General features: G+C 71.8%; 96 protein-coding genes, 2 tRNA genes and 2 pseudogenes (2 of these 100 only partly in view). 51 read left to right on the top strand and 49 right to left on the bottom strand.

All coding sequences use genetic code 11. The annotated features are described in order from the left end of the window. The 4 genes from HAV40_RS18640 to HAV40_RS18625 form a co-directional block, all read right to left on the bottom strand. Positions 1-1,230 carry the 5' portion of a glycoside hydrolase family 2 protein gene (locus HAV40_RS18640; protein ID WP_239085987.1) on the bottom strand. The gene continues 1,200 nt to the left of window position 1, outside the view, so the window shows 1,230 of its 2,430 coding nt (coding positions 1-1,230); its start codon is at positions 1,228-1,230; its stop codon lies off the left edge, out of view. 23 nt (positions 1,231-1,253) lie between these two features. Beyond that, on the bottom strand, positions 1,254-2,111 hold the full coding sequence (locus tag HAV40_RS18635; protein ID WP_166383186.1) for a carbohydrate ABC transporter permease: 858 nt from the start codon (positions 2,109-2,111) through the stop codon (positions 1,254-1,256). A 71-nt stretch (positions 2,112-2,182) separates the two neighbouring features. Further along, positions 2,183-3,061: a carbohydrate ABC transporter permease gene (locus HAV40_RS18630; protein WP_166383184.1), complete on the bottom strand. Its 879-nt coding sequence runs from the start codon at positions 3,059-3,061 to the stop codon at positions 2,183-2,185. A 189-nt stretch (positions 3,062-3,250) separates the two neighbouring features. Then, complete coding sequence (locus HAV40_RS18625) at positions 3,251-4,531, bottom strand: ABC transporter substrate-binding protein (RefSeq protein WP_166382937.1); 1,281 nt, start codon at positions 4,529-4,531, stop codon at positions 3,251-3,253. A gap of 274 nt (positions 4,532-4,805) precedes the next feature. Here HAV40_RS18625 and arfB point away from each other — a divergent pair, with 274 nt between their 5' ends. Beyond that, a complete protein-coding gene (arfB, locus tag HAV40_RS18620; RefSeq protein WP_166382935.1) occupies positions 4,806-5,231 on the top strand; it encodes an alternative ribosome rescue aminoacyl-tRNA hydrolase ArfB in 426 nt (141 codons plus the stop codon). Between the two features lie 5 nt (positions 5,232-5,236). Here the strand turns inward: arfB and HAV40_RS18615 are convergent, their stop codons facing one another. The 5 genes and pseudogenes from HAV40_RS18615 to HAV40_RS38495 all read right to left on the bottom strand — a co-directional run. Further along, complete coding sequence (locus tag HAV40_RS18615; RefSeq protein WP_203671129.1) at positions 5,237-5,584, bottom strand: hypothetical protein; 348 nt, start codon at positions 5,582-5,584, stop codon at positions 5,237-5,239. A 107-nt stretch (positions 5,585-5,691) separates the two neighbouring features. Then, a complete protein-coding gene (locus tag HAV40_RS18610; protein ID WP_166382931.1) occupies positions 5,692-6,657 on the bottom strand; it encodes an isopenicillin N synthase family dioxygenase in 966 nt (321 codons plus the stop codon). Positions 6,658-7,885: 1,228 nt separating this feature from the next. Continuing rightward, positions 7,886-8,344 (bottom strand): annotated as a pseudogene (locus tag HAV40_RS38500) (SigE family RNA polymerase sigma factor); the annotation flags it as partial. A 109-nt stretch (positions 8,345-8,453) separates the two neighbouring features. Beyond that, positions 8,454-10,016, bottom strand: a complete 1,563-nt coding sequence (locus HAV40_RS18600) for a SigE family RNA polymerase sigma factor (RefSeq protein WP_166382927.1) — start codon at positions 10,014-10,016, stop codon at positions 8,454-8,456. Between the two features lie 1,238 nt (positions 10,017-11,254). Further along, positions 11,255-11,713 (bottom strand): annotated as a pseudogene (locus HAV40_RS38495) (SigE family RNA polymerase sigma factor); the annotation flags it as partial. Positions 11,714-11,865: 152 nt separating this feature from the next. Here HAV40_RS38495 and HAV40_RS18590 point away from each other — a divergent pair. Both HAV40_RS18590 and HAV40_RS18585 read left to right on the top strand, forming a co-directional pair. Beyond that, positions 11,866-13,512 (top strand): FAD-binding dehydrogenase, encoded by a 1,647-nt coding sequence (locus tag HAV40_RS18590; protein WP_203671127.1) that lies wholly within the window; start codon positions 11,866-11,868, stop codon positions 13,510-13,512. A 90-nt stretch (positions 13,513-13,602) separates the two neighbouring features. Further along, entirely contained in the window at positions 13,603-15,042 is a 1,440-nt protein-coding gene (locus HAV40_RS18585) for a carboxylesterase/lipase family protein (RefSeq protein WP_166382921.1), read from the top strand. 24 nt (positions 15,043-15,066) lie between these two features. On the opposite strand, the gene HAV40_RS18580 is transcribed toward HAV40_RS18585, so the two are convergent. Together HAV40_RS18580 and HAV40_RS18575 are read right to left on the bottom strand one after the other, a co-directional pair. Continuing rightward, positions 15,067-15,786 (bottom strand): helical backbone metal receptor, encoded by a 720-nt coding sequence (locus tag HAV40_RS18580; protein WP_166382919.1) that lies wholly within the window; start codon positions 15,784-15,786, stop codon positions 15,067-15,069. Between the two features lie 105 nt (positions 15,787-15,891). Next, positions 15,892-18,894, bottom strand: a complete 3,003-nt coding sequence (locus HAV40_RS18575; protein ID WP_166382917.1) for a putative bifunctional diguanylate cyclase/phosphodiesterase — start codon at positions 18,892-18,894, stop codon at positions 15,892-15,894. Between the two features lie 327 nt (positions 18,895-19,221). On the opposite strand from HAV40_RS18575, the gene HAV40_RS18570 reads away from it, so the two are divergent. Then, positions 19,222-20,265 carry a coiled-coil domain-containing protein gene (locus HAV40_RS18570; RefSeq protein WP_239085986.1) on the top strand — a complete coding sequence of 348 codons (1,044 nt, stop codon included), beginning with the start codon at positions 19,222-19,224 and terminating at the stop codon, positions 20,263-20,265. 108 nt (positions 20,266-20,373) lie between these two features. Continuing rightward, positions 20,374-20,577, top strand: coding sequence for a hypothetical protein (locus tag HAV40_RS18565; RefSeq protein WP_166382915.1), 204 nt, complete (start codon positions 20,374-20,376; stop codon positions 20,575-20,577). An 8-nt stretch (positions 20,578-20,585) separates the two neighbouring features. Here HAV40_RS18565 and HAV40_RS18560 read toward each other — a convergent pair whose 3' ends face one another. Next, positions 20,586-21,068 carry a MaoC family dehydratase gene (locus HAV40_RS18560; RefSeq protein WP_239085985.1) on the bottom strand — a complete coding sequence of 161 codons (483 nt, stop codon included), beginning with the start codon at positions 21,066-21,068 and terminating at the stop codon, positions 20,586-20,588. Between the two features lie 186 nt (positions 21,069-21,254). Here HAV40_RS18560 and HAV40_RS18555 point away from each other — a divergent pair, with 186 nt between their 5' ends. Further along, positions 21,255-22,013, top strand: coding sequence for a helix-hairpin-helix domain-containing protein (locus HAV40_RS18555; protein WP_166382913.1), 759 nt, complete (start codon positions 21,255-21,257; stop codon positions 22,011-22,013). Between the two features lie 2 nt (positions 22,014-22,015). Continuing rightward, positions 22,016-23,053 (top strand): OmpA family protein, encoded by a 1,038-nt coding sequence (locus HAV40_RS18550; RefSeq protein ID WP_166382911.1) that lies wholly within the window; start codon positions 22,016-22,018, stop codon positions 23,051-23,053. A 66-nt stretch (positions 23,054-23,119) separates the two neighbouring features. Here HAV40_RS18550 and HAV40_RS18545 read toward each other — a convergent pair whose 3' ends face one another. Both HAV40_RS18545 and HAV40_RS18540 read right to left on the bottom strand, forming a co-directional pair. After that, complete coding sequence (locus tag HAV40_RS18545) at positions 23,120-24,790, bottom strand: PQQ-dependent sugar dehydrogenase (protein WP_166382909.1); 1,671 nt, start codon at positions 24,788-24,790, stop codon at positions 23,120-23,122. Positions 24,791-24,915: 125 nt separating this feature from the next. After that, on the bottom strand, positions 24,916-25,404 hold the full coding sequence (locus tag HAV40_RS18540; RefSeq protein WP_166382907.1) for a COG4315 family predicted lipoprotein: 489 nt from the start codon (positions 25,402-25,404) through the stop codon (positions 24,916-24,918). Between the two features lie 350 nt (positions 25,405-25,754). On the opposite strand from HAV40_RS18540, the gene HAV40_RS18535 reads away from it, so the two are divergent. The 4 genes from HAV40_RS18535 to HAV40_RS18520 all read left to right on the top strand — a co-directional run bounded on the left by HAV40_RS18535 (position 25,755) and on the right by HAV40_RS18520 (position 30,186). Beyond that, positions 25,755-28,181 carry a sensor histidine kinase gene (locus HAV40_RS18535; RefSeq protein WP_166382905.1) on the top strand — a complete coding sequence of 809 codons (2,427 nt, stop codon included), beginning with the start codon at positions 25,755-25,757 and terminating at the stop codon, positions 28,179-28,181. Then, positions 28,178-28,606, top strand: coding sequence for a roadblock/LC7 domain-containing protein (locus HAV40_RS18530; RefSeq protein WP_166382903.1), 429 nt, complete (start codon positions 28,178-28,180; stop codon positions 28,604-28,606). The genes HAV40_RS18535 and HAV40_RS18530 overlap by 4 nt, the downstream gene beginning before the upstream one ends. Next, positions 28,600-29,574, top strand: a complete 975-nt coding sequence (locus tag HAV40_RS18525; protein ID WP_166382901.1) for a TAXI family TRAP transporter solute-binding subunit — start codon at positions 28,600-28,602, stop codon at positions 29,572-29,574. The genes HAV40_RS18530 and HAV40_RS18525 overlap by 7 nt, the downstream gene beginning before the upstream one ends. Before the next feature lie 78 nt (positions 29,575-29,652). After that, positions 29,653-30,186: a DUF6790 family protein gene (locus HAV40_RS18520; RefSeq protein ID WP_166382899.1), complete on the top strand. Its 534-nt coding sequence runs from the start codon at positions 29,653-29,655 to the stop codon at positions 30,184-30,186. 45 nt (positions 30,187-30,231) lie between these two features. On the opposite strand, the gene HAV40_RS18515 is transcribed toward HAV40_RS18520, so the two are convergent. Then, positions 30,232-31,620, bottom strand: a complete 1,389-nt coding sequence (locus tag HAV40_RS18515) for a cobyrinic acid a,c-diamide synthase CobB (RefSeq protein ID WP_166382897.1) — start codon at positions 31,618-31,620, stop codon at positions 30,232-30,234. Positions 31,621-31,901: 281 nt separating this feature from the next. Here HAV40_RS18515 and HAV40_RS18510 point away from each other — a divergent pair, with 281 nt between their 5' ends. The 3 genes from HAV40_RS18510 to HAV40_RS18500 all read left to right on the top strand — a co-directional run bounded on the left by HAV40_RS18510 (position 31,902) and on the right by HAV40_RS18500 (position 36,385). Then, the gene (locus tag HAV40_RS18510) at positions 31,902-33,341 is read left to right on the top strand and encodes a trypsin-like serine protease (protein WP_308441005.1); all 1,440 of its coding nucleotides are present in this window, start codon (positions 31,902-31,904) and stop codon (positions 33,339-33,341) included. A 96-nt stretch (positions 33,342-33,437) separates the two neighbouring features. Further along, entirely contained in the window at positions 33,438-35,390 is a 1,953-nt protein-coding gene (locus HAV40_RS18505; RefSeq protein WP_409364938.1) for a M14 family metallopeptidase, read from the top strand. A gap of 74 nt (positions 35,391-35,464) precedes the next feature. Beyond that, positions 35,465-36,385, top strand: coding sequence for a GNAT family N-acetyltransferase (locus HAV40_RS18500; RefSeq protein WP_166382895.1), 921 nt, complete (start codon positions 35,465-35,467; stop codon positions 36,383-36,385). A 48-nt stretch (positions 36,386-36,433) separates the two neighbouring features. Here HAV40_RS18500 and HAV40_RS18495 read toward each other — a convergent pair whose 3' ends face one another. Both HAV40_RS18495 and HAV40_RS18490 read right to left on the bottom strand, forming a co-directional pair. Next, a complete protein-coding gene (locus HAV40_RS18495) occupies positions 36,434-37,264 on the bottom strand; it encodes a DUF6585 family protein (RefSeq protein WP_166382893.1) in 831 nt (276 codons plus the stop codon). A gap of 1 nt (position 37,265) precedes the next feature. Beyond that, positions 37,266-37,619, bottom strand: a complete 354-nt coding sequence (locus HAV40_RS18490; protein ID WP_166382891.1) for a hypothetical protein — start codon at positions 37,617-37,619, stop codon at positions 37,266-37,268. A 185-nt stretch (positions 37,620-37,804) separates the two neighbouring features. Here HAV40_RS18490 and HAV40_RS18485 point away from each other — a divergent pair, with 185 nt between their 5' ends. From HAV40_RS18485 to HAV40_RS18470, 4 genes are all read left to right on the top strand, one after another. Beyond that, a complete protein-coding gene (locus HAV40_RS18485) occupies positions 37,805-39,184 on the top strand; it encodes an HNH endonuclease signature motif containing protein (RefSeq protein WP_166382889.1) in 1,380 nt (459 codons plus the stop codon). A gap of 761 nt (positions 39,185-39,945) precedes the next feature. After that, positions 39,946-41,295 carry an efflux RND transporter periplasmic adaptor subunit gene (locus HAV40_RS18480; protein WP_166382887.1) on the top strand — a complete coding sequence of 450 codons (1,350 nt, stop codon included), beginning with the start codon at positions 39,946-39,948 and terminating at the stop codon, positions 41,293-41,295. Further along, complete coding sequence (locus HAV40_RS18475) at positions 41,292-42,047, top strand: ABC transporter ATP-binding protein (RefSeq protein ID WP_166382885.1); 756 nt, start codon at positions 41,292-41,294, stop codon at positions 42,045-42,047. The genes HAV40_RS18480 and HAV40_RS18475 overlap by 4 nt, the downstream gene beginning before the upstream one ends. Then, the gene (locus tag HAV40_RS18470) at positions 42,044-43,225 is read left to right on the top strand and encodes an ABC transporter permease (protein ID WP_166382883.1); all 1,182 of its coding nucleotides are present in this window, start codon (positions 42,044-42,046) and stop codon (positions 43,223-43,225) included. The genes HAV40_RS18475 and HAV40_RS18470 overlap by 4 nt, the downstream gene beginning before the upstream one ends. 78 nt (positions 43,226-43,303) lie before the next feature. Here HAV40_RS18470 and HAV40_RS18465 read toward each other — a convergent pair whose 3' ends face one another. From HAV40_RS18465 to HAV40_RS18445, 5 genes are all read right to left on the bottom strand, one after another. Continuing rightward, positions 43,304-43,696 carry a PPOX class F420-dependent oxidoreductase gene (locus HAV40_RS18465; protein WP_166382881.1) on the bottom strand — a complete coding sequence of 131 codons (393 nt, stop codon included), beginning with the start codon at positions 43,694-43,696 and terminating at the stop codon, positions 43,304-43,306. A gap of 37 nt (positions 43,697-43,733) precedes the next feature. After that, positions 43,734-44,012 carry a DUF6510 family protein gene (locus tag HAV40_RS18460; protein ID WP_166382879.1) on the bottom strand — a complete coding sequence of 93 codons (279 nt, stop codon included), beginning with the start codon at positions 44,010-44,012 and terminating at the stop codon, positions 43,734-43,736. A gap of 61 nt (positions 44,013-44,073) precedes the next feature. Next, positions 44,074-44,838 carry a ferredoxin reductase gene (locus HAV40_RS18455; RefSeq protein WP_166382877.1) on the bottom strand — a complete coding sequence of 255 codons (765 nt, stop codon included), beginning with the start codon at positions 44,836-44,838 and terminating at the stop codon, positions 44,074-44,076. Next, positions 44,808-45,416, bottom strand: a complete 609-nt coding sequence (locus HAV40_RS18450) for a sulfite oxidase-like oxidoreductase (RefSeq protein ID WP_166382876.1) — start codon at positions 45,414-45,416, stop codon at positions 44,808-44,810. Before HAV40_RS18450 ends, HAV40_RS18455 begins: the two co-directional genes overlap by 31 nt. Before the next feature lie 161 nt (positions 45,417-45,577). Then, positions 45,578-46,861, bottom strand: a complete 1,284-nt coding sequence (locus HAV40_RS18445) for a citrate synthase (protein WP_166382875.1) — start codon at positions 46,859-46,861, stop codon at positions 45,578-45,580. Positions 46,862-47,071: 210 nt separating this feature from the next. Between HAV40_RS18445 and HAV40_RS18440 the strand changes: the two genes are divergently transcribed. After that, a complete protein-coding gene (locus HAV40_RS18440) occupies positions 47,072-47,587 on the top strand; it encodes a nucleoside deaminase (protein ID WP_239085982.1) in 516 nt (171 codons plus the stop codon). Between the two features lie 3 nt (positions 47,588-47,590). On the opposite strand, the gene HAV40_RS18435 is transcribed toward HAV40_RS18440, so the two are convergent. The 3 genes from HAV40_RS18435 to HAV40_RS18425 form a co-directional block, all read right to left on the bottom strand. After that, positions 47,591-48,592 (bottom strand): NAD-dependent epimerase/dehydratase family protein, encoded by a 1,002-nt coding sequence (locus HAV40_RS18435; protein WP_166382874.1) that lies wholly within the window; start codon positions 48,590-48,592, stop codon positions 47,591-47,593. 65 nt (positions 48,593-48,657) lie between these two features. Beyond that, positions 48,658-50,919 carry an SF1B family DNA helicase RecD2 gene (recD2, locus tag HAV40_RS18430; protein ID WP_409364944.1) on the bottom strand — a complete coding sequence of 754 codons (2,262 nt, stop codon included), beginning with the start codon at positions 50,917-50,919 and terminating at the stop codon, positions 48,658-48,660. Positions 50,920-50,992: 73 nt separating this feature from the next. Next, positions 50,993-52,372 (bottom strand): FAD-binding oxidoreductase, encoded by a 1,380-nt coding sequence (locus HAV40_RS18425; protein WP_166382873.1) that lies wholly within the window; start codon positions 52,370-52,372, stop codon positions 50,993-50,995. Between the two features lie 158 nt (positions 52,373-52,530). Between HAV40_RS18425 and HAV40_RS18420 the strand changes: the two genes are divergently transcribed. Then, positions 52,531-53,229 (top strand): hypothetical protein, encoded by a 699-nt coding sequence (locus HAV40_RS18420; protein WP_166382872.1) that lies wholly within the window; start codon positions 52,531-52,533, stop codon positions 53,227-53,229. Between the two features lie 21 nt (positions 53,230-53,250). Here the strand turns inward: HAV40_RS18420 and HAV40_RS18415 are convergent, their stop codons facing one another. Together HAV40_RS18415 and HAV40_RS18410 are read right to left on the bottom strand one after the other, a co-directional pair. Further along, the gene (locus HAV40_RS18415) at positions 53,251-53,535 is read right to left on the bottom strand and encodes a hypothetical protein (protein ID WP_166382871.1); all 285 of its coding nucleotides are present in this window, start codon (positions 53,533-53,535) and stop codon (positions 53,251-53,253) included. Continuing rightward, entirely contained in the window at positions 53,529-53,837 is a 309-nt protein-coding gene (locus tag HAV40_RS18410) for a hypothetical protein (protein ID WP_239085980.1), read from the bottom strand. The genes HAV40_RS18415 and HAV40_RS18410 overlap by 7 nt, the downstream gene beginning before the upstream one ends. A 147-nt stretch (positions 53,838-53,984) precedes the next feature. On the opposite strand from HAV40_RS18410, the gene HAV40_RS18405 reads away from it, so the two are divergent. Continuing rightward, the gene (locus HAV40_RS18405; protein ID WP_166382870.1) at positions 53,985-56,810 is read left to right on the top strand and encodes an ATP-binding protein; all 2,826 of its coding nucleotides are present in this window, start codon (positions 53,985-53,987) and stop codon (positions 56,808-56,810) included. 3 nt (positions 56,811-56,813) lie between these two features. On the opposite strand, the gene HAV40_RS18400 is transcribed toward HAV40_RS18405, so the two are convergent. After that, the gene (locus tag HAV40_RS18400) at positions 56,814-58,010 is read right to left on the bottom strand and encodes an LCP family protein (protein ID WP_166382869.1); all 1,197 of its coding nucleotides are present in this window, start codon (positions 58,008-58,010) and stop codon (positions 56,814-56,816) included. A 156-nt stretch (positions 58,011-58,166) separates the two neighbouring features. Here HAV40_RS18400 and HAV40_RS18395 point away from each other — a divergent pair, with 156 nt between their 5' ends. Then, positions 58,167-58,373 (top strand): CsbD family protein, encoded by a 207-nt coding sequence (locus HAV40_RS18395; RefSeq protein ID WP_166382868.1) that lies wholly within the window; start codon positions 58,167-58,169, stop codon positions 58,371-58,373. Positions 58,374-58,479: 106 nt separating this feature from the next. Here the strand turns inward: HAV40_RS18395 and HAV40_RS18390 are convergent, their stop codons facing one another. After that, positions 58,480-58,662, bottom strand: coding sequence for a hypothetical protein (locus HAV40_RS18390; RefSeq protein ID WP_166382867.1), 183 nt, complete (start codon positions 58,660-58,662; stop codon positions 58,480-58,482). A 130-nt stretch (positions 58,663-58,792) separates the two neighbouring features. On the opposite strand from HAV40_RS18390, the gene HAV40_RS18385 reads away from it, so the two are divergent. Both HAV40_RS18385 and HAV40_RS18380 read left to right on the top strand, forming a co-directional pair. Next, a complete protein-coding gene (locus tag HAV40_RS18385) occupies positions 58,793-59,194 on the top strand; it encodes a hypothetical protein (protein WP_166382866.1) in 402 nt (133 codons plus the stop codon). 90 nt (positions 59,195-59,284) lie between these two features. Further along, entirely contained in the window at positions 59,285-59,440 is a 156-nt protein-coding gene (locus tag HAV40_RS18380) for a DUF6131 family protein (protein WP_166382865.1), read from the top strand. 61 nt (positions 59,441-59,501) lie between these two features. On the opposite strand, the gene HAV40_RS18375 is transcribed toward HAV40_RS18380, so the two are convergent. After that, positions 59,502-60,596 (bottom strand): hypothetical protein, encoded by a 1,095-nt coding sequence (locus HAV40_RS18375; RefSeq protein ID WP_166382864.1) that lies wholly within the window; start codon positions 60,594-60,596, stop codon positions 59,502-59,504. 116 nt (positions 60,597-60,712) lie between these two features. Further along, positions 60,713-61,171 (bottom strand): hypothetical protein, encoded by a 459-nt coding sequence (locus HAV40_RS18370; RefSeq protein WP_166382863.1) that lies wholly within the window; start codon positions 61,169-61,171, stop codon positions 60,713-60,715. A 141-nt stretch (positions 61,172-61,312) separates the two neighbouring features. On the opposite strand from HAV40_RS18370, the gene HAV40_RS18365 reads away from it, so the two are divergent. After that, the gene (locus HAV40_RS18365) at positions 61,313-61,891 is read left to right on the top strand and encodes a TetR/AcrR family transcriptional regulator (protein WP_166383167.1); all 579 of its coding nucleotides are present in this window, start codon (positions 61,313-61,315) and stop codon (positions 61,889-61,891) included. Positions 61,892-61,902: 11 nt separating this feature from the next. Here HAV40_RS18365 and HAV40_RS18360 read toward each other — a convergent pair whose 3' ends face one another. Both HAV40_RS18360 and HAV40_RS18355 read right to left on the bottom strand, forming a co-directional pair. Then, a complete protein-coding gene (locus HAV40_RS18360; protein WP_166382862.1) occupies positions 61,903-62,775 on the bottom strand; it encodes a diacylglycerol/lipid kinase family protein in 873 nt (290 codons plus the stop codon). Beyond that, complete coding sequence (locus tag HAV40_RS18355; protein WP_166383165.1) at positions 62,775-64,403, bottom strand: FAD-binding oxidoreductase; 1,629 nt, start codon at positions 64,401-64,403, stop codon at positions 62,775-62,777. The genes HAV40_RS18360 and HAV40_RS18355 overlap by 1 nt, the downstream gene beginning before the upstream one ends. 56 nt (positions 64,404-64,459) lie before the next feature. On the opposite strand from HAV40_RS18355, the gene HAV40_RS18350 reads away from it, so the two are divergent. The 5 genes from HAV40_RS18350 to glsA all read left to right on the top strand — a co-directional run bounded on the left by HAV40_RS18350 (position 64,460) and on the right by glsA (position 75,004). Further along, complete coding sequence (locus HAV40_RS18350; RefSeq protein ID WP_166382861.1) at positions 64,460-65,983, top strand: glycerol-3-phosphate dehydrogenase/oxidase; 1,524 nt, start codon at positions 64,460-64,462, stop codon at positions 65,981-65,983. Between the two features lie 96 nt (positions 65,984-66,079). Further along, positions 66,080-67,645: an FAD-binding oxidoreductase gene (locus HAV40_RS18345; RefSeq protein WP_166382860.1), complete on the top strand. Its 1,566-nt coding sequence runs from the start codon at positions 66,080-66,082 to the stop codon at positions 67,643-67,645. A gap of 156 nt (positions 67,646-67,801) precedes the next feature. Next, positions 67,802-68,695 carry a DUF4132 domain-containing protein gene (locus HAV40_RS18340; protein WP_239085978.1) on the top strand — a complete coding sequence of 298 codons (894 nt, stop codon included), beginning with the start codon at positions 67,802-67,804 and terminating at the stop codon, positions 68,693-68,695. Continuing rightward, on the top strand, positions 68,692-73,539 hold the full coding sequence (locus HAV40_RS18335; protein ID WP_166382858.1) for a hypothetical protein: 4,848 nt from the start codon (positions 68,692-68,694) through the stop codon (positions 73,537-73,539). Before HAV40_RS18340 ends, HAV40_RS18335 begins: the two co-directional genes overlap by 4 nt. Before the next feature lie 118 nt (positions 73,540-73,657). Next, positions 73,658-75,004 (top strand): glutaminase A, encoded by a 1,347-nt coding sequence (gene glsA, locus HAV40_RS18330; RefSeq protein WP_166382857.1) that lies wholly within the window; start codon positions 73,658-73,660, stop codon positions 75,002-75,004. Between the two features lie 90 nt (positions 75,005-75,094). On the opposite strand, the gene HAV40_RS18325 is transcribed toward glsA, so the two are convergent. Together HAV40_RS18325 and HAV40_RS18320 are read right to left on the bottom strand one after the other, a co-directional pair. Beyond that, positions 75,095-76,774 carry an AbgT family transporter gene (locus HAV40_RS18325; protein WP_166382856.1) on the bottom strand — a complete coding sequence of 560 codons (1,680 nt, stop codon included), beginning with the start codon at positions 76,772-76,774 and terminating at the stop codon, positions 75,095-75,097. Beyond that, a complete protein-coding gene (locus tag HAV40_RS18320) occupies positions 76,771-78,306 on the bottom strand; it encodes a leucyl aminopeptidase (protein ID WP_166382854.1) in 1,536 nt (511 codons plus the stop codon). Before HAV40_RS18320 ends, HAV40_RS18325 begins: the two co-directional genes overlap by 4 nt. Before the next feature lie 133 nt (positions 78,307-78,439). Here HAV40_RS18320 and speB point away from each other — a divergent pair, with 133 nt between their 5' ends. The 4 genes from speB (at position 78,440) to HAV40_RS18300 (ending at position 84,157) form a co-directional block, all read left to right on the top strand. After that, on the top strand, positions 78,440-79,474 hold the full coding sequence (speB, locus tag HAV40_RS18315; protein ID WP_166382852.1) for an agmatinase: 1,035 nt from the start codon (positions 78,440-78,442) through the stop codon (positions 79,472-79,474). Between the two features lie 63 nt (positions 79,475-79,537). Then, positions 79,538-80,155 (top strand): class I SAM-dependent methyltransferase, encoded by a 618-nt coding sequence (locus tag HAV40_RS18310; protein WP_166382850.1) that lies wholly within the window; start codon positions 79,538-79,540, stop codon positions 80,153-80,155. Positions 80,156-80,499: 344 nt separating this feature from the next. Beyond that, a complete protein-coding gene (locus tag HAV40_RS38905) occupies positions 80,500-82,872 on the top strand; it encodes a glycoside hydrolase family 6 protein (protein ID WP_275413454.1) in 2,373 nt (790 codons plus the stop codon). A gap of 376 nt (positions 82,873-83,248) precedes the next feature. Beyond that, positions 83,249-84,157 (top strand): MEDS domain-containing protein, encoded by a 909-nt coding sequence (locus HAV40_RS18300; RefSeq protein ID WP_166382849.1) that lies wholly within the window; start codon positions 83,249-83,251, stop codon positions 84,155-84,157. Between the two features lie 43 nt (positions 84,158-84,200). Here HAV40_RS18300 and HAV40_RS18295 read toward each other — a convergent pair whose 3' ends face one another. Continuing rightward, positions 84,201-85,232: a LacI family DNA-binding transcriptional regulator gene (locus HAV40_RS18295; protein ID WP_166382847.1), complete on the bottom strand. Its 1,032-nt coding sequence runs from the start codon at positions 85,230-85,232 to the stop codon at positions 84,201-84,203. 69 nt (positions 85,233-85,301) lie between these two features. Further along, the gene (locus tag HAV40_RS38025; protein ID WP_203671125.1) at positions 85,302-85,805 is read right to left on the bottom strand and encodes a hypothetical protein; all 504 of its coding nucleotides are present in this window, start codon (positions 85,803-85,805) and stop codon (positions 85,302-85,304) included. Between the two features lie 198 nt (positions 85,806-86,003). Here HAV40_RS38025 and HAV40_RS18285 point away from each other — a divergent pair, with 198 nt between their 5' ends. Both HAV40_RS18285 and HAV40_RS18280 read left to right on the top strand, forming a co-directional pair. Continuing rightward, positions 86,004-87,257, top strand: coding sequence for an MFS transporter (locus tag HAV40_RS18285; RefSeq protein WP_166382845.1), 1,254 nt, complete (start codon positions 86,004-86,006; stop codon positions 87,255-87,257). A gap of 109 nt (positions 87,258-87,366) precedes the next feature. Beyond that, complete coding sequence (locus HAV40_RS18280; RefSeq protein WP_166382843.1) at positions 87,367-87,666, top strand: DUF2795 domain-containing protein; 300 nt, start codon at positions 87,367-87,369, stop codon at positions 87,664-87,666. Between the two features lie 48 nt (positions 87,667-87,714). Here HAV40_RS18280 and HAV40_RS18275 read toward each other — a convergent pair whose 3' ends face one another. After that, positions 87,715-89,721, bottom strand: coding sequence for a carboxypeptidase-like regulatory domain-containing protein (locus HAV40_RS18275; protein WP_166382841.1), 2,007 nt, complete (start codon positions 89,719-89,721; stop codon positions 87,715-87,717). Positions 89,722-89,953: 232 nt separating this feature from the next. Here HAV40_RS18275 and thpR point away from each other — a divergent pair, with 232 nt between their 5' ends. From thpR to HAV40_RS18245, 6 genes are all read left to right on the top strand, one after another. Further along, positions 89,954-90,541 (top strand): RNA 2',3'-cyclic phosphodiesterase, encoded by a 588-nt coding sequence (gene thpR, locus HAV40_RS18270; RefSeq protein ID WP_166382839.1) that lies wholly within the window; start codon positions 89,954-89,956, stop codon positions 90,539-90,541. A 15-nt stretch (positions 90,542-90,556) separates the two neighbouring features. After that, positions 90,557-91,282 (top strand): class I SAM-dependent methyltransferase, encoded by a 726-nt coding sequence (locus HAV40_RS18265; protein ID WP_166382837.1) that lies wholly within the window; start codon positions 90,557-90,559, stop codon positions 91,280-91,282. A 51-nt stretch (positions 91,283-91,333) separates the two neighbouring features. Then, the gene (locus tag HAV40_RS18260) at positions 91,334-91,855 is read left to right on the top strand and encodes a pyridoxamine 5'-phosphate oxidase family protein (RefSeq protein WP_166382835.1); all 522 of its coding nucleotides are present in this window, start codon (positions 91,334-91,336) and stop codon (positions 91,853-91,855) included. Between the two features lie 91 nt (positions 91,856-91,946). Then, positions 91,947-92,108 (top strand): hypothetical protein, encoded by a 162-nt coding sequence (locus HAV40_RS18255; protein WP_166382833.1) that lies wholly within the window; start codon positions 91,947-91,949, stop codon positions 92,106-92,108. 152 nt (positions 92,109-92,260) lie between these two features. Beyond that, entirely contained in the window at positions 92,261-92,824 is a 564-nt protein-coding gene (locus tag HAV40_RS18250) for a hemerythrin domain-containing protein (protein WP_166382831.1), read from the top strand. Beyond that, a complete protein-coding gene (locus tag HAV40_RS18245; protein WP_203671123.1) occupies positions 92,821-95,256 on the top strand; it encodes a catalase in 2,436 nt (811 codons plus the stop codon). The genes HAV40_RS18250 and HAV40_RS18245 overlap by 4 nt, the downstream gene beginning before the upstream one ends. A gap of 94 nt (positions 95,257-95,350) precedes the next feature. Here the strand turns inward: HAV40_RS18245 and HAV40_RS18240 are convergent, their stop codons facing one another. Together HAV40_RS18240 and HAV40_RS18235 are read right to left on the bottom strand one after the other, a co-directional pair. Beyond that, the gene (locus tag HAV40_RS18240; protein ID WP_166382829.1) at positions 95,351-95,509 is read right to left on the bottom strand and encodes a hypothetical protein; all 159 of its coding nucleotides are present in this window, start codon (positions 95,507-95,509) and stop codon (positions 95,351-95,353) included. 153 nt (positions 95,510-95,662) lie between these two features. Continuing rightward, positions 95,663-96,844, bottom strand: coding sequence for a zinc-dependent alcohol dehydrogenase (locus HAV40_RS18235; protein ID WP_166382827.1), 1,182 nt, complete (start codon positions 96,842-96,844; stop codon positions 95,663-95,665). Positions 96,845-97,041: 197 nt separating this feature from the next. Between HAV40_RS18235 and HAV40_RS18230 the strand changes: the two genes are divergently transcribed. Both HAV40_RS18230 and HAV40_RS18225 read left to right on the top strand, forming a co-directional pair. Continuing rightward, positions 97,042-97,566, top strand: a complete 525-nt coding sequence (locus HAV40_RS18230) for a DUF4142 domain-containing protein (RefSeq protein ID WP_166382825.1) — start codon at positions 97,042-97,044, stop codon at positions 97,564-97,566. Positions 97,567-97,799: 233 nt separating this feature from the next. Then, entirely contained in the window at positions 97,800-98,213 is a 414-nt protein-coding gene (locus HAV40_RS18225; RefSeq protein ID WP_239086012.1) for an ATP-binding protein, read from the top strand. Between the two features lie 62 nt (positions 98,214-98,275). Here HAV40_RS18225 and HAV40_RS18220 read toward each other — a convergent pair whose 3' ends face one another. Then, positions 98,276-98,692, bottom strand: a complete 417-nt coding sequence (locus tag HAV40_RS18220; RefSeq protein WP_166382821.1) for an STAS domain-containing protein — start codon at positions 98,690-98,692, stop codon at positions 98,276-98,278. A 679-nt stretch (positions 98,693-99,371) separates the two neighbouring features. Between HAV40_RS18220 and HAV40_RS18215 the strand changes: the two genes are divergently transcribed. Next, the gene (locus HAV40_RS18215) at positions 99,372-99,821 is read left to right on the top strand and encodes an STAS domain-containing protein (RefSeq protein WP_166382819.1); all 450 of its coding nucleotides are present in this window, start codon (positions 99,372-99,374) and stop codon (positions 99,819-99,821) included. A gap of 307 nt (positions 99,822-100,128) precedes the next feature. Here HAV40_RS18215 and HAV40_RS18210 read toward each other — a convergent pair whose 3' ends face one another. Further along, a complete protein-coding gene (locus HAV40_RS18210; protein WP_166382817.1) occupies positions 100,129-100,419 on the bottom strand; it encodes a hypothetical protein in 291 nt (96 codons plus the stop codon). Positions 100,420-101,121: 702 nt separating this feature from the next. On the opposite strand from HAV40_RS18210, the gene HAV40_RS18205 reads away from it, so the two are divergent. The 3 genes from HAV40_RS18205 to tal all read left to right on the top strand — a co-directional run bounded on the left by HAV40_RS18205 (position 101,122) and on the right by tal (position 105,708). Continuing rightward, the gene (locus HAV40_RS18205; RefSeq protein WP_166382815.1) at positions 101,122-101,940 is read left to right on the top strand and encodes an alpha/beta fold hydrolase; all 819 of its coding nucleotides are present in this window, start codon (positions 101,122-101,124) and stop codon (positions 101,938-101,940) included. A gap of 375 nt (positions 101,941-102,315) precedes the next feature. Beyond that, a complete protein-coding gene (tkt, locus tag HAV40_RS18200; protein WP_166382813.1) occupies positions 102,316-104,541 on the top strand; it encodes a transketolase in 2,226 nt (741 codons plus the stop codon). 51 nt (positions 104,542-104,592) lie between these two features. After that, a complete protein-coding gene (tal, locus tag HAV40_RS18195) occupies positions 104,593-105,708 on the top strand; it encodes a transaldolase (RefSeq protein WP_166382811.1) in 1,116 nt (371 codons plus the stop codon). 75 nt (positions 105,709-105,783) lie between these two features. On the opposite strand, the gene HAV40_RS18190 is transcribed toward tal, so the two are convergent. Then, positions 105,784-105,856: transfer RNA gene (locus tag HAV40_RS18190), tRNA-Lys, on the bottom strand. Between the two features lie 315 nt (positions 105,857-106,171). Here HAV40_RS18190 and HAV40_RS18185 point away from each other — a divergent pair. After that, positions 106,172-107,440: a L,D-transpeptidase gene (locus HAV40_RS18185; protein WP_166382809.1), complete on the top strand. Its 1,269-nt coding sequence runs from the start codon at positions 106,172-106,174 to the stop codon at positions 107,438-107,440. Positions 107,441-107,596: 156 nt separating this feature from the next. Next, entirely contained in the window at positions 107,597-108,910 is a 1,314-nt protein-coding gene (locus HAV40_RS18180) for a L,D-transpeptidase (protein ID WP_409364943.1), read from the top strand. A 101-nt stretch (positions 108,911-109,011) separates the two neighbouring features. Here the strand turns inward: HAV40_RS18180 and HAV40_RS18175 are convergent. Then, a tRNA-His gene (locus HAV40_RS18175) sits at positions 109,012-109,087 on the bottom strand. A 97-nt stretch (positions 109,088-109,184) separates the two neighbouring features. Further along, positions 109,185-109,790, bottom strand: coding sequence for an oligoribonuclease (gene orn / locus HAV40_RS18170; RefSeq protein WP_166383157.1), 606 nt, complete (start codon positions 109,788-109,790; stop codon positions 109,185-109,187). Between the two features lie 105 nt (positions 109,791-109,895). Between orn and HAV40_RS18165 the strand changes: the two genes are divergently transcribed. Further along, a complete protein-coding gene (locus tag HAV40_RS18165) occupies positions 109,896-111,107 on the top strand; it encodes a glycosyltransferase family 87 protein (RefSeq protein WP_166382805.1) in 1,212 nt (403 codons plus the stop codon). 140 nt (positions 111,108-111,247) lie between these two features. Here HAV40_RS18165 and HAV40_RS18160 read toward each other — a convergent pair whose 3' ends face one another. The 4 genes from HAV40_RS18160 to HAV40_RS18145 form a co-directional block, all read right to left on the bottom strand. Continuing rightward, positions 111,248-112,468, bottom strand: coding sequence for a hypothetical protein (locus HAV40_RS18160; RefSeq protein WP_166382803.1), 1,221 nt, complete (start codon positions 112,466-112,468; stop codon positions 111,248-111,250). Between the two features lie 138 nt (positions 112,469-112,606). Continuing rightward, the gene (locus HAV40_RS18155; protein WP_166382801.1) at positions 112,607-113,308 is read right to left on the bottom strand and encodes a YcnI family copper-binding membrane protein; all 702 of its coding nucleotides are present in this window, start codon (positions 113,306-113,308) and stop codon (positions 112,607-112,609) included. Positions 113,309-113,342: 34 nt separating this feature from the next. Further along, a complete protein-coding gene (locus HAV40_RS18150; RefSeq protein WP_166382799.1) occupies positions 113,343-115,025 on the bottom strand; it encodes a copper resistance CopC/CopD family protein in 1,683 nt (560 codons plus the stop codon). Positions 115,026-115,117: 92 nt separating this feature from the next. Continuing rightward, positions 115,118-115,343 carry the 3' portion of a hypothetical protein gene (locus HAV40_RS18145; protein WP_166382797.1) on the bottom strand. Its footprint extends 425 nt past the window's final position, so the window shows 226 of its 651 coding nt (coding positions 426-651); its start codon lies beyond the right edge, outside the window; its stop codon occupies positions 115,118-115,120.

The raw sequence follows: 115,343 nt of genomic DNA, 5'->3' as shown, positions 1-115,343 counted from the left end.
CACCAGGCTCGGGTGGGACGCCAGGCGCACCACGTGCTCGCGGGCCTCGGCCGCCACCTCGGCCGCGAACGGCTCCTCCTCCGGGTACGCCGCGCAGGCGAACAGGAAGTCCTGCCCGACCATCAGGCCCAGCTCGTCGGCGAGCTCGTAGAAGTCCTCCGACTCGTAGCGGCCGCCGCCCCATACCCGCAGGTAGTTGATGTTGGCGGCGCAGGCCTGGCGGAAGCGCTCGGCCAGGCGCTCGCGGGTGATCCGGGTGACGAAGGCGTCGTCGGGGATCCAGTTGACCCCCTTCACGAACACCGGCTTGTCGTTGACGATCACCGTGTACGGCGTGCCGTGCTCGTCGGGGGTCGTGTCGACGCGCACCGTGCGGAAGCCGACGCGCCGTTCCCAGCGGTCCAGCTCGCGCCCGCCCTCGGTGGCCAGCACCACCCGCAGCCGGTAGAGCGGCTGCTCACCATGGCCGCGCGGCCACCAGCGCGCCACGTCCGGCACGCTCAGCCGCAGCGTCGCACCGATGCTGCCGGCGCCGATCGAGGCGACCCCGACCACGCCGCCGACCTCGACGGTGACGTGCAGCGATTCCGTGGACGCCCGCTCGACGTCGACGTGCACGTCGACCACCCCGGTCGTGCCGTCCACGGTGACCTGCGGGCGCACCTGGGCCAGCCGCGCCGTCGACCAGCTGTGCAGCGCGGTCGGCTGCCAGATGCCCGCGGTGACCACGGTCGGGCCCCAGTCCCAGCCGAAGTTGCAGGCCATCTTGCGGATCAGGTTGTACGGCTCGTCGTAGGCCCCCGGCCGCGAGCCGACCTGCCGCGCCATCGCCGCCGTGTACTCGTACGCCGAGTCGAAGTCGATGCGCAGGTCGTTGCGGCCCGGGGTGAGCGCCGAGCGCAGGTCGAAGCGGTAGCCGCGGTGCATGTTCGCGGTGCGCCCGACCTCGGTGCCGTTGAGCGAGATGGTGGCGACCGTGTCCAGGCCCGCGCACACGAGGTCGATCCGGTCGTCGACCGGGCCGGACCACTGAAAGCTGGTCTCGTACGTCCAGCGGGTGCGCCCGATCCAGCTCAGCTCGTTCTCGTTCGCGTCCAGGAACGGATCGGGAATGAGGCCGGCCGCCAGCAGATCGGTGTGCACACACCCGGGCACGGCCGCCGGCACCCGGCTGACCGGCACCGGCGTGTCACGCGCCGACACCTGCCAGCCGTGGTGGAGCTGGACCATGCTCCGGGACCGAGACGCCATCATCACGATTTGACCGCACCCTCCATGATGCCGCGGACGATCTGCCTGCCCCCGACGAACAACAAGATGATCAGTGGCACGGTGGCCACGAACGCGCCGGCTAGCACCCGCCGGTACAGCACATAATTACCGCTGGCCAGGTCGAACAGCGCGACCATCGAGGTCGGGTAGTCCGTGCCGCCCAGCGTGATCAGCGGCCACTGGAAGTCGTTCCAGCTGCCGACGAAGGTGAGCAGGCCGAGCACGGCCAGCGCGGGCCGGACCGCGGGCAGCACGATGCTCCAGTAGATGCGCATCGTGGTGGCCCCGTCGACGCGCCCCGACTCGATCAGCTCGTCGGGCACCGCGCCGAGGATGAACTGCCTCATGTAGAACACGCCGAACGCGCTGACCAGGCCGGGCACGATGACCGCGAGCAGGCTGCCGTTCCAGCCGCCCTCGCCGGGCATGTAGCCCATCAGGATGTACAGCGCCACGATGCCGAGCTGGTTGGGCACGGTGAGGGTGAGGATGACCATCACCATCAGGATCCTGCTGCCCCGGAAGCGCAGCTTGGCGAACGCGTACCCGGCAACCGAGCAGAAGAACAGCACCGAGACGGTGATCACCGTGGACACGATGACGCTGTTCACCAGGGACTCGGCGAAGTACACGTCCTGCAGCGAGAAGACCTCGTCGAGGTTCTTCATGAACTCGCCGCCGGGCAGGAACTTCGGCGGGATCTCGGCCAGCGCCGCGTCGGTGCTCGTCGCGATGACGAACATCCAGTAGATCGGGTAGATCGACAGTAGGAAGGTCAGCCCGAGCAGGAGGTAGGTCCACTTGCCGGCCGGGGTGTCCTGCGGGGCGCGGCCGCTCATCGACGGCTTGATCCGGTTGCGGCGGGCCGCCGGAGCGGGCTCGTGCGCGATGCGGTCCTCGGTGGTCGTGCTCACCGCTTTCCTCCTCCGAGCCGGTTGGTCACCAGGGTGTTGACGACGGCGACGATCACGATGATCAGGAACAGGGCCCAGGACATCGCGGCGGCGTAGCCGAGGTTGAGGTTCTTCCAGCCGACCTTGTAGATGAGCTGGGCGATGGTCTGCCATTCGCCGTTGGAGCCGCCGCTGGCCGAGGCCGGGTTCGAGTCCAGCAGCATCGGCTCGGTGAACAGCTGCAGGCCGCCGATGGTGGACAGCACCACGGTGAAGATCACGACGGGCAGGATCATCGGCACGGTGATCCGCCACAGCTGCTTCCACGAGCTCGCGCCGTCCAGCGCGGACGCCTCGTAGATGTCGCGCGGGATGGTCTGCATCGCCGACAGGTAGAGCAGCGCGTTGTAGCCGATCCACTTCCAGTTGACCATCGTGGCGATGGCGACCCAGGACTGGAGCTTGCCCGCGCGCCAGTCGATCGGGCTGTCCATGCCGAACAGGGACAGCACCCAGTTGGCCACGCCGGTGTCGCGCCCGAACACCACCAGGAAGACCAGCGTGGAGGCGGTCAGCGGGGTGATGTACGGCAGCAGCATGCTGACCCGGAACCAGGTCTGCCCGCGCAGCCTGCGGTTGAGCAGGAACGCCACGCACAGGGCGAGGAACAGCTGCGGCACCGTGGACAGTACGAAGATGCCGAAGGTGTTGTAGAGCGCGTTCCAGAAGTCCTCGTCGGTCAGCAGGCGCTCGAAGTTGGCCAGGCCCGCCCAGCCGTCCTGGGCCGGGTCGTCCAGCCGCCAGGTGCGCAGGGCCACCACGCCGTTGAAGATCAGCGGGAACAACCCGAAGATCGTGAAGAGGATGAAGAACGGTGCGATCAGGACGTAAGGCATCTGCTTCACGTCGAATCGGTGCAGCCGGTGCGACAGCCCGCGCACGATTACCTCCGTTTACCGAGGATGGTCGATATGATGCGGAACGTGGCGAGCGCCATGGCGGGCCACGCCCCGTCGCGGCGGGCGAAGGGGTGGACGCCGTAGGGAGACGCCCACCCCTTCTGATCCCCACGCATCGGGACTAGGTCAGGCCTTGGACGCCTTGTCGGCTTCCTTCAGCGCCTGGGCCCAGGCGTCGGCGGGCTTGGTGGTCCCGGCCTGGACGGAGTTGATGACGTTCTCGACCGCGACCCGGGTCGGGCCGTTCTTCTTGCCCAGGTACTGGGGGGTGAGGCCCTCGGCCGTCTTGCTGAAGATCTGGCCGACCGGCGCGTCGCTGAAGAACGGGTTCTTGAAGTCGAGGATGGCGGGATCCTTGTAGAGGGCGGGCTGCGAGGGCAGGTTGCCGACCTTCTTGAAGATCTCGATCTGCTGCTCGGGCTGGATCAGCCACTCCAGCAGCTTGTACGCCTCAGCAGTGTGCTTGCCCTGCTTGGGCACCGTCAGGAACGAGCCGCCCCAGTTGCCGCCGCCGCCCGGGATCGCCGCGACGTCCCACTTGCCGGCGGTGTCCGGCGCGGTGTTCTTGATGTGGCCCTGCATCCACGCCGGGCAGGCCAGCACGGCGAAGTCGCCCTTGACGAAGCCCGCGTTCCACTCCGGCGAGAAGGCCGGCAGGTTCGCCGACAGGCCCGCGCCGATCGCCTTGACCGTCAGGTCGAACGCGGCCTTCGGGCCGCCGTCCATCTTCAGCGTCTCGGACTCGTCGTAGAAGCCGACCGGCTGCTGGCCCAGGATCGGGTTGAACAGGTTGGTGCCGTTGTCGACGAACTTCTTCTTCGACTTGGCCGTGTAGTCCTGGCCGGTCTTGATGAAGTCGTCCCAGGTCGCCCACAGCTTGGAGACCTCGTCGCGCGCGGTGGGCAGGCCCGCCGCCTTGAACAGGTCCGTGCGGTAGCACATGGCCAGGCCGCCGACGTCGGTGCCGAGGCCGATCTGCGTCTTGCCGTCGGCCGACAGCGACTGCTTCCACTTCCAGCCCAGGTACTTGTCCTGGTACTTGCTCGCGCCCTGGTCCAGCAGGTTCACGAACTTGTCGGCCTGGCTGCGGAAGCTGACGATGAAGCCCTCGTCGATCGCGGCGATGTCAGGGGCGCCGGAGCCCGCGATGAGCTTCTTCTGCAGGTCCTCGTGCTGGGCGTTGTACTCGCCCGAGTTGAGGACGATCTTGACGTTCGGGTTGGCGGCCTCGTACTTGGCCTTGAGCTCGTCGAGGCCGAAGTCGCCCCAGAAGGCGATCTTCAGCTCGACCGGGCTGCCGGGCTTCGACGGCTCGTCGCTGCCGCCGCCCTTGCAACCGGCGAGCGTGAGCGCGCCGACCGCGATGAGTGCGGTCGCCACCACCCAGCCGGACCTGTGCAGTCGCATGTACGTCCTCCGAAACAACTTGGAGCGCTTCCAGCGATAGCGAAGCGTCTACTGAACCGGATAAGTGCCCACACGGTATGGGCGCGCTCCCAACGTGTCAATAGGGCGTCATCCTCGTGACGATCCTGTGACGTGGACCATGAAAACCGCTTAAGCAACTTCGTTCACGGTCGATGGATACACTGGTTCGTGAGGAAAAATACGCGGTGAACGCGCTCTCCGTACGGCATGATCAGCGGGCGCGAGACGACGCCGGAAGGGGGTGCGCAGCGGCATGGCCGAGGACCTGAAAATCAATGATCAGCTCGTGGTACCGGACAGTGAGCTGCGCGAACGCTTCTCCCGCAGCTCCGGTCCGGGTGGGCAGGGCGTGAACACGACCGACAGCCGGGTCGAGCTGTCCTTCGACGTGGAGCGCTCCCACAGCCTGTCCGACGAACACCGGCAGCGCCTCCTCGAACGGCTCGCCCACCGGCTCACCGGCGGCGTGCTGACGGTGGCCGCCAGCGAGCACCGCGCCCAACTGTCCAACCGCGAAGCAGCCCGCGACCGCCTCGCCGCCCTACTGCGCGAAGCCCTGGCCCCGCCGCCCCCGCCCCGCCGCCCCACCAAGATGAGCAAGGGCGCCAAACAGCGCCGCCTCCAGTCCAAGAAGCACCGCTCCGCCATCAAACAACTCCGCCGCGGCGCCCACGACTGAGACCGCTACGCGCGGGCCTGACGGACGTCGGTGTTGACAGGGGCTTCGACGGCCAGGCGGAGGAAGAGATCGCAGGCCGTCTGAGCCTGTACGCGACGCTGGTAGGCGCGGCTGGCGACGGCGACCGCCCCAGGCCCGGCCTCCAGCCGCCACGCCCAGGCCAGCCTGCTCACCCGGTGGATGACCGGTTCGGCCTCGCCCGCCGCGGCGCGGACCTCGTCCACCGCGCGCAGGCAGGCGTCGACGTCGGCGAAACCCACGCCCGACCGTCCGAGGTCACGGTTGTTACTGGACAGCAGCCGCCAGGTGACGCCGGCACACGCCCGCTCGTAGAACTCGAACCGAGCGGTCAACGTCATCTCCAGCGGTCGGTGAGCCGATCAGACGACCCTTTCCCGTGGAGATGGACAGCTGCTGTCCTGATGGTGAACAGAATGTCCACCGTTGGGCGAAGAGACGGTCACAGAACCTCGCCGCGCAGTTCGGGGAACACCTTGCCGACCTTGCCGAGCAGGTAGTCGCCGTACGTTCCGGTGAAGACCCGCAGGTCCTGGCCATCCCAGCGGGGGTGGCCGTCCGCACCCTCGCGGGCGCGGCCGGGCAGCGGCGGCACCTCGGCGGAGAAGTCCGGATCGAAGAAGAACGGGAAGGACAGCCGCTCGTTGCCGCTGACGTTGCGGACCCGGTGCGGCGTCGAGCGGTAGTACCCGCCGGTCAGCCGGTCCAGCATGTCGCCGATGTTGCAGACGAACGTGCCGGGCACCGGCGGCGCGTCGATCCAGCCGGTGGGCGTACGCACCTGCAGGCCGCCGTTGCCGTCCTGGGCCAGCAGGGTGAGCAGCCCGTAGTCGGTGTGCTCGCCGACGCCCCAGCCGTCGTCCCCGGCCGGCGACGGCGGGTAGTGGAAGACCCGGAACAGGATCGTCGGGTCGGCCGTGTACCCGGCGGCGAAGTAGTCCTCGGGCAGGTCGAGGCTCACCGCCACACCGCGCATCACCTCCTGTGCCACCCCGGTCAGTGCCGCCAGGTACGCGGGCACCACCGCGGCCAGCGCGGGCACCCGTGCCGGGTACAGGTTGGACCCGTGCAGCGGCAGCCCGGCCAGCACCCGGGGATCGTCGGCGGGCAGCTCGGCGCCGAAGTACAGGCCCTCCTTGAGGTCCGGCCGCCCGGAGGTCAGCTCACCGCCGACGGGGAAGAACCCGCGCCAGGCCCGGCCGCCGCGGGACATCGCGATCTCCAGCTTCTCCGCCTCGGGCAGCGCGAAGAACTCGCGCGACGCCGCGTCGAGCCGCCCCAGCAGCTCGTCCGGCACGCCGTGCCCGGTCAGGTAGAAGAACCCGCTGTCCCGGCAGGCCGCCCGGACCCCCGCCGCCACGGCGGCACGGTCGGCGGACAGGTCGATGATCGGCAGAGATCCACTCATGCCGTCATTCTGGCAGCCCACCGCGCTCCGTGCCGCCGCCGCTCAGCCCGGTCCCGCTCAGCCCGGTCCGCGCTCAGTCCTGCCGCTGTTCGGCGACCCGGAGGCAGCCGGGCGGCTTGACGCCGTACCCCGGATCGAGCGGCAGGCGGTAGTCGCCCCCGGAACCGATGACGGCCCTGCCGTCGGTCCACAGCAGTTGCGGGCCGTGGAAGCACAACGGCATCGAAAAGCCATCCCGAGACAGGTCGATCCGTTGCATCGCCCGGCCGTCGACGAGGCTGAACCTGACCACGGCGCTCACCGTGTCGGTGCTGCCCGGACCCGATCGCACTATCTCCACGCCCGCGGTGCCGTCGGCGACGGGCAGGACGAGGGCGATCCGGTCGCGCTTGCCGCTGTCCAGGTCGGTCACGGTGACGGCGACGGCGCTCTCGCCGGCTCGGAGCATCCCGCGCAGGTCCACGGTGATCCGCCGCGCGGCTCCGGTCAGCGGATCGATCCGGTCGAGCGTGACGGCGGTATCGGTGATCGGACTGCCGAGCCGCAGCAGCTCGCCACTGTCCAGCAGTGCCGCGACGGGCTGGACCGGATCGGCGACGTCGAGCTCGCGCACCGCCCAGTCGCCAACCCTGACCAGCGTCTCGCCGCCGTCGGTGTAGTGCCGCACATACAGCCAGACGGCCGACGGCGACCAGCGGGCCTCGCTGACCGGATAAGGCAGCAGGTGCACGGTCGCCGTGGTCAGCTCGCGTACCTCGGTCCCCTGGGGCGACGACCAGAGCAGCCAGCGGCCGTCCGGCGACAGGACCGGATCGACCGTGAAACCGCCGGTCGGCGCGGACGGCAGGCGGTGACGGCGGCCGTCTCCGGCCACGAGTTCGTAGTCGCGGCCGTCCCCGGCCTTCTTCGCCAGCAGCAGCGTGCCGCCCCGGACGCCGTGGTCCGCGGGCAGGTCCGGCAGGACGTCACCGGCGGGCACGTGAGCGGGCAGCGCGGGCGGCGTCATCGGTGACGGCGGCAGGGCCCTCGCGGACGGGCTCGGCGAATTGGTCACCGGGGCCGGGGCCGCGGCGGCTCCGGCCAGCGCATACCAGATCAGGCCCAGCAGCGGCAGCGCGGCGAGGGCCACCGCGGCACCGGCCAGCCGGGTCCGGCGGCGGTGCGCTGTCGCTAGGGCGGCCTGCGCGTCGGCGTACTGCCCGGCATGCTCGGCGACCAGCGGCAGCGAGCGCCGCAGGTTGGTCAGGGCGAGGTTGGTCTGGCTTTTCACCGTGCCCACCGAGCAGCCCATGGCGGCGGCGGTGTCCGCCTCGGACAGGTCCTCGTAGAAGCGGAGCACCAGCACGGCCCGCTGGCGCGGGGCGAGGGTGGCCAGCGCCCGGGTGAGGGCGACCCGCTCCACCACCCGGTGCGGCTCGTCCGGGCCGGGCAGGTCCGGCAGGTCGGCCGTCGGCCGCGCCGGGCGACGCCGCCACCAGGAGATCTGCTCGTTGACCATGATGCGCCGGACGTACGCCTCCGGCTGGCCGTACTCCCTGATCTGCCGCCACCGGACCGCCGCCTTGGCCAGCGCCGACTGCACCAGGTCCTCGGCCGCGTAATGCTCACCCGTCAGCAGGAACGCCGTGCGCGACAGCGCCCCGCCCCGCGCGACCACGAACTCGTGGAAGCCGTCGTATCGGCTCATCCGCCACCTCCACTCCCCCTACGCGGCAGAGTGCCCGGAAGTTGGGATCATCCGGCAACACGCGCCGGGCCGCCCGCCGCGACGGCGTGGCGGGCGACCCGTTCTGCCGTCAACCCGGGAAGGAGCCCAGGCCGGTGGAGCGCGTACAGCCCGCCGGCTGCACGACGTGCCACGGAGTGTCGAGCTCCATCAGCAGCCCGATGCCCTGCGGAGCGGGTGCCCGGCGAATGGTCGCGAGGTCCGTCCACAGCAGGTCGGCTCCCCGGAAGCAGAGCGGGAACGCCAGCCGGTCCGCCGGCAGCGAGATCCGCCGCAGCACCCGGCCGTCGGCCGTGGAGAACTGGATCACATCGATCACCTCGGTGGACCCTTTCTGGCCCGCGCCGAAGACGGCCAGCCCGGCGGAGTCGCCGGGGGCGGCGAGGATCGACCAGCTCCGCACCGACTCGCCCGGTGCGATGCGGTCGGCGACGTCGACGGTGACCGGCCGCACGGTCCCCGAGACCGGGTCGACCACCTCCAGCGGCACGGTGGTCCTGGTCGGGCTGCCCGCCGGGCGCAGCAGCTCACCGCTGTCCAGCACGACCGCGGTCGCCTGCGCGGGCAGCACCGGCGGAAGCTCACGGGCCGTCCAGTCGGGCAGGTGGTAGAGCGTCTCGCCGGTCCCCGCGCGGGCGGGCAGCAGGAACCAGTCACCGCCGGGCGACCAGAGCGGGCTGCCAAGCGTAGCGGGCAACTCGCGCACGTCGGTGCCGGTGAGGTCGCGGACCATGGTCGCCGTGGCCGTCGACCAGGTGACCCGGCGGCCGTCCGGCGACAGCGTGGACGGGCCCGTGAAGCCCGAGTAGTAGTGCCCGTCGGCCATGACCAGCACCGTCCGCGGACCGGGGAACACCCTGTCGTCGTGCACCTGCAGCACCGCCGGTCCGGGCGCCCGATCCCCGGGCAGCTCCTCGACCACGGCGTTCACGTCGAGCCGGGACGGCAGTGCCGGGACCGGCCTGACCGGCACCGGGATGGCGGAAGGCGTGGTGGCCACGGGCGGCGGGACCGTGTCGACGCCGCGCACCGTGAACCAGAGCAGCCCGGCCAGCAGGGGCCCGGCCACCAGGGCGGCGACGACCGTGCGGCCGGTCCGGCGGCGTCGCGCCAGGGCCAGGGCGGCAGTGCCGTCGGCGTACTCCCCCGCCTGCTCCGCGTAGCGCGGCAGCGCGCGCCGCAGGTGGCCCAGCGCCAGGTGGGTCTGGCTCTTGACGGTGCCGACCGAGCAGCCCATCAGCGCGGCGGTGTCCGCCTCGGACAGGTCCTCGTAGAAGCGCAGCACCACCACGGCGCGCTGGCGCGGGGTGAGCGTGTTCAGCGCGTGCCCGAGCGCGATCCGATCCACCACTTGGCCGGACTCGTCGGGGCCGGGCCGCTCGGGCACCTGTGCCACGGGCCGGGCCGGTCTTCTGCGCCACCACGAGATCTGCTCGTTGATCATGATGCGCCGAATGTAGGCCTCCGGCTGCGTGTGCTCCACCAGCCAGCGCCACCGCATCGCCGCCTTGGCCAGCGCCGACTGCACCAGATCCTCGGCCGCGTAGTGCTCGCCCGTCAGCAGGAACGCCGTACGCGACAGCGCCCCGCCCCGCGCCACCACGAACTCGTGGAACCCGTCATACCTGTCCATCCGCCACCTCCGCCCCCATGACGCGACGGAGCCCTCCGGGGTTGGAGGTCGTCTTCCAGCGACGCGGCGGACCTTCGACAATGTCATCATCGCCGCGTCAGGGCCGGAGGCGATGGCAGCCGCTAAACCTGGCTCGCGGTGCTGCGGCATCCGGACGGTTTGATGGCATCGGACCGATCCAGCGGCATCACCACACCGTCGGTGACCGCGCCCGCGCGCCTGATCCGCAGCTTCCTTCCATCACTCCACAACAGATCCTGACCCCGGTAGCAGAGCGTCCAGGCGACCAGGTCGTGTACCAGGTCCAGGCGGCGCAGCACATGCCCGTCCACAGTCGAGAACTCGATCATCGACACGTCGGCCGACGCCGTGGTGACCGGCTCCCGGGGTATGACCCTGAGCGCGGCCACTCCCGCCCCCATCAGGATGTCGATCCGCACTGCCGGACCGTCGCCGGTGCCGGGGTCTTTGATGGACTCACCCTCGCCGAGCAGCCCGGCCACCTCCACCATGATCTTGCGGTCCGTCTCGGTGAACGGGTCTACCAGCACCAGCTCGGCGGCGCTTGCGCTCACCGCCAGGGAGGAGCGCAGCAACTCACCGCTGTCCAGCACGGCCCAGGTCATCCGTTCCGGCGCGGCCTGGGCGAGGGGATGGGCCGTCCAGTCCGGCATCCGGTAGAGCAGATCTCCCCTGGTCGGAGTAGCCGGAATGAGAAACCAGCCGCCCGACGGCGACCAGAACGGTGCGCCGGACGAGGGCGGCAGTTCGCGCAGGGTGGTCGTGATCAGGTCGCGCACCATCGTCGCCCGCGCGGTCGTCCAGGTGAGCCACCGGCCGTCCGGCGACAGGGTCGGGGCGTTGAGGAGCTGGTCGGCGGGCACGAAGTGGTGATAGAGACCGCCGTCGCCGCCGACCAGCTGCACCAGACCCGGACTGGACCCCTCCAGCAGCAGCGACGCGCCGCCGATGCCGCGGTCCGCGGGCAGATTGCCGACACTGGTCGGGCGCTCCGGACGCGGGAGCAGCGGCGGCAGCGGGCCCACCGAGGGCGGCACCGTGACCGGCGGCGGCACGTCGGCGGGAGTGCGCACGCCGAACCAGATGGCGGTGAGCAGCAGGGGCAGGATCGCCAGTGCCGCCACGGCCGCCCGGCGGGCCCGCCGTCGCCGCGCGGCGACCAGGGCCGCGGGGCCGTCCGCGTACTGGCCGGCCTGCTCGGCGTACAGCGGAAGGGTTTGGCGCAGCCGGTTGAGCGCATGGTGGGTGTGGCTTTTCACGGTGCCGACGGAGCAGCCCATGACGGCGGCGGTGTCGGCCTCGGACAGGTCCTCGTAGTAGCGCAGCACCAGCACGGCCCGCTGCCGGGGCGAGAGCGTGTCCAGCGCCTCGCCGAGGGCGAGCCGGTCCACGATGCGGTGCGGCTCGTCGGGGCCGGGCCGGTCGGGCAGCTCGGCCATCGGCCGGGCCGGGCGTCGCCGCCACCACGAGATCTGCTCGTTGATCATGGTGCGCCGCACGTATGCCTCGGGTTGCCCGTACTCCACGATCTGCCGCCACCGGGCGGCCGCCTTGGCCAGTGCCGACTGCACCAGGTCCTCGGCCGCGTGGTGCTCCCCGGTCAGCAGGAACGCCGTACGCGACAGCGCCCCGCCTCGCGCGACCACGAACTCGTGGAAGCCGTCGTACCTGTTCATCCGCCACCTCCGTTCCTCAATACGCGGGGAGGCTCGCTCGGGTTGAGGGTCATCTTCCGGCAGTGCGGCGCGGGCGGGTGGCGAGCTAAACGAAAGAGTTTCGCGTTCGCTATGCTGCCGGTCACATCGCCGTGTATCCAGGGAGTGGCAGCGTGGACGCAGACGTCATCGTGATCGGAGCCGGGCTGGCCGGGCTCGTCGCCACCGCCGAGCTGGCCGACGCGGGCAAGCGCGTCATCCTGCTCGACCAGGAGCCCGAGGCCTCGCTCGGCGGCCAGGCCTTCTGGTCGTTCGGCGGCCTGTTCCTGGTCGACACCCCCGAGCAGCGGCGGATGGGCATCAAGGACTCTCCCGAGTTGGCGATGCAGGACTGGCTCGGCAGCGCCGGGTTCGACCGCGAGTGTGACGCGTGGCCGCGCCGCTGGGCGCAGGCGTACGTGGACTTCGCCGCCGGGGAGAAGCGCTCCTGGCTGCACGCGCAGGGGGTGCGGTTCTTCCCCGTGGTCGGCTGGGCCGAGCGCGGCGGTTACCTGGCCGACGGGCACGGCAACTCGGTGCCGCGCTTCCACATCACCTGGGGCACCGGGCCGGGCGTGCTGGCCCCGTTCATCCGCCGGGTCCGCGATGCGGTCGGCAAGGGCCTGGTCACGCTCGCGTTCCGGCACCGGGTCGACGAGCTGACGGTGACCGCCGGGGCCGTCGACGGCGTACGCGGAGCCGTGCTGGAGCCGAGCCCGGCGGCACGCGGGGAGGCCAGCTCGCGTACCGAGGTCGGTGACTTCTCCTACCGCGCGCAGGCGGTCATCGTGACCTCCGGCGGCATCGGCGGCAACCACGACCTGGTCCGGCGCAACTGGCCGGAGCGGCTGGGCACCCCGCCGCAGCGCCTGCTGTCGGGCGTGCCCGCGCACGTGGACGGGCGGATGCTGGGCATCACCGAGGACGCGGGCGGCAACCTGATCAACCGTGACCGGATGTGGCACTACACCGAGGGCATCGAGAACTGGGCCCCGATCTGGGACCGGCACGGCATCCGGATCCTGCCCGGCCCGTCGTCGATGTGGCTGGACGCGACCGGCAAGCGGCTGCCGGTGCCGCTGTTCCCGGGCTTCGACACGCTCGGCACGCTGGAGCACATCATGGGCACCGGGCACGAGTACACGTGGTTCGTGCTCACCCAGAAGATCATCGAGAAGGAGTTCGCGCTGTCGGGCTCCGAGCAGAACCCCGACCTGACCGGCAAGAGCGTGCGGCAGGTGCTCAAGCGGGCGCTGCCGGGCGCGCCGGGCCCGGTCGAGGCGTTCAAGCGCCACGGGGCCGACTTCGTCGTCGCGGACACCCTGGACGAGCTGGTCGCGGGCATGAACAAGCTGACCGGCGAGGGGCTGCTGGACCTGGCCGACGTGCGGCGGCAGATCGAGGCGCGCGACCGCGAGCTGACCAACACGTTCACCAAGGATCTCCAGGTCACGGCGATCCGGGGGGCGCGCAACTACCGCGGCGACAAGCTGATCCGGGTGGCGACGCCGCACCGGCTGCTGGACCCGAAGGCGGGGCCGCTGATCGCGGTCCGGCTCAACATCCTGACCCGCAAGACCCTGGGCGGGCTGGAGACGGACCTGGCGGGCCGGGTGCTGCGGGCCGACGGGACGCCACTGCCCGGGGTGTACGCGGCCGGCGAGGTCGCCGGGTTCGGCGGTGGCGGCGTGCACGGCTACCGGTCGCTGGAGGGCACGTTCCTCGGCGGCTGCATCTTCTCCGGACGCCAGGCGGGCCGCGCCGCCGCCGCGGCCGTCTGACCGGACCGGGCCGGACGGGAAGGGCACCTTCTTATACGCAAAGCGATGAGAAGGTGCCCTTCCTTCGGGTCGGGGCGGGAGAATGCGGGGATGACGGAGACGGCTGTTGAGGTCGTGATCGCGACGCGCGACGGGCGCGTCCGGGGCCGGATCGACGACGGGATCGCCGTGTTCCTCGGCATCCCCTACGCGGCGGCGCCCTTCGGCGAGCACCGGTTCGCCGCACCCGCGCCGGTGACAGCGTGGACGGGCGTACGCGACGCGCTGGCGTACGGGCCGACCGCGCCCAAGGCGCCGTTCCCGCCGCCGATGGACCGGCTGCTGGCCGACCCTTCGATCCCCGGGGACGAGTGCCTGAACCTGAACGTCTGGGCGCCCGCCGGGGCGGTGGACCGCCCGGTGATGGTGTGGATCCACGGCGGCTCGCTGCGCAACGGGTCGAACAGCCTGCCCGCGTATGCCGGGGACCGGTTCGCGCGCGACGGCGTGGTGCTGGTGTCGATCAACTACCGGCTGGGCATCGAGGGCTTCGGCGTGTTTCCCGACGCCCCGGCCAACCTCGGCCTGCGTGACCAGATCGCGGCGCTGACCTGGGTGCGCGACAACATCGCGGCGTTCGGCGGCGACCCGGGCAGGGTGACCGTGTTCGGCGAGTCCGCCGGGTCGATCTCCATCGGGGCGCTACTGACCAGCCCGTACGCCCAGGGGCTGTTTCAGCGTGCGGTGCTGCAGAGCGGGGCCCCGAGCGCGCAGACGCCCGAGGCCGCGGGCCGCTCCACGAAGCTCATCGCGAAGCGGCTGAAGATCCCGGCGACGGCCGGGGCGTTCGCGGCAGTGGACCGGGACCGGCTGCTGGCCGCGCAGGTGGCGATCACCCGTGGCGGGCCGCCGATGGGCAACGGCAATGGGTTCACCCTGGCCGTCGACGGTGACGTGCTGCCCCGCGACCCGATGGTGGCGCTGCACGACGGCGCGGCCGCCGACGTCGGGCTGCTACTGGGCTACAACGCCGAGGAGTACCGGCTGTGGTTCGTGCCGACCGGGCTGGTCGACAGGATCAACCGGATCACGCTGCGGCTGGCCCTGGCGAAGTTCCGGGTCCGGGCCCGCACCGCGCGCGCCTACCGGGCGGCCCGGCCGGAGGCCACCCCCGGCGAGCTGCTCGGCGTGATCGCCACCGACCGGCTGCTGCGGCGGCCGCTGAACATGCTGGCCGACGCCCGCGCCGGCGACACCTGGCTGTACGAGTTCGCCTGGCCGTCCCCGGTGGACCGGCTGGGCGCGTGCCACGCCCTGGAGATCGGCTTCGTCTTCGACACTCTGGGCACCCCCGACGGGCTGCCGCTGGCGGGCCCGAACCCGCCCCAGGAGCTGGCCGACGCCATGCACCGGGCCTGGGTCGACTTCGCCACCACCGGCGACCCCGGCTGGCCCCGCTGGAACGACACCCGCCCCGTCATGCGCTTCGACACCCCGGCTCCCCTCCTCACCCACGCCCCCAACGACCCTGAACTCCAATCCTGGACCTGACGTCAGCCGCACCCCGCCTGCGGGTCAGGGGTGGTGGGGTGGGGTGAGTCGGCTTGTCAGGAGGGTGGGGGCTTCGGCGAGGGAGGGGCCGTACCAGGTGAGGTGGCGGCCGGAGACCAGGGCGCAGGGCGTGCCGGGGAAGGCTTCGGGGCCGTCGGCGGCGGTGAAGGGGTAGGGCTCGTCGGGGAGGACGATCAGGTCGGCGGCACACGCCTGGAGGTCGTCCAGGGACGGGCGGGGGTAGCGCTCGTCCGCGGCCTCGTAGACGTTGGTGATGCCGAGGCGGCGCAGGACGTCTCCGGCGAAGGTGTCGCCGCCGAGCACGATCCAGGGGCGCCGCCAGACCGGGACGATCGCGCGCCGAGGGGACGGGGGCCGCAGGTCCGACCAGGCGGTCCGGGCTTCGGTGAGCCAGTCGGGTTCGGCGGGTGCGCCGAGGGCGGTCAGCATGCGGGCCAGCTCGTCGAGGGCCTGGTCGACGGTGCGCGGGTAGGTGACGTACAGCTCGATCCCGGCCGCCCGCAGCGCGTCGGCGTCCTGCTCGCGGTTCTCCTCGACGTTGACCAGCACGACGTCGGGCCGCAGGGCGAGCACCCGGTCGAGGTCGGGATACTTGCTGCCGCCGATCCGCTCCGCCGTCAGCCCGGCCGGGTGGGTGCACCAGTCGGTGATCCCGACCAGCGCTCCGGGCAGCGTCGCCGCGACGGCCTCGGTCAGCGACGGGACGAGGGAGACGATCCGCATCCGCCGACCATAGTGCGAAACCGGACCAGTGCGAGGCCGGACCAGTGCGAGGCCGGACCAGTGCGAGGCCGGACCAGTGCGAGGCCGGACCAGTGCGCGGCCGGATCAGTGCGCGGCCGGATCGTCGAGGTCGTCGACGAGCCAGGGGAACGTCTCCCCGCCCGGCAGGGGTTTGCTGAACAGGTAGCCCTGGCCGAACGGGCAGCCGATGTCGGCGAGGATGTCGCGCTGCTCCTGGGTCTCGATCCCTTCGGCGATGACCTCCAGCCCGAGCGTGTTGGCCAGCCGCACGATGCCCTCGACCAGGGCCCGCTGCTGGGCGGAGACCGCGATCTCGCCGACGAACGACTTGTCGAGTTTCACCACGTCCAGCGACATCTGACGCAGGTAGCTCAGCGACGAGTAACCGGTGCCGAAGTCGTCGATCGCGACGCGTACGCCCGCCTCGCGCAGTTCGGCCAGGTCGGCCCAGACCTCCTCGTCCTCGTGCAGCAGCAGCGTCTCGACGATCTCCAGCATCATCCGGTGCGCGGGCAGCCCGGCCTCGTCCAGCTCGCGCAGCAGGTCGGCGACCACGCCGGGGGTGCGGAACTGGCGCGCGGAGATGTTGATGCTGACGTACGGGCTCAGCCCCGCCCGCGTCGGCCAGCGCGCCGCGGTGGCCAGCGCCTGGCGGACCACCTGGGTGCCGATCGGCACGATCAGGCCGGACTCCTCGGCCAGGCCGATGAACTCACCGGGCGCGAGGGTGCCCCGGCTGGGGTGTTCCCAGCGCACCAGCGCCTCGAAGCCCACCGTGCCGGCGCCGGTCAGCCCGACCACCGGCTGGAAGCGCAGGCTGAACTCCTCCTCGGCGACGGCCCGGTCCAGGTCCGCCTTGAGCTGGAGCCGTTCGACCAGCGCCTCGTGCAGCGCGGGCTGGTAGCGCCGCCACTGGCCCTTGCCCTCGCCCTTGGCCGAGTACAGCGCGAGGTCGGCGTGGCGCAGCAGCTCGTCGCCGTCGTGGGCGTGCCGGGTGGTGGCCACGCCGACGCTGGCCCCGGCGGGCACCGGCTGGTCGCCGACCGGTACGGGCACCGACAGCACGCGGACCACCCGTTCGGCCACGGCCTCGATCGCGCCGGTGCCGGTGGAGTCCTCGATCAGCGCCGCGAACTCGTCGCCGCCGAGCCGGGCGGCGGTGTCGTGCGGGCGCAGCACGCCCTTGAGCCGTTCGGCGACGGCGGTCAGCAGCTCGTCGCCGACGGGGTGGCCCATGGTGTCGTTGACGTCCTTGAAGTCGTCGAGGTCGATGAACAGGACCCCGGCGATGGAGCCGTTGCGGCGGGCCCGGTCCACCGCGAGCGTCACCCGGTCGATGAACAGTGCGCGGTTGGCCAGCCCGGTCAGCGAGTCGTGGAACGCGCGGTGGGTCAGCTCCCGTTCCAGCCGCCGCCGCTGCGTCACGTCGCGCAGGGTGATGACCAGACCGGCGACGGCCGGGTCCTCGCGCAGGTCGCGGCTGGAGACCTCGACCTGCAGCCGCCGGTCGCCGAAGCCCCACACGGTCCAGTCGGTGGTCTCGCCGCGCCGCTCCTGGCGTGCCCGCAGCAGGTATCCGCCGCTGCGCTCGCGCTCCTCGGGCACGACGAGATCGAGCAGGTGGTTGCCCTCCAGGGCCTCCCGGCCGAACATCGCCGCCGCGGACGGGCTGCAGTAGCGGATCTCGTCGTCACCCCCGACGATCATGATCACGTCGGCGGTGTTGTGTACCAGCGCGCGGAAGTACGCCTCGCTGTCGCGCCGGTTGACCTCGTCGTTGAGCATGATCCGGGACAGCGCCAGGGCGGCCTGCAGGGCCAGCACCTCCAGCGCGCCCTGCAGCGTCTGCAGCACGTCCTCCTCGGCCGCGACCAGCAGCGTGCCGACGCTGTGCCCGCCCGAGGTCCCGTCCGCCGGGGCGAGCGGGCAGCTCAGCACGGTGTCGAACCCGGCCAGCTCCTGGGCGTGTTCGGGGGGCAGTTCACCGGTGCGGCACAGCACGGCCGGGCCGGGCTTGGCCTGCGGCTCGACCGCGGTCCGCTCGTTCTCCTCGATGGCCAGGATCACCCGGTGCTCGGCGTGGCTGGGCATCAGCCCGGTCGCGGTGTCGCGTACGACGTCGGAGATCTGGTCGATGTCGGTGGCCGCGACCATGCCGACGCCCGCCTCGCGCAGCATGCGCTCGCGGGTCAGCGCCTGGCGGTGGATGCGCATCGCGTCCAGCAGCCGGATCAGCACCAGCACGAACATGGCGATGCAGAGCAGGGCGATGCCCTCGGCGTTGCGCACCGGGCCCCGCAGCGCCTGGAACAGCAGCACCATCGGCGGGATGAACGACGACAGCCCCAGCACCACCACCCGGCGGCCGCTGAGCTCGGCGGTCGGGGCGGGGCGCGGCTCGGTCAGCCACACCATGGACGGCAGCAGCGCGGCCAGCCCCCAGCCCCAGTAGAGCAGCATCCAGCCGATGTCGAGGGAGCCGCCGATGTGCCAGAACCCGTCCAGCCGCGCGAACAGGTGCAGGTTGTCGCTGACGAACATGCCGATGCCGCCCGCGGCCAGCAGGGCCACCGGCGCGCTCCAGCGGGCGACCAGCACGATCCGCACCACCATCGCGAGCAGCAGCAGGTCGGCCAGCGGATAGGCGACGGCGGCTATCTGGTCGACGGCGGTCAGTCCGGGCGTACGAAAGCGCGGCTCGATGATGAACATCCAGGCGAGCAGGCCCAGGCCCAGGATCAGGGTGACCGCGTCGAGCACGCCGGCCCGGTCGCGCATCGCCCAGCCGGAGCGGGCCAGGCCCATCAGCCCCGCGCTCATGACGACGAACATGGCCAGGAAGACCATGTCGACCAGGAAGGGCACGTCGTAGGGCGCGAGGTAGTCGCTGTTGAGCACGGCGGAGAAGAAGTCCCCGACGGCGAACAGCACCAGCGCACCGGCGAGCAGGTGCCACGGTCGGGGTTTTCGCGGCCGGTTGCGGCGTACGCCGTAGACGACGGCGGCCGCGCCGCTCAGCCCGAGCGCGGCCCACAAACCCACCTGCCACGGCCTGATGACGTAGTACAGCACGCCAAGCAGCACCATCCAGGCCGTGAAGAGCACTGAAACGGCGCGAGACGACACAATCCCCTCCGGATAACACTATTACGGGGCCGGTTCCCTGACGGGGCAACGCGAAAACCAACGATTCGGGCAAAGCGGTGCACGTTCGTCGATCGTTTTGAGCACCCCCGACGGGACCGGGTACTCTGTCCGCCTGCCCCCACGGCACCGAGGCTGTCTCACATAAAGATCTGCCGAAGCCACCGTCGCGCAATCCCCGACGACGGCACGGAAGCCCGGCCGCTGCTCCCAGCAGCACCGCGGCACACCGGTCCGTCCGCGCGGCGAACGACGGAAGGAAGCACCTCCGTGACCCCCACCGTGCGCCGGACCCGACGACGCGCCGCCCACCTCGCGCTGCTGCTGGCTGCCGTGTTCACGGTGGTGAGCGGGCTGTCGCCGGCGGCCCCGGCGTTCGCCGAGCCCAACGAGGGCAGTTCCAAGACGCTCGCCCAGCTGCGCGAGAACCTGGAGGTGGCGGCCAAGGGCTACCTGGAGGCGCAGGCGGCGCTGGAGGCGTCCCAGGCTTCGCAGAAGGCGCTGAACGCCGAGCTGCTCGCGGCCGAGGCGGACACGGAGCGGCTGCGCTCGTTCGTGGCGCAGTACGCGGCCGAGGCCTACAAGACCGGCAAGATCGGCATGGTCAGCCTGATGATCAACGGCACCGAGCCGGGCTCGCTGCTGTCCAAGGCCAGCGCCATGGACCGGATGACCCAGCGCGACGAGGCCCGGATGAACGACTACCGCGCGCGCAAGCAGGAGGTCACCGCGAAGAAGGCGGCGATCGAGATCCAGCTGAAGCTGCAGCAGGACGCGTTCAAGGAGATCGAGAAGCGCAAGAAGGCCGCCGACCAGGCCCTGCGCGCGGTCGACGGGCGCAGTTCGAGCGGCTACATCAACCCGAACTCCCCGCTGGCCAAGCCCGCCCCGCGCAACGCCAACGGATCCTGGCCCAGCGAGGGCTGCTCGATCAAGGACCCGACCACCAGCGGCTGCATCACCCCGCGCACCCTGTGGGCGATGAACCAGGCCAAGGCCAACGGCTTCAAGCGCTACGTCTCGTGCCACCGCTCGGGCGGCGGCGGCGAGCACCCCAAGGGCCGGGCCTGCGACTTCGCCTCGGCCACCGGCGGCTTCACCAACTACTCCGCCAGCGGCGGCGACCGCACCTACGGCAACAACCTGGCCTCTTTCTTCATCAAGAACGCCAGCCGGCTCGGTGTCATGTACGTCATCTGGTACTGCAAGATCTGGATCAACGGGGCCTGGAAGACGTACGACTCGGCCGGTTCCAACTGCGGTGACAATCCCGCCGGGGACCATACGAACCACGTTCACCTGTCCATGCTCTGACCTGCTCGCACAGGGGCGCCTCCCACCGGGGAGGCGCCCCTGTCGCATGTCCGGCGGCTTGTCGCGGATCGGTGGCGTAGCGGGCCCGCGAACGGGCACAGTGATGGCATGACGAACGTCGGAGATCCGCCCCAGTACTTCTGGTGCATCAAGCACAACCGGGTCGAGCACGGCGACGACAGGTGCCCGTCGAAGTTCCTGCTGGGCCCGTACCCGTCCCCCGCCGACGCCGAGCAGGCGCTGAGCAAGGTCAAGGAGCGCAACGAGCAGTGGGAGGAGGCGGACGCCCGCTGGCAGGGCGACCCCTCGTGAACCACTGATCAGCGCGGGACGGTCGCCGCCTCGCGGAGCAGGATGGTCAGGTCGGCGGTGGCCGCGCGCTGCCGCCGCCCGCCGTGCTCCAGCTCGAAGGTCAGCCGCACCACGACCTCGGCGAAGCCCTTCGGGCGGGTGCGCGTGGACAGCAGGTCCGCGCCCATCCGCACCTGCGCGCCGACCGGCACCGGGGCGCGCAGCCGCAGGTTGTCCAGGCCCTGGTTGACGGTCATGTCCACGCCCTCGACCCGCCAGATCTCGGCCAGCAGGGTCGGCGTCAGCGACATGGTGAGGAAGCCGTGCGCGATGGTCTGGCCGTACGGCCCGGTCGCGGCGCGCTCGGGGTCGGTGTGGATCCACTGGTCGTCCCAGGTGGCCTCGGCGAACAGGTCCACCTGGCGCTGGGTGATCTCGTGCCAGGCGCTGTGGCCGAGGAAGCTGCCGACCACGTCGGCGAGGTCGCGCACATGCGTCACGGTCTGCGGCACAGCCGTGATCCTATGCGGACATCCCCGGTTTTGTGACCGGTGCAGGTGCCACAACCGGCCGATGCGCTGAGTCGGATCTTCCCGGTGTGTGCGAAGCTGCCTCGGGTTCGTCGGCTCGCATCAGAGAGACGAGCAGCAATCCTACCGACAGCGCGTTCGTATCGCGCGTTCACTTTGGAGGTCTTCGTGGCCTGGTTCATCGGCCAGTCGCTCCTCATGATCCTGACAGCGTTCCTGCTCGGCCTGCTCGTGGGCTGGCTGCTGTTCAGCAGGCGCGGCAAGTCCACTCCCGCGGAGCAGCCGGTCGCTGCCGCCGCCCCGTCCACCCCGGTCGTGGCGGAGGCCGCCGCGCCGGTCGCCGCGGTCGCCGTGGCCGACAAGCCCAAGGCGGCCAAGAAGCCGTCGAAGAAGACCGTGCCCGCCCCCGCCGCACCCGCCGACGACGAGATCGAGGTGCAGCAGCGGCCGGTGTCACTGGTCGCCCCGATCGCCAAGCCGGAACCGGCCACCGAGCCGGTGGCCGAGCCCGCGCCGGTCGCGGCCGAGCCGGTGGCCGTCCCGGTCGCCGTCGCGGCCGACGAGCCCGACGACGCGGTCGAGGCCGCTGCCGAGGCCGCGCAGGACAAGGCGTTCAAGGTCGAGGCGTCGACCCTCACCCCGATCGAGAACATGCTCGTCGCCGCCGGTGACGACCTGCAGCGCATCGAGGGCATCGGGCCCAAGATGGAGGCCGCGCTGACGGCCGCCGGCATGGGCACGTACGCCGCGGTCGCCGCCGCCGACAACGCCTCCCTGCGCAAGGCCATCGAGGACGGCGGGCTCAAGTTCGCCCCCGCGCTGCTGACCTGGGCGCAGCAGGCCCAGCTGCTCGCCGACGGTGACGAGGAGGCGCTGGCCGACCTGCAGCGCCGCCTGGTCGCCGGCCGCGACACGGGACGGGCATGAGCATGGCGGACAACGCTCGCAGGTTCCACCCGGTGGTCGGGGTGGCGGTCGCGGTGCTCGGCCTGGCCGGCATCGTCACCGCGCAGCACCTGCCCATCCGGCAGACCGTCCAGGACGATCTGACGACCCGCTCCGAGCAGGCCCTGCGGGCCGCGGGGCTGTCGTCGGTGCAGGTCGGCTTCATCGGGCGCGACGGCACCCTGAAGGCCGCCTCGGCCGCCGAGGCCGACCGGGCGCTGGCGATCGTGCGCGGGCTGGAGGGCGTACGCGTCGCCGTCGCCGACGTGCCCACGGTGGCCGCACCGGCACCGGCGGCGTCGCCGTCGCCCACCGCCACGGCCGTCCCGCCGACGGTCGGGCTCACCCTGTCCGGCGGGCGGGCCACGCTCACCGGCACGGTGCCGACCGAGGACGCGCGCAAGCGGCTCGCCGCGGCAGCCGCGTTCCTGGCCGGGACCGGGCCGGTCGACGACCAGCTGAAGGTCGACCCGAGCGTGACCGACGCGGGGCTGGACGCGCTGGCGAACGTGGTCTCCGCGTACGGCCAGGGCGCCAAGGACGTGTCGGTGGAGCTGCGCGACGGCAACCTGTCGCTGGCGGGCACCGTCGCCTCGCAGGCCGCCAAGGACGCCGTGGCGGCCGCCGCGGCGCAGACCGGCGCGACCGTGTCCGACCGCACCGAGGTGGCGAAGGTCCAGCAGGAGCTGGTCAAGCTGCCCGCGGTGACCTTCCTGGACAACAGCACCACGCTGACCGCGGCGGGCCGGGCCGCGCTGGCCCAGGCGGCCCGCATCCTCACCGCCAACCCGCAGGTCAAGGTGCGGATCGAGGGCCACACGGACAGCAACGGCTCGACGGCCGACAACCTGGCACTGAGCCGGGCCCGCGCCAAGACGGTGCTGGACTTCCTGGTGAAGCAGGGTGTCGCCGCCGACCGGCTGACCTCCCAGGGCTACGGCGAGAGCCGTCCCGCCCGCCCCAACACCACCGAGGCCAACCAGGCCGTCAACCGGCGCGTGGAGTTCATCGTCCTGCCCTGAGCAGCACATGAAGGAGGGGCACCTTCCACAACGCAGAGCGTTGGGAAGGTGCCCCTCCTTCGTTTCCTACTCGGCGCCGGTGTAGCGGACCCGGTAGATCTTGGCGGCGGGGGTGTCGGGAGCGGCGGTGTCGGCGTCGGGGTACAGGGCCGTGAAGTAGAGGCCGTCCGGGCCCGCGGCCAGGCCGACCACGGTGGCCTTGCCGGTGCCGTTGTATTCGAGCAGCGTCTTCGGCTTGCCGACCTTGCCTCCGTCGAAGGTGAACTCGACGATCCGCTTGCCGTTGTCCTGCGGGCCGGTGGCGAAGGTCGGGCCGCTCTCGGCCACGTACATGTGCCCGTGCTTGCTCTTCGGGAAGCCCGAGCCGTGGTGGGTGTCCGGGTCGACGAACGCGATCGCGGTCGGCGCGGTCGACGGGGACCAGATGTACAGCTTCGGCTTGAGCATGCTGTCGCGGGTGCCGTCCCAGCCGTAGTCGACGCCCTTGTCCACCCGGGACAGCCGGTCGATCGCGGTCCCGTTCTCGACCTGGTAGTAGCTGCCGTCGGCACGCCACGCCCCGCCGAACGGGTTGCGGAACCCCGAGGCGTACACGTAGTCGCGGGCGTTGATGCCGTCCTCGGCGTCGTAGAACGGGTTGTCGACCGGGGCGCTGCCGTCCAGGTTGACCCGCAGGATCTTGCCCCGGAACGAGTTCAGGTCCTTGGCCGTGTGCGCCAGCATGGCGTCGCCCATGTGCACGTAGAGCTTGCCGTCCGGGCCGATGGTCAGCTGCGAGATCTGGTGCGCGGCCGACTGCGCCTCGGCGGGCATGTCCAGCAGCGTCGTCTGCTTCGACGCGGTGAGCCCGCCGTCGGAGCTGGAGAAGCGCACCACCTTCGGGTAGTGCACGCCGCCGCGCTCGTAGAGCACCGAGGCGAGCACGTCGCCGTTGGCCGGGTCGACGACGATGCCGGTGACGCCCTTCTCGCCGGTGCCGGGGAAGGTGCCGCGCGGGTCGAAGTTCAGCAGGTTCTTGGCGTACACGGCGGTGCTCAGGTCGCCCTTGACGACCTTGATCTGGCCGTACAGCTCGGTCACGTAGAACATCGGCGTGGCCGGGTCGCCGGTGTGGCCCGGGGCCATGGCCAGGTGTACGGGCAGCTGGAAGCCGCCGGCCACCTCCTCGACCCGGTAGCCGTCCTGTCGTACGTGCCAGGTGCCGGCCCCGGCCAGCGGGGCGCGCTGCGGCAGGGTGCGAAACGCCCGGTAGCCCCAGGGGCTCCACCGCTTGGCCTTGTCCTTGGTGTCGTCGCGGTAGCGCACGCGCAGGTCGTACTCGCGGTCGGCGGTCAGGTCGCGGCGCGCGGCGAAGGAGTTCTCGAACACGCCGTCGCCCAGGTGGGCGTGGACCAGCTGCGGGCCGCCGACGCAGGGCGAGTGCCAGACCCGCTCGGCGGGCTCGACGGACCAGATCTCCCACTCGGTGCAGACGTGTTTGACCTTCTTGCCGCCCTTGACGGTCGGCATCGGAGCGCTCTCCATGTGTACGTCGGCCCCGCTGACCAGGTGACCGTCGGCGCGCGGCTCGGTGACGGCAGGCGAGCCGGGCAGTGCCGGGCCGAGGGTGCGCACCGGCCGGGCGGGCGGCTGCGGGGCTGCTCCGCTGCTGTACGCCTGCCGGAAGGAGAGGTAACCGATCCCGGCCAGTACGACGGCCACCAGGGTCGCCGTGATCAGAAAACGTCTGTTCTTCATATCTTCCCCACATCGCAGACATGTCGGCGAATTCGGGCAAGGTTACCGGCGCGACGGCGGGCGGCAGGTGTTACACGCCCGGCGTCGCGCCGGTTGGCAGGGATCTCACAGCGGCGGGCCGCCGATCACCACTGATACATCTCACCGTTCTCGTCGAGCATGAACCAGGCCCCGTCCATGCCCTGCCCGTGCGCGTCGCCCGGCCGGTCCGTGCCGAACCGGTAGAGCGGCAGGTTGCGGTAGGTGGTCTGCACGGTCCCGTCGGGCCGGGTGTACGTGGACAGCAGGAAGCCGTCCACGCCCTCCCCGTTGATCGCGTCGCCGACCATCGGCGGCCAGGTCACCGCGCACTTGTCCAGGCAGGCGCTCTTGCCCTTGGCGTCGCGCAGGAAGACGTAGAGCGTGCGGCCCTGCTGGTCGACCAGCGCCTTGCGACCGCCCACATTGGCGATGTGCACGGCGGCGCGGGCCGCCGACGGCGAGGCGGCGACCGCGACGGCGGACACGCCCGCGCCTCCCGCTCCGGCGGGCGGGGTGGTGGTGCTCTCGGCGCAGGCCCCGAGGGCTCCTGCGGTGGTCACGGCGGCGAGCAGAGCGAATCGGCGTACGAACATTGGTGCCACCCTGTCGGCGGATCAGACATGTTGGCACAAAGCGTAATGACCAGCAGACTTTCCACCGGTGAAACGCGCCAGAACACGCCCATCCGGAGGATATGAATCCAATTCGGATGTAACTAAGTTGAACCCGCAACCACGCCCGACAACGCTGTCGAGGGCTGAACGTGTCGTTATGTGACACCGATGTGTCCATCCGGTGGACGTTTCGGGGGTTGTGGTGAAGGTTGTTGCCCGTAACTCTCATGGGAGTCCCACCGAACAGTCGAGAGGCACAGGCGATGGCAGTCACCGGCGGCGGAGCACCGCCGTGGGCACCCCAATACGTCCAGGAAGCCGATGTTCCGATGGCCACGGCGCGTCGCCGCCCCCATCGCTCCATCGGCTTCCGCCTGCTGCTGCCCATCGCGGTGGCCACCATCGGCGTGGGTGTGCTGGGCGGCGTGCAGACGTCGTCGGCCATGGACGAGGCCCGCGAGGCCGCGTCGTCCGGCTCGGTCGCGCAGGCGCTGACCGCCACGGTCAAGCTGAACCACCAGCTCGAACAGGAGCTGTCGGAGACCGAGGCACTGCTGCAGCGCGGCGGCAAGGCGGGCGAGCTGCTGCTGACCGCGCAGCGGCGGCGCACCGACGAGGCGCTGGCCCGCTACCGGGCCACGGTGCCGGTCGCGGTGAAGGTCGCCCCGGAGGTGCGCGGGCTGGTCGACGACGCCGACGCGGCCCTGGCCGAACTGCCCCGGATGCGGGAGGCGGCCCAGTTCCCCCCGGCGGGCCAGCCCGCCACGAAGACCTCGCCGGAGACCGTCTACGACCCGCTGACGCATGCCATGTTCGCCGTCGGCGAGGCGCTGGCCGGGGTGCCCACCGACGCCCGGCTCAGCGCGCTGACCGAGACGGTGGCCGCGCTGAACGCGGTCGAGCACCATGCCGCCGAGCAGCGCGGGCTGCTGCGCACCGTGTTCGCCCGAGGCCGGTTCGAGCACGGTGAGCTGGCCGAACTCGGCGAGCTGTACGGCGCCGAGGCCGAACGTGTGGCGCAGTTCGAGCGGGTCGCCGGTCCCCAGGCCACCGCGCGCTACCGCGAGGTCGTCCGCGGCGCGGACGTCGACCGGGCCCGCACCCTGCTCGAAGGGGCGCTCACCGCCGACAGCGCCCCCGCCGGGCTGCGCGTCGACCCGGACGCCTGGTTCATCGCCAAGTCCAACGCGCTGCGCCGGCTCTACCTGTACGAGCTGGAGGTCATCGGCTCGCTGGAGGCCGAGGCGGCCCGGCAGCACGCCGCCGCCGAACGTGACGCGCTGACCAGCGGTGGCTCGTCCGCCCTGATCATCATCGTCTCGCTCGGCGTCGCGGTGCTGCTGGCCGTACGCACCAGCCGCGGGCTGCGGCGGCTGAGCCGGTCCGCGATGGACATCGCCAGCGGGGAACTGCCCGCCGCGATCGCCGAGGTCTCCTCCGCGCCCGGGGTCGACACCGTACGCAGGCTGGTCCGCGCCTCCAACGAGCAGGCCGAGAAGGCGCTGGCCGGACCCAACGACGAGATCGGCGAGGTCGGCGCGGCACTGGCCAACCTGCACCAGCAGGCGCTGCGTCTGGCCGCCGACCAGGCCATGCTGCGCCACGACGTCTCGCAGATGTTCGTGAACCTGTCCCGGCGCGGGCAGACCCTGGTCCAGCGCCAGCTGCACCTGATCGACGAGTTCGAGCGCGGCGAGACCGACCCGGCGTCGCTGGCCAAACTGTTCGCCCTGGACCACCTCGCCGCCCGCATGCGCCGTAACGAGGAGAACCTGCTGGTGCTCGCCGGTGGCGAGCCGGGCCGCCGGTTCGTCAACGCGGAGCTGCTGGTCGACGTGGTCCACGCGGCCGCCGCCGAGATCGACCAGTACCCGCGAGTGGAGACCAACTCCATCGCGGACCTGTGCGTCGTCGCGCACGCCGTGGGTGACGTCGTGCACCTGCTGGCCGAGCTGCTGGAGAACGCCACCGACTTCTCCCCGCCGAACAGCCGCGTGCTGGTCACCACCCGGCGCGGCGTGGACGGCCTCACCATCAACGTCTTCGACGCCGGTATCGGCATGCCGCCCGGGCAGCTCCAGGAGATCAACGAGCGCCTGATCCGCCCGGCGATGCTGACCAGCGAGCTGGCCCGGACCATGGGTCTGCTGGTGGTGGCCCGGATCGCCGCCCGCCGCGGGATCACGGTGCAGCTGCGCAGCAGCCCCGGTGGAGGTACCGTGGCGCTGGTGCTGCTGCCGACGGCACTACTTGCTCCGCCTCACAGCGCTGTGAGCAGACTGACCGTCACGTCGGGCAACGCGAACCTGCCCGACGGTGAGACACTGCGCACCCGGCGGACCGGCGCCCGCTCGCCCGCCACCCCCGCACCACCGTCCACTCCCTCCGTCCGTCCCGTGTCCACCCCACCGGTGTCCCTGCCCCAGCCCACCCCGTCCACGTCCGCCGCGGCCCCGGCCACCTTCGCGGCGGCCGGCGATGCTCCGACCCAGGTGATCCCTGCGGTTCGGCAGGCGGCCGCCGAACAACCCACCCTCCTGCCCTCCGGCCTGCCCCAGCGCCGACCTGGCGACCTCTCCCCGCCCGGTCGCGCAGCCACCACCTCCTCCCGGACCGACAGCTCCGGTCTGCTGGACCCTGAAGCGGTCCGGGCCCGGCTGTCCGGTCTGGCCGGCGGTATCGCGGCCGCTCACCGCGAACTGGCTCGTGAGCAGCGCTTGTCAGCCCCGCCAGCAACGAAGGAAAGCACCCGATGACTCAGAACCCCGCGCAGCTCGCCGGCGCCGACGAGGTCGGCGGCCTCGACTGGCTGCTGACCTCGTTCGCCCAACGGATCGCCGACGTCACCTACGTGCTGGCCGTCTCTGTGGACGGCCTGACGATCGCCCACTCCGACGGGCTGCGTCAGGATCTGTCCGACCAGCTCTCCGCCATCACGAGCGGGATGGCCAGCCTCACCATCGGCGCGGCGCGCTGCCTGAGCAGCGGCCAGGTGCGCCAGACCGTGGTGGACATGGACGAGGGCGTACTGCTGATCATGGCGGTTCGCGACCGCGCGTTCCTCGCCGTGGTGGCCGCGCCCGGCTGCGACCTCGGCCAGATCGGCTACGAGACGGCGCTGCTGGCGCACCGGGTGGCGTACGCGCTGGAACCGGAGGCGCGGGTGGACGGCCAGTGGTGAGGCGCCGCCGGCTGGCCCTGCTGCTCTGCGCGCTGCTCGCCCCGGCGCTCGGCGCCTGCACCGCGGAGGCCGAAGCAGCCCCACCGGCCTGGCACGGCGGCACCCTGACCATCGGCACCGGCCCCACCAACGGGGTGTTCAACCAGGTGGGTGGCGGCTACGCCGATCTGATCAACCGCCACCTGCCCGGCTACGAGGCACTCGCCCCGCCGACCAACGGCGCGGGTGAGAACCTGCAGCGGCTGGCCATCGACGACGTGCAGATCGCGTTCACCTTCGCCGACGTGGCCGCCGACGCCGCCGCGGGCAAGGGCCTGTTCGAGGGCAAGCCGGTGCTGTTCCGGGCGCTGGCCCGGGTCTTCAACGGCCAGACCCACCTGGTGGTGCGCCGCGACTCGGGCATCAAGTCGATCAAAGACCTGAAGGGTAAGAAGGTCGGCACCGGCCCGCAGAACTCCGGCAGCGAGGAGGTCGCCGTCCGGCTGCTGACCGTCGCGGGACTGAACCTCAAGCGCGACATCACCCAGATGTCGGCGTCGCTGTCGCAGACGACGTCGTCGATGCGCTCCGGCGCCCTCGACGCCATGTTCTACTCGGCCGGCCTGCCGACCACGGGCATCCAGGGACTGTTCGACCAGTCGCCGGGCGTGTTCACCCTGGTCCCGCTCGACGAGCTGGGCCAGGCCGTCAGCAAGGCGTACCCCGACATCTACGCCCCCGGCACCATCCCGAAGGGCATGTACGGCCTGACCGCCGACGTGGACACCATCGCTGTGCCCAACCTCGTGGTGGTGTCGGCGGACATGCCCGACGAGGTCGCGTACCGGCTCACCCAGTTGCTGTTCGACCACCAGTCGGAGCTGGCCGCGGTGCACCCCGAGGGCGGCAACTTCAGCCGGGACATCGCCCCGCTGGTGTCGCCGTTGGAGCTGCACCCCGGCGCGCGGCGATTCTACGGAGTGTCCTGACCCGGCAGGACGAAATACCAGGACACGGCCCCTCCCGGACGGCCCCGGCGTAGCGTCGGAGCCGTCCGGAGGTGTGTGATGCCGTTCTTCGCTGCCATCTGGTTCACCGTCGTCGTCGGCTGGCTGATCCACGTCGCCGTGGACAAGCACCCCGACCGGCGCAGCAAGCACCGCGTGGTCGAACTCGCCCTGCTCTGGATCATGGTGGTCGGCGCGGGGATCTGGGGCCTGCTCGGCGGATTCAGCCACATCGGCCCGACCTCCGGCGACACCGCCGAGCAGATCGGCTACGCCCCGTCGATGTTCCAGTGGGAGGTCGGCTGGGGCGACATCGCGGTGGCCGTGCTGGCGATCGGCTGCGCCTGGCGGCGGCTGCGCGGCACCTGGCTGACGGCCGCGGTCACCGCGCTGGCCATCTCGTTCTGGGGCGACGCCTGGGGCCACTTCAACCAGTGGGTGTTCCACGACAACACCGCCCCGGCCAACGTCTGGGCGCTCCCGTCGGACATCCTGATGCCCCTGCTCGCCATCATCCTGCTCGTCATGTACCGCCGCGGCGCTCCGGCGCAAGACTTCGAACGCGCGCCGTCCGCCACGCCGACCCGGCCCTGATTCCGGCCCGGCGGGCGCACCGCGATTCCGGGTCGCCGGCTCCGGTCAGGCGCGGGCGGCATGCACCAGGCGGCTCGCGAAGCCCGGCTGCCCGGCCCAGTGCAGCTGCAGGTGGGACGCGTGTACGCCGCCCTGGACGAAGCCTTCAGCCGACATGCCGCGCCACGCCCACGCGGGCGACGGCCCGGCGGCGGGGGCGACCGTGGCGCGGTGGAACTCGTGCCCGGTGACCCGGGTGCCCGCCTCGGCGAGCACGCTGCCGGACACCGCGACCGCGGCACGGTAGCCCGAGGTCAGCCGCTCGGTCGTCGCCGCGTGCGCGTCGAGCACCCCGCACATCTCGTGCCCGTCCACGGACCGGGCCAGCCACAGCAGCCCCGCACCCTCGGCGGCGACCGGCGCGCCCCCGGCGGCGAGTGCGCGTACCGCGTCGCGCAGTGGCCTGTTCGCGGCCAGTTCGTCGCCGTACGCCTCGGGCAGGCCGCCGACGACGACCAGCCCGGCGGTGCCGCGCGGCAGTGTCTCGTCGCGCAGCGGGTCCACGTGTACGACCTCGGCCCCCGCCGCCCGCAGCAGTTCGGCCTGCTCGGCGTAGCCGAACGCGAACGCGGGCCCGCCCGCGACCGCGATCACCGGCCGGTCCCCCGCTGCCTCTTCCGTACCGGCCCGCACCGCCTCGGCCGCCGACCACGGCGTCACCGTCAGCGGCGGCGCGCTGTGCGCCACGGCCAGCATCTCGCCGAGGTCGATGCCCTCCTCGACCAGCGCGCCCATGGCCCGCACCGCCTCCACGGTCGCGCCACCGCGCTCGGCGGCGGGCCCCGGCCCGACGTGCCGGGACGGCGCCGGGACCGCGTTCGCGCCGCGCAGCACGCCCAGCACCGGCGTGCCGACCTCCTCGCAGGCCTCGCGCAGGATCTGTTCGTGCCGGTCGGAGACGACCCGGTTGAGCACCACCCCGGCCAGCCGCGCCGCGGCGAACGAGCGGAATCCGTGCAGCAGCGCGGCGATCGACCGGCCCTGCCCGGTCGCGTCGGCCACGAACACCACGGGCGCGTCCAGCAGCCGTGCCACGTGCGCGGTGGAGCCGAAGTCGCCCTCGCCAGGCCGTCCGTCGTACAGGCCGGCCACGCCCTCCACGACCGCCACCTGCGCGCCGGTCGCCCCGTGCGCGAACAGTGGCGCGACCAGGTCCTCGCCGACCAGTGACGGGTCCAGGTTGCGGCCGGGCCGCCCGCAGGCCAGCGAGTGGTACGCCGGGTCGGTGTGGTCCGGCCCGACCTTGAACCCGGCGGCCGTCATGCCCCGCGCCGTCAGCGCCGCCAGCAGCCCCGTCGCCACGGTGGTCTTGCCGTGTCCCGAAGCCGCCGCGGCCACCACGATCCTCGGCACCCGCAGCCCGCCCGAGGACGAGCCGCCGTCGCGTGTAACCATTCGACCCCCGCCCGGCCCTGCTCTGCGGCGTCCAGCGCCCCGATGCGCACCGGTTTTGCCCCACTGGCCGCCCACCGGCCATCGTGACGGACACGGTGCGCCGCGTCAAAGCGGATCGCCCGTGCGGACGCGGGTGTCACCGCGCGTCGCGGAGGACATCAGCACGTAACAATAAACTTCGATATTGCTATGTATCGCTGTCGTCCGCTAGCTTCCAGGGAAACTCTCCGGCGATCCGGCGCCAGAAGCGCTCGGCGCCGGGTGGACCCTGGGAGGATCCTGTGCGGAATTCACTACGAACGGCACTGCGTGCGGGCGCGACAGCGCTGGCCGGTGCCATGCTCGCCCTGGGCGCGGCTGCCGTCCCGGCACACGCGGCCCCGACCGGCCCTGACCCGGTCGAGGGCCCGAACCCGGTGGTCGGCGGCACTCCGGCCGCGCAGGGCGAGTTCCCGTGGATCGTGCGCCTGTCCATGGGCTGCGGCGGCGCGATGTACACCCCGAGCCTGGTGCTGACCGCCGCGCACTGCGTCGGCGCGACCGGCAACAACACCTCGATCACCGCCACCTGGGGCGTCATCGACCTGCAGGACCCGGCCCGCACCACCCGCACCTCGAACTACGTCTACCGCGCGCCGGGCTACAACGGCACCGGTAAGGACTGGGCGCTGGTCCGCCTGTCCAGCCCGATCACCACCGCCCCGCTGCTGAAGATCGCCACGGACACGTCGCTGCACAGCGGCGACTTCGACGTGATGGGCTGGGGCGCGACCGCCTCGGGCGGCGGCCAGCAGCGCTACCTGCGCAAGGCCAAGGTGCCGTTCATCACCGACACCCAGTGCCAGAGCGCGGGCGGCGACTACTCGGGCCTGGTCTTCAACGAGGAGATCTGCGCGGGCAACTGGGCCTCCGGCGGCGTGGACACCTGCCAGGGCGACTCCGGCGGCCCGATGGTCAAGAAGAACGCGGCCAACGAGTGGATCCAGGTCGGCATCGTCAGCTGGGGCATCGGCTGCGCCCAGGCCCAGAAGCCGGGTGTGTACTCCGAGGTCCGCTACTTCTCGACCGACATCTACAACGCGGCGGTCTCCCTCGGCGGGGCCCCGGGCGGCGTGTCCGTCACCGGCCCCGGCAACCAGTCGACCGTCGTCGGCAACGCGGTCACCCTGAACAACTCCGCGTCGGGCGGCACGTCGCCGTACAGCTGGTCGGCCAGCGGCCTGCCGGCGGGCACGTCGATCAACTCCTCGACCGGCCAGATCACCGGCACGCCGAGCGCCGCGGGCACCTACACGGTGACCGTGACCGCGACCGACAGCGCCAGCAAGACCGGCACCGCCTCGTTCACCTGGACGGTCAACCCGGTCGGCAGCTGCGCGGCGGCCACCAACGGCACCGACGTCAGCATCCCCGACAACAACACCACCGGGGTGTACAGCAACATCACGATCTCCGGCTGCACCGGCAACGCGTCCTCGACGTCCAAGGTCGAGGTGCACATCGTGCACACGTACAAGGGTGACCTGATCGTGGACCTGGTCGCGCCGGACGGCTCGGTGTACAACCTGCACAACCGGTCCGGCGGCAGCACGGACAACATCGACACCATCTACACGGTGAACGTGTCCTCCGAGGTCAAGAACGGCACCTGGCGCCTGCGCGCCCGCGACGCCGCCTCGGTCGACACCGGCTACATCAACTCCTGGACGCTCACCCTCTGAGTCCGTCGCACCACTCCGGGCCCGGCTCCGCGACCAGCGGCGCCGGGCCCTCCCCCGCAAACGCCCGCCTCCACCTACCCCCTCGGAGGTAATCCCGTGCGCAGACTCGCGCTCATCCTCACCGCGCTGGCGACCGGTGCCGCCCTGGTGGTGCCCGGCCCGGCCGGCGGCGCGCCCGCCGACGACCTGACCCTCGCCGGGTCCCAGCAGTACAAGGTCACCGGCCCGAAGACGTTCGACGACCGCAACGCCGTCGCCCGCACCGGCGCGGCGATCGACCTCATCGAGCACGGCATCATCTACATCACCGCGAACTCCGCCGAGGCCGACCGCATCCGCCGCCTCGGCTTCGGCCTGGAGCAGCTTCCCCCGCCGTCCTCGCGGATCACCGGCCCGAACGCGGTGCCGCTGGACTTCCCGTCGGCCGACGCCGGCTACCACAACTACGCCGAGATGAACGCCGAGCTGAACCAGATCGTCGCCGACCACCCGACGCTGGTGCGCAAGTCGGTCATCGGCACCTCGTACGAGGGCCGCCAGATCGTCGCGCTGAAGATCTCCGACAACGTCGCCACCGACGAGAACGAGCCCGAGGTCCTGTTCAACGCGCACCTGCACGCCCGCGAGCACCTCACCGTCGAGATGGCGCTCTACCTGGCGAACCTGTTCACCGACGCGTACACCACCGACAGCCGGGTCAAGGCCGTGGTCGACTCGCGCGAGATCTGGATCGTGCCGGACCTCAACCCCGACGGCGGCGAGTACGACATCGCGACCGGCTCCTACCGCTCCTGGCGCAAGAACCGCCAGCCGAACTCGGGCAGCTCGTCGGTCGGCACCGACATCAACCGCAACTTCGGCTACAAGTGGGGCTGCTGCGGCGGCTCCTCGGGCAGCACGTCCTCGGAGACCTACCGCGGCCCGTCGGCGTTCTCCACCCCGGAGGCGTCGGTGCTGCGCGACTTCGTGCTGTCCCGGCGGGTCGGCGGGGTGCAGCAGATCAAGGCCAACATCGACTTCCACACGTACGGCGAACTGATCCTGTGGCCGTTCGGGTACACCACGGCCGACACCGTGAACCCCGGCATGACCACCGACGAGCGCAACACGTTCGCCACGATCGGCCAGCAGATGGCGGCGACCAACTCCTACACCCCCGAACAGGGCAGCGACCTGTACGTCACCGACGGCGACATCACCGACTGGCTGTGGGGCGACCAGCGGGTGTGGACGTACACCTTCGAGATGTATCCGAAGTCGTCCAGCCCCGGCTTCTACCCGCCGGACGAGGTCATCGCGGCGCAGACGTCACGCAACAAGAGCGCCGTGCTGCTGCTGTCCGAGTACGCCGACTGCCCGTACCGGGCCATCAGCAAGCAGGCGCAGTACTGCACCGCCGCGAACGACTTCTCGATCGCGGCCGCACCCGCGTCCGGCTCTGTCAACCCGGGCAGCTCGCTGACCTCGACCATCAGCACCGCCGTCACCGCGGGCAGCGCGCAGACGGTGAACCTGACCGCGAGCGGCCTGCCCACCGGCGCGACCGCGTCGTTCAGCCCGTCGTCGGTCACCGCGGGCGGGTCGTCGACGCTGACGATCTCCACCAGCGCGTCGACCCCGGCGGGCAGCTACCCGGTCACCGTGACCGGCACCGGCACCGGGGCGACCCGTACGGTCACCTACACGCTGACCGTGAACGGCGCACCGGGCTGCACCGGCACCAACCCGACCGACGTGACGATCGCCGACGTGGCCACGGTCTACAGCGACATCACCATCGCGGGCTGCAACCGCAACGCCTCGTCGACGTCGACGGCGGAGGTGCACATCGTGCACACGTACAAGGGCGACCTGGTGGTGTCCCTGCTGGCGCCGGACGGCTCCGCGTACACGCTGCACAACCGGTCCGGTGGCAGCACCGACAACATCGACACGACCTACACCGTGAACCTGTCCAGCGAGGCCGCCAACGGCACCTGGCGGCTGCGGGTGCAGGACGCCGCCTCGGGTGACGTCGGATACGTCAACAGCTGGACGCTGACCCTCTAATGGACCACCGGTGGCGTCCGCAACGGCGCGGGCGCCACCGGTAAATCGCTTGCCGTCGCTGTTAGACAGGCAGGATGAGCAGTGAACTCCTGATCCGCGAGATGACCATCGAAGACGTGCCGGAGCTGGCCCGCGTGCGCTACGCCTCGTTCGGCTGGTTCATCTCCAGCGTGGCGCAGCAACAGGTGTGGTGGCGCACCGCCCTGCCCGAGGGCCGCGTGCGGCGCCTGCTGGCCCTGCGTGACGGCCGGGTCGTCGGCGGCGCTGCCGGCGGGTTCAACGTCACGACCACGGAGCCGGGCGCGGGCTACGTACAGGTCGAGGTGCATCCCGACGAGCGCCGCCGGGGCGTCGGCTCGGCCCTGTACGAGCAGATCGAGGAGCACCTGCGCGCCATCGGGGTCCGCCGGGTGCGGACCTTCGCCACGGAGAACCCGGCCGACCAGCACTGGGCTGAGGCACGCGGCTACACGCAGGGCGCGCACGACCGGTACGCCCGGCTCGACACCGCCCAGCTGCCGCCCCCGCTGCCGCTGCCGCCCGGCGTCACCACGCTGAGCCTGCGCGAGGCCGGGCCGCAGACGGTGTACGACCTGGACCAGGCCGCCTCCGTCGACGAGCCGGGCGACATGTCCTTCGACGGCATCCCGTACGACACCTGGCTGGCCCGCTACTGGAACAGCCCCGACCAGCAGCTCGACGTCGGCACCGTGGTCCTCGTCGACGGGGTCGCCGCCAGCGCCACGTTCCTGGAGGCCAACCGCGAGCTGGGCAAGGGCATCTCCACCGGCACCTGCACGCTGCGCGAGTACCGCGGCCGCGGCCTGGCGAAGATCGCCAAGGTGGTCGCCCTGCACAAGGCCGCGCAGGCCGGTATCCACACGGCGATCACCTGCAACGACTACACCAACGCGCCGATGATCGCGGTCAACGACTGGCTCGGCTACCAGCCCTTCGCCAGCGAGTACGCCTATCTCAAGCAGCTCGCCGACTGAGCCGCGTCGTGGCTCCGCCCCGCGTGGGGGCGGAGCCCCGAGCAGCGGTCACGCGCTGCGCAGCTTGGTGAGGATCGTCTCGACCATCATCAGGAAGGCGTGCGCGTTCGGCATCCGGCCGAAGGCCACCCGCGGCGACGCCTTCTTGCCGTTGCGGTCGACCAGGTTCAGGAAGCCCTGGTTCACCTCGACGCCACCCAGCTCCGACCACGGCACCAGCTTGCCCCTGCGGGTGGTCACGCCGCCCTCGGTCACCGTCAGGTCGCCGAACGCGACCGGGTTGCCCTTGTCGAAGAACGACATCGCCTTGGGCAGCTGTGCCTGGGCGACCTCGGCCGACAGCAGCGGGCCGAAGCGCTTCATGTCGGTGTGGACCTCGCGGATACGCGTCTGGCGGCCGTCGGCGCAGGCGATCCGGTAGTCGTACGTGGTGGTGACGATGCCGTTGTTGTTGACCCTGGTGGTGGCCGCGAACAGCGTCTGCACCTCGTCCCAGCGGTACACCTGGGTGCCGCTGCGGCGCACCCACACGAAGCCGCGCTCGAACACGTGCACCTGGAACAGCCGCGCCTGCTTCGACACGGCGGGACTGCGTACCAGCGCGAACACGAATCCGGCGAGCAGCGGCACCGCGATCACCCACATGATGATCGCGGGGGTCGCGCCGACCTTGCCCTCCCCGGGCTCGGCACCGGCCGCCACCAGGGTCATGACGACGGCGAGCCCGCCGAAGATCACCGCGAGCGTGCCGAGCGCGAACAGGATCACCTTGACCGTCTTGGCCGGGTAGCTCTCCCGGTGCGCGCCCAGGTCGCGGGCGGCGGCCGCCGCGGCGACATCGGCGGGCACCGCGGCTGCGGTGTCGAGATTCAGTGTCATGTCAGTCTCCCCGAGTCCAGGCCTGCGCAGCCGCGATCTGCGCCTGCTCCTTCTTGTCTTGGCGGGTGCCCGCGATCAGCAGGACGACCGCACCCACCAGGAAGACCGCGCCGAGCCCGCCGCCGATGGCGCGGCGCTTGGGCAGCTGCCCCTTCTGCTCGGCCTGCAACTGCTCATAGGAGTGCCAACCGCTGCCCGTATCGGTCACCAGCAGGCACCGCTGTCCCGGCTGCATCGTCTTGTCACCGCAGAACACCTCGTCACCGGACAGGGTCACGGCGACCACGCTGAGGATGACGCCCAGCAAGGCCAGCACGACGACCCCGCCCACCACGGCGGCTTTGGGTCTCGCCATATTCGATCTCCCCGTCGCGCGGTATGTCGCCGCCACGGTAGTGACGCAGACGATCTTCGTGAATCATCCGATCACCCGACGGTGCGACACCGCCCGGTCAGCCCACCTGGCCACGCCAACCGCGCCATGGCTGACATAGATCACCTTCACGCAAGAGTGTCGTACGCACGTTCTAAAGTGGAGTAATGCAGCGAGCGTTGACGCAGGCCGAGCGGACAGTCGCCACCTGCGTCGACGCGCCCGTATGGTCGTTGACGGACGCGGACCTGATCACCGTGCTCGACACGGCGCACCGTCTGCGGGAACGCCTCGCCGCCGTGGAACTGTCCCTGGTCCGCGAACTCGACGCCCGTGCCGTCCCGGCCGCCCACGGCGCCGCCAGCACCGGGGCCTGGCTGCGCGAACACTGGCGCGTCGGCATACGTGGCGCCAAGCAGACCGTCGACCTCGCCCGCGCGCTGGACCGCCTGCCCAGCACCGCCGAGGCGCTGGCCGCCGGAGCCGTCAACACCGAGCAGGCCGCCGTCATCGCCCAGGCGCTCGCCGACCTGCCCACGACGGCCGGGCTGGCGACTGCGGCGAAGGCCGAGACCGCGCTGATCGGCTTCGCCGCCCAGTTCGAGCCGTCGGTCCTGCGCCGCTTCGGCGAGCGCATCCTCACCCACGTCGCCCCCGACGCCGCCGAGGAACACGAACGCGAGACGCTGGCCGCCCAGGAGGACCGCGCTCACACCACGCGCACCTTCACCCTGACTCCCGACCGGACCGGACGCGTACGCGTGACCGGCTGGCTCGACAACGAATCAGCCGCCGTCATCGCCGCAGCTCTCGATCCACTCACCCGTCCCGGTGCCTTCGCGCCCGCACGCCCTGCCCCGTCCGCCAGCGGCGACGACGCACATCCCCAGGTCCTGACCGGTGGCGGCGACGCGGGCGGCCTGAGCGCCGATGGCAGTGCCCACGCCGACACACGTGCCCCCGGATGCGTTCGCGACCTGCGCACGGCCGGGCAGCGCCGGGCCGACGCGCTGACCGAGATCTGCCGTCGCGTGCTCGCCTCCGCGGAACTGCCGGAGAACGGCGGCGACCGGCCCCAGCTCGTCGTCACCGTCGACTACGACGGCCTTGCCCGGCGCACCGGCGCGGGGCTGTTCGACAACGGCGCGACGCTCACGCCGGACACGGTCCGCCGGATCGCCTGCGATGCCCAGGTCATTCCCGCCGTGCTGGGCGGCGACGGGCAACTGCTCGACCTCGGCCGGACCCGCCGCCTCATCACCGGGGCGCTGCGCCGGGCGCTCGTCCTGCGCGACCGCGGCTGCGCCTTCCCCGGCTGCGAACGGCCGCCGCGCTGGTGCCAGGGGCACCACCTCCGCCACTGGGCCGACGGCGGCCCGACCAGCCTCGACAACGCCGTCCTGCTGTGCGGACACCACCACCGGGTCGTCCACCACGAGGACTGGCAGGTCCGGCTCGGCCACGACCGGCGGCCCGAGTTCATCCCGCCCGGCTACGTGGACGCCACCCGTCGCCCGTGCCGCAACACCTACCACCTGCGACCCTAGGCCGTATCCGAGCAGCGATCACCTCCCGCCGAGCCCACCGCGCGGCACACGGCTCGCACGGCGCTTCAACGTGCCGTCCAGCCGGGTCCTCGACCACCCTCTCGGCGCGCAAGCCGTCGGAGCGCGCCCACGCTCGACGAAGTGCCCCCGGCGATCAGACCACCAGGGTCGCAGCGCGGGCGGCCAGGCCGACACCGACGCGCCTTCGCTCGACCAGCATTCCCACCGGCGAGCGATCAGACGTCCAGGGTCGCGGCGCGGGTGTACAGGTCGATCACGTCGACGGCCAGGTGCTGCTGACCGGACGCCCGGTGCGCAGGCAAGCAGGCACGCGGTGTACAGGTCGATCACGTCGACGGCCGGGTCGTGCGCGATCAGGGGCGCCTCGCGGTGGCTGGACGCCCCGGCCATGCCGGGTCCGAGCGCGTACAGCCCGCCGGACACGGCCACGCAGGGCGCCAGCGCGACCGCGACGCCGGTGCGGCGGGCCCGCGTACGAAGGGTGAGTCTCATGGTCGGGTCCTCCCCGGTGATGGGTGACAGCCGCGCCGATCGCGCCTGTCACCCCGGCCTCGGACCCGGTACGGGCATAGATGTCCGCCTGTCCACTTGCCGTCATCGAGCCCTCTGCGGCGGCCTCGGCGCCGAAGCACCTTCTCGGCTCCCGACCCCGAAGACATGAAACAGATAACTTACACATATATGACAGACACAGCCTTAACGGGGCAGAATGTGGTATTGCTCGCCATAGGATGCTTGCCGTGAGCCGAACCTTCCCCGCCCGACGTGTCGTCCTCGGCCTGACCGTCGTCACGCTGCCGTTGACGCTGGCCGCCGCGGCAGTGGAGGAGCCCGATCCCGCGATCGTGGTCGACGACGTGCTGCGGGCCAGCCTGTCCGATGTGATCAACGTTCCCGCGCAGGTCAACGCGCGCAATTCGGCGACGCTGCGGGCCCCGGCGCGCGGCGTGCTGGCCCAGCTGAACGTCGAGCCGGGTCAGCTCGTCGAGGCCGGCGACATCATCGGCGTGATCGACTCGCCGGTGGCGCAGCAGCGGCTGGCCCGCGCGAGCCAGGCGGCCAAGCGGGTCAAGGACATCAAGAAGATCGACCCGGCCAGCCTCGACGACCTCATCTGCGACCGCCGCGACGCCGGCAACGAGCAGTACAACGCGGCCCGCGACCAGGCGAAACTGATCCCGTTCCCGCAACTGCGCCAGCAGACGATCGACCAGATCAACGATCAGCAGAGCACCTTCAACGACACGATCGACGACCTGGAGGACTTCGCCGACGACGTCGACGACAACCTGGAGAAGCTCGACGAGATCCTGGTGGGGCTCAACGGCGTGACCCGGCTGCTGACCCAGTCGGCGCTGGACGCCGCGCAGGCCACCGTCGAGGCGCTGACGCTGCGCGCGCCGATCCCGGGAACGATCCAGCTCGGCGGCCCGGAGAGCAACTCGATCATTTCCGGGCTGCTGGCCGACCGGCTGCCACAGGGCCCGCTGGCCACCCTGCTGCCCGGCCTGACCGGCCTGGACGTCGGCGCGGGCGGGGCGGGCGACCCCGGCGTGAACTCCGCGTCCGAGCCGGGCGACCCGGTGTCGCCGGGCAAGGCCATCGTGACCATCGTCGACCTGAGTGAGCTGTCCGTCATCGGGCAGGTCGACGAGACCGACGTGCTGTCCGTGCATACCGGCGACACCGCCGACGTGTCGCTGGAGGCGACGCCCGGCACCAGCTACAGCGCGACGGTGACCGCGATCGACATCCTGCCCACCCCGGCGGCGCGCGGCGGGGTCTCCTACCGCACCACGTTCCGGCTGGAGGGGCCGCTGGACCCCGCGCCGCTGCCCGGCATGACGGGCACCGCGCACCTGCCGCTCGACGATGTGAGCGCCGCGCTGTCGGTGCCGGCGGCCGCACTGTTCCAGGAGGCGGGCCAGGACTTCGTCTGGCTGGTCCGCGCGGGTAAGGCGATCAAGCAGATGGTCAAGGCGGGCTCGGCGGGCACGGACCGGCGCGAGATCCTGGAGGGCCTGGCCGACGGCGACCGCGTCGTCGTCAGCGGGCTCGCGCAGGTCCTCGAAGGAATGACCGTCGAGTGACACCCGCCATCGAGGTACGCCAGGCCACGCGGGAGCACCGGGTCGGCCAGACGGCGGTCGTGGCGCTGCGCGGGGTGAGCCTGACCCTGCACCGCGGCGAGCACGTCGCGGTGGTCGGGCCGTCCGGCTCCGGCAAGTCCACGCTGCTCCAGCTGCTCGGCGGGCTCGACCGGCCGACCGCGGGCAGCGTGCTCATCGACGGGCAGGACACGGCGGAGCTGCCGCAGGCCGAGCTGGCCCGCATCCGCAACCGGGTCGTCGGATTCGTGTTCCAGGGCTTCCACCTGCAGCCACGCGCGAGCGCGCTGGACAACGTGGCACTGCCACTGGTCTACCAGGGCGTACGCCGCGCCGAGCGCCGCCGCCGCGCGGCCGACCTGCTCGACCGCGTCGGTCTGGCCGACCGTGCCCGGCACCTGCCCGGCCAGCTCTCTGGCGGCGAGCAGCAGCGGGTGGCCGTCGCCCGCGCGCTGGTCACCGGACCTACGGTGCTGCTGGCCGACGAGCCGACCGGCAACCTCGACTCGGTCACCGGCGAGCGCCTGCTCGACCTGCTGGCTGGCCTCAACGCCGAGCACCGGGTCGCCCTGGCGATCGTGACCCACGACCACGAGGTCGCGGCCCGCGCCCGGCGGCAGATCGTGATGCGCGACGGCCGCATCGTCAGCGACAGCCACATCGTCAGCGACAGCCGCATCGCCGGCGACGGTCGCATCGCCGGCGACACCGCGCGGCGGACGGGACGGGCATGAGGATCGGCGAAGCGGTGCGGGTGGCGGTCGGTGCGCTGGTGGCGGCGCGGCTGCGGACGGCGCTGACCGTGCTCGGCGTGACGGTCGGGGTCAGCTCGGTGATGGTGCTGATCGCGATCGGTGACGGCACCCGCCGGGAGGTGGCGGGCCGGGTCGACGAGCTGGGCTCGAACCTGCTGCTGGTGGTGCCCGGCAAGATGGAGATCGGCATGCCGACGGTCTCCCGGATGCAGCTGTCCGACGTGGCGGCGGTGGGCCGGGTGGTCGGGGACCCCGACCGTGTCGCAGCGACGGTCGCCTCCGGCGAGATGGTGCAGGCGGGCACGGCGAAGACGTTCACCACGGTCGCCGGGGTGCTGGAGAACAACCGCACGGTGCTGGTACGCCAGCTGGCGCGCGGCGCCTACCTCAGCCGGGCCGATGTGGACAGCGCGCGGCGGGTGGCGGTGCTCGGGGCGACCGTGGCCCGGGTGCTCTACGGCGACACCGACCCGGTGGGCCGACAGGTCACCGTCGCCGGGGTGCGGTTCCGGGTGGCCGGGGTGTTCGCGCCGCTCGGGCAGAGCCTGGGCGTGGACCGCGACGACGAGGTGCACATCCCGCTCACCACGGCGCAGCGGCTGTTCGCCACGACCCGGGTGGACGGCCTCGCGGTGCGCGCCGCCGACCCGGCGGGCATGGCCGCCCTCGGTGACCGGATCGTGGCCGAGCTGGCCGAACGCCATCCCGACAGCGCCTTCAGCGTGGTCACCCAGGATCAGATCCTCAGCGTGCTCGGCGACATCCTGGACGTGCTGACCGGCGTACTCGGCGCGACGGCGGGCATCTCGCTGCTGGTCAGCGGGGTCGGGGTCGCCAACATCATGCTGGTCTCGGTGCGCGAGCGCACCCGCGAGATCGGCCTGCGCAAGGCCGTGGGGGCGCGCCCGGCCGACATCGGCGCCCAGTTCCTGGCCGAGGCGGTGCTGCTGACCAGCGTCGGCGGCGTACTCGGCATCGCCCTGGGCGCGGGCACCACGCTCGCCGTCGAACGTCTCACGCCGCTGCCGACCCTGCTCACGGCCTGGTCCGTCGCGCTGTCCTTCGGCGTCGCCGCGACCGTCGGCCTGCTGTTCGGCACCCTGCCCGCCCTGCGCGCCGCCCGCCTCGACCCCGTCCACGCCCTGCGCACCGAGTGAAAGGAAGGGCACCTTGCACACCGTAGCGATGTGAAGGTGCCCTTCCTTCGTCAACCCGGAAGGTGGCCAGGGCGTCGGTCAGCCCTGGGCGAGCTTCACGGTCGGGGTGACCTTGACGATCACGCGTACCTCGTCGGACTTGCGCCACGGGTAGCTGTCCTTGCCCAGGTACTTGAACGCCAGCTTGTCGATATGCGCGTCCGCGCCCTCCTCGACGAACTCGACGGTGCCCTTGACCCACAGCGTGCGGTAGTCGTCGGCCTTGTCCACGATGGAGATGCCGACCCGCGGGTCGCGGACCATGCTGTTGTACTTCACCCGGCCCTTGGCGGTGTTGAAGAGGATGTGCTCGCCGTCGGTGTCGACCCAGACCGGGGTCACGTGCGGCGAGCCGTCGAAGTCCACCACGCTGATGTGGGCCAGCTGCGGCTCGTTGAGCAGCGCGACGTCTTCAGCGGTCAAAATAGTCATAACGCGCAATCTACCCGGTACCTCCGGGCGCAAACGCTTACTCCGCTGGCATCGGGATGCGCAGCGACATGGTGCCGCGCAGGTCGAGCCAGGCGCTGCCCGGACCGCGGACCAACCGCATCAGCACCTGCTGGCAGGACGGGCAGCGGGCCACCAGGCCGGGCGCGTGGGCGTACACCTTCATGCCCGCCACCGGCCCCTCGTCGCCGCAGCTGACGCAGCGCCCGGTGGCCTCGGTCATGTCCACCGCGAAGATCTCCCGCAGCGGCCCGGCCAGCGCGTTGCCGTCGGTGAAGTCGTCGGAGAAGAATTCCATCGCGTATGCCCTCCGTCAGGTGCCCCGGCCCGTCGGCGACCGGCCGTCGAATCTTCGGAGCTCACGTGCCACTGGGCCCGAAACGCTCGGTCTTGACCCGGCGGGCGTCGTGGCCCAGGGCGATCAGGATGTCGGCGACCGCCTCGACGAAGCCGGTCGGCCCGCACACGAAGCAGGCGGGCTGGAAGTCCGGCGGCCAGCCGTTGTTGTTGACGTCGGCCACGCCCAGCCGTCGCGGCGGCAGCGGCCACCCCTCCGGGGCCTCGCGGGTGTACACGTATCCGACGTCCAGCCCGAAGTCGTCGCGCGCCCGGGCGCGCAGCTCGTCGGCGTAGTAGCGGTCCTCGGGTGTACGCACCGAGTAGAGCAGCCGGAACAGGGCCTTGCTGCCCGCCGCGCGCCGGGCGCGGATCATCGCCATCAGCGGCACGATGCCCGACCCGCCGCCGATCAGCAGCACCGGCGACTGGTCCGCGGAACGCCAGACGAACCACCCGCCCACCGGCCCGCGCAGCTCGATCACGTCACCGACCGACAGCGTCCCGGTGAGGTACGGCGACACCTCACCGTCGGCCACCAGCTGCACGGTCAGCTCCACGCGCGTGCCGTCCGCCGGTGCCGCGATGGAGTAGCTGCGTTCCGTGCTGTACCCGTCCTCGGCGGTCAGCCGCACGTCCACGTGCTGGCCCGGCAGGTGCCCCGGCCAGTCCGGCACGTCGAACACCAGGGTCCGCGCGCTGGGCGTCTCGTCCCGGAACGCGACCAGCCGGGCCGCCAGCCAGGCCAGCCGCGGGCTCAGTCCCCCTGATACCGCTGCTCGCGCCATGGGTCACCGTAGTCGTGGTAGCCGGCACTCTCCCAGAAACCCGGCTCGTCCTCATCCATCAGCGTGATGCCGCGCACCCACTTCGCCGACTTCCACAGGTACAGGTGCGGCACCAGCAGCCGAGCCGGACCCCCGTGTTCGGGCGTCAGGTCCTCCCCGTCGAACTGGTGCACGATCCACGCCTGCCCGTTGAGCAGATCCTCGTACGGCAGGTTCGTGGTGTAGCCGCCGTAGGAGTGGACCATCGCGTAGTCGGCGGCCGTGTCCACGCCCTCGAACAGCACGTCCAGGCTGACGCCCTGCCAGCGCGTCTGCAGCTTCGACCACTTGGTCACGCAGTGCAGGTCGACCGTGGGCCGCTCACTGGGCAGCGCCATCAGCTGCTTCCAGTCCCACCGGTGCCGCTGCCCCGCCTCGGTGACGATGACGAACTCCCAGGTGTCGGTCGGCACCCGCAGCGTCGGCCCCGCGGTCAGCACGGGGAAGTCCTCGGTCAGATACTGGCCCGGCGGCAGCCGAACAGCCTCACCCTCAGCTCCCCGCCGCCCCCGGAACCCCGGCGAAACGATCCCACCCATCCCCCACAAGTACCCTGCGCCGCGCGCCCCCGTGCCACTTTCCCGCGTTGATCATGAACTTATGGACGTGTTCGACGGCGTGTCGGCACCCCTGACTTCATGATCGACGCAACAGGAAAGGCGCGCCTGCCGGAGCGGGCGCGCCTTTCAGTGAGGTGCGGTCAGCGGTTGGCGAGCGGAGTGAAGTCGCGCTCGGGGGCGCCGGTGTAGACCTGGCGCGGGCGGCCGATCTTGGTGGCGGGGTCGCTCATCATCTCGCGCCACTGGGCGATCCAGCCGGGCAGGCGGCCCAGCGCGAACAGGACCGTGAACATCTTGGTGGGGAAACCCATGGCCTTGTAGATCAGGCCGGTGTAGAAGTCCACGTTCGGGTAGAGCTTGCGGGAGACGAAGAAGTCGTCGGCGAGAGCGATCTCCTCGAGCTGCATCGCGAGGTCCAGCAGCGGGTCCGGCTTGGCCATGCGGCCGAGCACGTCCTGCGCCATGTTCTTCACGATCGCGGCGCGGGGGTCGTAGTTCTTGTAGACCCGGTGGCCGAAGCCCATCAGGCGTACGCCGTCCTCGCGGTCCTTGACCTTCTTCACGAACGCCTGCACGTCGCCGCCCTCGGCGCGGATGCGCTCCAGCATCGCGAGCACGGCCTCGTTGGCGCCGCCGTGCAGCGGGCCGGACAGCGCGTTCACGCCGGACGACACCGAGGCGAACAGGCTGGCCTGGGCCGAGCCGACCAGGCGCACGGTCGACGTGGAGCAGTTCTGCTCGTGGTCGGCGTGCAGGATCAGCAGCAGGTCCAGCGCCTTGGCGAAGACCGGGTCGACCTCGTACCCGGTGGCCGGCACGCCGAAGGTCATCCGCAGGAAGTTGTCGACGTACCCGAGCGAGTTGTCCGGGTACAGCATCGGCTGGCCGATGGACTTCTTGTACGCGTACGACGCGATGGTCGGCAGCTTGGCGAGCATGCGCACGGTCGAGATCTCGACCTGCTCGTTGTCGAACGGGTCCTGGCTGTCCTGGTAGAAGGTGCCCAGGGCGCTGACCGCGGCGGACAGCACGGCCATCGGGTGGGCGTCGCGCGGGAAGCCCTCGAAGAACCGCTTCATGTCCTCGTGCAGCAGCGTGTGCATGCGCACGCGCTCGGTGAACTCCGACAGCTGGGTCGCCGTCGGCAGCTCGCCGTACATCAGCAGGTACGAGACCTCCAGGAAGGTGGAGTGCTCGGCCAGCTGCTCGATGGGGTAACCGCGGTAACGAAGGATTCCCTCGTCACCGTCGATGTAAGTGATCGCGGAGGTACACGCCGCGGTGTTGACGAAGCCCGGGTCGTACGTGACGTACCCGGTCTCCTTCAGCACCTTGCCGATGTCGAGCCCCGAGGAGCCCTCGACGGCCGGCTGTACTTCCAGGGAGAGGTGTCCACCCGGGGTTTCCAGGTTCACATCCGCCACGACTTCCCTCGCTTTATCCGGGAGCTTGTCTTACCAAAAGTTAAGTTTCAGGGTAAGCACTCGACGGCGGCATCCGCCCCATCCGGGGCTGAGGGGAGAATCACGGTCCCCGGCTCGCTTTAAGCGGACTTAGCCTCTTTGTCGCCGAATTATCAGGCGTTGTGGTCCAGAGCGGCTGATCCGCGCGGTCTCACGTTTTACTCTGGACCTGTGGCGGCGGAGCCCCTGGCCAGCGTGGACATGTCGGACGAGGAAGCCGAAAGGTGGCTGGCCCTCGCGGTGAAGTTCGCTGTCGCCAACGTGGAGTCGGGCGGCGGCGGACCCTTCGCCTCGATCATCGTGCGCGGCGGCGAGGTCATCGGCCGGGGCGTGAATCGGGTCATCCGGGACCTGGACCCCACCGCGCACTCCGAGATCGTGGCCATCCGCGCCGCCTGCCGCCAGGCCCTTCATTTCCGTTTGCCCGGGGCGGTGCTCGTCTCCACGTGTGAGCTGTGCCCCATGTGCCTGACCGCGGCGCTGTGGGCCGACGTAGGCCGCATCGTGTACGCCGTCGACCGCTACGAGGCCGCTGCGGCCGGATTCCCCCAGGTCGAACTGTACGACCTCTTCGAGGACCCGCAGCACCTGTGGAGCGTGCCCGTCCGCAAGATCAGCATCGCCCAGGCCCAGGACCCCTTCGAAGCCTGGCGACGAACCAAACCCCAACGCCAGGCCCGCCCGTGACCTCTAACCGCGGTGGGCGGCCTTCCAGGTGGCGAGGAGGGTGGCCTCGTCGTCGCGGGTGATGCCCGCCCAGCGTTTGCGGGTGGGGCCGGTGGCGAGCCAGGCGAGGGTGTCGCGGGCGGTGTCGGCAAGCGGGCGCGGCGTCAGTCCGGCGGCCAGCGCGTCGGCGACGTCACGGGACATGAAACCCGCGTACTCCGGCAGTGGCAACCACATCGGCAGCGAGCGCTCGCCCGCCCACGGCTCGACGCCCTGCGCGACGAGGAAGTCCTGGTCGACCCAGGTCAGGTCGGGCGAAGCGGACACACCGCGGGTGATCTCCGCCAGGAAGGAGGCCCGGTCGATCGGGGCGCCGATGCCGTCGTACGCCCCGGACAGGCGCTGCTCGGCGGCCTGCACCAGCCAGGCGGCCAGGTCGCGGACGTCGATCCACTGCATCGCGTCGCCGGGCCCGCCGGGGGCCAGCACCTCGCCACCCTCGGCCACGCGGGCCACCCAGTAGTCGAAGCGGCCCGTGGGGTCCTCTGGGCCGACGATGAGACCAGCCCGGCAGAGCATCGCCCGCTCCGGTCCGACGCCGTCGAGCAGCGCGTTCTCGCAGGAGACCTTGGCGGGGCCGTAGTTCTCGCCGGTCGCGTCGTCGATCTCCAGGGGCAGCGGGGCCAGCCGTGGGGCGTCGGCCGCGCGCTGGCCGGGGGTGCCGTTGTCGGCGTAGACGGAGCAGCTGGAGACGTAGACCCAGTGCGGGATGCGGGCGCCGAGCGCGGCGACGGCGTGCCGGACGTGGCTGGGCCGCCGGGCCACGTCGACCACGGCGTCGAACTCGCCGTCGAGGGCGGCCAGGCTGCCGGGGTCGTCCCGGTCCGCGGTCACCAGTGCGGCGCCCGCGGGGACGTCGCCGGACGTGCCGCGTACCACGCAGGTCACGTCATGGCCCGCGGCCAGCGCGTGGGCGGCCACCGCGCGCCCGAGGAAGACATTGCCGCCGAATACGAGCAGTCGCATGGCCGCAAGCATCGCCGAGCGCTCCCCGGATCGCACACCCGTTCGCCGTCGGCGTACCCGCCCGGTCAGTCGGGTGGCGCGAGGCGGTGGTCGAGGGCGGTGTGGCGGCGGCCCGCGCCGAGGGTGCGCACGGCGACCGCGAGCGCGCGGGTCGACCCGGCGAGCACGACCAGCTTCTTGGCCCGGGTGATCGCCGTGTAGAGCAGGTTGCGCTGGAGCATCATCCAGGCGCTGGTCGTCAGCGGCACGACCACGGCCGGATACTCGGAGCCCTGCGAGCGGTGGATGCTGATGGCGTACGCGTGGACCAGCTCGTCGAGCTCGTCGAAGCCGTACTCCACCTCCTCGTCCTCGTCGGTGCGCACGATCAGCTTGTGGTCGTCGGGGGCCATGCCGGTGACCACGCCGACGGTGCCGTTGAACACCCCGGCCGCGCCCTTGTCGTAGTTGTTGCGGATCTGGGTGACCTTGTCGCCGACCCGGTACACCCGGCCCCCGTAGCGCCGTTCGGGGCGGCCCTCGGCCGACGGGGTCAGCGCCTCCTGGAGCAGCTGGTTGAGGTTGCCCGCCCCGGCGGGGCCGCGGTGCATCGGGGTGAGGACCTGGATGTCGCGGCGCGCGTCGAAGCCGAACTTGCGCGGGATGCGCTTGGCGACCAGGTCGACGACCAGCGGCGCGGTCGCCTCGGTGTCGTCGCACTCGAAGAAGAAGAAGTCGGGGAAGCCTTTGAGCTGCGGGAACTCGCCCGCGTTGATCCGGTGCGCGTTGACCACGACGCCGGACTGCTGCGCCTGCCGGAAGATCTGGGTCAGGCGTACGCGGGGCACGACCTCGGCGTTGAGCAGGTCCCGCAGCACCTCCCCCGCGCCGACCGAGGGCAGCTGGTCGACGTCGCCGACCAGCAACAGGTGCGCGCCGGGCGCGACGGCCTTGACCAGCTTGTTCGCCAGGATCAGGTCGAGCATCGAGGCCTCGTCGACGACGACCAGGTCGGCGTCGAGCGGGTTGTCCCGGTCGAAGGTCGGGTCCCCGCCGGGCTGGAGTTTCAGCAGCCGGTGCACGGTGGTGGCCTCGTGGCCGGTCAGCTCGGCGAGCCGTTTCGCGGCCCGGCCGGTCGGCGCGGCCAGCACGATCTTCGCGCGCTTGGCCCGGGCGAGTTCGACGATCGAGCGTACGGTGAAGCTCTTGCCGCAGCCCGGACCGCCGGTGAGCACCGCGACCTTCTCGGTCAGCGCGAGCCGTACCGCCTGCTCCTGCTCCGGGGCCAGCTCGTGGCCGGTGCGGGCCTTCAGCCAGACCAGCGCCCTGGCCCAGTCGACGCCGTCGAACGCGGACAGCCGGTCCCGGCCGGTGTTGAGCAGGGTGAGCAGGCTCCCGGCGAGGCCGCGCTCGGCCCGGTGGAACGGCACCAGGTAGATCGCGGGGACCAGCCCGTCCGCGCCCGGCACGTCCTCGCGGACCACGCCCTCCTCCTCGATCAGCTCGCGCAGGCAGTTCGTGATCAGGTCGGCGGGCACGCCCAGGTCGGCCCCGTCCTTGTCGGTCACGGCGAGGATCTTCGCGGCGGCGGTGGTGAGGTTCGGGGCGGGCAGGAAGCAGTGGCCGTTGTCGGCGGCCTCGCTGAGCGTGTGCTGCAGGCCCGCTTTGACGCGCTGCGGGCTGTCGTACGCGATGCCGACCGCGCGGGCGATGGTGTCGGCGGTGCGGAACCCGATCCCCCACACGTCGGCGGCCAGCCGGTACGGCTCCTCGCGTACGACGGTGATGGAGTCGTCGCCGTACTGCTTGTAGATGCGCACGGCCAGCGAGGTGGTCACGCCCACGCCCTGCAGGAAGATCATGACCTCCTTGATCGCCTGCTGTTCCACCCACGCCGCGGCGATCAGCTTGGTGCGCTTCGGGCCGAGTTTGGGCACCTCGATCAGGCGCTGCGGCTCATCCTCGATCACCCGCAGGGTGTCCACGCCGAAGTGCGCCACGATGCGCTCGGCGAGCTTCGGGCCGATGCCCTTGACCAGGCCGGAGCCGAGGTAGCGCTCGATGCCGACGATGGTCGCGGGCAGCACGGTGGTGTAGTTCCACACCTCGAACTGGCGGCCGTAACGTGGATGCGAACCCCAACGCCCGGTCAGCCGCAGGCTCTCCCCCGGCTGCGCGCCGAGCAGCGCGCCGACCACGGTGAGCAGGTCGTTGCCCGACTTCTCGGTCGCCACCCGGGCGATCGTGTAGCCGGTCTCCTCGTTGGCGTAGGTGATCCGTTCGAGCACCGCCTCCAGCACGACACCCGGCGGGCGGCCCGCCGCGGCGGTGGCGGTCGAGGTCGGCACGACGGGTGTCGGCGAGGGCGGCGCGGTCACCCCGACATGGTGCCGCAAAGGTGCGTCGAAACGGCAGTTCCTCTCAGCGTTCGGGGCGGATGTTGGGGTTGAGGTGGAAGGTGTTGTCGGGGTCGTAGGCGGCTTTGACGCGGGACAGGCGGCGGTAGTTGTCGAGGCCGTAGCCGGCGACCACGCGTTCCTGGCCCTCCTGGCCGATGAAGTTGCTGTAGACCGCGCCGGTGGACCACGGCTTGACGTCGGCGCGCAGGTCGCGCGCCCAGCGCACGGCGCGCTCGTCGTCGGCGTCGTCGGTCCACAGGCCCAGCGGGTGCACGACCCAGGGGGCGCGCCGCCACGGGACCGGGAAGCCGGTCGGGCCGTCGGCGACCGCGCCGCCGTACGGGAAGAGCACGTGCTGGGACGGGGACGGGACGACCATGTCGTAGGCCCGCGCGCAGAACAGGTCGACGGCCCGGTCCGGCAGCGTGTCCAGGTGCTCGGCGGACCAGTAGTTGCGGTAGCCGGGCGGGTCGTCGAACATCGCCTGCAGCTCGGCGTAGGGCACCTCGGCGATCAGCTCACCCTGGTGGCCGAGTTTCAGCAGCCGCCCGACCACGCTGCGCGCCCGCGCCAGGTCACCGGCGTACGTGATCAGCATGGCGCAGGTCAGCCTGCCGACCAGGTGCGCTGGCGTGAACGGCTCGGCGGGACCGGTCAGGTAGATGACGCCGCCGCCGACCTCGGGCGGCGCGTTCTCCATGAAGTCCCGGTAGGCCCGGGTCACCTCGGGGCCCGCCTCCGGCGGCCACAGCAGCAGCGCCACCGAGGCGGTCGGCAGGGGGTGCAGGCGCAGCGTCAGCGAGGTGACGACGCCGAAGTTGCCGCCGCCGCCGTGCAGCGCCCAGAACAGGTCCGGGTGGCTCTCCTCGCTGGCCACGACGGTGTTGCCGTCGGCGGTGATCAGTTCGGCGGCCAGCAGGTTGTCGCAGGCCAGCCCGAACTTGCGCTCCAGCCAGCCGGAGCCGCCGCCGAGTGTGAAGCCGCCGACGCCGGTGGTGGACACCCGTCCGCCGGTGGTGGCCAGGTCGAACGGCTGAGTGGCCCGGTCAAGGTGACTCATCGTCGCGCCGCCGCCGATGCGTACGGTGCGCCGCCGCGGGTCGACCGTGGCCTGGTTCATCCGGCGCAGGTCGATGACAACGCCGCCGTCGGTCGAGGCGGTGCCCGCGACCCCGTGCCCGCCACCGCGCACCGCGATCTCCAGGCCCTGCTCGCGCCCGAACTCGATCGCGCGGGAGACGTCGGCCCCGGTGGCGCACTGGGCGATCACGCTCGGCCGCTTGGTGATCATCGAATTGAACAGGGCCCGCGCGTCGGCGTACGCCGCGTCCGACGGTCCGAGCACCGATCCGGCGAAGCCCGCCCGCAGATCGGCCACCGCTGTGTCACCGATGACCGTCATCAGCACTCCCCCCGCAGTCGCACGGCAGGACCGGTTCGGACCGGCACGCCGGGATCCGCAGCTCAGCCTAGTCAGCGCGGGGACAGGCCATCACGAAAAGCACCTTCTTGCCACATCCGCGCGATACGGCTGGGAAAGTCGGTGACCAGGGGTGGGGCATGGCAGCAGTCGGCACGAGCCCGCGTCGCCGGGCGGCGTACCTGGCCACGGCGATGGGCGTGGTCCACTCCGTGCTGGCGCTGGTGTCGTTCTGGCTGATGCACGACGCGCCCAAGCCGGGATCACCGGACAGCGCGGTGATCGCCTACTACAGCGGCGGGCAGGGCCGCACCGTGCTGACCGTCGGCATCTACCTGCTGCCGCTGTCGGCGATCGCGTTCGTATGGTTCACCGTCGCCCTGCGCATGTGGGTCGCCGAGCACGGGCATCCCGAGCACTTCCTCTTCTCCAACCTGCAGCTCGTCGCGGGCATCGTGTACGCGGCACTGCTGCTGGTCGCGGGGGCGGCGTTCAGCGTGGACGCGGCGGTGGCCGCGCTCGGCGACGGCCCGGTCGACCCGCAGAGCGCCCGCGCCTTCCCGCAGTTCGGCCGGATGCTGGCGGTCATGCTGGACTCCCGCATGGCGGCCATCTTCGTGATGACCACGGCCGGGATCGGCCGGTCCACCAAGGTGCTGCCGTCCTGGTTCGTCTGGCTGAGCTACCCGCTGGGACTGCTGCTGCTGTTCGGGGCGACCCTGCAGACCCGGTTCGCGCTGATCTTCCCGATCTGGGTGCTGCTGCTCGCGGTGCTGCTCACCCTGCGGGTGCACCACACGGGCGCGTCACGCCCCGGCGACCTGACCGCCAGGGCGTGACGCGGGTCGGCACGGCCCGCGTCAGCAGAACCAGCCGTCCTGCACCCAGCCGTTGCGGTTGACGTGGCCGTAGGCGAAGCCGTAGACGTAGCCGCCCTGCTTCGGGCCCTTGACCTGGAAGGTCTGTCCGGCATAGAGCGTGCCCATCCACGCGCCGAGCGGTTCGGTGCGCACGAACAGCGAGTCGGCGCACACGGTCTCCCGCACCCCGACGGTGCCGTTGGCCGCCTGCGCCGCGGACGGCACGGCCAGCAGGGCCAGCCCGGTCACGACCGCGGCGGCGGCACGCAGGGTCCTGTTCACCATGAGTCGTACCCTCCGATGCACTCGATCCGGATGAAGCCCCAGTCGTTGGGCCCGAAGTCGAAGGTCGCCGCCCAGCCGTTGTAGACCGGATGCGCGCCCGGGGTGTGACCGATCTTGTTGCCGTACTCCAGCACCCGCTTGAGCCCGTGCGGGCCGGACGCCGAGTCGTAGTTGTCGTAGAAGCTGGCGCTCTGGCAGACGTTGATCGCGTGCCGGGGCACGACGACGGCCTGGGCCGGGCTCGCGGTGGCGAGCGCACCCATGACCACCAGGGACGCGAGGATCCTCGTGGCGATTCGCATATCCACCCTCTTCACTTGACGTGATCGCGCCAAGCTATCAGGACTGTAGTTTCTGCACAAGAATCGCGCCGTTCGTGAAACTTTCCTTTATAACGGTGATCCGGGCTTCCCGGACGTGGGACACGTCGCGCTCACTAGGCTCTGCTCATGGGGCCGGTCTCTCCGGTTTTCGTGGGCCGACAGGGCGAGACGGACCGGCTGCGGGCGCTCGCCCGGCAGGCGGTGGCCGGACACGGCGTCGCCGTCCTGGTCGAGGGCGAGCCCGGCATCGGCAAGACGTCGCTGCTGGACCGGGTCGCCACGGACTGCGCGAGCCTGGGCATGCGACTGCTCACCGGCGTCGCCGAGGACCTGGAGCAGCAGCTGCCGTTCGCGGCGATCGCCAACTGCCTGGGCATCGGCGCGGCGACGACCGACCCGGAGCTGGCCCGCGTCTCCGGGCTGCTGCGCGGCGAGCAGGCCTTCACGCAGACCCTCGCCGCCGTCAACCACGACTTCGTCATCACCGAGGCGATCCTCGACCTGTTCGACGAGTGGTTCGCGCAGGGACCGGTCGCGATGCTGCTCGACGACGCGCAGTGGGCCGACCCGCAGAGCCTCGTCGTGACGCACCGGCTCGGCCGCGGCATCGACCAGCAGCCGATGCTCCTGGTCGTGGCCACCCGCTCGGCACCACGGGCCGGACCGGTCGACGCGCTCGAACGCAGCCTCGTCGCCCGCGGCGGGCAGGTCATCGAGCTGGCGCCGCTGCCGCCGAGCGAGATCGACACGCTCGCCCACGACCTGCTCGACGCGGACGCCGGGCCCCGGCTGCGGCGGCTGCTGGCCACCGCCGGCGGCAACCCGATGTACGTCACCGAACTGCTGGCCGAGCTGGCCGACGAGGGCGCGCTCGGCGACCGGGACGGCCGCACCGAACTGGTGTGGGACACCGACGAGCTGGCCGGGGGCTGGGTCCCGCCGCCGCTGGCCGAGGTGATCCTGCACCGGCTCGGCTCCCTGCCGCCCGGCGTACGCGACGCGCTGCAGACCGCCGCGGTGTTCGGGCGCACCGTCGACCTGACCGAGCTGTCACGGGCGCTGGGGCGGCCACTGGCCGAGCTGGCCGACGTCGCCGCCAGCGCGGTCGAGGCGGGCATCCTCGCCGACACCGGCACCCGGCTGGAGTTCCGGCAGCCGCTCATCCGGGAGGCGCTCGCCGCGCGGGTGCCGCCCTCGGCGCGGGCCGCGCTGCACGCGCGGGCGGCGCAGCAGCTCGGCACGGACGGGTCGGAGGTGGAGCGCATCGCCGAACACCTGGCGGCGGGCGACGGCGTCGACGAGCGCACGGCACGCTGGCTGATCGAGGTGGCCGACACGCTGACCGCGCGCGCCCCCGCGCTGGCGGTGGACCTGCTGCGGCGGACCCTGCCGCACGCGCCGCCACCGCAGGCGAGCAGGCTGCGCCTGCAGCTGATCCGGGCGCTGCTCTGGCGGGGCGAGCACGCCGAGGCGGAGCGGGTGGCCCGCGCGGCCGTCGCCGCAGGCGACGACCCTGGCGGCGATGGCGACGTGCGCTGGCTGCTCGCGCAGACCTGCTACCGCCGGGGGCGTCTGCGCGAGTCACTGGAGGTGATCCAAGGGGCGCTGGCCGAGGGTAGCGGGGCGGCCGGGTTGAGCGAGGGTGAACGCGGCCGCTTCCACGGTTTCGCGGCCATCTGCCTGTTCTTCCTGGGCCGCTTCGACGAGGCGCGGGCAGCGGCCGGCCAGGCGGTGCGGGCCGGTGCGGCGAGCGGCGACGCGCGCTGCATCGGCATCGGCGACTACGCGCTGGCCATGACGCTGGCCGTGGACGGCGAGATGGAGCAGGCGCTGGCCGCCGCCGACCGGGCCTTCGCCGTGCTGACCGAGGGGGTGCGGCCGGACCTGCAGGTGGACCCGTACACGTTGCGCGGGATGTGCCTGCTGGAGCTGGACCGGCTGGCCGAGGCCGACCGGGCGCTGTCGGCGGCGGTCGCCGCGAACCGGGAGTCCGGCGGGGCGTACCTGCCGATCGCGCACACGCTGCGGGCCCGGCTGCTGTTCCTGGACGGGCGCTGGGACGACGCGCTGGTCGAGATCGAGACCGGGATCGAGCTGCCGGACCTGCTCGGCAGCGCGGTACGGCTACGCGGCATGGCGGACCTGATCGCGGTGCACCGCGGCGCGGCCGTCGACCCGCCCACCGGCACGGGCGCGTCGTACCAGCACCACTTCAGCCGCTGGGCGCGGGCGCTGTGCGTGGAGTCCCAGCAGGGCCCGGCGGCCGCCTTCGCGCTGCTGTACCCGGCCTGGGAGAAGGCGCACGGTCTGGAGCCGCGGCGGCTGGTGTACCGGGTGTGCGCCGACCTGGCCCGGTTCGCGGTCGCCGCCGGTGACCGCGAACAGGCCCGTGCACTGGCCCGGGAGATGGACGAGCTGGTCGCCCAGCAGACCCACCCGAGCCTCACGGCGACCGCGAAGCTGTGCCACGGGCTGGCCGACGACGACCCCGACCTGCTGCTGGCCGCCGCCGTGGACTACCACGAGGCGGGCTGGCCGCTCTACGAGGGCAACGCCTACGAGAACGCCGCTGAGGCGCTGGCCCGGCGGGACCGCCCGGCCCTGGCCCGGCAAACCCTGGACCGGGCACTGGAGCTGTACGGGGCGCTGGAGGCGACCGCCGACATCGCCCGCGCGGAGGCACGGCTGCGGGCGGTGGGCGTACGCCGGGGGGTGCGCGGCCCGCGCAAGCGCCCCAAGCACGGCTGGGACGCGCTCACCGAGACCGAGCGGCGCGTCGCCGCGCTGGTGGCCGGGGGCCTGTCCAACCCCGATGTGGCCGCGCAGATGTTCCTGTCCCGGCGCACTGTGCAGTCGCACGTGTCCAGCATCCTGGCCAAGTTGCAACTCAGCTCACGGGTCGAACTGGCGGTGCTGGCCGCCGAGCGCACCGCGGTCCGGGCGGGCGGCTAGCGGTCACCGCCGGTTGGCCGAAGCCGGGCTGTCCATGGGCGGTTCCAGGTCCGAGGCGTCGTCGATGACGGACTCGGGGTGGGCCGCGACGTACTCGTCGAGCGTGCCGTCGGCGGCCGCCTGGAACATCAGCAGGGTCTGCGGGCTGAGCGCCTGGGTGCCCTTGACCTTCGCCCGGTTGTACATGCCGTTGTTGGTCTTGAGCATGACCAGGTCGGTGGTGGACAGCCCGCGCAGCGTCCAGATGTAGTCGAACAGGTCGGCGTGGCCGGTGTCGAGCTTCAGGGTGCTCCCGGCGGCCTTGAGCAGAGAATTAATCTTGATCGGGTTGGTGATGATCCCGGCCGAGGCCACCTTGTCGCCGACCGCCTTCAGCAGCTGCTGCTGGTGGCGCTGCCGGTCGTAGTCGCCGTACGGGCCGCTCTTGCGCTGGCGCACGAAGTCCAGCGCCTCCCAGCCTTCCATGTCGCGGCAGCCGACGTGGTGCACGTAGCTGTTGGGCAGGAACACCCCGGACTTCTTGCCATAGGCGTACTGCGGCTTGCCGTCGACGACGACGAAGTGGTCCGAGCGGGTCTCGTGGTCGACGCACAGGTGTACGCCGTCCAGCTCGTCGACCACGTTCTTGAACGCGTCGAAGTCGACGACCGCGACGCCGTCGAACTTCAGCCCGGTCAGCGCGTGCACCATGTTCGCGGTCAGCGCCGCCCCACCCTGCCAGCCCTGCCCGTTGCGCGAGCCGTACGTGTAGGCGGCGTTGGCCCTGGTCCGGGCGCCGTAGAAGTTCGCCTTCGGATACGCCGGGATCTGCACCAGGGCGTCGCGCGGGATGGACATCAGGTAGGCCCGGTCGTGCCCGGCGGGCACGTGCAACATGATGATCGTGTCGGCCCGCCCGCTGCCCTCGACCCAGCCGTCCCGGGTGTCCAGGCCCAGCAGCAGCAGGTCGATCGCGCCGCGCAGGTCACGTCCCTCGACGGTCGGCTCCTTGCGCGCCTCGCCCTCCAGCACCGAGCCGGTCTCCACCGCACTGGTCAGGCTGTGCAGGTAGGACTGGGTGACCAGCGCGCCGCCGAAGCCGAGCGCCAGCACGAGCACCATCATGCCGAGCATCAGCACCGCCCACACGGGCAGCCGCCGCCGGCGGGTGCGGAGCGGGGGGATGTCGGGCAGGCCGCGGGGGCTCTCGAGCGGGGTCATCAGTCTCTCCGTGCCGGGGGGTCTCCTGGCGAAGGACCATACCAGTCGTTAAGTAGTGTTTCGCATGTTTAGTCCTATTCACCCACCTCGGGAGGTTTCGCGGGATCCGTTCCGGGTACGGGGAGTGGAGGCATCCGCTGTCTCGAAGGAGTGGACATGGGTATCTCGGACAAGATCAGCAACGAGGCCGAGAACGTCAAGGGCAAGGCCAAAGAGACCACCGGCAAGATGACCGACAACGAGAGCCTGGAAGCCGAGGGCAAGATGGACCAGGCCTCGGCGAAGACGAAGAAGGTCGGCGAGAAGGCCAAGGACGCCATGGGCGACGCCAAGGACGCGGCCAAGGACGCGCTGCGCCGCTGACGACGGACGTCGACGTTGCCGACACGAGAGGCGCCGCCCCGGCCGGGGCGGCGCCTCTCGTCGGGTGCTGGCGCCGGATCTACCGCGCCGTACCGGCCACCGGTCCTCAGTGCTCGGAACCCGAGAAGGGCTCGGACGGGTTGCGTGGGTCGGTGCGCTCCTCGCTGAGACGCTCGGTGTCCTCCTGCCGACGCTGCTCGTCACGGTGCGACTCGTCCCGGGTGTGCTCCAGGCCGGTGCCTCCGGCGGGCTCGATCGGCTCGTACTCCTCCGGGCTGTGATCGGTCATGACGAGTGCGTACCCGCGCCACGGCCTGCACAAACGCCTTCGCGGAGGATGCCGGGTGTATCCTGATCATCTCGGCGACATCCCGTGTTGTGCCCGCCGCGAGCCCGTCGCGACCCTATGATCTGTTGACATGACAGTCAGTGAACAGCTCATCACGGCGAGCAATGAGGAGCGGGCGGACCTGCGCGCCGAGCTGATCACTCTGCTCGACCGCTGGCAGGCCTGGCGCAACGACCCGGCGTACCCGGGCACCGGCCGGGTCGGACCGGCCTGGCAGGCGGGCCTGGACCGGGCCATCGCCGTCACCCGGCAGTCCGTGGACGCGCTGCCGCCCGATCACGACCCCAGCGCCCTGGCCGACCTGACCCAGCCCCTGCTGAGCACGTTCTGGGCGCACCGGCCCGGCCCGATGTCCGAAGTCGTCACCCAGGTGGCGCTGCTGCGGCTGCGCGCCGTCGCGATGCACGGGCGGGTGGCTCGGCAGCTCGCGCAGGAGCTCGCCCAGCAGCCGGTCGGGACCGCCGCTGTGTGATCACCGCGCCGTGTGGTCGTCGGTTTAGGCCCGCCAGGTGCCGGGTACCTGATCGCTGTTGGGGAATGTTCCTCGAGTGGGGAGATTGAAGTGCTCGTTCTAGGCCTGATTCTGTTGCTGCTGGGGTATTTCCTCCACATCAGCATTCTCTGGACGATCGGCCTGATCCTGCTGATCGTCGGCGCGATCCTGTGGATCCTGGGCGCGGTGGGCCGTCCCGTCGGTGGACGACGGCATTATTGGTGACAGGATCTTCGACGTGAAAAGGGGCGCCCGATCGGGCGCCCCTTTTCGCTGCCTGTGCGCGCTACTCCGGCACGGCCGCCGGGCGGGCCGACGCGGTCAGCACGACCGCGATCAGCAGCCCGGCGAGTGCCTGCACCACCGGGATACCGGTGTACAGCTCGGGCAGCGCCTGGCTCGTGACGGCCGCGCCCTCGTGGTCGACGAGCTGCGGCGTGAACAGGGCGCCGATCGCCAGGTACACCGACCAGGTGAACAGCCCGGCCAGGGCGGCCACCGCCCACAGCGCGCGGGGGCGGGTAGGCGAGGGGCGCAGCCACAGCACGGCCAGGTCGGTGAGCACCCCGGCGACCAGCAGGCCGCCGATGAGTTCGAGATTGCCGCCACCGGTGATCGCGGCACAGAGCGCGCCGATCACCGCGTACACCACGGTGACGCTGCCGGGCGGCAGCGCCCAGCGCCGGGCCAGCGCCAGCAGCGGCAGGATCAGCACCAGGTTGGTGACCAGGATCGAGGTCGCCATGTCGGAGCTGAGCCGCTCGTCGATGTTGGTCAGCGCCATCATGATCCGGCCCGGGGTGTACACCAGCGCGTTGGCGTACTGCAGGAACAGCAGCACCAGCGTCGCGCCCAGGGCGATGGACAGCACCGCCGGGAGCAGCCCCGCCAGCCCGCGCGCCGGGTCGGTGCGCCGCGCCCACGCCGTGCGCAGCGGCGTCGTCACGATGACCATCATCGCGGTGACCAGGCCCAGATGGGTGGGGCTGAACAGGATGTCGATGGTCTGCTCGACCCCGAAAACCACGTGCCAGAGCATGTCACCGAGGCCTGCCAGGGCGAACCCGCCGATCGCCAGCACCGCCGCCGGGTAACCGGCCGGCATGGCCCGCAGGTCGGGCAGCCGACCACCGCGGAACGCGGCCCGGCACGTCCACAGGATCCAGCCCGCGGTCACGATGAATCCCCAGTAGAACACCGCGTGCCACGGCGTGAAGAACGTCTCCAGTTCGGGCACGTTGTTGTGCGCCCACGCGTCGACCATCAGGCCGATGGTGAACCAGGTGCCCAGCAGCACCGTCACCAGGTCGGTGCGGTAGGACGTCACCGGCCGGTCAGGACCGGCCGCCGTGGCGGCCTGTTCGGGTGCGGTGCTGACCATGTGGATCCCCATCCTGCCGAGCCGACCCCGTGGCGGGACACAGGATATCGCCGTCGATCACCGCTCGCCGTCCCGTGACAACGGCCCCGGACGGCGCAGGCGGTGATCCGGGCAGCTCAGGGAGCGACGGTCGGCGACGCGGGGGCGGCGGGCGCGGTGGGCGCGGGCAGCGGCATGCCGCCACCGGGCGGCGGGTTCAGCGGGAACGGCCACGGCATCGGCTGACCGTCCAGGTCGTGCCTGCGCAGCCGGTCCTGCAGCCGTTGCTGGCGGTCCTGGTCGCGCAGCCGCTGGGGACGCGGACGGTCGTCGCGATCGCGCAGCCCGCCCCACGGTCCGCGGTCGTCGCGGTCGTCGCGGTCGAAACGGTGGTTGCCGTGGTGATGCCCCGCCACCAGGCCGACCGCCAGACCGAGTCCACCGCAGACCAGGCCGCCGAGCACGAAGGCGATCAGCAACCCGGCCAGCATTCCCCCCGGCGGGCGGCGCCAGGCGCGGGCGGGCCTCGTGGGCCGGGGCTCCGGGGCGGGCTCGGCGACGGTGTCGTCGACCGGCGGCTGCGGCTCGGTGGTCATGCGGGCTCCCAGGGGGTACGGCGGGAGGCCTGCGCTGCCGCGCGGGCCGGGTACCACTGTGACACCGCGCGGCGGATCGCGGTAGCCGCGCGTGGTACACATGGGCCGGTGGACGCTGAGGAGGAGCCGGGCGGACGGCGGATGGCCGATCTCGTGCTCGACGCCGCCCGCGACTGCGTGCTGGCCTACGGGGTGCGCCGTACGACGGTGACGGACGTGGCACGCCGGGCCGGGGTGTCCCGAATGTCGGTGTACCGCCGCTGGCCCGACGTGCAGAGCCTGGTCGCCGACCTGATGAGCCGCGAGTGGCACCGCGTGATCGTGGACGCGGCGCGGCAGGCCGCCGCCGCCGACGGGCCGCTGCGCTCCCGGCTGGTGGCCCAGTCCGTGGCCGCCGCGGCGACGCTGCGCACCCACCCGCTGCTGCGCAAGATCCTGGAAGTGGACCCGGAGATCCTGCTGCCGTACATGCTGGACCGGCGCGGGGCCGGGCAGGAGGAGATGCTCGGCTTCCTGGTCGAGATGATCGCGGCGGGACAGACCGAGGGCTCGATCCGCACCGGGGACCCGGCCCGGCTGGCCCGCGCGGTCCTGCTGACGGCGCAGTCGTTCGTCCTGTCCGTGGCCACGGTGTCCGACGGCCACGCCCCGTCCGACTTCGACGAGGAACTGACCCTGCTCCTCGACCGCTACCTCTCCCCCGCCGGGCAGAGCCGGTAGCCACGCGGCGGTCAGGGTGGGGCGAGGAGGGTAAGTGCGGCGGGCAGGACGTGGATGGACAGGGTGCCGAGGGTGGTGAGGGGGTCGCCGTCGGCGTAGGCGGGGACGGGGCGGTCGGTGGAGACGGTGACCGTGGTGCCACGTAGGACGGTGACCTGGGGGCGGCGTACGTGGGTGCCGGTGCGCATCTCGCGCAGGATCAGCGGGAACAGCGACTTGGACACCTCGCCGAGCACGACCACGTCGAGCAGGCCGTCGTCGACGGCCGCGCCGGGCGCGACGTGCAGGCCGCCGCCGTAGTAGCCGGAGTTGGCCACCACCACCGAGTACGCCCGCGTCGACAGTTCACGGCCGTCGACGGTGAGCCGGTAGACCGTGGGCCGCCAGCCTACCAGCGCACGTGCCCCGGCCAGCGGGTATACCAGTCCGGCCGGGGTGAACCGGGCACGGTTGGCGCGCTCGTTCGCGGCGGCGTCGACCCCGGCGTACACGCTGCCGAGCACGGTCTCGCCGCCCGCGTCGAGCACGTCGACGTGTCGTGGCAACCCGTGCAGCAGCAGGTCCGCGACGTCCTCGGGGCGGTTCGGCAGGCCGAGCTGACGGGCCAGGTCGTTGCCCCGCCCGGCGGGCACCACGCCGAGCACGCCGCCGGTGCCCGCCAGTGCCGCGCCGAGGCAGCGCAGCGTGCCGTCACCCCCGGCGGCCAGCGCGATCTCACCGTCGACGGCGCAGCGCCGGGCGACCTCGCGGGCCTGCCCGACACTGCCGGTGTACTCGACGCGCACCCGCGCCCCGCCCGCGCGCAGCAGTTGCGCGACCGGCATCAGCCGGGCCAGCCCACGCCGCGCGGCGGGTCCGACCACGGCCGTGAACGACCTGTCCATCAGGACTCGACGAGGATGCCCGGGTTCAGCACCCCGGCCGGGTCGAGTTCACGTTTGACGGCGCGCAGCACGTCGACGCCGAGCGGCCCGACCTCCTGGGCGAACCAGTCGCGGTGCTCGGTGCCGACGCCGTGGTGGTGGCTGATGGTCCCGCCCGCCGCGATGATCGCGTCGCTGGCCGCCGCCTTGGCCCGCTGCCAGCGCGCCACCGGCTCGTCGGCGTACGCGGTGACGACGGTGAAGTAGAGGGAGGCCCCGGTCTCGTACACGTGCGAGACGTGGCACAGCACCATCGACGGCACGGGCAGCGCCGCGAACAGCGCTTCGCGCACGGCCTCGTACAGGCCGGGCAGCGCCGACCAGAACGCGGCGGTCTCCAGCGTCTCGGCGAACGCGCCCGCGTCGATCAGCGCGTCACGCAGGTACGGCGCGTCGAACCGGTGCGCGGCCCACTGCTCGCCCGGCTCCGTGCCCAGCTCCTGCCCGCCGCATTCGCGCAGCACCGCGGCGGTCTGCGCGGCGGCGTGGCCGACCGACGCGCCCTCGTGGCCGACGACCATCAGGCAGCCGCCGTCGCCGCGTCCCCGGCCGGTCGCGCCGAGCATGGTCTCGACCTCGTCGGACAGCCGCAGCACGGTCGGCCGCGGACCGTCCTGGGCCAGCCGCCGCGCCGCCGCGGCACCGTCGGCGAAGGACGCGAACCGCCAGCCTTCGTAGCGCCGTTCGGCGGCGAGCGGGCGGACCCGTACGGTCACGTCGGTGATCACGCCGAACGCGCCCTCCGAGCCGAGGAACAGGCGGCGCAGGTCGGGTCCGGCCGACGACGCGGGGGCACGGCCGGTGGCGATCGTGCCGCGCGGGGTGGCCACGGTCATCCCGACGACCATGTCGTCGAAGCGTCCGTAGCCCGCCGAGGCCTGTCCGGACGAGCGGGTGGCGGCGAAGCCGCCGATGGTGGCGTACTCGTACGACTGCGGGACGTGGCCCAGGGTGAACCCGTGCTCGGCCAGCAGCGCGTCGGCACGCGGCGCGGGCAGCCCGGCCTGCAGCACCGCGGTGCGCGACACGGGGTCGACCGCGACCAGCCGGTCGAGTCGGCGCAGGTCGAGGCTGATGTACGCGCCGACGGCGGCCTGCTCCGTCGCGGTCCCGTCGGTCGCCGGAGTGCCGATGGGGTGCGGTGCGGGCTTGCCGAGCTGCGGGGTGAGGCCGCCGACGACCGAGGTGCCGCCGCCGAAGGGGACCACCGCCAGCCCGTGGTCGACGCAGGTGGCGAGGAGCGCGAGCACCTGGTCGTGGTCGGCCGGGGCGACGACGGCGGACGGCAGTGCGGGCAGCTCGCCCGAGCGCTGGTGGAACAGGTCGGGCGTGGACTTGCCCGTCGCGTGCACGGCCCGCTCGGCGATCCCGGTGCTGACCTGCTCCGCGCCGACGACCTCGGCCAGCGCGGCCAACGCCTGATCGGACAGCGGGGACACCGGCACGGCGACGGCCTCCGGGGCGACCGGGGCAACCGGCGGCGTGACCTCGAAGACCTGTTTGAGCAGTCCCGCCACGGCTTCGGGCAGCGGCTTCGCGTGCTCCGGTGTGCCCCAGCGCGCCCAGCCCGCGCGCCGCTCTTCCCGCATCGCATCCATGTGTGACAGAGTTACATCTGCTGTCACTTCGGCGCAAGGAGGAGACCGTGTCGGACACCTCTCTCACCGCGGCGCGCCGGGCGCGCGAGCTCGCCGAACTGGCCGGCGAAGTGGTGGACGTGCTGGTCGTCGGGCTCGGCGTGACCGGGGCCGGGGTCGCGCTGGACGCGGCCACGCGCGGGCTCTCCGTCGCCGCGATCGACGCGCACGACCTGGCCTTCGGCACATCCCGGTGGAGTTCCAAACTGGTCCACGGCGGGCTGCGCTACCTGGCCAAGGGCGAGGTCGGGGTGGCGTACGAGAGCGCGGTCGAACGCGGCACGCTGATGGCCCGCACCGCCCCGCACCTGACCCGGGCGCTGGCGATGGTGTTACCGGCCACCGCGTACACCGCGCCGCTGACGGTCGGGCTGGCCGGGGCGGGCCTGCGCGCGGGCGACCTGCTGCGCGCGGCGGCGGGCACCCGGCGGGCGATCCTGCCCGGGGTGCGCTCGCTGTCGGCGGCCGAGGCGCGGGGCATGATCCCGGCGCTGCGCCCGGCCGGGCTGCGCGGGGCGCGGCTGTCCTGGGACGGACAGCTCTGCGACGACGCGCGGCTGGTGACCGGGCTGGCCCGCGCGGCGGCCGGGGCGGGCGCGAAGGTGCTGACCCGCTGCCGCGCCACCGCGCTGACCGGCGACACGGCCGCCGTGGTGGACACGCTCACCGGGACACCGCACACGGTGCGGGCCCGCGCGGTCGTCAACGCGACCGGGGTCTGGGCCGGGCAGCTCGCCCCCGAGATCGTTCTCCGGCCGTCGCGCGGCACCCATCTGGTGCTGCCGTCGGCGCTGCTCGGCGGGCTGTGGGCGGGGCTGACCATCCCGGTGCCCGGCGAGCTGTCCCGCTTCGTGATCGTGCTGCCGCAGGCCGACGGCCTGGTGTACGTCGGGCTGACCGACGAACCGGTGGACGGCCCCGTGCCGGACGTGCCCGAGGTGCCCGAGTCCGACGTGGACTTCCTGCTCGACGTGCTCAACTCGGCCCTGGAGACACCGGTGCGCCGCACCGACGTGCTCGGCGCGTTCGCGGGCCTGCGGCCGCTGATGGCGGGTGCGCGAGCGCGGTCCGGGCGGACGGCCGACATCTCCCGGCGGCACGCCGTCGTGCAGGGCCGCGACGGCGTGGTGACCGTGGTCGGCGGCAAACTGACCACGTACCGGCGGATGGCGCAGGACACCGTGGACCTGCTGGCCGCGCGGCGGGGCGTGTACGCCGGGCCGTGCCGGACCCGTGACCTGCCGCTGCCCGGCGCGGCGTCGCGCGAGGTGCTGGCCCGGGTGCCCGCCCCGGCCCGCCTGACCGCGCGCTACGGCGTCGAGGCTGCCGAGGTGCTGGCCCAGGCCCCGCCCGAGCTGCACGTCCCGGTCGCGCCGGGCAGCCCGGTGACCGGGGCCGAGCTGCTGTGGGCGGTACGTCACGAAGGCGCGCTGACGGTCGACGACCTGCTCGACCGGCGTACCCGGCTGGGCCTGGTCCCCGAGCACCGCGCCGCCGCCCTGCCCACGGCCGAGCGCATCCTCGCCAGTTAGACGAAGGAAGGGCACCTTGTTGACGCATATGCGTTAACAAGGTGCCCTTCCTGTCCATCCGACACGTTGAGCAGCGACGATTCGAGCGGAGACGGTATGAGTGAAGCAACCGGCCGGGAGCGGTCGTGGTGGGGCTGGGGCTGGGCGGACGAGGCGGTGGACGCCGAGGGCTGCGCGAAGCTGGCCCGGCGGGTCGGCCCGTTCCTGCCGCTGGACGGCGAGCTGACCCCGGTGCCCGCCGTGCCGGAACTGCCGCCGTCGCGGCTGCGGCCACCGGCGGCGATCGCCGCGCTGTGCCGGGACGACGCGCGGTCCCGGGCGGCCCACGCGTACGGCCGGGCGTACCGCGACGTGGTCCGGCTGCTGCACGGCGTGCTGGACAACCCGCCTGACCTGGTCGCGTATCCGCAGGACGAGGCGGCCGTGATCGCGGTGCTCGACTGGGCGTCGGACGCGGGGGTGCCGGTGGTGCCGTTCGGCGGCGGCACCAGCGTCGTCGGCGGCGTCGAGTATCGCGGCGGCGGCCCGTGGCTGTCCCTGGACCTGACCGGCCTGTCCGGCGTGGTCGAGGTCGACGAGGTCAGCCGGGCCGCGCTGATCCGGGGCGGCACGTTCGGCCCCGACCTGGAAGACGCGCTGCGCCCGTACGGCCTGACCCTGCGGCACTTCCCGCAGAGCTTCGCGTTCTCGACGTTCGGCGGCTGGCTGGCCACCCGCGCCGGCGGGCACTACGCCACCGGGTACACCCACATCGACGACCTGGTCGAGTCGATGCGCGTGGTGACCCCGGCCGGGGTCGCGCAGTCGCTGCGGGTGCCCGCCTCCGGCGCGGGCCCGTCGCCGGACCGCTTCTGGCTCGGCTCCGAGGGCACGCTCGGCGTCATCACCGAGGGCTGGGCCCGCGTCCAGCAGCGCCCGTCGTTCCGCGCCGGCACCGCACTGCGATTCAGCGTGTACGCCGACGCCGTGCACGCCGTCCGGGCGGTCGCCCAGTCGGGGCTGCGACCGGCGAACTGCCGCCTGCTCGACCCGCTCGAAGCGATGCTCGGCGCGGCGGCCGCCGACGGGTCGAGCAGGCTGCTGCTCGGCTTCGAGTCCGCCGACCACCCGGTCGACGCGCTGCTCGCGCGGGCCGTGCAGCTGTGCCGCGAGCACGGCGGCACCGAGGAGGACACGGCGCGGGACACCACCGGCCGCTGGCGCGACACCTTCGTCGGCGCGCCGTACCTGCGCGACGGCCTGGCCCGGCTCGGGGTGGTGGTGGAGACGTTCGAGACCGCGTGCACCTGGGCCGCGTTCGAGGCGCTGCACGCGGCGGTCGTGACAGCCGCCGCGTCGGCGGGCGAGGCCGAGACGGGCAGCCCGGCGCTGGTCACCTGCCGGTTCACCCACGTGTACCCGGACGGCCCCGCGCCCTACTTCACGGTGTACGCGGCCGGGCGGCGCGGCGGCGAGGTGGCGATCTGGGACGCGCTCAAGCAGGCGGCCGGTGACGCCATCGCCGCGCATGGCGGCACCATCACCCATCACCACGCCGTGGGGCGCGACCATCTGCCCTGGTACACCCGGCAGCGGCCGGAGCCGTTCGCGCTGGCGCTGCGGGCCGCGAAGTCCGCTGTGGACCCGGCGGGCGTACTCAACCCCGGCGTGGTGCTGCCCTGATCCGGGCATGAAGAAGCCCGCTTCGGCGATCACGGGGGGAACCGTCGAAGCGGGCTTGCAAGCGAAGGTACCTCGTTTTGCCGTCCGACGCCATCCCTGTCTTCAGGAATTTCTGCTCAAGCAACTTGTCGGGCGGCGATGGCACAATCCCGCCTCGTGAACGGGGAGACGGAACCGGGCTGGCTGCCCGCGGGCACGGGTTACCAGGTGGCGCTGAGCGGCGGGCGGGTCGTGGCCCGCAAAGCCTCGGGCGTACGCCTCAAGGGCCTGCCCGCCGCGTTGAAGGACGATCCGGTCGTGCGCGACCTGCGGCAGTTGCGCGAGTGGCTGGCCCGCCACGAGGCGGAGTGCCTGGCCGAGGTGGAGCGCTGGATGGTGCGCGGCCTGCCGGTCGCGTTCGCCGTGCTGGCCCGCGTATGGGCCGACGAGGCCTGGCGGGCGGCCCTGCGCGACCTGGTCGTCGCGCCGTGCCGCGAAGACGGGCCGGACCTGGCCCGCGCCGGGTTCCTGCGCGACGTGGACGCGGCGCGCGGCGTGGGAGTCGTCGGGCTCGACGGCGAGTCGGCCTGGCTCGGCCCCGGTCCGTACGCCGTCCCGCATCCGGTGCTGCTCGACGACGTCGACGAGCTGCGCGAGTTCGCGGCCGAGCTGGACGTGCGGCAGGGCGTCGCGCAGCTGTTCCGCGAGGCCCACCGCCGCCCCGAGGGCCGCGCCGAGCAGGCCGCGCTGCTGCACGGGTACGACGCGGCGCACTACGCGCAGCTGCGGCACGCGAGCTCGCGTGCGCTGGCGCTCGGCTACACGGTGCGCGGCGGCACCGCCCGCTGCCGGATCGTCGAGCACGGCCGTGCGGTCGACGCCTGCGTCTGGCTCGGCGACGGCGACCCCGGCTACGAGACGTGGACCGGCCCGCTGCAGTTCGCCGACCCGTCCGGCCGGGGCGTTCCGGGTGACGAGGTCGGGCCCGTCACCTGGTCGGAGGGTGTGCGCCTGGCCGCCGCCCTGCACGTCGGCCGCACCGGAACCAGTACGACGGAGCGTGGAGCATGACGACGACCAGCCCTTCCACTGTGGATGATCTGCTCGACGCGGGCGCGGTGCTCGACGGCCCGAGCCCGGACGACCCGGCGGTCGCGGCGGTGACCGGGCGGGCGTACGCCCATCCGGCCCTGCCTGGCCGCACCGTGGTGCGCCTGGTCAGCGAGCCGGTCGGCGCGGCCGAGGACCTGAGCATGGAGTTCCTCGGCTTCACCGGGGCCGGGGCGGTGCCGGTGGGGCACGGCCGGGTGCGTGCGCTGGGCTTCCCCGCCTCGGCACTGGTGCAGGACCCGGCGCACGGCCGCCAGGCGCTGGCCCTGGTCAAGGAGATGGAGAAGCTGGCCCGGCTGGCCCGCTCGAAGCCGGGCAACGCCCGCGACGGCTACCTGACCGTCGCGGCGCGGCTCGCCGGGACCGTCCCGCAGTTCCTGCCCGGCTTCTGGGAACAGGCCGGACGGTCGTTCATCGAAGCGGAGAACCTGCGCCAGGCCGCGATCTGCTTCGGCGAAGCGCGGCGGGCCGAGCAGACCTACGCGCTGACCGTCGACGAGGCCCGGCTGCGCGACGCGCACCTGGAGTTCGCGCTGGCGGGCGCGCTGAGCGCGAAGGCGCTGCGGGACTACGCGCGCGACGCGCTCACCAGGGCGCCGGCCGCCTCGGCGTACTCGCTGGTCAGGTCGGTGGCGGTGCGTCGCGTCGCGGGCGGGCTGCCGCCCGGCCCGGGGCTGGCCGCCGACCTGCGACGGCTGGCCAAGGCCGCCGGGCTCGACGCCGCGGCCGAGGACGAGTCGGTCGTCGCCGAGCTGCTGATGCTGCCCGCCGTGGTGCGCGCGGACGCGGGTTTCTGGACGGCGTACCGCAAGCCGCTGCAGCGGCTGGCCCGCCGCGACCCGGCCGTCGCGGCGCGGCTGCTGGAGCTGCTGCCCGAGCCGCCCGGCTGGCAGGCCGACGTGTCCGAGGAGTGGCTCGACCTGATCATCGGCTCCGGCGTGCTGGACGCCCCGGACGCCGACATCACCGGCTGGCTGGACCGCTTCGCCTGGTACCGGGCCCGGCACCGGTGGGCGGTGGGAGCTGTCAGCCCGCAGCTGCTCGCCCTGGTCGAGCGCCTGGCGCCACGGTTGCGGGCAGCGGGGCGGCCACTGCGGCCGGGCCCCGCCGACGGGTCCGGCCCGGTCGACCTCAATCTGGTCGACACCTGTCTGGCCCATGGCGTGCCGGTGTCGGTCGAGCCGACATCCGAGGGACTGCCCGTGACCCGCTGGTACGGCCAGTCCGGCGAGGGACGCCGGGACCTGGCCGCGATCGCCGCCGACCCAAATCTGCTGCCCGACCTCGTCCGCGGCCTGTGGCGGCTGCTGGACCAGTCCTCGGAACTCGACCCGGCGGGCTCCCGGGCGGAGGGCCTGATCGCGGTGCTGGCCGCGACACCGGGACTGCTGACCGCGCTCCGGCACGGCGTCGCGCAGCGGCCGGTCGACGGCGTCACCGTCGCCGGGCTGGCGGCCGTGCTGCGTGAGCTGTACCCGCTGTGGTCGGCGGCCGGAGTCCGGCTCGCACCCGGCGAGCTGCGCCGGATCGCCGCGATCGACACCGCCGAGGTGCTGGCCGGTTCGCTGCGCGCGGGCCTGGTCGACGAGCTGGGCTGGCCCGCGTACGAGACCGCCGTCGTGCCGCTCAAGCGGATCGGCCTGTCGCCGAGCTGGCCGACGCTGGCGGCGAGCGACCAGACCCGGGTGGTGACCGTCTCCCCCGACGGCGCGTCCGCCGAGCACCGGGTGCGCCTGCCGTCCGGCGCCTGGCACGCCGACATCACCTGCCACGAGTCGGACGGACGGCTGCTGGTCAGCGGAAGCTCGTACCACGGCGACGGCTGGGCGTACTGGGCCGACCATCCGGAGCGCACGTTCCCGGTCCCGCGGATGGAGCGGGCGTGGGAGAGTGGGCCGCCCACGCCGTACCTGCCGCTGCCCGGCGGAGGGGTCACCGGCGGTGGCCGCCCGTGCCTACCCGGCGATCCGGCGATGCCGGCCCCGGGCCTGGTGAGCAGCGACGGCGTCACGTACTGGCGCTGCGAGCAGCAGCCCGGCGGGCCACGCTGGCGGGAGTACGACCCGCACACCGGCGAGCCGGGGCGGCACAGCCTGCCCGCGTTCTTCACCGACGGCGCGCCCGAGCAAGCCCGGCTGCTGCCCGAATGGTCGTGGCTGAGACCTGCTCCGGAAGCCTTCGCCGGTTCGCCGCTCGGCAGCGCGGGAGGCCTGCTCGGCTGGCGGGTGCACCTGCTGCCCGACGGCACCCAGGCCGGGTGGTCCGCCGACGGCCGTACGCTGCGCTGGCGACCGACGGTGCCGGGTGAGGTGCTGGTGGGTGCGCTGCGGCTGCCCGGCGACGAGCTGCTGCGCCCGGTCACCACCCGGGCCGGTGAGCGGCCGCACCCGCACGATCTCGCCGTCACCGTCTGGTCGCCCGACGGCGGCGGGCCGCTGCAGGAATGCGTCGCCGTCCACTCCCGCCCGCCGTTTCCGTACTGGCACGCGCTGCGCCCGCGCGACGTGGCAGGCTCGGCGGCGCTGCGCGCGGTGACCACGCCACTGGCCGCCGCACTGCTGGCCGACCTGCGCGGCAACGCCCTGCTGGACTACGCGGTCGACCAGGTGTTCGCCAAGCACCTGCCGGAGGTCACCGAGCCGACCCTGCTGCGGGCCCTGCGCGCCGTCGCACGCACCGCGCTGCGGATGGAGACCCGGCTGGCCGCGCTCCGGGAACTGCTCGCCACGGTCGACGCCGAGCAGGCTGCCACGACCGCGTCCGAACCGGACCGTGTCCTGGCGGCCACGACAGGCGGCGCACCGCACGACCGGGAACGCACGCCACCAGGCGGGGACCTGCCGTCGGGCATTTCGCCTGGCGGGGAGGGCTTCACGTCCGGCGCGGCGGGCACCTCGGCCGCCGGACCGCGGTCGGGCTCCGCCGTGTCGCAGCCGGAGGTGTCGGACACCGCGTTGTCCCAGGCGCTGGGTGCGCTGGTGATGTGGCGGGGGCGCTACTTCTACGGCTCCAGGGACCACCGGACCGCGGTGATGGACCAGATATCCGCCGTGTCACGGGTGTTCGCCGACCCGCCCGAGGCCGTGCCGCCGCCGAACGCCGAGTCGGCCTGGCCGTGGCTGCTGCCGGGGCTCGGCGCGGTGCTGATGGTCGCCGCCTCTCCCGTCGGGACGCCCGAGGCTCGATCGGTGCTGGCCCGACTGCTGCGAGCGTTCGCCGCCTCGCCGTTCGCGGCCCCGGACCCGCGTTTCCGCTTCGCGGAACTCGCGGTCACCGCCGAGCACACCGTCCCCGAGATCGGCGAGGGCGGCCGCCGCGTGGTCTTCCTGTCCGGCGGCCAGCACGCCCTGGCCGGGGCCGATCCCCGGTTCCTGCGGTACGCCGTGGACCACTGCGCCGACGGGGTCTTCGCCCCGATCGCGGGCGTCGACGTGCGCACCGACATCAAACGTGGCGGGTGGGGCGACGCCGACCGGCTGAACGCCGCCGCCGACCTGCTCGACCGCGAGGGCCCGATGCCGTGGCGGGCCGACGGAGCAGCGCGGCTGGCCGAGCTGACCGGGCTGACCCGGGCAGAGTCCGTGCTGCTGCTCGCCGGGCTGCCGATCGGCGGCTGGAGCAGGCACTCGCTCAGCACGGCGCAGCGCAGGACCGTCGGTCTGGCCGGGGCCGAGGCGGACCTCGCCGCGCAGCAGTGGCACCTGATCCCGCACGGGCACCGCCTCGCACTGCTCGACGCGGCCGTCCCGGACGACCCGGCCGACCTGTGGCGGCACGGGCCGGACGTGGACGCGCTGGCGGCCCGGTGGCTCGCGCTGTACGGACGGCGTACGCCGCTGCCGGAGGAGCTGTTGATCGAGGCGAAGCGGGTGGTCCCCGGCGGGGTGGGGCAGGAGGTGCTGCGCGTGATCGCCGAGCCGCGGCCGCGCACCTGGCTGTGCACCGACGGGGTGACCGAGGCGCGCCCGTGGGAAGGGCTGGTGACCCATGCGGACGACGGCGAAGCGTTCGACGAGGACTGGCTGAGGGCAGCCGCCGCGGGACTGGCCTGGCTGGCATACCGGCTGCCTGCGGGCGACCCGCTGCGGCCCGCGCTGCCGCGCGCGCTGGACCTGGTGCGGCGGCGGCTGGAGAACCCGAAGCTGGCCGTGGGGACGACGTACCACCGGCCCGGCCTGGTGCCCGACGGGCTGCCCGGTGTGTGGTGCAGCGGCGAGCGGGACGGCCACGCCTACCACCTGCTGCCCGCCGCGATCACGGCCCCGGACGACCCGGCGCTGGCCCTCGGCGAGCGGGGCGTCACCGACGCCCTCCTGCTGCTGCGCGATCCGGCGCTGGTCGCGGCCTTCGCCGAGGCGGACGCGCTGCCCGCGGGTGCGTGGCCGCAGGATCCCCGGCACACCGCGCCCGGCCTGGTGGCGACGGTGGCCGCGGCGCACGCGCTGGCACCGGACGCGGCCGCGTACTACCTGCAGCTGCTGGCGCTGCCCGATCCGACGGACGCCCACGCGGCCCGCTGGCTGGGCGTGACCACGGCACGGCTCAAACCGCTGCGTGCCGCGCTGCTCGCGGCAGGGCTGGTCGTCGAGGCCCGCCGAGAGCGGGCCGGGCGGACGGTGTTCCTGCCGGGCGGGTGGCTGAGCCTGAAAGCCCCCGCGCTGCCGGTCGAGGCGTGGAAGGCCCCACTGCTGGGCCTGCTTCCGGACGCCGCGCCGCCGCTGGGCGCGGTGCTGCTCGGCCGCCCGGTCGCGGACCTGTTCTACGCGGCGTGGGAGCGGGTTGAGGCTGGTGGGGCGGGGGCATGATCACTGTTTCGGGTCAGAAAGTGTGGTCCGGCCAGACTTTCTGACCCGAAACGACGATCATGACCGGTGGCGGTGGTGGCTCACCTAGGCTGGCGTCGAGGACGACGGGTGGTGGGCCGTGGCGGCGGTGGGGGCGGTCTCGCGGGCGCTGGCCGAGCTGCACGCGCGGCTGGCCGTCGTGGACGGCGGGGCGGTCGCCGACTACATCCCGCAGCTGGCGCTCGCCGATCCGGCCGCCTTCGGGCTGGCCCTGGTCAGCATGGACGGTCACCGGTACAGCGCGGGTGACGCGCTGGCCCCGCTCACCATCCAGTCGGTTTCGAAGCCTTTCGTGTACGCCCTCGCGCTGGCCGAACTCGGGCTGGACGCGGTCACCGCCCGCGTCGGCGCGGAGCCCAGCGGTGAGGGCTTCAACGCGATCAGCCTGGAGCCTGGCACCGGCCGCCCGGCCAACCCGATGATCAACGCTGGTGCGATCGTCACCACGTCACTGATCCCGGCCGACAGCCCCGGCGAGCGCTTCGCGCGCATCCTGGCCTGCCTGTCCGCGTTCGCGGGCCGGCAGCTGGACGTCGACGAGGCCGTGTACGCCTCCGAGTCGCGCACCGGCGACCGCAACCGGGCGCTGGCGTACCTGATGCGCGGCGCGGGTTCGCTGACCGGTGACGTCGAGCAGGCTGTGGACGACTACTTCCGGCAGTGCGCGGTGCGGGTGACCGCCGCCGACCTGGCCGTGATGGCGGCGACGCTGGCCGGTGGCGGGGTGAACCCGGTGACCGGCGAGCCGGTGGTCCCGGAGCTGACCGCTGAGCGGGTGCTGGCGGTGATGGCCACCTGCGGCATGTACGACGCGGCGGGCGACTGGCTGCTGCGGGTCGGCCTGCCCGCCAAGGGCGGGGTGTCGGGGGCGCTGATCGCGTGCAGCCCGGCCCGGTTCGGCATCGCGGCGTACAGCCCGCCGCTGGACCCGGTCGGCAACCCGGTGCGCGGGGTGCTGGCGCTGCGGGAACTGTCCGAACGGTACGCCCTGCACCTGATGCACCATCCCGGCGCGGCCCCGGCGACCGTCGCCCGCGATCTGCACGGCGAGTCCGTGGCGCTGGTGACCGCGCAGGGGCCGCTGGAGTTCACCACCACCGAGCGGCTGCTGTCCGCGCTGGCCGACGCCGTCGCCCCGCTGCCCTCGGCCGGGGGCGTGGTGCTGGACCTGGACCGGGTCACCCGCGTCGACGGAGCCTCGGCGGCGATGGTGCGCGAGGAGTTGACCGCGCTGCGCCGCCGCGGGCTGACCGTCGCCGCCGTCGGCGAGGCCGGGGCGGCCGTGCTCGACGACCCGGACCACGTGTTCGGCACCCGGGAACGAGCCTTGGCCTGGTGTGAGCAGCAGGTCGCCGCCGCCGAACCCCCGGCGGAGCTGCACCGGCCGGGTGACTTGGCCGGCCAGCCCGGCGATCCGCACTGGTAGCAGGCCCTGTCGCCGTCCTACCGGAGGGATGGCCGCGGCGCGCTGGAACGTCGCCGCACGCCGGGGCACCCCGCGCTGGCTGGCCGAGGGCTATCCCAGCTCGACCGGCGCGCCCGGTCCGAGCGGGATGCCGAGCAGGTACCAGATCACGAAGAAGACCGTCCAGGCCACCGCGATGACCAGCATGTACGGGATCATCAGGGAGATCACGGTGCCGACGCCGGCCTCCTTCTTGTACTTCTGCGCCAGCAGCACGATGAACGGCAGGTACACCATCAGCGGGGTGACCACGTTCATCGGCGAGTCGGCGACCCGGTAGGCGGCCAGCACGGTCTGCGGTGCGACGCCCAGCCGCAGGAACAGCGGCACGAAGATGGGCGCGAAGATGGCCCACTTCGGGATCACGCCCGGGATGATGATGTCCAGCAGCAGCACCACCAGGATGAAGCCGATGAGCAGCCACAGCGGCCCGATGTTGGCCCGTTCCAGCCCGTCGGCCATCTTCACGGCGGCGACGGTGGCCATGTTGGTGTAGTTGAAGTACGCGATGAACTGGGCGATCACCAGCAGCATGAAGATCAGGCCACCGAGCCCGGCGTACGTCTTCGTGATCGCGTCCATCGCCGCCGCGCTGCCCTTGAGCGTGCCCGCGCCCGCGCCGTAGCACAGGCCGCACACCAGGAAGACCAGCATGATGATGAAGATCAGGCTGTCCATCAGCGGCGAGTCCTCGACGAGGCTGCCGGTGACCGGGTTGCGCAGGATGCCCCACGGTTGGGGCGGGACCGACAGCACCAGGAGCAGCGCGAGCACGGCGAGCAGGCCCCAGAAGGCGAAGCGCAGCCCGCGGGCCTGCGCGGCCGGGGCGGCGTCGCCCTCCACGGGTGCGGCGTCGGGGATGTCGGTGGCCTCGTGCGAGACCGCACCGGTGTACTTACCGAGGCGCGGCTCGATGATCTTCTCGGTGATGAAGGTGATCAGGAACGCCAGGAAGATGGTCGAGGCGATGGCGAAGAACATGTTCGCGGTGAGGCTGATCTTCCGCGCCGGGTCGGCCAGCGCGACCGCCTCGTTGGTGATCTCGGTGATGATGCCGTCGGTCGGCGTGATCAGTACGTTCACCATGAACGTGCCGCCGACCGCGCCGAATGCGGCGGCGAGCCCGGCCAGCGGATGCCGCCCGACGCTCATGAACGCGACCGCGCCGAGTGGGATGAGCACCAGGTATCCGGCGTCGGAGGCGATCGACGACAGGATGCCGACCAGCACGATGATGAAGGTCAGCGACCACGGCGGGGCGACCGCGACCAGCTTGCGGATCAGCGCGCCGATGAGCCCGGCGCGTTCGGCCAGGCCGACGCCGATCATGGCGACCAGGATGACGCCGACCACGCCGAAGTTGGTGAAGTTGGTGACCGCAGAGGTGAAGATGAACCGGATGCCGTCCGCGGTGAGCAGGCTCCTGATCGCGGTGGTCTCGGTGTGGGTCTTGACCTCGGGGTGGTAGAACTCCTCCGGCGGGATGTCCAGCGACGGCTGCTGGGTGCCGCCCGGATAGGTCTCCTCCGCGACGACCGGCGAGGGCGCGGCCGACTCATAGGTGACCTGCACACCGATCGCGGCGAAGATCGCCGACAGCACGATGATGAGCCCGATCAGGATCAGGAAGATCATCACCGGGTGCGGCACCCTGTTGCCGACCTTCTCGACCCCGTCCAGCATCCGCTGGGTGAACGTCCGCTTCCCGGCGGGCACCGTCGCTGCGGTCATGCCTGCTCCTTAGCGGCCAGCGGAGCCGGCTGCGGTCGCTGGAAGGCCAGCGCGAGGTCCAGCAGCAGGCGCGCGCCGAAACCGGTGCAGCCCTGCGGGTACCAGGTGCGCGGCTTGTCGTTCTGGGCGGTGCCGGCGATGTCGACGTGTGCCCACGGGGTGCCCGCGACGAACTCCTCCAGGAACAGCGCGGCGTGGATCGCGGCGGCGTTCGCACCGCCCATGTTCTTGAGGTCGGCGACGTCGGAGTCCATCTCACCGCGGTAGCGGCGCGCCATCGGCAGTTGCCAGACCGGCTCGTCGACCCGCGCGGCGGCGGCGCGTACCTGGTCGACCAGACCCTGGTCGTTGCCGAACACCCCGGCGATCTGCGCGCCGAGCGCGCGCAGGCACGCCCCGGTCAGGGTGGCGATGTCCACGATGGCGTCCACGGGCTCCTCGGTGGCCAGCACCAGCGCGTCGGCCATCACCAGGCGGCCCTCGGCGTCGGCGTTGACCACCTCGACCGTGGTGCCGCCCCGGATGGTGAGCACGTCGCCGAGCTTGAGCGCGGTGCCCGAGGGCATGTTGTCGGTGCACATCAGGTAGCCGGTGACCGCGACCGGGCAGTCCAGCTCGCGCAGCATGGTCATCGCGGCGAGGATCGCGCCCGCGCCGGACATGTCGTTCTTCATGGTCGAGTGGACCGCGTCGGCGGGCTTGAGGCTGATGCCGCCGGAGTCGTACATGATGCCCTTGCCGACCAGCGTCAACCGGGGCACGTCGGGATCGTCGCCGGGACGGTAGCGCAGTTTGATCATGCGCGGTTCGTCGGCGCTGCCCGCGTTCACCCCGAGCAGGCCGCCGCAGCCCAGTTCGATGAGCGCGTCCCGGTCATACACCTCGACCGACAGCCCGCTGTCCGCGCCGAGCTGCGCGGCCACCCCGCCCAGCCGCTCCGCGGTGAGCCGGCTCGGCGGGGAGTTGGCCAGGTCACGGGCCAGCGCGGCGGCTCTGGCGTACGCGAGCCCGCGCCGCGCCCCGCGCTGCATCGCCTGCACGTCACCCTCCGCGGCGACCAGGGTCAGCGCGACGACCGGCGGGGTGCCGTGCTTCTTCAGCTCTTCGAAGCGGTACCGGGCGAGCAGCGCCCCCTCGACCGCGGCCTGTCCGGCGATCTCGGGCGGCACTGCCGGCAGCGCGTCCAGCATCAGCACGAGGCGTCCCCCGGCACCGGTCGCGACGGCGTACGCGGCGGCCGCGTCGCGCAGCCGGTCGCCGTCGAGCTCCGCCGGGTCGCCGACCCCGACCGCGACCAGCGCGCCCGCGCCCGGCTGCGGCAGGGCCAGCACCTGCCCGAGCTGCCCGGTGAACTCGGCCTCGGCCAGGTCGCCCCGGTCGACGCCCAGCACCGGCGGCACCGCGCCCGAGGTCGCGACCGGCACGCCCAGCGGCGCGTTGCCGGCGTCGAGGTCCTCGACCGCGACCACGGCGACGTCGGGAACACGGGTCCAGGAGGGGACCGGGTCGAAGCCCGCTGCCGTCGCTGTCATCGCACCGCTCCTCCACCTCGACGGCACACCACCGGTGACACACCCTGAAGCACAGCATCACGGCTCATCGGCGAATACGGGGACGTTTCAGGAGGATTGGCCGCAGGCGCGGCCGTCCGGTGAGAATGGAGGCGTGACCCGCCACGGTGCGCAGTACGGCCCCGACTTCACGTTCCTCGGGGTGCCCCGCTGCGACTGGGCCGATCCGGAGACGTACGCCGACGCCGACGTGGTGATCCTGGGCGCGCCGTTCGACGGCGGCACCTCGCACCGCACCGGCACCCGGTTCGGACCCAGCGCCATCCGGGGCACCGACTACCTGCCGCACGACGGCTCCCGGCCGCACCTCGCGCTGCGCGTCGACCCGCTCGGGCCGGACCTCGCCGTACGTGACGCGGGCGACCTGGAGCTCTACAGCGGCGAGGTGCAGCGCAGCTGCCAGAGCATCGAGGACGCCGTCGCCTTCCTCGCCGGGCACGGGGTGATCCCGCTGATCCTGGGCGGCGACCACACCATCACCTGGCCGGACGTCACCGGCGTGGCCCGGAGGTACGGCTACGGCAACGTCTCGGTGATCCACTTCGACGCGCACGCCGACACCGGCGACATCACGTTCGGCTCGCTCTACGGCCACGGCCAGCCCATGCGACGGCTGATCGAGTCCGGCGCGGTGCGCGGCGACCGCTTCCTGCAGCTCGGCCTGCGCGGCTACTGGCCCGAGCCGCCGACCCTGGACTGGATGGCGGACCAGGGCATGCGTTCGTACCACATGGGCGAGATCGGGGCCCGGGGACTGGACGCGGTGCTCGACGAGGCGCTGACGATCGCGCTGGACGGCTGCACGGCGGTGTTCCTGTCCGTCGACATCGACGTGTGCGACCCGGCGCACGCTCCGGGCACCGGCACGCCCGAACCCGGCGGCCTCACCGCCCGGCAACTGCTCGACGCGGTGTCGCGCATCTGCCGCACGCTGCCCGTGGCGGGCATCGACGTCGTCGAGGTGTCCCCGCCGTACGACCACGCCGAGATCACCGCGATGCTCGCCAACCGTGTCGTCCTGGAGGCGCTGTCCGGCCTGGCCCGCCGCCGCCGCGACACCCGCGACGGCACCACCTGGAACCCCGCCACTCCGCTCCTCGACGGCCGCGGCTCCACCGCCTCCGACTGACCGGCGGGTGGGTCCGGCGATCGTGCCCCGGTGGGGCGGGGTGGGGCGGTAGGGTCGGCGGCGATGGACGCCGAGGACTGGAACCGCCGCTACACCGCCGCCGAGCTGGTGTGGAGCGCCGAGCCCAACCGTTTCGCGGCGGCGGAGCTGGACGGTCTGCCGCCGGGCCGGGCGCTGGACCTCGCGTCGGGCGAGGGGCGCAACGCGCTGTGGCTGGCGGGCAGGGGCTGGCAGGTCACCGCGATCGACTACGCGCGGGTGGCGGTCGACAAGGGACGCCAGCGGGCCGGGCAGGACGGCCTCGACGTGGACTGGGTGGTCGGCGACGTGCTGGCGTACCAGCCTCCGGCGGAGGGGTTCGACCTGGTCCTGATCGCCTACCTCCAGCTGCCGCCGGATCAGATGGCGCAGGTGTGGGCGCTGGCCGCGCGGGCGGTCGCGCCCGGCGGCACGCTGTTCGCGATCGGCCACGACCGGGCCAACCTCACCGGCGGCACCGGCGGCCCGCAGGACCCCGACCTGCTCTGGACTCCCGAGGAGCTGACCCGGACCCTGGTCGCGGACGGGCTCACCGTGGACCGCGCGGAGCGGGTGCGGCGCGAGGTCACCACCGACGAGGGCGTACGCCACGCCGTCGACACGCTGGTGCGCGCCCACGCCCCGATCCCCGACCTGCCCTGACCCCGGCGCTGATCCGGCACGCCTGCGCGAAGATCAGGCCAGTTCATCATACGTCTTAGTTGTACGCCCCGACTTTGTGCCACTTCCCCCGACATGCATTGCGGTCCTGTCACGACGGTGTGAAACTTCCCTCACGCGCACAGGGAGCCACGCGCGCGACACGGCACCGAGGGCCCCGGCTCGCCGGGAGGTGCCGCCGCACCGCCGTCACAGCCTGTCCGGGCTGTCCCTTCCTTCCTGCGCGCGATCCGCGCCGCCCGCCCGGTGGCCGCTGATCCCTGCGCAGGCCCGTACCGGTTCCCCAGGCAAGACGGACCGGTCCGGCCCGGCTCAAGGAGTACCCAGTGAGAATTCCGATCAGATCCACCCTGCGACGCCGATTGACGGCGCTGCTCGGCGCGAGCGCGCTGGCCGCCACGGGGCTGGTCGCCGTGGCCACGCCCGCGCACGCCGCCGTGTCCTGCCAGGTGACCTACACCAAGGCCTGGGACAACGGCAGCGGCTTCGGCGCCAACCTGAACCTCACCAACACCGGCGACCCGCTGACCAGCTGGTCGCTGACCTGGACCTGGCCCGGCAACCAGGGCGGCATCCAGGGCTGGTCGGCCAACTACGCCCAGTCCGGCCAGAACGTCACCGCCACCAGCCTGTCCTACAACGGCAGCCTGGGCACGGGCGCGTCGACGGGCCTCGGCTTCAACGCCTCCTACAGCGGCACCAACACCAACCCGTCGAACTTTGCGGTCAACGGCGTCTCCTGCGGTGGCACCACCCCGACGGTGAGCCTGGTCGTGTCGCCGACGTCGGTGAGCGTGCCCGAGGGCGGCACCGCCACCTACGCCGTACGCCTGTCGGCCCAGCCCAGCGGCAACGTCACGGTCGCCACGACGGCCGGTTCCGGTGACACCAACCTCACCGTGTCCTCGGGCTCCAGCCTGACGTTCACGACGAGCAACTGGAACACCAACCAGAACGTGACCCTGGCCGCGGCCGAGGACTCCGACACCGCCAACGGCACCCGGCCGTTCACGGTGGCGGCGTCCGGGCTCAGCTCGGTGACGGTGAACGCGACCGAGGCCGACAACGACAGCACCACGACCCAGTCGCTGGTCGTCTCGTCGACGGCGGTCAGCGTGCCGGAGGGCGGGACCGCGTCGTACGCGGTGCGCCTGGCCGCGCAGCCGAGCGGCAACGTGACGGTCACCAACACCGCTGGTTCCGGTGACACCAGCATCACGGTGTCGTCGGGCGCGAGCCTGACGTTCACGACGAGCAACTGGAGCACCGCGCAGACGGTGACCCTGGCTGCCGCCGAGGACTCCGACACCACCGCGGGCACCCGCCCGATCACGGTCGCTTCCAGCGGCCTGACCTCGGTCACGGTCACCGCGACCGAGGCCGACAACGACGGCGGCCCGGTCGGCCCGCGAGCCGACAACCCGTACTCGGGCGCGGGCGTCTACGTGAACCCGCAGTGGCGGGCGAACGCGCTGGCCGAGCCCGGCGGCAGCCGGATCGCCAACCAGCCGACCGGTGTGTGGTTCGACCGGATCAGCGCACTGACCGGCAACGGCAGCCCGACCACGGGCACCATGGGCCTGGCCGACCACCTCGACCAGGCGGTCATCCAGGACGCGGCCAACGGCTCCGCGCCGATGGTGATCCAGATCGTCGTCTACAACCTGCCCGGCCGTGACTGTGCCGCGCTGGCGTCCAACGGCGAGCTGGGCCCGACCGAGCTGCCCCGCTACAAGTCGGAGTACATCGACCCGATGGCGGCGATCCTGGCCCGCCCGGCGTACGCGAACCTGCGCATCGTGGCGATCATCGAGATCGACTCGCTGCCGAACCTGGTGACCAACGTCAGCGGCCGCCCGACCGCGACCGCGATGTGCGACACCATGCTCGCCAACCGCGGTTACGTCGACGGCGTCGGGTACGCGCTGAACAAGCTCGGCGCGGTCCCGAACGTCTACAACTACATCGACGCGGGCCACCACGGCTGGCTCGGCTGGGACGACAACTTCGGGTCGAGCGCGAACATGATGTTCTCGGCCGCGACCGCGTCCGGCAGCACCGCCGCCAACGTGCACGGCTTCATCGCCAACACCGCCAACACGTCGGCGCTGACCGAGCCGTACGTCGGCACGATCACCGAGCAGCTGCGCCAGACGAGCTGGATCGACTGGAACCGGTACAACGACGAGCTGACTTTCGCGCAGGCGTTCCGTTCGCGGCTGGTGCAGGCGGGCTTCTCGTCGAGCATCGGCATGCTGATCGACACGTCCCGCAACGGCTGGGGCAGCTGCGTGCGGACGCCCTGCCAGCCGACGCAGGCCACCCGGCCCACGGCGGCGAGCACGTCGACGGACCCGAACACGTTCGTCAACCAGTCGCGCATCGACCGCCGCATCCACAAGGGCAACTGGTGCAACCAGGCCGGAGCCGGACTCGGCGAGCGCCCGCGGGCCGCGCCCGCGACGGGCATCGACGCGTACGTCTGGATCAAGCCGCCGGGCGAGTCCGACGGTTCCAGCAGCCTGATCCCGAACGAGGAGGGCAAGGGCTTCGACCGGATGTGCGACCCGACCTACCCGGGCAACGCCCGTAACGGCAACAACATGTCCGGCGCGCTGCCGAACGCACCCGTGTCGGGCCACTGGTTCTCCGCTCAGTTCCAGCAGCTGATGGCGAACGCGTACCCGCCGTTGAGCTGACCGCTACCGGGGACGGTCCCGCATCCGCGTGGGTGCTCAGGATCGGGGCCGTCCTCGCGCCGACCGGGTCCGACCCGGCCTGCGAGAACCCCGCCGCCCCGGGCGCACCGGTCGCGGCGGGTCTGTAGGAAGTGCCGCTGGGGCGGAAACTTGGGCCCCGCCGGCAGCGGCACGGCCGCCGACGTCGTGAGAGCGACGTCGGCGGTCCGCCTTTTGCGGGCGTACGCCACAGCTTCTGAATCTTTTTCCGGCAGTGCGTGTTTAGCGCCTTCCGGGGTGGGGTAACGCCCCCGCTATGGCATGGCAACAGGTGCCCGACTGGATCGTGCCCGCGCCGGGCCGGTCCACCGCACCACCGCTCCCGGCCGCGTGAGGCATGTCCACACCGGCACCGCGCGAGCACGTCGGCTTCCCCTACCGCGGAGTCGCCGAGTACGTCAGCGGCACCCTGGCCTTCATCCACACCGCTCTCGCCGCCGGGCAGCCGGTGCTGGTCGCCGTGCCCAGCGCGAAGCTGGAGATCCTGCGTGACTGCCTCGGCTCGCACGCCGCGCGGGTGCGTTTCACCGACCTGACCGTCGCGGGCCGCAACCCGGGCCGGATCCTGCCGGGCGTGCTGCTGGCCTTCGCCGACGGCTTCCCGGGCCGCCGCACGGCGATCGTCGCCGAGCCGCTGTGGCCGGGCCGCGGCCTCATGGAGTATCCGGCCTGCGTGGCCCACGAGGCGCTGGTCAACCTCGCTTTCACCGACCGCGACACGGCGGTGCTGTGCCCGTGCGACGCGGCCAATCTGGACCCGCACATGGTCTCCGACGCCCTGCGCACCCATCCTGAGCTGCTGCTGCGCGGCGAGCGCCGGCCGAGTCCCGCCTACGCCGACCCGCGCCAGACCGCGCTGTCCTGCCATCCGCCGCTCCCCGCTCCCCCGCCCCACGCCGCGACGATGCGGTACGACGCCGTACACGACCTGGCCGGGCTGCGCGCGTTCGTGACCGGCCACGCGACGACCGCCGGGCTCAAGCCGGACCGGCGCGACACCCTCGCCGACATCGTGTCGGACCTGGCCACCGGCACCCTGACCCGCACCGGCGCCCCGGGCGCGGTGAGCGTCTGGCCGGAGCGCGACCTGGTGGTGTGCCAGCTGCGCGACGCGGGCCAGTTCGCCGACCCGCTCCCGCCCGCCGCGCCCGCCCTGCTGGCCGCCCACCTGCACTGCGACCTGGTACGCCTGCACGCCCGCCCCGGCGCGACCACCGTCCGCCTGCACATGGCCGTCCACGACTGACGACCCGCGCGGCGGGACGTGGACGCGCGGAGAGCGTGCCTGGTCAGGCGGAGTCGCGGATGACGAGTTCGGTGGGCAGGATCGTGGCGTGTTCGCGCGGTGGGTCACCGGCGGCGGTAGCCAGCAGGCCCTGCACGGCGGTCGTGCCCATCAGCTCGACGGGCTGGCGCACCGTGGTCAGCGCGGGGCGTACCTGGGCGGCCAGGGCGTGGTCGTCGAAGCCGACCACGGCGACGTCGTCGGGGATACGCCGGCCGGCTTTGCGCAGGTAGCGCACCGCGCCCGCGGCCATCACGTCGGAGGCGGCGAACACGGCGTCGAGCTGCGGGCGCTGGTCGAGCAGCCGCTGCATGGCGTGCGCCGCCGACGCCTGGCTCCAGTCGCCGTACGCGACGGGCTGGTCGGTGAGCCCGCAGGCGTGCAGGGCCTCGCGGTATCCAGCCAGCCGGTCCGCGCCCGGCCCGGTGTCCGGCGGCGCGGCGATGTGGCCGATCGACCGGTAACCCCTGCCCAGCAGGTGTTCCACCGCCGCACGCGCCCCGCCCCTGTTGTCGGCGTCCACATAGGGCAGCTGGTACGGGTGCAGCGGGCGGCCGACCACGGTGATCGGCAGCCCGAGCGCGGCCAGCGAACCGGACAGCGGCAGCGGGCCGTGGTCGGACACGATGATCACCCCGGCCACGTTGCCGGCCCGCAGGTAACGCCCGACGGTCTCGGCGAGTGTGCCGGATACGTTGGTCACCAGCAGCGGCAGGTCGTAGCGGGCCAGCTCGGTCTCGACCGCGCCGAGGAAGCGCGCGAAGAACGGTTCGGTGAAGACCAGCCGGTGCCCGGCGTGCACGACGGCGGCGACGGCCCGCGCCCCGGCCGACGTGCGGCCCCAGGCGGCACGGCGGCGACGGTAGCCCAGGCGGCTCGCGGCGTCGCAGACGCGCTGGTAGGCCTCGGCGCTGACCTGGCTGGAGTTGTTGAGCACGCGGGAGGCGGTCGCGATGGAGACCCCGGCCGCGCGGGCCACCTCGGCTAGCGTGGCAGGCCCGGTGCGGTGCGGCGTGGAAGCGCTCCCGTCCGTCATTGGTGCACCATAACCCGCAGCTTCCGGCGGCGGTAGGTGTCGCGTACGCCATCGTCGTCGATGGATGGGTCAACCCGCGTAGACGAGGTCCATCGTGTCGGTGTGGCCGGGCCAGGCCAGGTCCAGCCGCCAGCAGCCCGGCTGCGGCAGGTCGATGATGGACGGACCCGGCCCGCCCGCGACCTCGCGGAGCACCGGCTCACCCGTGCCCTCGCGCCGTGCCGTGATCGTCAAGGTGCCCGTCTCGTACTTCTCCCGGGCCACCCACAGGATCTTGTTGCTCACGCCGTCCTTGCGGTCGACCGTCAGCGGATGCCCGAACAGCACCGCCGCGAGCTGGCCCTGCGTGCCCAGCACGTGCCTGGCGTGTGCGTCGCCGCTGAACCCCCCGCGCGCCCACTCCGGCAGCGGACCGTCGACGATCTCGCCGGCCGAACAGCCCGGCGCGAGGGACGGGGCAGCCGACGGGCTCGGCACGGCCGACGACGACTCCTGCTCCGTGCAGCCTGCGGTCAGCACGGCACAGGCGGCCAGGACGGCGGTGGCGGCGGAAAACCTCGGCGAAACGCTCATGGCACTCTCCCGGACGTGGGGCGGCGGTCAACGGGACGAGTCATGGCGCTCATGAACGGTTCCGGCGAACTCCGCGGCCCAACGCACGGCGCGCCGGGCGCGGAGTTCGCCGGACCACCGGGTTCGCCGCGCCGCCGGGTTCGTCGACCGGGTCCTCCGGCTTGACCTCAAGCCTGGTTGAGGTGGCACGCTACACCGATGCAGCTGACGAATCGCCTGGTCCCGGCCGCCTATCGGGACGTGCTGCGGGTGCCGGGGTTCCGCCGCCTGCTGTCGGGCGAGACCGTCTCCTACCTCGGCGACGGCCTCAGCGTCGTCGCCATCACCCTGCTCGCCATCGCCATCGCCGCGCCGGAGCACACGGCGCTGGTGGTGGGGGCGGCCGTCGCCGCGTACACGCTGCCCGCCGCGCTCGGCGCGTTGGCGCTGGCCCCGTGGCTGCGCCGGCTCGACGCGCGCACCCTGGTCACCGCGAACGCGCTGCTGCGGGCGGGCGGCCTGGGCACGGCCGCCGTGCTGCACCTGCTCGGGCGGCTCTCCCCCGCCGGGTACGTCGCCCTGCTGGCGGTCTCGTCGCTGCTCGTCGCGTGGGGCTCGGCGGGCACCTACACACTGGTCAGCAGGCTCGTGCCGGCCGAGCACCGGCTGCCCGCCAACACCCTGCTCGGCACCAGCCAGACCACCGCCATCATCGTCGGCCCGCCGCTGGCCGGGCTGCTGGTCGCGGCCACCAGCCCCGGGGTCGCGCTGGCCGTCGACGCGCTGACCTACCTCGTGCTGGCCGCGCAGCTGCGCGGTATCCCGGTCACCGCCGTCCCGGCCGAGCCCACGGTGCCGACCAGCGGCTTCCGGCTGCTGGCCAGGCGGCCCGAACTGCTGGGCCTGCTCGCGCTCACCGCGGTCTTCTTCTTCCTGTACGGGCCCGTCGAGGTCGCGCTGCCACTGTTCGTCGTCGACACGCTCGGCCGCTCGGCCGGCTTCCTCGGCGTGTACTGGGCCGTCTTCGGGGTCGGCGCGCTGCTCGGCGGCCTGCTCGCGGGCGCGCTGCGCCGGGTGTCGCCGTGGCCGTTCGCCATCGCGGTCATCGCGGGCTGGGGTGCGGCGCTGCTGCCGTTCGGCCTCACCACCTCGACCTGGATCACCCTGGTCGGGTTGGCCGCCGGGGGTGTCATCTACGGGCCGTTCCCCGCTTTCAACATCACCCTGTTCCAGTCCGCGGCCGACCCGGCCGACCTGCCCGCGGTGCTCGCCGCCCGCGGCTCGATCACGGTGGCTGCCGCCCCGATCGGGGCCGCGTTCGGCGGACCGCTGGTCACCTGGCTCGGACCGGGCGGCACGCTGCTGGCCTCGGGGGCGCTGACGGTGGCGCTGGCCGTCGTCGCGGCCGTGCTGCGCCTGGCGAGCGCCGCCCGCCGCCGCTCCGCTCCGGTGCCCGCCGCGACCGTGGGCTGAGCTGCGGCTTTTCGCCGCGGGCGGGGCAGCCCGTGCCGCGCCGGTCCACAGCGGCCCTCGTTTTCCCGAACCGGCCCTATCCGGCGCGGCGACGGCTCAGAGTCGAATCATGGAGAACCAAACCTGGCTGCAGATGCAGCAAGCATTACGCGACATCGACTTTCCGGCGGATAAGCACGCAATCTTCGCACACGTCATCGAATACACCAGCGACGGTGACGTGCTGAAGCTCGCGCGGACGCTGCCGCCCGAGACCTACCGGAACATGTCTGAGGTGCGCAGCTCCGTCCGGCTCGACCCGTCGGTCGAGGAGGGCACCACGGTCACCCAGCGGGCCGCGCAGGCCCGGTCGCACAACAAGAAGGTCGCCTCGTACCTGCGCGAGGTGCCCGACACCGAACTCAGCTGAGCGGGGCACGGGCGGTGCCGGGGCGGGCGGACCCGCCCCGGCAGGCCGTCACCGGGTGATGGTGACCGTCTTCGTGCCCGTGGCAGGGATGTTCACGGACGTGGCGGTGGCGAAGTCGGCTCCGCCGTACCAGAAGTCCTCGCCGCTCCAGACCTTGAAACGCACCTTCTGCGCGCCGAGCACCAGCATCTCGCAGGTCGTCGCCGACCCGCTCTGGCAGCGGCCGCTGGTCTCACCGGTCGCCGCGTGGTACGCGACGAACCAGCCGGTCGCCGGTGCGGTGACCGTGACCTTGGTGCCCTTGACCAGCTGGATGTCGTAGGTGACCGTCTTGTTCGCCCTCACCTTGACCTTGGTCGCGCCGGAGCGGCCACCGGAGTTGCCGCTCCACTGCGGGGCGTGGTCCGCGGCGTAGAAGTGCAGCGGCCAGCTGTACGGCCCGAGGAAGTCGACCGTGTAGGTGCCGTCGGCGGCGGCCGGGAACGTGATGCTGCCGTCACCGCTGTGGTAGTGGAAGTTGCCGAAGCTGGCGTACGCCTGCTTGGCGGGGGTGCCGTCGGCGGCCCGGATGGTGCCCTTGACGGTACCCCGGCGGTCCAGCTTGATCAGCGGCCCCGCGACGGTCTGCCCCGGCACGGCCGTGATCACCGTGGCCAGGGTCTGGGTGCCGGTCCCGCCGTCGGCGGTGACCCACTGCGCCCCGTACGGCGAGCGGTTCGCGACGTGGGTGAGCCCGTACGCGAACAGCTGGTAGTCGCCGCCGCGCAGCCAGTCGATGACCACCTTGCCGTCGGCGTCGCTCTGCGGGCAGTTGTAGCCGAGGTCCAGCGCCGTCGGCGTGATCGCCTGCACGCAGAAGCCCTCGACCGGCGCACCGGTCGCGGCGTCGACGACCGTGGCGGTGATCATCGCGACAGGGTAGATCGCCACGGCGACCTCCAGGGTCGCGCCGTCGGTGACCGTCACGTAGGCCGCGTCCGAGGAGACGTAGCCGTCGGCGGACACGACGTAGTGCTGGCGGCCGACGGTGACTCCCGCGGCGGTCGCCGAGCCGTCGGTCCCCGCCGCCGAGATCATGCCGACCTGGGCGGTGAACGCGGGCACGGGTGCGCCGGTGACCGCGTTCGTCACGGTGACGTGCACCGATCCAGTCGGCAGCAGCGTGTCGTCGACCCGCGTGGCGGTGTCCGCGGTGACCGCGAACAGGTCCGCCTCGTCCCGCTCGATCGTGCCGTAGGCGTACTGCGAGATGGGCCGGTCCCAGCTGTTGAAGCTGACCCTGTAGTCGCCGGTCACGAAGACCTGGTCCATGCGGTAGTCGCCGGCGCCGTCGGTGGTCGTGAAGTAGGACGGGCCGGACTCGCTCGACGCCGAGACCTGCAACCCTTCGATGCCCGCGCCGTCGCGGTCGACGAAGCGGCCCTCGATCGAGCCGGTGGGCAGCAACTGGTCGTCGACGGTCACGGTCTGCCCGCCCGCCAGCGGGTAGACGGTCGCGGACGCGTGGCCGATCTTGCCGGGCGCGTACTGGTAGTTGCCCGGCGAGACCTCGAACGTGATCCGGTAGGAACCCGGCAGCAGGCGCAGCGCGTAGTGGCCGTCCTGGTCGGCCTGCGTGGACCCACCGGTGCCCGGACCGTTCGGGTCGGCCTGCACGGCCACCGACATGCCGTTGCCCGCCCGGTCCCGGAAGGTGCCGCTGATGATGCCGGTGGGTAGCAACTGGTCGTCGACCGTCACCTGGCCGCCGGCGGGCACCGCGATCAGCGTCGCGGCGCTGTAGTCCACCTGTCCGTAGGCGTACTGGCCGGGGCGGCCGTCCGGGTCGAAGTAGACCCGGTAGTCACCGCCCGGCACGTCGGTGATCTCGTAGTGGCCGGTCCCGTCGGTGGTGGCGTCGAGCCAGTGCCGGCCGTTCACCGACGAGGCCTGGACCCGCGCGCCGGAGACCGGCTGCCCGCCGTCCGTGAGCTGCCCGGCGATGGTCCCGTTGTCCAGAGCCTGGGCCGGTGCGGCCAGGCCGAGCGCGCCGATGGCGAGCGTGAGCGTGAGCACGCCCAGTCGTCTCGCTGCTGTTGTCAACATGACGTCCTTGAGGGGTACGCGAACCGTAGCCGCGATTCGCATGATGAAGCCGCCCCGTGATCGAACTGCGGCGTCCGTGATTGTCCACGAAGGATCCGACACCCGCGCCCGCCGAACGTCACCCGCCCTCGGTCGAACGGTCATCCGCCCAGCTCGTACCGTGTCCCACGGAGACGGCCGCGGCACGCTAGCGTGGTCTGCCGTGCCACCGTCCACACAGCGTCTGTTCATCGCGGTCTACCCGCCCGCCCCGGCGATCACCGACCTGGCCGGGCTGGTCTCCCGCCTCGCCTTCACCCGCCCGCATCCCGGCGGCCTGTCCCTGCGCCCGGTGCCGCCGGAGCAGTGGCACGTCACCGTCGCCTTCCTCGGCGAACTCGATCCCACACAGCTCGGCGCGGCGACCGTGGCGATGAGCGAGGCCGTCGCGGCGGCCCCGCGTGCCCCGCGACTGCGGCTGTCCGGCGGCGGGCGTTTCGACAACGGGCGCGCGGCCGCGATCTGGGCCGGGCTGCAGGGCGACCTCGACGTCCTGCACGATCTCGCCGCCCGGCTGCGCGCCGCGCTGACCGCCGCGCGCATCCCCTTCGACCCGCGCCCCTACCAGCCGCACCTGACCCTGGCCCGGCCCGGCGACCGGCTCGCCCCCGACGAGCTGAGCGAGATCATGCAACGGCTCGGCGCGTACGCCGGACCGGTCTGGCCCGCGCCCGCCCTGGTGCTCATGCGCAGCGACCATCCCGTCAGCAACCACTACACCGAGGTCTTCAGCGCACCCCTGCCCACCTGATCCGAGGAGAAGCCCGTGCAACGCGACATCCGCACCGTCGACGACGTGCTGCGACTGATGGACACCCTGTTCGCCCCCGACGCCGACCGCTGGACCGCCGACGGCGCGGCCTGGTGGGACGGCTTCTACGCGGACCGCTCCCGCGAGGTGCCGTTCTTCGCCGCCACACCGGACGAGAACCTGGCCTCGTACCTGGAGCGCGGGCTGATCACCCCCGGCCGGGCCCTCGACCTGGGCTGCGGGCCGGGCCGCAACGCCCTGCACCTGGCCGCCATGGGCTTCCAGGTCGACGCGGTCGACCTGTCCCCGGCCGCGCTCGCCTGGGCGCAGGAGCGGGCCCGGGAGGCATCGGCCGACGTCCGGTTCCTGTGCGGCGACGCGTTCGCGCTCGCGGACACGGAACTCGCCGGGCCGTACGACCTGATCTACGACTCGGGCTGCTTCCATCACCTGCCGCCGCACCGGCGCGTCAGCTACCTGCGGCTGCTGGACCGGAGCCTGGCCCCGGGCGGTCACTTCGGCCTGAGCTGCTTCGCGGCGGGCGGTATGGGCTCGGAGGAGTCCGACGTCGAGCTGTACCGCCACGGGCGGCTGCACGGCGGGCTGGCGTACACCGCCGAGGCGCTGCGCGGCATCTTCGCGGAGCTGACCGAGATCGAGGTGCGCCGCATGAACGACGAACCGGCCGAGTCCGCACGGTACGGCGAGCCGTTCCTGTGGACGGCGCTGTTCCGGCGCTAGCGCGGGTCCGCGCCCGGCATCGCCGTCGGTGGCCGTGGTTACAGTGACCCGATGCGCGAAACGCAGGAAGAACTCAGCGAACTCCAAGCCCTGCTCGACACGTCGCTTCCCCGGTCGACGCGGCATCTCCGTTCGATCATCAACAGCGCGCGCACCCTGAGCGCGACCCAGCTCACCCAGGTGTTGACCGGGATGTGCACGCTCGCCCTGTCGACGGTCACCGCGAAGGGTGAGCCCCGGATCAGCGGCGTGGACGGGCACTTCCTGCACGGACAGTGGCACTTCGGCACGGCGCGCACGGCCGCCAAGGCCCGCCATCTCGCCGCCCGCCCCGCCGTCAGCGCCGCCCATCTGCGCGGCGAGGACCTGGGCGTGTTCACCCACGGCACAGCCGAGATCCTCAACCCCGAACACGGCGAACCGGCAGCGGACTGGCCGGACCTGCTCGCCTACTTCAAGGACTTCTACGGCGCCGATGCCTTCGACTGGGAGCGCGAGGTCGTCTACTACCGGGTGCGCCCGCACTGGATGACGGTGTACGCCCCCGACTTCGGCAAACTCGTCACGGCGTAGCGGCGCCGTACGGCGGCACCCGAACCGCTCGCCTGACCCGCGATCGACCGGCCGGGCGATCCCGTTCGTCACGCTGATCTGCGCACTGCAGATGGAGCCCGCCACCGGCCCCTGGTCGCCGTTGACCATCTCCACCATGGCCGACGGCAGGCGGATCATCGTGATCGGCACGGCCGTGGCGGCAGCAGCGGTAACCCTATGGACGCTCGGCCGCACCCGGCTGACCTGGGGCCGCGACCTCGACCTGGCCTGATCGGCGCATACCAGGCCTGCCCGATTTTTCCTGAATTCCAGTTTGCTTCCAATCCTCATGGGTAGCGTACTTTCAGGCAATCTGCCAGCTTTGCTACTTCCGTGTGCCGCTGAATGCATCGCAAGTCGGTGCGAAGGAACGGAGCACTCTGTATGACCACGGCTCAGCAAGATGTGATCGACACCCTTCTAGGGCAACATCAGCAGGTGAAGATGCTGTTCGCCCAGGTCGAGTCCGCGGACGGAGCGCATCGTCAGGAGCTGTTCACCGAGCTCGTCGGCACGCTGGCACTGCATGAGAACATCGAGCAGCTGCTGGTGCATCCGCTGGCTGAACAGGAGCTGCCTGACGGGGATCAGGTGGTGCCGCCGCGGCTGGCCGAGGAGGCCGACGCCAAGCAGGCTCTGGCAGAGCTGTACGAGCTCGGCGTTGACCACCCCGAGTTCGACGCCAAGCTGGCCGCGCTGCGCGATGCGGTGTCGGCCCACGCCGAGGCCGAGGAGGAGCTGGAGTTTCTGCGTCTGCGGGAGGTGAGCGACCCGGCGGAACTGTCCCGCATGGCGGTGGTGGTGGCCCGTGCTCAGGCGCTGCTGGCAGAGCACGCCCAGGCCGGTTCGGGGCAACAGCCGGGCCCGTTGGCTGGGCCTCCTGACCAAGTGTTCGACCGGTTGCGGGACGTGTTGGGCAAAGCCGACGGCAATGGGGTGCGGGGATGAGCGAGCGGGCCAAACCGAAAAAGGCGGCCAAGAAGGCCGCAGCCGAGGGGGGCGCAGAGGCCAAGAACGCCGCCGCGGCAGAACGTGGGGCGAAGGTTGCCACCTCGGCCACGAAAACGCCGGCCAAGAAGACATCGCCGTCGCGGCGGCCCAGCGCCAAGACTGCTGCCGCTCAGGTGACCGCCGCCAAGGCAGCTCCGTTCACCAAGGCCGTGCCTGCCAAGAAGGCCGGGTCACGCTCGGCGCCCGCCGCGGTCGCCGAAGCGCAAAAGCGCGCCGACCGCGCCGCCGCAGCGTCCGCTGCCCCCGGCGGTGACGCCAAGATCCTGCAACTCAACGCGCACCGGGTCGACAAGCTCGACACCACGCTGACGACCGACCAGGGCATCCGGGTCGAGGACACCGACAACAGCCTGCGAGCCGGCCCGCGCGGCCCGAGCCTGCTGGAGGACTTCCACCACCGCGAGAAGATCACCCGCTTCGACCACGAGCGCATCCCTGAGCGGGTCGTGCACGCCCGCGGCTCGGGTGCCCACGGCTACTTCCAGCCCTACGACACCTCGCTGGCCCGCTACACCGCCGCGAACTTCCTGACCGATCCCGACGTGCGTACGCCGGTGTTCGTCCGCTTCTCCACCGTGCAGGGCTCACGCGGGTCCACCGACACCCCGCGCGACGTACGCGGGTTCTCCATCAAGTTCTACACCGGCCAGGGCGTCTACGACTTCGTGGGCAACAACATGCCGGTGTTCTTCATCCAGGACGGCATCAAGTTCCCCGATGTCATCCATGCGGTCAAGCCCGAGCCGCACAACGAGATCCCCCAAGCCGCCTCGGCCCACGACACATTCTGGGACTTCGTCACCCTGCAGCCCGAGACCATGCACCACGTGATCTGGCTGATGTCGGACCGGGCGCTGCCGCGCAGCTTCCGGACCATGCAGGGCTTCGGCGTGCACACATTCCGGCTGGTCGCCGCCGACGGCACCCGCACCTTCGTCAAGTTCCACTGGACGCCCCTAGCGGGCGTGCACTCGCTGGTCTGGGACGAGGCGCAGAAGATCTCCGGCAAGGACCCGGACTTCAACCGCCGCGACCTGTGGGAGTCGATCGAGGCAGGCAACTATCCGGAGTACGAACTCGGCGTGCAGCTGATCGCCGAGAGCGACGAGTTCGCCTTCGACGACATCGACCTGCTGGACTCGACGAAGATCATCCCAGAGGAGGTCGTGCCGGTCGTGCCCGTGGGGCGCCTGGTCCTGGACCGCAACCCGGACAACTTCTTCGCCGAGACCGAGCAGGTTGCCTTCTGCCTGCAGAACGTCGTGCCCGGCATCGACTTCACCGACGACCCGCTGCTGCAGTCACGGCTGTTCTCCTACCTCGACACCCAGCTCACCCGCCTCGGCGGGCCCAACTTCGCCCAGATCCCGATCAACCGGTCGCTCGCGCCGGTGCGCAACCACCAGCAGGACGGCTTCCACCAGCACGAGATCCCGCTGGGCCAGGCCAACTACCATCCCAACTCGCTCGGGGGCGGCTGTCCGGTCGTCCCGGGCGCCGGCGGCGGGGCGTTCGTGCACACCCCGGAGCACGTCGACGGCATCAAGGAACGCAAACGGTCCGAGACCTTCGCCGACCACTACAGCCAGGCGACCCTGTTCTGGAACAGCATGGCGGCCTGGGAGAAGCAGCACATCATCGCCGCCTACCGCTTCGAACTGGGCAAGGTGACCCGCCCGCACATCCGGCAGCTGATGGTCGAGCACCTCAATCAGATCGACCACCAGCTTGCCGTTGCGGTGGCCGCCGGGATCGGCGTACCCTCCCCCGCTGCCGGGCCGCCCAACCCCGGTCGGATGTCGCCGGCGCTGAGCCAGGCCAGCATGCCCGGCAGCACGGGAGTCATCGGCCGCAAGGTCGCGATCCTGGTGGCCGACGGCGTCGAGGCCGCCAGTCTCGAAACCGTGCGCGACGGCCTGACGGCAGCGGGCGCGGTGGTCGAACTGCTCGGACTGGTCGATGGGGCCGTCAACACCGCCGACGGTGCGGCGCTGCCGGTCGACCGGGCGATGAACACCGTTGCGTCCGTGCTGTATGACGCGGTCGTCGTCGCCGACGGCGACGCAGCGCTCGACCAACTGGTCAGCGACGGCTACGCGGTGCACTTCGTCGCCGAGGCCTACAAGCACGCCAAGGCGCTCGGCGTTCTCGGGGTCGGGGACCGCCTCGTTCAGGCGGCGCGGCTGCCGGTGTACGAGGCTTCCGACCGCATCGCCGGGCCGGCCAGCAAGCCCAGCGCCGGCGCGTTGGACGGTGTGGTCTTCCTGGCACCCGACACCGACGCAGACCAGCAGTTCGTCGACGAGATGGTCATCGCCATCGCCGCTCACCGCCACTACGACCGGCCGGTAGACGGTATCGCCGCCTGAAACACCTCACAGCAGCGGTCCGCGGCGCCGTTGGCACCGCGGACCGCTGCGTTGGTCAGACGTATGAGTTACCGCTGTTCGCCTTCGGCAGCCATCAATCGGCCAGCGGCGACGCCAGCCGCTCGCGCGGGTTCTCGGTCCCGGCCATTCCGCCGTCCGGTGACACGGTGCCGTCGAACTGGTAGACCGGCACGGCGTCAAAGACCTGTGTCTCGTGCGCGTCCGCCGGGCAGGTCGTCAGAGCCGCTTGCATACGTTGGCGCTCGACGCCGGCTCGCGTGAGCAGCTCGCGCAGCGCAGCCCGGCCTCGGTGCTCAACTCCTGACCGCGGGTTTACCGTCACCGATCCAGATGTGCCTTCGTCTCGGTTACGCGTGTGGAATCGCCTGCGTCTGGCGCCGGTCACTCACGGCTGCAGCAGTACCTTGATGTAGCCGTCTTTCTTTTCCTGGAACTGCTGGTATGCCGCGGGCGCGTCGGCTAGGGGCAGGCGGTGGCTGGCGAAGCCGGACACGCCGAGCGGGTCGGCGTCGGTGAGCAGCGGCAGGATGTCGTCGACCCAGCGGCGCACGTTGGCCTGGCCCATCCGGATCTGGATCTGCTTGTCGAACAGGGTCATCATGGGCAGCGGGTGGGTCATGCCGCCGTACACGCCGATGATCGAGATGGTGCCGCCACGGCGGACCGCCTCGATGGCCAGTTGCAGCGCGGCCAGGCGGTCGATGCCCGCGTTCTCCATGAGTTTGGCGGCCCAGGCGTCCGGCAGGACGCCGGTCATCTGCTGCATCGCCCTGGCGATCGGTGAGCCGTGCGCCTCCATGCCGACCGCGTCGATGACGGAGTCGGGCCCGCGACCGCCGGTCATGTCCCGGATGCGGGCGACCAGCGTGTCCTGGTCCTCCAGATCGAGGACCTCCACGCCGCGGGCCATGGCGCGGTCACGCCGCTCGGGCACCGGGTCGACGCCGATGACCCGGCCCACGCCGCGATTCAGCGCGATGCGGGAGCACATGTCGCCGATCGGGCCCAGGCCCAGCACCAGCAGGGTGCCGCCCTGCGGCACGGCCGCGTACTCGACGGCCTGCCACGACGTCGGCAGCACGTCGGACAGGTACACGAACCGGTCGTCGGGCGGTCCGGCAGGCACGGTGATCGGCCCGTACTGCGCCTGCGGCACCCGCAGATACTCCGCCTGGCCGCCGGGGACCTGTCCGTACAGGCGCGTGTAGCCGAACAGGGCGGCACCCATGCCCTCGGAGCGCACCTGGGTGGTCTCGCACTGGGTCTGCAGGTTCTGGTCGCACATGAAGCAGGCGCCGCAGGCGATCTGGAACGGGACCACGACGCGGTCGCCGGGCTTGAGCCGGGTGACCGCGGAGCCGACCTCCTCCACGATGCCCATCGGTTCGTGGCCGATGATGTCGCCTTCCGCCATGAAGGGCGCCAGCACCTCGTACAGGTGTAGGTCGGAGCCGCAGATACCGGTGGAGGTCACCTTGATGACCGCGTCGGTGGGTTCCTGGATCACGGGGTCGGCGACCGTGTCCACGCGTACGTCACGCTTGCCGTGCCACACCACTGCCTTCATCGGAGGCCGCCTTCCGTGCTCATCAGCCGCGCTGCCGCCACCCTGCGGGCAGCTATTTGCCATATATGTCCGTTCCCTGGTGTACGGGTGGCAAACCAGCAGGCCAATCCGTTTGCGGGTTGCTCCGCGACGGGTAGTGGTTCGGGATGGAATGCAAGCCACGGAGGGGGCTGAGCACAATGAGGTTCTGGAGACGGATGGCAGTCTTGCTGGCCGGCGCGGCCATGGCGGTCACGGCGAGCGCCACCGCGGCGCCTGCGGTCGTCATGCAGCCGTCAGAGCAGGACACCGCCTGGATGGTCGCGGCGCACCAGGCCAATCTCGCCGAGATCGCGACCGGGAAGATGGCGCAGGACAAGAGCAGTTCCGCCGAGGTGAAGGAACTAGGCCAGCGGTTCGTCGCCGACCACACCAAACTCGACGCATCGCTGACAGCCTTGGCGCAGCAGCTCAACGTGACCTTGCCGGCCGAGCCGAACGCCGAGCAGAAGGCCGTGGCCGACAAGCTCCAGGCCGCCGCGGCAGGAGACGAGTTCAACAAGATGTGGATCGAGCAGCAGCTCGCGGCGCACACCAAGTCGATGAAGGCGACTCAGCAGGAAATCGACAAGGGCGAGGCCGCACAGGTGAAGCAGGCTGCTGAGGCGGCCCTGCCGGTCATCACCGCACACCATGAGGCCCTGGTGAAGGCTGCCCCCGGCATCGGGGTGAAGCCGCAGTGATCTCGGCCATCAGCTGTCAGCTGCTGCCCCGTGCCCGCGACACGCGCACGGGGCAGCAGCCATCTAAGGCCAGAGTCTGAGGCATTGTGTTCGTGTCGATGCGTGTGGTTTGCCAGCACCGACATTGGGTAAATAACCCTTTTACGGTAATAGGCGGCTATCGCACCGTCCTGGAGCCACGGAGCATCACGGCCGGTAGAGGTCGAATAGCGCGGGGCGGTGAAGTTGTGAACATGCTGACCAAACCCTTCGTACCACCTCCCTCTGGCGTGCCGGTTCTCGTTTTCGACGCCGCCGGCGACCTCGGTCGCGTACGGACATTCGTGTGCGAATGCGCCCAGAGCGTCGGGCTGTCTGCTGAACGGCTACCGGCACTGAGAGTCGCGATCAGTGAGATCGCCACGAACGTTCTGCGTCATACGTCGGAAGGGGGCGCGGTGCGCGTGTGGAGCGAGAACGGCGCGCTCATCAGCGAAGTCACCGACACCGGCACCTTCGAGCCGCCTGGATGCTGCACCGAATCGCCTGGCGGTTGGGGACTGGGGATCGTCGAGGAGGTGTGTGACCGGGTCGACCTCTACAGTCGGCCCGGAGTGAACGTGTGGCGGTTGGTGCTGGACCTGAATGCATCAGCCGTCGACGCTTGAACAGGCTCGTGTCTGTCAGCTCCCACAGGACGGCGCTCACGTCGATTGATGTCTTGAGCTGGTCAGGTCGCGGGTTGCGGCCAGGCGGGTGCGACCCGTTCCACGACCAGCCGGTCGGAGGCTGGCGAGGCGTTCGCCGACGCCCAGTCTTGCGGCAGGCGGTCGCACATGGCGGCAAGCCGGTTCAGGCCGGCCAGTTCGAGGACCCGGCGGGTGATCGCCGATGGTCCGCACAGCGTGATCGCCGCCTCCGGTAGCTGCTCCGACACGTTGTAGAGGTAGTGAATCAGGCCGGATCCGCCGAAGGTGACGCTGGTGAGGTCTACGTACAGAACCTCGCAGGACACGCTGTCCAGTTGGCGCTGAGCGATGTCCACATCGACAGGGTCGACCAAGTCGACGTCGCCAGCTATAGACATGCAGGCCACTCGCCCTTCACCACCGCGAGCGACACTAATGGTCATGGGGTGCTTGTCCACGTCCTCACCTCTGGCTCGTCCGACAAGGCTGCCGAGGTCCGGGGCAGTGGAAGATCAATCAAGCAACATGAAAGATTCTACTCGTATTGCAACGTCAGGGGCCCGGTCAAACCATCTTCGGTTCTGATCGTGTCCTGGGCGCGGAATACCCCAGCGGGCAACAGGCTCAACGACGGCGTTTGACGCGGCGGCTGGGTTCGCACGCATTCCGTCGGCGCGTCGGCCGCCGCTTGAGACCCCACTCATCCGGTAACGACCTTTCGGACATTTTCGTCGGGAGGCCCCTGACGAGCACGGTGACAGAGTCGGTAGACGTCCACATGCCAGTCCGCGTGGCTGCAACCAGTGGACCCAGGTCGGGTCTTCCCGAACTTCATGAAGGGCGTCGAGTCAGCCGTTCAGATCGACGCCACCGGCCCGGAACGTCGCGACGGTGAGCATCGCGGCGTGTCCGGTGTCCGCCGGTTGCATTCCGGGTTTCGGGTGGCCTGTCGGTGGTGTGCGCGTCAGCGGAACTACTGCGGCACAACAGCACGCCCCCGAGTCACGTCGCCGTTACCGCATCAGTTCACGGCCGCCCTCCGGTGATGCGCAACCGTTACTCCGGGACAGTTTGCCGGTGTCAGATATGGGGAAAGCGGGTGCGCCCCCGTCCCGCCGTCTGTTGGAGCCAGCCGCCATGACCCGACGACTGCAGCTGCGCCTGTACCGCTCACCCGTAGGGCTGTATCTGACCGTTCATGGCAGTCTCGACGCCGATACCGCTCAGGAATTCGGCGATGCTGTCGGCCTGGCCCTGGATCGCTGCGACGCGGGCCGACTCACGGTAGACCTGGCCGACGTCGACGCCGTCGACATCGCCGGCATCGCGATGCTGACACTGTGCCGCGCGACGGCGCTGCGCCGCGGCATTACCTTAAGCCTCACCGCCGCACGGGTGTCGGTACGCGACGCGATACACACGGCCCGCGCCGATGCGCTACTCGCACCTGCGGCGGCCCCGGCCGAGCCCGTAGCCGGTCAGCCACGGTCCAGCCGCGGTCGATACGTCAGAGCGGGAATCCGGTGTCTACGCCAGCCAGCGCCCCCACGACGCGCAGCACCGGGCTCCCCTCGATCGGTCCCCTGACCCCGGTGACCGCACGAGAGCCGTCAGCGATGATTTATGACGTCGGCTTCGGGCCACGCCCTGTGGGATGACGCGGAGGTGTTGGGCGAGCTGCGGCACCGCGCTGCACGCATCATCAGCGAACCAGCCGTCCTGTCCGGCCGGTTCACTTCGCGGCAGGAGGCGATCGGTGCCCGGCGAGTGCCGAGAGGCCGGACCGGCGAGCCCGACACCCTGACGGCACCACCACCAGACACGCCCGACGCAACCTGATGAACCCGGCCCTCGGCACCGCGTTCACGATCTCGACGTGATGCCAGGCGCTCGCTCACAGCCCACGGTGACGGGGTCCAGACACCGGGCGGGCGTTCACGCGATTGAGCGGCAGCCGCTCAGGCCGCACTCGGCGCAGCAGGTCGGCGTCCCAGGTACCGCTGGTGAAAGCACCGGGCTGTTCGGCCAGGCGGAGCAGTTCGGCCGCGTGGCGGCGCTGTCGGGTCGCGGCTGACCTGGCGGCGCGCATCTCATGCACTGTCGAGGACAGGAAGACGACGGTCGCCAGGGCGCCCAGCGCCAGCGCGACGGCTCCGACCACGAGCAGATCGACGAACGAGAACATTTCTTGGCCCATTGCCAGCCCTCATCGATGACCGTGCACCTATTGCCACGGCAGGGTCGGCGAATCTGGGATTTGTTGTGACACCCGACACGTTCGAACCGGCGGTGATATCGCGGTCGCCGCCTCGCCGGCTACAGCCCTTCAGCCAGCAACACTTCCGGTTGCCCAGGGCTCGCCGTGAGCCGCTCCGCGCTGCTCACAGCTACCTCGTCGACCAGACCTGATCTGGCGGTTGGCCGGACGCCGCCCTACCCTACGCCGCAGACGACCCATATATCGCCAAACGTCGCAGCACGTCAAGCGGGCAATGCTCGTCGGACGCGGGCACCGGTCGGCGTGACAGCGTCGATGGGACGGCCACCCCTCAGGACCGCCCCATCGGCACCATGAGCACACCATAAACAGACAATTGGCCTAACGCGGTGAAAATACCTGCGTGTCGCGAATCATCGACGCCAACGATCGGTCACTCTCACCCCGCCGTGGCTGCAGCGAAGGCTGCCCCGCGAGTGATCTGTCAGGCATCCGGTTTCGTCACGGCGGCATCGGGCATGCCCTCAGCAATCGAAGAACGGGTGCGCCATGCGACAGGAACGTGCGGGGCGCGGGGCATCGCAGCCCTATCGGCGCGAGCAGCACCCGACGGCCACGGGCGTCTTGGACTCGCTAGTGGCAGGCGAAGCGCGCCCCGAAATGCCGGTCGTGGTGATCGTCGCCGGCCTCGGCGCCGTCGGAATGATGCGCCGCACCATGACGGTCATCGGTTCCCGGACCCGGTGCGTGCTGCTGGACCTGCCCGGCTACCACCACAGCGGCCCGGCTTCCTGCGCTCCGACGATCGAGGACATCGCCGATCTGGTCGCCGCCTGGCTCCGGGACCACACGACCACGCCCGTCATCCTGCTGGGTCACTCGACGGGGGCGCAGGCCGCCTTGCGCGCGGCGGTGAAGGCCCCGGGGCTGGTCGACATGCTCGTTATGGCTGGACCCACCCTCGTGCCCGCCGCTCGACGGCCATGGGGGCTAACGCGCAAGCTGGCCAGGACATTGATACATGAGTCGGTTTCCGCCGGCATCGCCGTGTGCCCAGACTTTGCGCGTGCCGGAATCCGCAACCTGCTGCAATTCGCGCGATCCGGAATGGATGACCGCCCCGAGCAGATCATGCCGATCGTGTCCTGCCCGGTCCTGGTCATCACCGGCGAGCATGACCACCTCGCGCCGCCGAGTTGGGCACACCGTCTCGCAGCCATGGCCACCGAAGGATCCGCGGTTACGATCGCCGGAGCGCATTCCTTCCCACACACCATGCCGCGAACGGTGTCGGACCTGATTCGGCAGGCAGCCGCCGATAAATCCCACACCGGGCGGGTGGTCGAGCCTGCTGCCGGCCGCCGGCCACTCGAGGTCAACGTCGCGGATGTGGGCGGTGCCCACCACCCGGTTGGCGTGGCTCCACCCGTCGGAGAGCACCCCGAACACCTTCTCCGACGGCGCGTTAACCGTACGTTCGGTTCGTGACACGCTGAGCGCGACAATCGCCGAACGTTGCGGCATTTCGTCACAACAGTGGAGCACCGTTCCGGCACGGCGAGCAGCAACCCTGAATCATCGATCTAGTGGCCCCGCGTTGGCGGGTAGCCCGCCATGGAAAGCCATCGCCGCGCTTTCGGGGCCACGGCATCGCGGTGGGCAAAACGTTTGTATACCCCCCGTGCGGGTAGTGACTACTTGATCGTGTTCGGCTTGCGGGGGCCGCCGTGGAGGCGGGAACCCGGGTATGCCGCCGCGATTCGAGCGCTTAGACCCGCTCACTTTTGCAGCCCTTGATCCTGGCTGCTGCGGTGCCGCCCACGTTCGCCCGCCTCCTCACTTCCCGCGAATGAGATGATCATCATGCTGGACAGCGCAGATTCTGCCCTCGGCTTCACCCAGCCCGCGGGCATCCCGCGGCCGATCGCGGTGGCTGCCGGCTGGCAGCCGATCGACGCGAGGGTCGTGGACACCGCCCGGTTGTTGGCTGCGGACGCGGTGCAGAAGGTCGGCAACGGCCATCCCGGCACGGCGATGAGCCTCGCGCCGCTGGCGTACCTGCTGTTCCAGCAGGTCATGAGGCACGATCCGGCCGATGACCATTGGCTGGGCCGGGACCGCTTCGTGTTGTCGTGCGGGCATACGAGCCTGACGCTCTACATCCAGCTGTACCTGTCCGGTTACGGGCTCACGCTCGACGACCTGCGGTCCCTGCGGACCTGGAACTCCGCGACGCCCGGGCACCCCGAGCACCGCCACACCCGCGGCGTGGAGATCACGACCGGGCCGCTGGGACAGGGCTTCGCGAGCGCGGTCGGCATGGCGATGGCCGCCCGCCGCGAGCGCGGCCTGCTCGACCCCGACGCGCCCGCCGGCCAGAGTCCCTTCGACCACCACGTCTACGTGGTGGCGTCCGACGGCGACCTGATGGAGGGAGTGACCGCCGAGGCCAGTTCGCTGGCCGGCCATCAGCAGCTGGGCAACCTGGTCGCGTTCTACGACTCGAACCACATCTCCATTGAGGACGACACCGGCATCTCGTTCAGCGAGGACGTCGCGGCACGCTACCAGGCGTACGGCTGGCACGTGCAGACCGTCGACTGGACCCGCACCGGGGCTTACGTCGAGGACGTAGACGCGCTGCTGGCCGCGATCGTGGCCGCGCGCGCCGAGACGTCCCGGCCGTCGCTCGTCGTGCTGCGCACCATTATCGGCTGGCCCGCCCCGACCAAGCAGAACACCGGCAAGGCCCACGGCTCCGCGCTCGGCGAGGACGAGATCGCCGCCACCAAGCGCCTGCTCGGCTTCGACCCCGCGCAGACCTTCACCGTCGAGGACGACGTGCTCGCCCACGCCCGCCTGGTCACCGAACGCGGGCGGGCCGCGCACGAGCGGTGGCAGCCGACCTTCGACCGGTGGCGGGCCGCCCATCCCGAGCGGGCGGCGCTGCTGGACCGGCTGCAGGCCCGGCGGCTGCCCGACGGGTGGGCCGAGGCGATCCCGGTCTTCGCCGCGGATCCGAAGGGCATGGCCACCCGCAAGGCGTCCGGCGAGGTGCTGACCGCACTGGCCGGCGTCCTGCCGGAGCTGTGGGGCGGGTCGGCCGACCTGGCCGAGAGCAACAACACCACCATGGACGGGCAGCCGTCGTTCATCCCGGCCGGAAAGCAGACCGCCGCGTGGAGCGGCGGCCCCTACGGCCGCACCCTGCACTTCGGGATCCGGGAACACGCCATGGGCGCGATCCTCAACGGCATCGCGCTGCAGAGCCTCACCCGCCCATACGGCGGAACGTTCCTGGTGTTCAGCGACTACATGCGCCCTGCGGTGCGCCTGGCCGCGCTGATGGCGCTGCCGACGATCTACGTGTGGACGCACGACTCGATCGGGCTCGGCGAGGACGGCCCCACCCACCAGCCCGTCGAGCACCTCGCGGCCCTACGGGCGATTCCCGGCCTGGACGTGGTACGCCCGGCCGACGCCAACGAGACCGCCGTCTGCTGGCGCACGATCATCGAACACGACGACCGGCCCGCCGGGCTCATCCTCACCCGGCAGAACCTGCCCGTCCTCGACCGCGGTCCTGGCGCGCACGCGCCCGCCGAAGGTGCCGCGCGCGGCGGATACACGCTGCTCGACACGTCCGCCGCGGGCGTACGCCCGGATGTGGTCCTGATCGCCACCGGCTCGGAGGTGCAGGTCGCGCTGGGCGCCTGCGCGCTGCTGACCGCCGACGGCATCGGCGTGCGCGTGGTGTCGATGCCGTGCCGGGAGTGGTTCGCCGCCCAGCCGGAGCCCTACCGGGACGAGGTCCTGCCACCGGAGGTCCGGGCGCGGGTGAGCGTCGAGGCGGCGGTGGGACAGTCCTGGCGGGAGATCGTCGGCGACGCGGGCCGGATCGTCAGCCTCGAACATTTCGGCGCGTCGGCCGACTACCAGCGCCTCTACACCGAGTTCGGCATCACCGCACAGGCCGTCGCCGCCGCAGCCCACGACAGCATCACGGACACGACCCGGCCCACCCGCCCAGGCGGACACCAGCAGACCGCCACCCCGACAACCGGCGGCACCGGCGACCGCCCCGCCTAGACCATGGCTCGAAACCGACGGCCACCCGAGGAGAACACAGTGAACGACCACATGAGAACCGATCCGCTAGCCGAACTGTCCGCAGCCGGGGTCTCCGTCTGGCTCGACGACCTCTCACGGGAACTACTCGAACGCGGCGACCTGGAAAAACTGGTCGCCGACCAGCACGTCGTCGGGGTCACGACCAACCCGACGATCTTCGCATCCGCCCTCGCGAAGGGCGAACGCTACGACGCGCAGCTGCGTGAACTCGCCGATCAGGGCGCCAGCCCCGACGAGGCCGTCTTCGCGATCACCACCGCCGACGTGCGGGAGGGATGCCGGCTGCTACGTCCTGTCCACGACGCCACCGACGGCGTCGACGGCCGGGTGTCCATCGAGGTCGATCCCCGGTTGGCCCGCGACACCCAGGCCACGATCGCCCAGGCACGGAACCTGTGGGACACCGTCGACGAGGGCAACCTGCTGGTCAAGATCCCTGCCACCCAGGAGGGCCTGGCGGCGATCACCACCGTGATCGCCGAAGGGATCAGCGTCAATGTGACCCTCATCTTCTCCCTGGACCGCTACCGCGCCGTGATCGACGCCTACCTCACCGGCCTGGAACAGGCGCATCAAACCGGCCTGGACCTCGGCCGCATCCACTCTGTGGCGTCGTTCTTCGTCTCCCGAGTCGACACCGAGATAGACCGCCGCCTCGACGCCGTGGGCACCGAGCAAGCCCGCAACCTCAAGGGCCGGGCCGCGATCGCCAACGCGCGGCTGGCGTACCAGATCCATGAGGAGGTCCTCGCCAGCGCTCGCTGGCAGCGGCTCGCCGCGGCCGGCGCGCGCCCGCAGCGGCCGCTGTGGGCTTCGACCGGTGTCAAGGACCCGGCATACCCCGACACCATGTATGTCAGCGAACTCGTCGCACCGGGCACCGTCAACACCATGCCCGGCGCGACCCTGGCCGCGTTCGCCGACCACGGCACCGTGACCGCCACCACCATGGACACCACCTACGACGCCGCCCGCACCCTGCTCGACGCCATCGAAGGCGCGGGCATCAGCTATGACGACGTGACCCGGACCCTGGAAGCCGAAGGGCTCGCCAAGTTCGACAAGAGCTGGAACGAGCTGGGCGCGACAGTGGCGCAGCAGCTCAACGCCGTGGCAGCGCGCTGACACGGCCGCGCCACAACTGCCAAACGCATCTAAGCTGGCCTCTCGGATTTCTCCGAAAGGCCAGCTTAGGCTGAGTGCGCCGCCAGGGACTTGAACCCCGAACCCGCGGATTAAGAGTCCGCTGCTCTGCCAATTGAGCTAGCGGCGCTCGTTGGCAACGGAGAGAACCTTAGCATGACGATCCGGGGGATCTCCAATCGGTTAACGGACTCGCGGTCCGCCGTCACAAACCTCCACGAACTACCCGCCAGAACACCGCAAACCACCAACAAACGCACCTCGCTGAGCCTCCGCGGAACCGACCACGCAGCGTCACGAACCCACCGTTGTGACCACCCTCACGCGAAGATCATCGCGCGCCACGCCGGTATCCCGAGAATCCGTCGGAACCGCCCACACGCCCCAGGCACCTGCGGCAATATGTGAACCGGTACATATCGGCAGTAACAGGCAGGTGGGCGTCATGAGTGCATTCCGCAGGTTCGGCCTCGCCGCGGCAACGGCCGCGATCCTCGTACCGCTCACCTCCTGCGACACGGGCGAGCCCGTCCAGCGCGCCGCACCGCAGCCCGCGCCGCCCGCGCAGACGCTGGAGCTCACCCCGGCCGCCGAGCAGAAGGACCTGCCGGTCAGCGCCGAGATAGGCATCACGGTCGCCAACGCGTCCGTGCGCACGGTGGCGATGGCCGACGCGAAGGGGCGCCTGATCCCGGGGCGGCTGCGTCCGGGCGGGGCGAGCTGGGTGCCGGACAGGCCGCTGGACTACAAGGGCCGCTACTCGGTGACCGTGACGGCGACCGACGGGCGGCGGGCGATCACGAAGTCGACCTCTTTCAGCACGATGGCGGAGCCGCAGCGGCAGGTCGGCACGGGCATGTACCTGTTCGACGACTACACGTACGGCGTGGCGATGCCGGTGGTGGTGGAGTTCTCCGAGCAGATCCCGGAGTCGGCGCGGGCGCAGGTGGAGTCGCGGCTGTTCGTGACGACGACACCGGCGCAGCCGGGGGTGTGGCACTGGATGAGCGGGCGGCAGGTGACCTACCGGGCGCCGGAGTACTGGAAGCCGGGCACCGTGCTCAGCGTCCGGGCGGCGCTGAAGGGCGTGCCGATGGGCGGGGGCCGGTTCGGTGACGACGACCGGAAGGCGACCGCGAAGATCGCGGACGAGAAGCTGGAGCTGGTCGTCAAGAACTCGAACAAGCACATCGAGGTCTTCCGGGACGGCAAGAAGGTCAAGTCGATGCCGGTGAGCCTGGGCAAGGCGAGCACGCCGTCGTCCTCGGGCACCATGGTGATCATGGACAAGCAGGAGTCCACCATCTTCGACACCACCGGCGAGCCGGGCGACCAGTACCGGGTGGCGATCCAGTACGCGCAGCGGCTCACCTGGGGCGGGGAGTTCATCCACTCGGCCCCGTGGAGCGTCGGCGACCAGGGCAACCGCAACGTGTCGCACGGCTGCCTGAACGTCTCCCACGGCAACGCGGTGTGGCTGTTCCAGAACACGCACGTCGGCGACCCGGTGACGGTCAAGGGCACCGGGGTGAAGCTCGAACCCGGCAACGGCTTCACCGCCTGGGACATGAGCTGGAAGGAGTTCATCAAGGGCAGCGCGCTGCCGGTCCCGGAGGACCTGCGCGAGCCGAACAAGTCGGCGGTCTCGCCCTCGCCGTCCCCGAGCGCCAGCGCCTCGCCGGTCGCGCCGTCCCCCTCGGGGACGGTCAACTAGTCCGATTTATGATCGAGTGCGCGGGTGCCGAGCCTCACTGGGTGCAACTGCCGGACCGGTATGGGCGTCTAGTGAGGCAGTATGGAAAGGCGCTTCGCGCATACACCCCTCGATCTTGGTGAGGAGCCTATGCCCACCCCCGATCTCCCGACCCCCATGTCCATGACCCGGCGGCGCGCACTGACCGCGCTCGGCCTGGCCGGCGCGGGTGTCGCCGGTGTGGCCGGCCTGGCTGCCTGCTCGGGCGACAAGTCCCCGGTCTGGAACGGCGCGAACGGTGACGACGGCGGCGACAAGCCGGCCGAGACGCCGCCGAAGGCGACCGTGTCGATCACCGGCCCGGCGGCCGACGCCAAGGACGTGCCGGCCAGCGCGGAGATCGTGTTCGCCGCGACCGAGGCCGTGGACACCACGGTCTCGCTGAAGGACGCCGCAGGCGCCGAGGTGAAGGGTGCCATGCACCCCGACGGCAAGGGCTGGCTGCCGGAGAAGTCGCTGGCCTTCGGCACGGCGTACACCGCGACGGTGACCTCGACCGGCGACGACGGCAAGGCCGTCACCGCGACGAGCACGTTCACCACCATGGCCAAGCCGACCAAGCTGGTCGGCATCAGCAGCTTCCTGGCCGACAACGCCGTCGTCGGCGTCGGCATGGTGCTGATCTTCCGGACCAGCCGGGACATCGCCAAGGCCGACCGGGCCGCGGTCCAGCGTCGCCTGATGGTGGCGACCGAGCCGTTCCAGGAGGGCATCTGGACCTGGTACACGGCCCGCGAGCTGCACTGGCGGCCGAAGGAGTTCTGGCAGCCCGGCACGAAGATCGACGTCAGCGTGCGGGCCGGCGGCCTGCCGATGGGCGGCGGCTACTACGGCCGCCGCGACTCGACCCTGGTCTGCAAGGTCGGGTCGGACCTGCGGCTGGTCGTCGACGACAAGACCCACAAGATGTCGGTGTACAAGGATGGCAAGGTCATCAAGACGATCCCGGTCAGCCTGGGCCGTCCGACCATGCCGTCGTCGAGCGGCACGATGATCATCATGGAGAAGAAGCGGAACACCGTCTTCGACACCATGGACGCCCCGAACCCGGCCAACCGCTACCGCACGCCCGTGGAGTACGCCCAGCGCATGACCTGGGGCGGCGAGTTCATCCACGCCGCGCCGTGGTCGACGCAGCACCAGGGGCGGCGCAACGTGTCGCACGGCTGCGTGAACGTGTCCATGGCCAACGCGGCATGGCTGTTCACGAACACGCTGATCGGCACGCCGATCACGACCAAGGCCACGCCCCGCAGGCTGGAGTACGGCAACGGCTGGACCGACTGGGACAAGACCTGGGAGCAGTACGTGAAGGGCAGCGCCATTCCGTACGTCGCCCCGGCCGAGCCCACCCCGGACCCGTCGGCGTCGCCGTCCACCGGCCCGTCGGGCACCCCGTCACCCTCGGTCTCGGGCACGCCCAGCGCCTGACGTAACAGCTCAGGGCCGCGACTCCATTGGGGGTCGCGGCCCTCACACGTGGTACGGGCAGCGAAAAGCCCCGGCAGGATCTCCTGCCGGGGCTTTTTCGATGGGGTGATCGACGGGACTTGAACCCGCGACCCCCGGGACCACAACCCGGTGCTCTACCAGCTGAGCTACGACCACCATCGCACGCCGCTAGCCTTGCAGCCGCGGCGACTGACCAATGATAGCCATACCCCCTGGCATCACGTCGAGCGGGTATCGCTGTGTCTCCCGCTACTCAGGGAAGCAGCATCGTCGCGGCGATGCGCTTGGCCTCGTCGACGTCCGGGCCGGGCTGCGGCACGAAGATCGCCTCGCGGTAGTAGCGCAGCTCGCGGATGCTCTCCCGGATGTCGGCCAGGGCCCGGTGGGCGAGCCCCTTCTCGGGCTGGCCGAAGTACACCCGCGGATACCAGCGGCGGCACAGCTCCTTCACCGACGACACGTCGATCATGCGGTAGTGCAGGTGCGTGTCGAGGCGGGGCATGTCCCGGACGATGAAGCCGCGGTCGGTCGCGATCGAGTTGCCGCACAGCGGCGCGGTGCGCGGCTCGGTGACGTACTTGGTGACGTACTCCAGCACCATGTCCTCGGCCTGCTCGACGGTGACCGCCGAACGGCGCACCTCTTCGGTCAGGCCCGATTTCGCATGCATCTGCTTCACCACGTCGACCATGCCGTCGAGCGCGGCGTCGTCGGTGTGGATCACGACGTCCACCCCGTCGCCCAGCACGTTCAGGTCGGCATCGGTGACCAGGGCCGCGACCTCGATCAACGCGTCGCTGCCCAGGTTCAGGCCGGTCATCTCACAGTCGATCCATACCAGATGGTCGGCGCTTCGCAGATCTCCCACCGGCACAGCGTACGCCGTATGGGCGCACTGTCAGTGCCGCCATACGGCCGCCGGGGGCGTGCCCCGGTACTCGGCGTGGCGGATAGGGTGGCGACCATGTCCCAGGTCCGCACCCGTGGCCCGCTCGTGCGGGTGCTCACCGTGCTCGCCGTGCTCGCGCTGGCCGCCGTGGCCTTCTGGCGGCTGCGGGTCGAGCACGACTTCTTCGACCTGAAGATCTACATGTCCGCGGTGAACTGGTGGGGCGACGGGCACGACCTGTACGACTACGCCCAGCCCGACCGCGTGCAGGGCGCGCTGTACTTCACGTACCCGCCGTTCGCGGCGCTGCTGCTGTTCCCGTTCGGCCTGCTGCCGCTGGGGGTGACCCAGGCGCTGTTCACGCTGGGCACGGTCGCCGCCGTGGTGGTCACCACGTACTGGCTGGTCGCGCCGCTGGCCCGGCGGCAGGGCTGGCCGGCCTGGTATGCCGTCGCCATCGCCGCGCCGCTGGTGCTGGTCATCGAGCCGCTGCGCGAGACGATCACGTTCGGCCAGATCAACATGCTGCTGATCGTACTGATCATGTTGGATCTGCTGGTGCTCGGGCCGCGCGGCTCGAAGTGGACCGGTGTCGGCATCGGCGTGGCCACCGCGCTCAAGCTGATCCCCGGCCTGTTCATCGTGTACCTGCTGGTCACCCGGCAGTGGCGGGCGGCGTTCACGGCGATGGGCGCGGCCGCGGGCGTGACCCTGCTGGCCGCCGCGATCGCGCCGCGGGCCTCGTGGGACTTCTGGACCTCGGAACTGTGGAACACCGACCGGGTGGGGCGGCTGGACTACACCGGCAACCAGTCGCTGCAGGGCCTGCTGGCCCGGCTGGTCGCGCCGGAGCAGCCCGCGAAGTGGCTGTGGCTGCTGCTGGCACTGGCGGCGCTCGGGTTCGGCATGTGGCGGGCGGCGCGGGCGGGCCTGGCCGGGGACGCGGTGACCGGGCTGGCGCTGACCGGGCTGGTATCGGGGCTGATCAGCCCGATCACCTGGCCGCACCACCTGTACTGGTTCGTGCCCGCGATCGTCACCCTGCTCGCCGCGGCGCAGTGCGCCCGCGACGGCCGCCGCTGGGGCTGGCTCGCCTTCGCCGCCGGGACGTACGCCGTCTGCGTGGTCGGCGTGCTCTCGGTGGTGGACTGGGGCGTGGCCGCCGCGCCCACCGACACCGTGGGACTCTTCCTGGCCCGCAACGCCTACGTCCTGCTGAGCCTGGTGCTGCTGGTCTTCCTACCGATCAACCGCTCCAGGGATTATCCCACATCAAGGGCTATTTAGACAGTCTTGTCCGTTCTGACGGATTTGCCGTAATGTGAACGGCAGGGACAACGTCTCCCCCGGGACAGGTCCCCAGTGGTGACACCGTTCCCCCGGTGAGAGCGGCCCGTACGCCGGTACGTGCGGGCCGCTCGACCATGTCAGGCGTGCTGGCGTGAGCGGTCCAGCCGCAGTTCGCAGCCCGGACGGGGCAGCCACTCCCGCACGAACTCCTCGGTGAGCACCTCCCGGACCGGCGCGGTCGCGGGCCGCGTGCCCCGCGGCGGCGGCCACGGCAGCGCGGGCGCGGCCCCGGCCCGCACCGCGGCGGCGGGCGCGGTAACGGCGGGCACGGCCTGGTGCGGCACGGTGTCTTCGAGCAGGGCGGTCGAGCGGGCCGCAGGCTCGGCGGCGAGCTGCTCGCGAGTCGCGACAGGGGAGGCGGTGGGGCCCGTATAGGGGGCGCCGGCCCAGGGGACGGTCATCGGCGGGCGTACACCCGGCTCGGGGTCCAGCGGCGCGGGTACGCCGCGATCGGGGTCCTGCGGCGGGCGTACGCCCGGCTCGGGGTCCTGGGGCGCACGCTGCTCGGGCGGGGCCGCCACGGTGACCACCTCGGTGGTCCCGGACAGCACGGGCCGGGTGCCGGTCGACAGCAGCGCGGTCAGCGCGCCGTCCTCGGTGGCGTCGGTGGCGTCGGCGGCCTGTTCCCGCAGCCGGGTGGGCCAGGACAGCGTCACGAACGCCAGGATCAGCAGCACCATGCCGAGGATGAGCAGGCCCCACGAGGCCGTCCCGAGCCAGCTCGCGCCGAGCGCCACGTCCAGGGTCGCCGCGTCCGAGGGCAGCGCCGGTTCGGCCCCGGCCGCGGTGTCCCGCAGCACCACCACCAGGGCCAGGTGCTGTCCCCGGTCGAGCTGCGGGTTCCAGGACAGCGAGCCGAGGCCCTGCCGCATCCAGAAGCCCTGCGCCAGCGGGTCGGTCGGCTCCCGGCCGGGCGCGTCCATCCGGTTGGTCCGCAGCACGACCGGCCCCGGCCCGACCGTGGTCTGCGCGACCTCGGTGTACCGGATGCCCGCCAGGTAGGCGGCGACCTCGTCGGGCGCGGCGACGCCGATGAAGGCGGGCGTGTTGGCCGAGCTGGCCGACAGCCGCACGGTCGTCGCGCCGATCCGGGCGTACGGCACGTCGCGCTGCAGCAGCGCGTCGAGGTCGGGCACGACCAGCACCCGGTTCGGGTCCTTGGGCGGCGCGATCTTCGCGTGGAACGCCCCGTCGGGGCTGTCGTGGCCGGCGATCCAGGCCGCGCCGCCGCCCGCGGCCAGCGCGGGCACCGCCGCGAGCAGGGCCAGCAGGCCGACGAGAACACGAACAACGCGCATCGGGGGTTCCTCCCAGGGCACGCCTGCTCCGGTGGCGAGGCTCCGCGCGCCGCACGATCGGGGCGCGCTTCTCCCGGGACAACGCGGCCGGGCACCCGGCAGATGCGGGTGCCCGGCCGATGACGACCATGCGGATGACTAGCGCACGGGCTCCTTGCGGGTACGCGCCAGCGCCACGCCCGCCAGGATCAGCGCCAGCACCCCGGCGACCAGACCGGCCACGCCGAGCCAGTCCGAGCCGCCGCTCTTGGCGTCGCCGAGGGCGAGGGTGTTGTCCGTGGCCGGGGTCGCCTCCGCGCCCGCACCCGCAGGCAGCAGCGTCAGCACCGGGGCCGGGCTCTCCGGCTCGGCGCCGTCGCCGGCGGGCGGGTCGATCCAGCGGACCACCGCGCCGTCGGAGTAGGTCTGCAGCGTCTTGAACACCATCTTGTCGACCTTGGGCAGCGGGCCCATCGACACCGGGAACTCCTGGAACTGGCCCGGCTTGACCGCCGCGTCAGCCGAGGTCGCGGTCCAGGTCAGGGTGGAGACGACCTCGCTGACCGGGCTGCCGTGCACCTCGATCGGGGTGGCCAGCTTGCGCTTGGCGACGGCGACCGTCCAGCCCGGCACCGGCATCGTGGTGACCGAGGCGACCGGGGCGTCCTCCGGCAGGTACACCTCGATCTTGGTGGTGTTCGTGTCGTCGGACTCGTTCGGCACCCGGAACGCCACGCGGGCGTAGCCGCCCTGCACGGCCTGGTTCGGGTTGACCGTGACGTGGGCCGACGCGGGCACGGCGACGGCCAGCAGGCCGAGCACCGTCGCCGCGACCACACCGAAGCGGCGCGTCATCTTCATGCCAGGAAACCTTTCGTACGGCTCGCTCGGAGCGCTATGAGATCGGCACCGTCGCGGTGACCGAATCCTGGTCGATCTCGGAGAGGCGAAGGGTGAAACGCAGCTGCCAGTCCCCCGGCGTGGGCAGGGTCACCTGCCCGCTGGCGTGGTTGTCGGTGAGTTTGAGCAGCGGGAACGTGATCGGCTCGAGGCCCGCCGACGGCAGCGCCGCGGTGGCCTTCCACTCGACGACCGGCAGCGGCGAGCCGTCGGCCTTGTACGCGTACAGGTGCACCCCGTTGTCGCCGAGCTTGGCCGGGTCGACCTCGACCTGCAGCGTGTACAACGAGCTGGTCAGCGTCGAGGAGTAGATGACCGGCTGGGCGGGCAGCTGCGCGGTCTCCTGCGCGGTGCGGGCCGGGGTGGTCTGCGTGAGCGCCCCGGTCACCGCCAGCACCACGGCCGCGATGGCCAGTTCGGTGGTGACGAACCGGCGCAGCGGGCGCGGGTTGTCGGCGGCCCCGTTGTTGGTCCACCGCCGCGCGAAGAACGCCGCGACCAGGATCAGCCCGACCAGCACCACCTTGACGATCATGAGCTGGCCGTACGTCGTGTCGACCAGCGCCGACGGCGTGCCGATCTGGATCAGGCCGGACACCACCCCGGCCAGCAGCACGGTCGACACGGCCAGCGCCGCCCAGCGCGACCAGATCGGCAGGATCGCGCCCAGTTCGCGGTTGTCGGCCCGGCGCAGCAGGAACAGCACGAGCATGAGCAGGCCGCCCAGCCATACCGCCGCCCCGGCCAGGTGCAGCGCGTCGACGACGACCGACACCGCGGGCACCGGCGAGGCGGCCGGGTGCCCGGCCAGCGGCCAGGTCAGCGCGGCCGCGGCGGCGACCGCGAGCAGCAGCACCCGGTCGACGACGCCGTCGCGCCCGGCCAGCAGCGGGCGCACCAGGATCGCGGCCACCGCCAGCAGCGCCAGTCGCATCAGCAGCGCGATGCCGTACTGGCTGCCCAGCACGTCGCCGAGATCGCTGCCGGTGGCCCCGAACAGGCTGCCGCCGGTCGAGTACGGGGCCTGCAGGTACAGGCCCGCCAGGGTGGCGAACGCGACGGTGCCGAACCCGGCCCACATGACCCGGCGCGGCCCGCGCTGGCTGAGCCGGGCCGGCCACAGCAGCGTCAGCACCAGCACCGGCCCCACGAGCATGACCAGCCCGGCGTATCCGATGACTTTGGCGACCGCGATCAGGTTGCGGATCGTGGTGTCGACCTTCTCGTCGGGCACGGCCGTCGGCGTGGCCGAGGGCGCGCCGACCGAGAACGTGAACCCGCCCGGGATCGGGTGGCTGTCGGCGGAGATGACCCGGTAGCTGACCAGGTAGGTGCCCTTGGGCGCGTCCTCGCGTACCTGGATCTTGACCACGTTGCCGTCGACCGTGGGCTTGCCCCGGTCGGCCCGCTGGCCGTCCGGCCCTACGATCCGGATCTTGTCGGCGACCGGCGACACCGGCTCGCTGAACGTCAGCGCCACCTCCCGGGGCGCCTCGGGCACCACCGATCCGGCGGGCGGGCTGGTGCGCAGCAGCGCGGCGTGCGCGTACGCGGGCGAGGCCGGCAGCAGCGTCAGCGCCAGGAACGCCACCACCGCCAGCAGCCCGCGCACCTTCGCCCGGCCGCGTCGCGCCGCCTCGGCCGCACCGCGCCCGCCGCCACCGCGCGCACCGTCCATGATCGTCGGACCTGCCTGGCATACGTGCGTATCTTGACCACTCATTCGCACACCTGCCGGGCAAGTCGAGTGATCGAGGGGGGTCATCTGGGTCACGGGGCGACCGTAGCCGGGCGGGCGGTTTCGCGCGAGACGGTGGCGGTGCGGCTGAGCGCCCACAGCAGCGCGGCCTGCACGAGGGCCGCGACGTGGCCGATCTCGTGGGCCAGCGCGGTCGCGCCCTCGGCGACGTCGAATGCGCTCGTCATGATGAGGCAGGCCGCGAGCACGAACGCGACCGGCACGAACGCGCGGGCCCGTTCCGGCCGCCACGCGGCC

The organism is Catellatospora methionotrophica (genome assembly GCF_011297335.1).
GTDB classification, from domain to species: domain Bacteria; phylum Actinomycetota; class Actinomycetes; order Mycobacteriales; family Micromonosporaceae; genus Catellatospora; species Catellatospora methionotrophica.
The sequence above is the reverse complement of the archived record's forward strand: the minus strand, read 5'-3'. Positions and strand labels throughout refer to the sequence as shown.

Coding starts and splice junctions, on each gene's coding strand:
- HAV40_RS18395 (WP_166382868.1), top strand. CDS start 58,167: ATGGGTATCTCGGACAAGATCAGCAACGAGGCCGAGAACGTCAAGGGC.
- HAV40_RS18625 (WP_166382937.1), bottom strand. CDS start 4,531: ATGCGACTGCACAGGTCCGGCTGGGTGGTGGCGACCGCACTCATCGCG.
- HAV40_RS18255 (WP_166382833.1), top strand. CDS start 91,947: ATGGAGCCCGCCACCGGCCCCTGGTCGCCGTTGACCATCTCCACCATG.
- HAV40_RS18420 (WP_166382872.1), top strand. CDS start 52,531: ATGGCAGCAGTCGGCACGAGCCCGCGTCGCCGGGCGGCGTACCTGGCC.
- HAV40_RS18385 (WP_166382866.1), top strand. CDS start 58,793: ATGACAGTCAGTGAACAGCTCATCACGGCGAGCAATGAGGAGCGGGCG.
- HAV40_RS18150 (WP_166382799.1), bottom strand. CDS start 115,025: ATGGACGGTGCGCGCGGTGGCGGCGGGCGCGGTGCGGCCGAGGCGGCG.
- HAV40_RS18310 (WP_166382850.1), top strand. CDS start 79,538: ATGGACGCCGAGGACTGGAACCGCCGCTACACCGCCGCCGAGCTGGTG.
- HAV40_RS18450 (WP_166382876.1), bottom strand. CDS start 45,416: ATGGGTGGGATCGTTTCGCCGGGGTTCCGGGGGCGGCGGGGAGCTGAG.
- HAV40_RS18545 (WP_166382909.1), bottom strand. CDS start 24,790: ATGAAGAACAGACGTTTTCTGATCACGGCGACCCTGGTGGCCGTCGTA.
- HAV40_RS18320 (WP_166382854.1), bottom strand. CDS start 78,306: ATGACAGCGACGGCAGCGGGCTTCGACCCGGTCCCCTCCTGGACCCGT.
- HAV40_RS18495 (WP_166382893.1), bottom strand. CDS start 37,264: ATGACACTGAATCTCGACACCGCAGCCGCGGTGCCCGCCGATGTCGCC.
- tkt (WP_166382813.1), top strand. CDS start 102,316: ATGCTGGACAGCGCAGATTCTGCCCTCGGCTTCACCCAGCCCGCGGGC.
- HAV40_RS18160 (WP_166382803.1), bottom strand. CDS start 112,468: ATGCGCGTTGTTCGTGTTCTCGTCGGCCTGCTGGCCCTGCTCGCGGCG.
- HAV40_RS18240 (WP_166382829.1), bottom strand. CDS start 95,509: ATGCAAGCGGCTCTGACGACCTGCCCGGCGGACGCGCACGAGACACAG.
- HAV40_RS18565 (WP_166382915.1), top strand. CDS start 20,374: ATGACGAACGTCGGAGATCCGCCCCAGTACTTCTGGTGCATCAAGCAC.
- HAV40_RS18610 (WP_166382931.1), bottom strand. CDS start 6,657: ATGAGTGGATCTCTGCCGATCATCGACCTGTCCGCCGACCGTGCCGCC.
- HAV40_RS18280 (WP_166382843.1), top strand. CDS start 87,367: ATGGAGAACCAAACCTGGCTGCAGATGCAGCAAGCATTACGCGACATC.
- HAV40_RS18355 (WP_166383165.1), bottom strand. CDS start 64,403: ATGCGGGAAGAGCGGCGCGCGGGCTGGGCGCGCTGGGGCACACCGGAG.
- HAV40_RS18360 (WP_166382862.1), bottom strand. CDS start 62,775: ATGGACAGGTCGTTCACGGCCGTGGTCGGACCCGCCGCGCGGCGTGGG.
- HAV40_RS18230 (WP_166382825.1), top strand. CDS start 97,042: ATGGCAGTCTTGCTGGCCGGCGCGGCCATGGCGGTCACGGCGAGCGCC.
- HAV40_RS18470 (WP_166382883.1), top strand. CDS start 42,044: ATGAGGATCGGCGAAGCGGTGCGGGTGGCGGTCGGTGCGCTGGTGGCG.
- HAV40_RS18295 (WP_166382847.1), bottom strand. CDS start 85,232: ATGACGGACGGGAGCGCTTCCACGCCGCACCGCACCGGGCCTGCCACG.
- HAV40_RS18530 (WP_166382903.1), top strand. CDS start 28,178: ATGACTCAGAACCCCGCGCAGCTCGCCGGCGCCGACGAGGTCGGCGGC.
- HAV40_RS18400 (WP_166382869.1), bottom strand. CDS start 58,010: ATGACCCCGCTCGAGAGCCCCCGCGGCCTGCCCGACATCCCCCCGCTC.
- HAV40_RS18300 (WP_166382849.1), top strand. CDS start 83,249: ATGTCCACACCGGCACCGCGCGAGCACGTCGGCTTCCCCTACCGCGGA.
- HAV40_RS18155 (WP_166382801.1), bottom strand. CDS start 113,308: ATGAAGATGACGCGCCGCTTCGGTGTGGTCGCGGCGACGGTGCTCGGC.
- HAV40_RS18580 (WP_166382919.1), bottom strand. CDS start 15,786: ATGCGGATCGTCTCCCTCGTCCCGTCGCTGACCGAGGCCGTCGCGGCG.
- HAV40_RS18535 (WP_166382905.1), top strand. CDS start 25,755: ATGGCCACGGCGCGTCGCCGCCCCCATCGCTCCATCGGCTTCCGCCTG.
- HAV40_RS18455 (WP_166382877.1), bottom strand. CDS start 44,838: ATGGCGCGAGCAGCGGTATCAGGGGGACTGAGCCCGCGGCTGGCCTGG.
- HAV40_RS18490 (WP_166382891.1), bottom strand. CDS start 37,619: ATGGCGAGACCCAAAGCCGCCGTGGTGGGCGGGGTCGTCGTGCTGGCC.
- HAV40_RS18485 (WP_166382889.1), top strand. CDS start 37,805: ATGCAGCGAGCGTTGACGCAGGCCGAGCGGACAGTCGCCACCTGCGTC.
- HAV40_RS38025 (WP_203671125.1), bottom strand. CDS start 85,805: ATGAGCGTTTCGCCGAGGTTTTCCGCCGCCACCGCCGTCCTGGCCGCC.
- HAV40_RS18370 (WP_166382863.1), bottom strand. CDS start 61,171: ATGACCACCGAGCCGCAGCCGCCGGTCGACGACACCGTCGCCGAGCCC.
- HAV40_RS18325 (WP_166382856.1), bottom strand. CDS start 76,774: ATGACCGCAGCGACGGTGCCCGCCGGGAAGCGGACGTTCACCCAGCGG.
- HAV40_RS18405 (WP_166382870.1), top strand. CDS start 53,985: ATGGGGCCGGTCTCTCCGGTTTTCGTGGGCCGACAGGGCGAGACGGAC.
- HAV40_RS18500 (WP_166382895.1), top strand. CDS start 35,465: ATGAGCAGTGAACTCCTGATCCGCGAGATGACCATCGAAGACGTGCCG.
- HAV40_RS18415 (WP_166382871.1), bottom strand. CDS start 53,535: ATGGTGAACAGGACCCTGCGTGCCGCCGCCGCGGTCGTGACCGGGCTG.
- HAV40_RS18250 (WP_166382831.1), top strand. CDS start 92,261: ATGACCACGGCTCAGCAAGATGTGATCGACACCCTTCTAGGGCAACAT.
- HAV40_RS18630 (WP_166383184.1), bottom strand. CDS start 3,061: ATGCCTTACGTCCTGATCGCACCGTTCTTCATCCTCTTCACGATCTTC.
- HAV40_RS18235 (WP_166382827.1), bottom strand. CDS start 96,844: ATGAAGGCAGTGGTGTGGCACGGCAAGCGTGACGTACGCGTGGACACG.
- HAV40_RS18520 (WP_166382899.1), top strand. CDS start 29,653: ATGCCGTTCTTCGCTGCCATCTGGTTCACCGTCGTCGTCGGCTGGCTG.
- HAV40_RS18410 (WP_239085980.1), bottom strand. CDS start 53,837: ATGCGAATCGCCACGAGGATCCTCGCGTCCCTGGTGGTCATGGGTGCG.
- HAV40_RS18465 (WP_166382881.1), bottom strand. CDS start 43,696: ATGACTATTTTGACCGCTGAAGACGTCGCGCTGCTCAACGAGCCGCAG.
- tal (WP_166382811.1), top strand. CDS start 104,593: ATGAGAACCGATCCGCTAGCCGAACTGTCCGCAGCCGGGGTCTCCGTC.
- HAV40_RS18540 (WP_166382907.1), bottom strand. CDS start 25,404: ATGTTCGTACGCCGATTCGCTCTGCTCGCCGCCGTGACCACCGCAGGA.
- HAV40_RS18345 (WP_166382860.1), top strand. CDS start 66,080: ATGAGTGAAGCAACCGGCCGGGAGCGGTCGTGGTGGGGCTGGGGCTGG.
- HAV40_RS18550 (WP_166382911.1), top strand. CDS start 22,016: ATGGCGGACAACGCTCGCAGGTTCCACCCGGTGGTCGGGGTGGCGGTC.
- HAV40_RS18460 (WP_166382879.1), bottom strand. CDS start 44,012: ATGGAATTCTTCTCCGACGACTTCACCGACGGCAACGCGCTGGCCGGG.
- HAV40_RS18210 (WP_166382817.1), bottom strand. CDS start 100,419: ATGTTCTCGTTCGTCGATCTGCTCGTGGTCGGAGCCGTCGCGCTGGCG.
- HAV40_RS18390 (WP_166382867.1), bottom strand. CDS start 58,662: ATGACCGATCACAGCCCGGAGGAGTACGAGCCGATCGAGCCCGCCGGA.
- HAV40_RS18185 (WP_166382809.1), top strand. CDS start 106,172: ATGAGTGCATTCCGCAGGTTCGGCCTCGCCGCGGCAACGGCCGCGATC.
- HAV40_RS18585 (WP_166382921.1), top strand. CDS start 13,603: ATGACGGAGACGGCTGTTGAGGTCGTGATCGCGACGCGCGACGGGCGC.
- HAV40_RS18575 (WP_166382917.1), bottom strand. CDS start 18,894: ATGGTGCTGCTTGGCGTGCTGTACTACGTCATCAGGCCGTGGCAGGTG.
- HAV40_RS18285 (WP_166382845.1), top strand. CDS start 86,004: ATGCAGCTGACGAATCGCCTGGTCCCGGCCGCCTATCGGGACGTGCTG.
- HAV40_RS18515 (WP_166382897.1), bottom strand. CDS start 31,620: ATGGTTACACGCGACGGCGGCTCGTCCTCGGGCGGGCTGCGGGTGCCG.
- HAV40_RS18600 (WP_166382927.1), bottom strand. CDS start 10,016: ATGGACAGGTATGACGGGTTCCACGAGTTCGTGGTGGCGCGGGGCGGG.
- HAV40_RS18245 (WP_203671123.1), top strand. CDS start 92,821: ATGAGCGAGCGGGCCAAACCGAAAAAGGCGGCCAAGAAGGCCGCAGCC.
- HAV40_RS18225 (WP_239086012.1), top strand. CDS start 97,800: ATGCTGACCAAACCCTTCGTACCACCTCCCTCTGGCGTGCCGGTTCTC.
- arfB (WP_166382935.1), top strand. CDS start 4,806: ATGGCCGAGGACCTGAAAATCAATGATCAGCTCGTGGTACCGGACAGT.
- HAV40_RS18165 (WP_166382805.1), top strand. CDS start 109,896: ATGTCCCAGGTCCGCACCCGTGGCCCGCTCGTGCGGGTGCTCACCGTG.
- HAV40_RS18260 (WP_166382835.1), top strand. CDS start 91,334: ATGCGCGAAACGCAGGAAGAACTCAGCGAACTCCAAGCCCTGCTCGAC.
- HAV40_RS18435 (WP_166382874.1), bottom strand. CDS start 48,592: ATGCGACTGCTCGTATTCGGCGGCAATGTCTTCCTCGGGCGCGCGGTG.
- HAV40_RS18635 (WP_166383186.1), bottom strand. CDS start 2,111: ATGAGCGGCCGCGCCCCGCAGGACACCCCGGCCGGCAAGTGGACCTAC.
- HAV40_RS18375 (WP_166382864.1), bottom strand. CDS start 60,596: ATGGTCAGCACCGCACCCGAACAGGCCGCCACGGCGGCCGGTCCTGAC.
- HAV40_RS18180 (WP_409364943.1), top strand. CDS start 107,597: ATGTCCATGACCCGGCGGCGCGCACTGACCGCGCTCGGCCTGGCCGGC.
- HAV40_RS18215 (WP_166382819.1), top strand. CDS start 99,372: ATGACCCGACGACTGCAGCTGCGCCTGTACCGCTCACCCGTAGGGCTG.
- HAV40_RS18335 (WP_166382858.1), top strand. CDS start 68,692: ATGACGACGACCAGCCCTTCCACTGTGGATGATCTGCTCGACGCGGGC.
- HAV40_RS18425 (WP_166382873.1), bottom strand. CDS start 52,372: ATGACGGTCATCGGTGACACAGCGGTGGCCGATCTGCGGGCGGGCTTC.
- HAV40_RS18365 (WP_166383167.1), top strand. CDS start 61,313: ATGGCCGATCTCGTGCTCGACGCCGCCCGCGACTGCGTGCTGGCCTAC.